Below are 102,519 nucleotides of genomic sequence, written 5' to 3' on the forward strand. Positions count from 1 at the left end.
ATATTGCCGTCATCGGCCATGGCGGGGGCCGAGGCCAGCAGGGCGGTCGCGATCAGGGCGTAGGAAAAGGTCTTCATTGGTCGGTTCCTTTCTGGGTTCGGCCGGTGGTCCCGCATGTTGCGGGACCGCGCGGCTCGGATGTGGGCTGCCTTGCGGCCGGCGGAACCGGCCGCTGGGGGATCAGTTGGCGTAGGTCATCCGGAAGTCGGTGCTGCCGGCGTCCTGGTCGGCCTCGGCAAAAGCCTCACGGCTATCCCGCACGTCGGAGGTGGCCGCCTGACGGGTCGTCTCGACCTCGGCCGGAGCCTTCTCGCGCGCCATGAAGGACGTCAGGTCGGTGCTGCCGATGAACATGTTCTTTCCGGTGCTTCCGTCGTCGGCGGAAGCGCTGCCGGCGCCGATCAGGGCGACGAGGGCGAGGGAGTAAGCAAGGGTCTTCATGATCGTGTCCTCGGGTTAGGTGTCGGGTCCATGGCGGCCCGCAGCGACGATCGCCCAGGCCGCCTATGAACGGAATTTGCTAAATACGTGTTCTATCCATACGATTTCGTATGAGCACAGGTGAGCAGCGTTTCCGTGCCAGCCGGCTTCGCTCAGTTCGCGTAGGTCAGGGCGAAGTCCGTCTGGTCGTCCAGGGAGGCCTGCTGGTCCGCGACCGTGCTGCCATTGCCCTGGACCGACGACCGGACCGACGCCTGGCCGGCGTCACGGGTCAGGTCGACGACGACCGAAGCCGCCGGCGCCGCCGGCGCCTTCTCCTGCGCCATGAAGGACGTCAGGTCGGTGCTGCCGATGAACATGTTCTCTCCGCTGCTGCCGTCGCCGGCGGAAGCGCTGCCGGCGCCCAGCAGGGCGACAAGGGCGAGGGAGTAAGCAAGGGTCTTCATGATCGTGTCCTCGTATTCGATTTCAGGTCGATGGGCGGCCGTCACGCGGCAGCCGTCAGTTGGCATTGGTCATGTCGAAGTCGGTCCCACCGAAGGCCGTCTCGGCCTGCACCGGCACGCTGTCCGCACCGCCGACGCTGGGCGCCTCGGCCGCAGCCTGGCGGATCGCTTCCTGGACCGGCGAGACGTGCTCGGGCTCGGCGGCGTAGGAGGCCAGCGTGTCCGAGCCGTGGAATTGGTTCACGCCGATATTGCCGTCATCGGCCATGGCGGGGGCCGAGGCCAGCAGGGCGGTCGCGATCAGGGCGTAGGAAAAGGTCTTCATTGGTCGGTTCCTTCGTTCTGTGGGGGTCCCGCCCGATGCAGGACCTGCTTGCAATGGCCCCTGGCGGCCGGTGCCGCGGGAGCCGATGAGATCGAGGGCAGGCCGGCGGCTCTTGCCTGATTGCTCTGCCGCTGCTTCGCCGTATTCCCCGGGTCCGCGGGATGCCGCGACATCCGGTGCAGCACGGCCTCCGTCCTCGTGAGGTGATAATGGGGACGACAGCGTGGACTGCGATAGACCAGGGCTCCGCCGCTCTTGCCCGATCCTCCGAAGTCGCTTCGAAGGCTTCAGGCAATGCCGCCGTTCACCCGGATGGTCTGGCCGTTGATCCAGGAACCGTCTGGCCCTGCGAGGACCGACGCGGCAGCTGCGATGTCGGCGGGACGGCCAAGACGCTCCAGGGGCGAGGTCATGGCGATGCTCTCCACGAGCTCCGGGGATTTCCCCCTGAGGAAAAGGTCCGTGGCGGTTGGCCCGGGGGCGATGGCGTTCACGGTGATCCCGCGCCCGCGCAGCTCCTTCGACAGCACCGCCGTCAGCGCCTCGACACCCGCCTTGGTGGCCGCGTAGGCCCCGTAGCCCGGCTGCAGCAGCCGTGTGACCGTCGACGAGGTGTTGATGATGCGGCCCCCCTGGCGCAGCCGTCCGGCCGCCTCGCGCAGCGTGTTGAACGTGCCCTTAAGGTTGATCGCCACCATGCGGTCGATGATGTCGTCGGTCATCTCGCCCACGGGGGCCAGGTCCATCACGCCGGCATTGTTGACGAGGACGTCGATCCCGCCGAAAGCACTCTCGACGGCGTCGAACATGTGCCGCACGGCCACGGGGTCGCTGACATCCGCCCGGACCGCGATGGCGCGTCCCCCCGCCTCCTCGATCCCCGCGACGACGCTCCGGGCGGCCGCCGGGCTTCCGGCGTAGTTCACCGCGACCGAGAACCCGTCCCGTGCGAGGCGTCCCGCGATCTCAGCCCCGATGCCCCGCGAGGCGCCTGTGACCAGCGCGACCTTTCCATGCGGCACCTGTCGGTCATCATGTGCATTCGTCACCTGATCTCTCCCATTCTCCGTGGTGGCGGCTGCGTTGCCGCCACGAGAGGGATAATGGGGCTTGCCGATCCATTCTCAGAACGCATAGTTTTCAGTTTTTAAATGACAGAAAGTATGCCTCATGGCGTTCGACAGCCGCCTTCTCAATGGCGTCGGGGTCCTGTCCGCCGTGGTCGAGGCCGGCAGTTTCGTGCGGGCCGGCGAGGCGCTGGGGCTGACGCAGTCGGCGGTCAGCCGCGCCGTGGCGCGGCTAGAGCAGCGCGTGGGCATCCGCATTTTCCATCGCACCGCGCGGTCGATCTCGCTGACCGACGAGGGCCGCCGTTTCTACGAGGCGGTAAGTCCCCTGCTGGCCGGAATCGAGGATGCAGCCATCCGGGCCAGCGGATCAGCGGCGGAGGTCCGCGGCCGGCTGCGTGTGAACGTCGACGGCGCGTTCGGTCATTACGTCCTGACGCCGAACATCGCGCGCTTCATGGAACGCCATCCGGGCCTGACGGTGGAGATCGCGGTCCGCGACCGGATGGGGGATCTCGTGGCCGAGGGCTTCGACGTCGGCATTCATTTCGGGCCTCCCGAGCCATCGTCGCTCGTCTGCCGGCTGCTGCTGGAGACGAAGGTCCTGACCTGCGCCGCGCCGGCTTATCTCGCGCGGCGCGGAACCCCGAGGCACCCCGCGGATCTCGAAGGGAACCACGAATGCATCCTGATGCGCGATCCCCTGACCGGCCGCGCCTACGGGTGGGAGTTCGTCAAGGGCAACGAGGCGCTTCCGGTCAAGGTCTCGGGGAAGCTCATGGTGAACGACACGGGCGCGCTGCTCGGTGCCTGCTGCGGCGGGCAAGGCATCGCGCAGCCGCTCGGACTCTACGTCCGAGAATTCCTGGCCGACGGGCGCCTGGTGCAGATCCTGCCGGAATGGTCCGAGGAAACCTTCCCGCTCTACGTCTATCACCACACCCCGAAGCTGATGTCCGCCAAGGTGCGCGCGTTTCTCGACTTCCTGCGCGAGCTCACGCGGTGAAGGCGCTGGCCCTCCGGATCGGGAGATGCGGCATCAGCCCAGGCATTCCGCGAGCGCGCGGGCGTTACCGCGCATAAGGGCGAAGTACAGGTCGGGCCCGTCGGGAAGGACCGCCCCTTCGGGATCGAGGACGCCGCGCTTGACCCCCGTGCCCTCGACGACCGTGCCGACCAGGGCGGGCTCGAACTGAGGCTCGGCGAAGACGCAGACGGCGCCCCGGCCCCGCAGCGTATCGCGGATCTCGCGGAGCCGCCGCGCGCTCGGCGCCCGCTCCGGACTGACGGTGATCGAGCCGACCGCACGCAGCCCGTAGCGCTCCTCGAAGTACCGGTAGGCGTCGTGGAAGACCACGAAGGGCCTGTCCTTGACCGGCGCCAGCATATCGCGCAGCTCGGCGTCCAGCGTGTCCAGCCTTGCGCTCACGCGCTCCGCATTTGAACGGTAGGCCGCGGCATTCGCGGGATCGGCCGCCGCCAGCCGATCCGCCGCGATCTCCACGATCGCCCGCGCGTTCCCCGCATCGAGCCACAGATGCCCGTCGTGACCATGGTCGCCATGGTCGCCATGGTCGTCGTGATCCTGCCCGTGGGCGTGGCCGTGGTTGTGGTCGTCATGGCCCGCCCACAGCCCACCCTCGCGCAGCGGCAGGGTGCGGATTCCGGGCTGCTCCGACAGCGCAACGGCTTCCGCGCCGCCGCCCAGCGTCGCAAGCGCCTTCTCGAGGAAGGTCTCGAGATCCTCGCCGACCCAGAAGATCAGCCTGGCCCTGCGCAGCGAAGCCGCGTCCGACGGCTTCAACGCGTAGGTGTGCGGGGAGGCTGCTCCCTTCACCAGCAGGTCCGGCGTGCCGACACCCTCCATCACCCCCGCCACCAGCGAATGGATCGGCTTCACGCTGACCACCACATGCGGCGCCGCGGCGAGGGCTGGCCCCCCCGCCAGGAAGGCCAGGGCCGCGCAGGTTGCGGCCGGAAGGGCCAGGAATCGAGAAAGCATGGGCGCCGGCTCCAGTTGGGACCGCGCCAGAATATGTTACGTTATATCGTTGTCAAGGCCGCGTCGCTGGGATCGCGAAAGCGCCTCGGACCGCTTCAGAGCGCCGCCTCTGCATCTGCGAGGCGGCCCAGACCTTCTGCTTCCAGCCGATCGGCGAAGCGCACGAGGTCGGGCAGCGTCCTTGCCTTCATCTTGCGCATGACCTGGCCCCTGTGGACCTTGACGGTGATCTCGCTGAGCTGCAGGGCCGCGGCGACCTGCTTGTTGAGCTGTCCGGCTGCGACCAGCACCATGATCTCGCGCTCGCGCGGGGTCAGCGAGCGGAAGCGGTCCCTGAGCTCCTGGAGGGACGAGGCCTCCCTTCGCCGCTCGCGGTCGCGCTCGATGCCCTTGTGCACGGCGTCGAGCAGGTCCTGGTCACGGAACGGCTTGGTCAGGAATTCAATGGCACCGGCCTTCATGGCCCCCACGGACATGGGGATGTCGCCGTGACCCGTGATGAAGACTACCGGCATCAGAATGCCCGAGCTCACGAGCTCGCGCTGGAACTCCAGCCCGCTGCCGCCCGGCAGCCGGACGTCCAGAACAAGGCAGCCCGGCGCGTCGGGTCGTTTGGCGGCGAGGAATTCGCGCGTCGTTTCGAAGGTCTGCGCCGCCTGGCCGACAGACTGGAACAGGCTCTGCAGCGATTCTCGGATCGAAAGGTCGTCGTCGATGATGAAGACGGTGGACTGGTCCGGGCTCGTCACGTGCGCCTCCTCGCGGGTTGAGCCTCGCCCCCGGCGACCGGCAGGGTGAAGCAGAAGATCGTACCTTCCGGGCCGCTCTGCCCGATCCAGAGCGTTCCTCCATGGCCCTCCACGATCGACCGGGCGATCATGAGGCCCATGCCCATGCCGTCGGGCTTCGTCGTGAAGAAGGGCTCGAAGACCCGTTGCCCGTATTCGGGATCCAGCCCCGGTCCGGAATCCTCGACGGAGACGAGAACCTCGTTCCCGCCGCGCAGGGCCGACTTCACACGCAGGAGCCGTGGACGCCCCTCCATGGTCTGCATTGCGTCGATCGCGTTGGTGATCAGGTTCGAGACGGCCTGCCGGAGTTGCACCGGATTCCCGACGACCGGGCCGATCCGGTCCTCCAGATCCAGATGCACGGAGATCCGGCCGGGCGGCAACTCTCCCGTGGCATGATCGAGGGCGTCGTGGAGGACGTCGTTCACGTCGACGGGGCCGCAGTCCTGCCCGGTCCGCCGGAACATCGAGCGGATGCCCTCGACCACCGCGCCGGCGCGGTGGCCCTCCCTGACGATCCGCTTCAGAGCCGTGCGTGCCTCGCCGAGATCCGGGCTCGCCCGCTCCAGCCAGCGCAGGCCTGCATTGGCGTTCGTGACCATGCTGGCGAGCGGCTGGTTGACCTCGTGGGCGACCGACGCGGCAAGCGCCTCCATGGTCGTCAGCCGGGCCTCCCTGGCATGCCGCTCGGCGGAGACCGAGCGCATCAGCACCGCATAGAGACGGGTCATCTCCGAGAGAAGGACGACGAGGACGAGGCTCGCCGCAGTCAGGCCATAGAGCCGCCCCGCCCACCAGCCGAGGCTCAGCCGGCCCGCGCTGATGAATCCGAGAAGCAGGGTCTCGATCATCCATGCGGACACGACGACCATCAGCCAGAGCCGGAGAACCGTCCGCCTGGACCGCCATAGGAACACGAGCGCAATCGCGCAAAGCAGCACGGCCCCCGCGGGAACGACGAGCCACAGCGCGTTCGGCCCGCTGGCCGTCATCAGGGCGGGGAGCGCCGATTCCTGCGCGACGACAAGCCAGGTGAACAGCGCGACCCCGGCACCCGTCGCGACGAGGCTCGTCAGGATCACCGGCTTGGCCGAGCCCCGTGGGCCGTGCGGCGGCCTGTCGCCCAGCAGCGCAAAGGCGAGGACGAAGGCGGGGAACCCCAGACGCCGCAAGGCCGCGATCCAAGCCGTGCTCTGCAGCTTGGATCCCAGAAGCCCGTTCGGGGCCAGCACGCCAGGGAAGGTCAGCAGCCAGGGGATGATGCAGAGAGCCGCGAAGACGTACCCGACGGCGAGCGCGAGCACGGCGGGCGAGCGCTGGACCGCGTAGATCCCGAAGAGCAGGACCGAGGTGATGATCTCGTTCGTCAGCACCGCGACCGCATAGCCCTGCAGCAGGGTCTCGGTGCCGGGCAGCGGAACGCGCGCGAAGGGCACGGCGGCGAGCAGCGCGGCCAGCAGGACCAGAAGCACGAGTCCGGCGAGGCGCAGCTGGCCGCGTCCCGGCGGCAGCGTCGTCAGAAGCGCCAGTCGATCGCCCGGCGGCTCGCCGTTCCAGTCCCGCATCTTCCGCCTATAACGAACCGGCACCGGCGCCGCCGGTCCGCGGCACACGAATACCAAGCCGGAGCGCACATTCCATCAGATGAGGCGCATGCTCGGCAAGTGCCGGGTGGACGAGCTGGGCAGCATTGCCCAGCCCGGGCGAGAAGTGACTTTCACAGATCCGTCATCCGACCAGTGGAGGTATGTCATCGCGTCACGGCTACTCGCTTATACCATCGTATATTCGGCGAAGACCCAAGTTCAATGTCGCCCGGGATCCGGGGTCCCCATGCTGCCGGCTGTCGGCGGTGAAGCCGTCAGCGCGCAATCAGAGAAGAGGATCGAGGCATGAGCATTACCGCCACCCCGACGCCCGGATCGACCCTGCTTTCGCCCGGCGACCACACGCTGATCATGATCGACCACCAGTCGCAGATGGCGTTCGCCACGCATTCGATCGACGCGACGACGTTGCGGACCAACGCCGCGCTCGTGGCTCATGCCGCCGCCGGATTCGGCGTGTCGACGATCCTGACCACGGTCGCCGAGAAGAGCTTCTCCGGCCCCATCTTCGACGAGATCGCCGATGCCTTCCCGGGCGCGGAGGTCACCGACCGAACCTCGATGAACACCTGGGAGGACGCCAACGTGATCCGCCGGGTGAACGCCATCGGCAAGGATCGTCTCGTCTTCGCCGGGCTGTGGACGTCGGTCTGCATCGTCGGCCCGACGCTCTCGGCCATCGACCAGGGCTTCGAGGTCTATGTGATCGCGGATGCCTGCGGCGACGTCTCGGCCGAGGCGCACGAACGCGCGATGGCCCGCATGATCCAGGCCGGCGTCCGGCCCATGACGTCGCTCCAGTACATGCTCGAGCTGCAGCGCGACTGGGCTCGGACCGAGACCTACGATCTGACCACCGGAATCGCCAAGAAGTACGGCGGCGCCTACGGGCTTGGCATCATCTACGCCAAGACCATGTTCGGCGCGTCCGAGGGCAGCCGCGCGGCTTGATCCGCCGCCTCGCGGCCGGCCGCACGGTGCGGCCGGCCCGCCCCTGCTCCCGCCATCACAGATGGGAAGGGTCCTGGAATGCCTTACCTGCTCTCGCTCGGCGCGGGCGTCCTCGTCGGCGTCATCTATGCGCTTCTGGGCGTGCGCTCGCCCGCTCCGCCCACCATCGCGCTGGTCGGGCTGCTGGGCATGCTCGTCGGCGAGCAGGTCGTTCCGGTCGCAAAACGGCTAATGGCTGGCGAGTCCGTGGCCGCCTTCATCCGGACCGACTGCGCACGCCACGTACTCGGGCCGCAGGCCGGTGCCTCCGGGCCGCGCAACCACGAGCCGGTCTGACGGCCGGCCGCCTCCCTCGCCCCCCTTCGACGAGACCCCGGATATGGCCCCGACCGCGCGCACCGAAGACCTCCTCATCGTCAACGCCGCGATCACGACGCTGGACCGCACGAACCCGGCCGCCGAAGCCGTGGCCATCCGGGACGGGAGGTTTCTCGCCGTCGGGTCCGAGGTCGAGGCGCGGGCGGCGGCACCCGATGCGACCGTGATCGATGCCGGCGGCCGGCGTATGATCCCGGGGCTGATCGACAGCCACATCCACGTGATCCGCGGCGGGCTGAACTACAACATGGAGCTGCGCTGGGACGGTGTCCCGACTCTCGCCGACGCGATGGCGATGCTCCGCGCCCAGGTGGCGCGCACGCCCGCTCCCCAATGGGTGCGCGTCGTCGGCGGCTTCACCGAACATCAGTTCGCCGAGAAGCGCCTGCCGACGCTTGACGAGATCAACCAGGCGGCGCCGGACACCCCGGTCTTCATCCTGCATCTCTATGACCGCGCCCTGCTGAACGCCGCCGCTCTCCGCGCGGTGGGCTACACGCGGGACACGCCGGAGCCGCCCGGAGGCGAGATCGCGCGGGACGGATCGGGCAACCCGACCGGACTTCTGCTGGCGCGGCCCAATGCGACGATCCTCTACGCGACGCTGGCCAAGGGGCCCAGGCTGCCGCCGGAGTACCAGCTCAACTCGACCCGCCACTTCATGCGCGAGCTGAACTCCCTGGGCGTCACGAGCGTGATCGACGCCGGCGGCGGGTTCCAGAACTATCCCGACGACTACGCGATCATCGAGCAGCTCCACGCCGAAGGCGCGCTGACGCTGCGCATCGCCTACAACCTGTTCACCCAGCGGCCGAAGGAGGAGCTCGCGGACTTCGCCAACTGGTCGAAGTCGCTGAAGCCCGGGGACGGCGACGACACCTACCGGCACAACGGTGCTGGCGAGATGCTCGTCTACTCGGCGGCCGACTTCGAGGACTTCCGCGTCGCACGGCCGGACCTGCCGCCGACCATGGAGGCCGAGTTGGAGCCGGTGATCCGCCTCCTGGCCGAGCGGCGCTGGCCCTGGCGGCTGCACGCGACGTATGACGAGACCATCGGGCGCGCGCTGGACGTCTTCGAGAAGGTGAACCGTGACATTCCCCTTCAGGGGCTCAACTGGTTCTTCGACCACGCGGAAACGGTCAGCCGACGCAACATCGACAGGATCGCGGCGCTCGGTGGTGGCATCGCGGTCCAGCACCGCATGGCCTTTCAGGGCGAGGATTTCGTCGAGCGCTATGGCAGCCGGGCGGCCGAGGCGACACCGCCGATCGCCGCGATGCTCGAGGCCGGCCTGCCGGTGGGCGCGGGAACCGATGCCACCCGCGTGGCCAGCTACAATCCCTGGGTATCGCTCTCCTGGCTCGTCACCGGCCGGACGGTGGGCGGCCTGCGGCTCTATCCGCCGGTAAACCGCCAGGATCGCGAGACGGCGCTCAGGCTCTGGACCGAGGCCAACACGTGGTTCTCCAGCGAGCAGGGTAAGAAGGGCCAGATCAAACAAGGCCAGCTCGCCGACCTGGCTCTGCTCAGTGCCGACTACTTCGCCGTCCCCGAGGGCGAGATCGCGCAGCTCCGCGCCGACCTGACGGTGCTGGGCGGCGTGGTCGTGCACGGCAGCGGCGGCTTCTCGGACCTCGCGCCCGAGCTTCCGCGGCCGATGCCGGATTGGTCGCCCGTTGCGGCGCCGCGGCAGGCCACCCGCCCGAACCCCACCCTGGCCCTGACCTGCACTTGCCGCAACGGTTGCGCGGTCCACGGCCACGACCATGCCGCCGCGCTGGGATCGCGCCCGCCCGCGTCGGACGAGAGGACGTTCTGGGGTGTGCTCGGCTGCAGCTGCTGGGCCATCTGAAGGGGGCCGCCATGACGGGAACGACCCTGCAACCATGGGACCGGCCGCGCACGGGCCGCGTGCCGACGCCGATCGCCGCCATCCTTGACTGGACAGGAACCGCGCTCCTCGCCCGCCTCGCCCTGGCCGCGCCCTTCCTCGCCAGTGGGATCGGCAAGGCGCTGGATTTCGGTGGCGCGACCGCGGAAACGGCCCAGCTCGGCTTCGCGGCACCGGGCCTAGTCGCCCTGGCCGTCATACTGACGCAACTCGGCGGGACTGCCCTGTTCCTGACGCGACGCTGGTGCTGGCTCGGCGCGGGCCTGCTGGCCGGCTTCACCGTGGCCGCGACGCTGATCGCCCACGCGTTCTGGACATTTGAGGGCGCCGACCGGATCCGGCAGCTCATGACCTTTCTCGAGCATCTCGCGATCATCGGCGGCTTCGGCGCGGCAGCCGCTCTGCAGCATCGGCAGACGGCGCCATGACGGCCGACACCTCGCCGGGCGCTGGTTCCGACGCCGCCTCGACGCCGCGCGCCGGCGCCTTCGCGCCACTGCGCAACCGTCTCTTCGCGGTGCTATGGGCGGCGACGGTGCTGGGCAATGTCGGCACCTTCATGCGGGACGTCGCCAGCGCTTGGCTGGTGCTCGACCTCTCGGGCTCGCCGGGGGCCGTGGCGCTGGTGCAGGCGGCTGCGACGCTGCCGATCTTCCTGCTGGCGATTCCCGCGGGCGTACTGTCGGACATCATGGACCGGCGGCGCATGCTGATCGCGGTGCAATGCGCCCTCGCCTGCGTCAGCGCCGCCTTGATGCTGCTGGCCTCGACCGGCAGCGCCACGGTCGCGAGCATCGCGGCGCTGACCTTCCTCGGCGGCGTCGGAGCGGCGCTGATGGCGCCGTCCTGGCAGGCGATCGTGCCGGAGCTGGTGCCACGGTCCGAGCTGAAGGGGGCGATCGCCTTGAACAGCCTGGGCTTCAACATCTCGCGCGCCATCGGCCCCGCACTGGGCGGCGCGATCCTGGCGGGGTTCGGGGCGGCTGCGACATATGCGGCGGACGTGCTGACCTATGCCGTCGTCGTGGCGTCCCTGCTGTGGTGGCGGCGTGAACCCGCGACCCGCGATGCGCTGTCCGAGGAGTTCACGGGCGCGCTGAAGGCAGGGCTGCGCTTCGCCCGCGCCAGCCGGGACACGCACCGCGTCCTCCTGCGCGCCGGCCTCTTCTTCGCCTGCGCCAGCGCATTGTGGGCGCTCCTTCCGGTGGTCGCGGGGCCGATGCTTGGCGGCGGCCCCGGCTTCTACGGCCTGCTGCTGGCCTCGGTGGGCGCCGGTGCGGTGGGCGGTGCCGTGTTGCTGCCGAAGCTGCGCGGACGTCTGAGCCCCGACGGCATCCTGCTGGCGGGCTCGGTCGTCACGGCGGCCCTGATGGCGGTGCTGTCCCTTGCCCCGCCGCGCTGGGCCGCGGTGCCGATCCTGCTGGTGCAGGGGGCCGCCTGGATTGCGGTACTGACGACGCTCAACGCGACGATGCAAGGCATTCTGCCGAACTGGGTCCGCGGCCGTGGCCTGGCTCTGTACCTCACGGTGTTCAACGGCGCGATGACCGCCGGCAGCCTCGCCTGGGGAGGGCTGGCCGAGGCGGCTGGCGTGCCAGCCACCCTGTGCGCCGGCGCCGCTGGCCTGCTCGCCGTGGCACTCGCCGTCCGGGGCCGCCCGCTTCCGGCCGGCGAGGCCGACCTGGCCCCATCCAACCATTGGCCGGAACCGCTGCTGGCGGCGCCGGTCCGCGGCGACCGCGGCCCGGTGCTGATCACCGTCGAGTACCGGATCCACGAAGGCGACCGTCCCGGCTTCCTCGCCGTGCTGGGACGCCTTTCGGAGGAGCGGCGGCGCGACGGGGCCTATGCCTGGGGCGTCAGCGAGGATGCCTCCGACCCGCAGCGTATCGTTGAATGGTTCTTCGTCGAATCGTGGTTCGAGCACCTGCGCCAGCACAGGCGGGTGTCCCACGCCGACGCGGACGTCCAGGCAGAGGTGCTTGCCTTCCACCGCTCCGCCCAGCCGCCGGCGGTCACGCATTTCCTCGCCGTCGATCGAGGAGACCCGGCCGGACCACCGCCCTGACGGCGGCGGGTGCAGCCGAATGACGAGGATCTCCCCTCCTCCCCAAGTTCCGGTTCCAGCAAAGAAGCAATGAAGGAGAACACGCCATGGGTACGATCACCACCAAGGACGGCACGCAGATCTACTTCAAGGATTGGGGCTCGGGACCGCCCGTGGTTTTCAGCCACGGCTGGCCGCTGACGGCCGACAGCTGGGAATCGCAGATGTTCTTCCTGGCCTCCAACGGCTACCGGTGTATCGCCCATGACCGGCGCGGCCACGGCCGCTCCAGCCAGCCCTGGCACGGCAACGAGATGGACACCTATGCCGACGACCTCGCGGAGCTGATCACGACGCTGGAGCTGGAGGACGCGACGCTGTTCGGGTTCTCGACCGGCGGAGGTGAGGTCGCCCGCTACATCGGGCGCCATGGCACGGCGCGGATCGCCAAGGCCGGGCTGATCTCGGCCGTGCCGCCGCTGATGCTGAAGACCGAGGCCAATCCCGGAGGCCTGCCGCGCGAGGTCTTCGACGGCATCCGGGCGGCCAGCCTGGCCGACCGCTCGCAGCTGTACAAGGACCTCGCCGCCGGACCGTTCTTCGGCTTCAACCGGCCGGGCGCCAAGGCCTCGCAGGGGATGATCGATTCCTTCTGGATGCAGGGCATGATGGGAGGGCACAAGAATACCTACGACTGCATCAGGGCCTTTTCGGAAACCGACTTCACCGAGGACCTGAAGAAGTTCGACGTCCCGACCCTGATCGTGCACGGGGACGACGACCAGGTCGTGCCCATCGAGGCGGCCGCCTTTGCATCGGCCAGGCTGGTCCGCAATGCGACCCTGAAGGTCTACAAGGGCGGGCCGCACGGCATTACGGACACTCACAAGGAACAGCTCAACGCCGATCTGCTGGAATTCCTGAGAACCTGAAACCGCCATGCGCTCCGGCCCAGGCCCAGGCTTGGGCGGGGCGCCATCCGGCTATGCGGGGAAGCTCCCATGACTCCTATCGTGCTGGCGCTGCTGGCCGGAACCGTGGCGGGCCTGCGCGCCATGACGGCCCTGGCGGCCGTGAGCTGGGCTGCCTATCTGGGGTGGCTTGACCTCGGCGGCACGTGGCTGGGCTTTCTCGGCCATCCCTGGACGCCTTGGATCCTGACGGTCCTGGCCATGGCCGAATACGTGACGGACCAGCTCCCGTCCACGCCCAGCCGCACCGTTCCCCTGCAGTTCGGGGCGCGCATTGCCTCCGGCGCGATGTCCGGCGCCGCGATCGGAAGCATGGCCGGCCTCCTCGCTGCGGGCGCCGCCGCCGGCATGGCAGGGGCCGTGATCGGCACGCTGGGCGGCCGTGCCGCCCGGGCACGGCTTGCCTGCGCCTTCGGGCGGGACCGCCCTGCCGCCCTTTTGGAGGACGCAATCGCGATCGGCGCGGCCCTGCTTGCGGTGAGTGCCGTGCCATGAGCCACGCCTTCGATGCCATCGTCATTGGCGCGGGCCAGGCTGGTCCGCCGCTGGCCGACCGGCTCACGCGGGCCGGCATGACCGTCGCGCTGGTCGAGCGCAAGTTGTTCGGAGGCACCTGCGTGAACACCGGCTGCATGCCGACGAAGACGCTGGTCGCGAGCGCCCAGGCTGCGCATATCGCGCGCCGCGGCGCCGAGTACGGCGTCGTCATCGACAGCCCGGTCCGCATCGACATGGGCCGCGTGAAGGCGCGGGCCGACGCGGTGTCGGCCCGAGCGCGCGGCAATGTCGAGCACTGGCTGCGGCAGATGCCGGGCTGCACCGTGATCGAGGGGCATGCGCGCTTCGAAGGACCTCGAAGCGTCCGTGTCGGCGAAGATCTGCTGACGGCACCGCGGATCTTCATCAATGTCGGCGGCCGTGCCGCAGTGCCGCCCCTGCCGGGCGTCGATCGCGTGCCCACCCTGACCAACACCTCCATGCTCCAGCTCGACCAGGTTCCCGATCATCTGGTCGTCGTCGGCGGCAGCTATATCGGCCTTGAATTTGCGCAGATGTACCGCCGCTTCGGTGCGAGGGTGACGATCGTCGAGAAGGGGCCGCGCCTCATTGCCCGAGAGGACGAGGACGTCTCCGCCGCGATCCGCGACATCCTCGCCGGCGAGGGGATCGCCATCCGCACGAACGCGGAATGCATCAGCTTTGCGCGGGCCGGGGACGGTGTGCGCGTCGGCGTCTCGTGCTCCGACGGAGAGCCGGCGGTCGACGGCTCCCATGTCCTGCTCGCCGTGGGCCGGCGGCCCAACACCGACGACCTTGACCTTGATCGGGCAGGCGTTGCCGTCGACGCGCGGGGCTACATCACCGTCGACGAGAGCCTCGCGACGACGACCGCGGGAATCTGGGCCCTTGGTGACTGCAACGGCCGGGGCGCCTTCACCCACACGGCCTACAACGACTTCGAGATCGTCGCGGCGAACCTCCTGGATGGTGAGGTTCGCCGGGTTTCGGACCGCGTTCCCGCCTACGCGCTCTACATCGATCCGCCGCTGGGCCGGGCTGGCATGACCGAGGCCCAGGCCCGGGCGACGGGGCGCCCGCTCCTGATCGGCCGGCGTTCCATGTCGCGCGTCGGCCGCGCCATCGAGAAAGGCGAGACCCAGGGCTTCATGAGCGTCGTAGTCGATGCCGGGACGCGCAGGATCCTCGGCGCGGCGATCCTCGGGGTCGGCGGCGACGAGGCGATCCACGGGCTGCTGGACGCGATGCATGCCGGGGCGGACTATGCCACCCTGCAGCGCGCGGTGCCGATCCACCCGACGGTGTCCGAGCTCATCCCGACCATGCTGGGTGAGATGGGTGCGGGCTGACCGCTGCGGCCGCGACCTCCGCCTGCGCCATGGCCGGCAGGGCCAGCTGGAAGACCGCGCCCTGTGGGCTCGCCTGTGCGACCGACAGGAGCCCCCCATGGGCCTCCACGATCGACCGGCAGATCGAAAGCCCCATTCCCATGCCCGAGGCCTTGGTGGTGAAGAAGGGGTCGAAAAGACGCTCGCGGGTCGCGGGATCGAGGCCGGGGCCGGTGTCCTTCACGGAGACCAGCACCGTGCCGGCTCCGTCGCTCCAGGACCGGATATCGAGCTCCCGCGGCCGGTCCGGGACCGAGATCATGGCTTCCAGCCCGTTCATGATCAGGTTCAGCAGGCATTGCTGCAGCTGAATCCGGTCACCGCGCACAGGGGGTAGGTCACGGGCCAGGTCCAGCCCGGTCCGAATGCCGCTGCGCCGGCATTCGCTCTCGGCCAGCAGGAGCACCTCGTGGATGACCTGGTTCATCTGCACGCAGGTCGGCTCGGGTGTCGTTTTCTTCATCAGCGCGCGGATGCTGGCGATCACCTCGCCGGCCCGGCTGCCGTCCCGCACGATCCGGCGCACGGCCTGGCGTGCCTCGTCCAGCTCAACCGGCTCGCGCGCGAGCCAACGCAGGCAGGCATTCGCGTTCGTGACCACGGCCGTGAGCGGCTGGTTGATTTCGTGGGCGATGGATGCTGCGAGCTCTCCCATGGTGGTCAGGCGGCTGGCGCGCGTCAGTGCGGCCAGAAGGGCGCTCGCCTCGTTGCGCGCGTCGATCTCGGCCGTCACGTCCGATCCCGCGCCGCGATAGCCCAGGAACTGTCCGTCCTCGTCGAAGATGGGCTTGCCGCTGACCTTGACGTCGCGATGCGTTCCGTCGCCGCGGTGCACCCGCATCAGCACGTTCCGGAAAGGCTGGTGGCCGTGCATCCGCTGCGGCAGCGACGCGGAATCCCGGGTATCCAGGGCGGTCAGCGGCAGCGCCTCCCAGGCGGAGCCGATCAGCCCGTCGCAATCCTGGCCGAAGACTCCCCGCGCGCCCGGGGACAGGAATCTCAGCGACAGGTCGGGCCCGGTCTCCCAGATCCAGTCGGAGACGATCTCGGCGATGTCCCGGAAGCGCGCGTCGCTCTCGCGGCGGGCCAGCTCGGCCTGCCACTGCTCCGTGATGTCGAGCCCGATGGAGACGACGTATTGGAGCCGACCGAGCTCGTTGGTAACGCCTGTGTTCGTCCACCGGATCAGGCGCAGGCTGCCGTCATGGGCCAGCCAGTGGTTGGTGCCGACGATCAGGTCGCTCGGCCCCGTCACCTCGCGCATGCGCGCCTTCACCATCGCCGCCTCGTGAGGTGGGATTACGAGGTCGTACTCGCAGCGCCCCAGCACGTCCGCGGCCTTGAGCCCGGTCAGCCGCTCAGCCGCCTGATTGAAGCGCAGGAAGCACTCCTCGCCGTCGAGAGCGATCACCAGGGCATCGGTGTTGTTCAGGATCGCCGAGAAGAACTTCTGCTCGGCCTGGCGCTCGGCGATCTCGGTCCTCAGCGCATGGTTTGTCGTCTCGAGCGCGGCGGTGCGCTCGCGCACGCGCGCCTCCAGCTCGTCCTGCATGCGACGGAGCGACAGCTCGACTTTGCGACGCCGCGAACTCAGAAGGCCCGTCGCCAAGGCGGAGGCCAGGAAGGTCCCGAAATAGGCGAGGCTATCCCGGCCGATCCTCAACGAGCCAAGGGGATGCATGAAGAAGTAGTCGAAGCCCAGAGCTGACAACGTGATGGCCAGCAGTCCCGGCCCGAGCCCCGCCAGCCAAGCGGTCGTGGCGACGGCCGCAAGCAGGAAGAAGGGAACCGGTATCGGACCCAGACGCTCCAGCAACGCGGTCAGAAGCAACGCCGCGAACACGGAGGCAACGGCCAGACCGTAACGATGGAAAGCCGAAGGCAGGATCGTTTCCCCCGTTGCCCCCGCTCCGCCCAGCCTTTCCATCCGTTGCGTCCAGCCAATGGAATGGGCCAAACCGCTCCCACGATCCAGGACAGCGGCAATGCCACGGGGATGCCGCGGCCCTGATCAACATTGACTGTTTCAAATGAAATCAGCAACCATGATGTTATTGGCCCGCATCATCTGAACAGCCTAGACGCTCTAAACCAAAGTATACTTCCTATGGAGGTTCCAAGGCGTCACGATTCGTGATCCGCCGGTTTTGTTCTGCCGGGAACCCGCACCACGGAAAACGGCCTTGGGGACTTCCCCTGTCATTTCGATCGTCGATGACGATGATTCCGTCCGCGAAGCGATGTGTGGCCTCATGAGATCCATGGGGTTCTCGGCCAAGGATTTCGCATCCGCCGAGGAATTCCTGGCCTCCGATCGCCTGTGCGAGACCTCCTGCGTGATCGCCGACGTGCAGATGCCGGGAATTGGCGGACTGGAGCTCCAGAAGCGCCTGGGCACCACAGGTATCGCCATTCCCATCGTCTTCATCACCGCCTATCCCGACGCCCGGATCCGTGCCATTGCGCTTCAGGCGGGGGCGCTCGGCTTCCTCACAAAGCCCGTGTGCGAAGGAGACCTGCTGACCTGCATCCATCGCGCCCTCGGGCGGGAGGACCGGACGGCAATGCCGGACGATCCATGAGCCGCGAACGCCCAGCCACAGCCCGGCACGAAGGCCTGAGACTCTGCAGCCGCTGGAGGATGGCCTTGTGGGCCGGCGCCGCGGTCCTTTTGCTGCTGCCGCTGGTCGCGATGCAGTTCACGGACGAGGTCGACTGGGACGAGGCTGATTTTCTCGTCTTCGGCGCCATGCTCGTCAGCGCATGCGGCGGCCTCGAGCGGGCGGCGAGAATGACGAGCAGCATCGCGTACCGGGCCGCCATGGGCGTCGCACTCGCGGCAGCATTCATCCTTGTCTGGATGAACCTTGCGGTCGGCATCATCGGGTCCGAGGACAACCCCGCCAACCTGATGTTCGGCGCGGTGCTTGCCGTCGGCATTATCGGCGCTGCCATGGCCCGCCTCCGGCCGCGCGGAATGGCACGGGCGCTGCTCGCGACGGCGCTCGCCCAGTCCTCGGTCACCGTGATCGCGCTGATCGCAGGATTGGGCTCCACGGGGCCGGGCTGGCCGGGCGGCATCCTGTCCCTGACCGGGTTCTTCACGGCGCTCTGGGTTGGATCGGCATTGCTGTTTCGAAAAGCCGCGCGTGAGCAGCTTCCCGCGGCAGCAAGCCCCTAGGCCGGCCCGCCCCGTCACCCGGCGAGGCGAGACCGGCACCGCACGGCCGCCAGCCCCTAGAACCGGACGACCTTCCCGGGGTTCATGAGGTTGTGGGGGTCCAGCGCGCGCTTGAGCTCGGCCATGACCTCCCAGCCCTCGCCATGCTCGATCGGCAGGAAGGGCATCTTGCCATAGCCGACGCCATGCTCGCCCGTGCAGGTCCCGCCCATCGCCAGCGCACGCCGGACCAGGCGCTCGTTCAGGGCCGCGGCCCGGGCGAGCTCCGCGGGATCGTCCGGCATCACGATGAAGGCGACGTGGAAGTTGCCGTCGCCGACATGGCCGACGATCGGCGCGACGACCCCGGCCTCGGCGATGTCCGCCTTGGTCTCGACAATGCAGTCCGCGAGGCGCGAGATCGGCACGCAGACGTCGGTTGGCCAGACGCGGCCGCCGGCGCGCAGGGCCTGCGAGGCGTAGTGGACATCGTGCCGGGCCTGCCACAGGCGCGAGCGCTCCTCGGGCCTGGTCGCCCACTGGAAGTCCGTCCCGCCCTGCTCGGCCGCCACCGCCTGCACCAGCTCGGCCTGCTCCACCACGCCCGCGGACGTGCCGTGGAACTCGAAGAACAGCGTCGGGACCTCGGCCAGCTCCAGCTTCGAGTAGCGGTTCACCGCCGCAACCTGCAGCTCGTCCAGGAGCTCGATACGCGCGACCGGCACGCCGAGCTGGATCGTCTGGATCACCGTGTCCACCGCCGCCCGGATGCTCGGGAACGGGCACACCGCCGACGAGATCGCCTCGGGGATCCCGTGGAGCCGCAGCGTCACCTCCGTGATCAGCCCCAGCGTGCCTTCCGCCCCCACGAACAGCCGCGTCAGGTCGTAGCCCGCCGAGCTCTTGCGCGCCCGCCCGCCGGTCCGGATCACCCGCCCGTCCGCCAGCACCACCGTCAGCCCCAGCACGTTCTCGCGCATCGTGCCGTAGCGCACCGCGTTGGTGCCCGAGGCCCGCGTCGAGGCCATGCCGCCGATCGAGGCATCGGCCCCGGGATCGATCGGGAAGAACAGCCCGCTGTCGCGCAGGTGCTCGTTCAGCTGCTTGCGCGTCACCCCCGCCTGCACGGTGACGTCCAGGTCCTCGGGGCTCAGGCGCAGGATCGCGCGCATGCCCGAGACGTCCAGGCACACCCCGCCCTGCAGCGCCGCCACCCCGCCCTCCAGCGAGGTGCCGGTGCCGAACGGGATCACCGGCACGCCATGGCGCGCGCAGATCGCGACCGCACGCGCGGCCTCCTCGGTGCTCTCCAGGAAGGCCACGGCATCGGGCGGCACCACCGGATGGTAGCTCTCGTCCTTGCCGTGATGCGCGCACACCGCCGCCGCCGTGCTCAGCCGCTCGCCCAGCAGGGCGCGCAGCTCCTCCAGCGCGCTGGTCAGCGCGTTCGCCGTCGCCCGGCGCACCGGCTGGGGCATCGACATGGACCTTCCCTCCGCTTCGTTCCTTCCGCACGGCTCCCCGGCCGCCACAACTCTCCTAGCACAGCCCGGGCCGCTCCGCCCTCCCCGGGATCGCGGCCCAGGGGCGCAAGCCGGGAACGCCTCCGAAGGCGGAGCGATCCCCTTCGCCGATGGCAATCCATGTCACGGGTTCCTCCGTGTCCCGGGGCCGCCCGCAGCGGCTGTCCCAAGGGAATAGGCCGCAAGTCGGGCATGGCCGCGATCCGCAGAATGGCTGGCGAAAATGAGCCCTCCCCCGGAACCGGATGATCCCGGTGTGACGCCCATCACTGTTCCGGGACCGCAACAAGATCCTGATCAGGCTCTCGACAGGCTGTTCCGTCCGAGGTTCGGAACCGCCTTTCCTTGCGTTGTCTCAAAGGACGAGCTCATGAACTCCCTATCCGTCATGCTGGTGGATCCCAGCGCGCTCTCCCGCGCCGGCTTGAGGTCGCTGCTGATCGGCGCGGGTGCCCGGGTCCTCGGGGTGGTGGCCTCGGCCGAGGAGGCAAAAGGCCTTCTCTCGCCCGATCTGGTGCGCGTTCCCGACGTGCTGCTGGTTGACGTCGCGGCATCCAAGGACCTGCCGGCGCTCGCGGCCTGCAGCCGCGTCATGCATCCGCAGCCCCGCATCGTGGTGCTCGGCCCCGACCAGGAGCCATCGCGCATACTCGACGCGCTGGTCGCCGGGGCCGACGGCTACCTGACGAAGGATCTCTCCGCCGCGGCGCTGGTGGAGACGCTGCGCCTCGTCGTGCTTGGCGAGAAGGTGCTGCCGGCCAGCCTCGTCTGCATGATCGCGGACGGCACCTGCCCCGACCTCCCGCCCGTGGCCGCCGATACCAAGGGCCTGTCCCCGCGCGAGCTCGAGATCCTGCGCCACGTGGCCGAAGGCGACAGCAACAAGGTAATCGGCAACCGTCTCGGCATCAGCGAGGCGACGGTGAAGGTCCATCTGAAGAGCCTGCTGCGCAAGATCGGCGCGACGAACCGCACCCAGGCGGCCGTCTGGGCCTTCGACAATGGCTTGGCACGGGCCGAGGCCGCGGACCGGCCGGCCCGCAGCGCCGTCGCAGGCCATGGCATCGAAAGGCTGCGCGCGGCCGTCTCGTGACGGTGGGCGTCGATTCCGCCGGGGGTCCTGCGCCGGCCCGCGTGCGCATCGGCACCGCGGGCTGGAGCATTCCCAAGACGCAGGCGGAGCACTTCCCTCCCGGGGGCAGCCACCTCGAACGCTATGCTGGCCGCTTCGACGCCGTCGAGATCAACTCCTCCTTCTACCGGCCGCACCGGAAGGAGACCTACGCACGGTGGGCTGCCTCCGTGCCCGAGGACTTCCTGTTCGCCGTGAAGGTGCCAAGGTCTGTCACGCACGAGCGGCGCCTGGCGGGCACCGACGACCTGCTGGCCCGCTTCCTGGGGGAGGTCGGCGGCCTGGGACAGAAGCTGGGCCCGCTGCTGGTGCAGCTTCCTCCCAGCCTCGCCTTCCGGCCCGGCATCGCCGATGCGTTCCTGCGGGCGCTGCGCGGCAGCTTTGCCGGCGGCATCGTCTGTGAGCCCCGGCATGCCACCTGGTTCACGCCGGACGTCGACGCGCTGCTTGCGGAGTTGCGGATCGCCCGGGTCGCCGCCGATCCCGCACCGGTCCCCGGCGCCGAAGAGCCCGGCGGCTGGACCGGCCTGACGTACCGGCGCCTGCACGGCTCGCCGCGCATGTACTATTCGCCCTATGCGGCGGCGGCAATCGCCGCCGCCGCGACCTCGCTGAGGGACGATGCGGCCCGCGGGGCCGAGGCCTGGTGCATCTTCGACAACACCGCGGAGTTCGCGGCGACAGGCGATGCGCTGTCCGCGCTGGACGCGGCAGGGGGCCAGGCCGGGACGCCCTGACCGCCGCCCTCAGCCGCGCCGATCACGGTCGTGATGCCCGTCCCGGCCACCGAGGCGATGATCCCAGCGATGGTCCCGCCTGTGGTCCCATCGGTGGTCCCATCGGTGGTCCCGTCGGTGGTCCCAGCGATGATCCCGGCGGTCCCACCGGTCCGGCCCGCGATGCCGCCAATGCTGCGGCCGGTCGTTCCAGGACGCGGCGCCAAGCCGGCGGCATGCCCCGTCATGCCCGAAATGGCAGGCGCGGCGCAGATCCTGGACGTATTCGCGCCTGCCATGATCGTAGTCCCGCCAGCCAGCATGCTGACGCTCGGCATGCGCCGGCAGGCAAGACATAAGGAAAAGCGACGTGATGATCACCGCTATTCTACCGAGCATGGATTACCTCCGACACCGCATTCCTGGGCACGAGATGATTTTCTGTAAGGATCATCCCACCCAGAGTGCGCCGCCGTGGTGACGACTATCACATCCTTGATTTTTTATTTACGGCTTTTGGCCGCTCGCGGCGTTCGGCCCGTCCCGGAAGAAAGCACCCCCTCCGGGCTGAGGTCGACCGTCCGCACCTGTTGATAGTCTTGGCGGCCCTTCGTAGCGGAGACATCGCATGCAGTCGCAGATCGCCAGTCTGCTGAACACCGACCTGGCCCAGGCCGCCGTCGCGCGGCACACCTTCCTGTCCATGGTCAAGGCGGCCCGGAGCCTCGGCGCCCTCGAGCGGGCCGGCTTCGAGGGGATGCTCCGCGCAAAGCTCCACGGCGCCCCGGGCCACGAGGCCGAATTCGTCGGCGCGGTGCTTGCCTGGCTTCAGGCCCACGGTCGCGGCGCGCAGGAGCCGCCCGCCGACGCCGGTCCCCAGCTTGCCGTCGCCGAGCATCACTGGCTCTCGGCCTTCGGCCATGCCCTCCGGCTCAGGCCGTCCGCACGGGGCCTGCTGGCCGAGATGATGGACCATGCCGCCGCCAACGAGCGCGACCCCGACATAGCCCGGGTGCATTCGGCCTATGCCGGGTTCTGCCGCGCCCTGGGCGTCGCGGACTAGGCGGCCGCGAGCGTTAGGACCCGCCGGCTCTCAGCCCGACACGGGCTCCACGCCGCACCATTCGGCGACGAAAAGCGCCATGGCCGTCGTGATGCGCCTCAGGGAAGCGATGCTGACACGCTCGTCGAAGGCATGGATGTTCTCGGAGTAGGGCCCGTAGCAGAGCGCCGGGACCTTGTCGTAGAGCGCGTAGACCCGCGTATCGAGATAGCCCGCCGTCATGAAGCTCTCGAGCGGACGTCCGGTCGCGGCGAGATGAGCGCGTCCCAGCGTGGCCTCGGCCTCGGAGCCGGGCTCGAGCACGTAGCCCTCCGCATGGAACCCGTTGAAGACGACGGCCGGCGGGTTGTTGGCGAGGAAGCTGTCGGAGCGCGCGAAGGCGGCGATCCGCTCGGAGATCTCCCTCGCCGCGTCCTGCGCCGCGATGCCGGGATAGATCCCGATGCGGCAGTCGATCCGGCACCAGCTCGGGACCGAGGAAGCCCAGTCGCCGCCTTCGATCTTCCCGATGTTCAGGTTGATCGGGTGCTCCTCCCGCTCGAAATGTTCGCGGCCGGCCTTGCGCCCGTTCCACTCCTCCTCGAGCCGGCGCAGTTCTGCAATCACGCGGTACGCCGCGTCGATGGCGTTCGCACCGCTGCCCATCTCGCGCACATGGGCCGGCAGGCCCCGCACCTCGACCTGGAACCAGATCACGCCCAGATTGGCGCGGACCAGCTTCTCGTCCTCGGGCTCGGGAATCAGGACGGCATCGGCCCTGTAGCCGCGCAGATGGGTCATCAGCGCGCCGTTGCCCGTTGACTCTTCCTCCACCACCGACTGGACGTAGAGCGTCGCCGCCGGCTGGACCCCGGCGCGCCGCAGCGCGTCGACGGCGAAGATATTGGCGGCATGCCCGGCCTTCATGTCCGCGCCGCCGCGGCCGTAGAGCCAGTCGCCCTCGATGGCCGGCTCGAAGGGCGGGCGGCTCCACATCTCCTCGGGGCCCGTCGGAACCACGTCCACATGGGCCTGCAGGATCAGCGAACGGCCCTTCTCCTCCCGCGGGCGGTGGATCCCGACCACGATCGGGGCGCGCGAATGCTCCTCGCTGAACGGCGATCCGCCGGGGTGCCGGGCGATCGCCGCCCGATCCATCTCGAAGCGGTCCATGGCATAGCCGCGGTCGCGCAGGGCCCGGAAGACGAAGTCCTGGACGGCATGCTCCTGCCCCCGCAACGACGGGAAGCGGATCATCTCCTGCGTGAAGGCAAGCTGTTCGGCGAAGCCCTGGTCGACGGCGGCAATGATGCGGTCGCGCAAGCCGGGATCGAGAGCCATGGCAGGAATCCTTCCTGGTCGGTGCGGTTCAGGGTGCCGGAATCGAGGCGAGCCGCCGCCCGCCGGGCACGGCCGCCAGCAACTGGCGGGTATAGTCGTGGGCGGGGTTGGCGAAGAGCGCCTCGGTGGGGCCCATCTCGACGATGGCGCCGCGCTGCATGACCGCGATGCGATCGCAGATCTGGGCTGCCACCCGCAGGTCGTGGGTGATGAACAGGATCGCGAGCCCGAGCTTGCCCTGCACGTCCTTCAGCAGCTCCAGGATCTGGGCCTGGACCGATACGTCGAGGGCGGACACCGCCTCGTCGGCCACGAGCACCTCGGGGTCGAGGGCAAGCGCACGGGCGATGCCGATCCGCTGGCGCTGCCCGCCCGAGAACTCGTGGGGGTAGCGCTCCGCCGCTCCGGCCGAAAGGCCGACGAGCGACAGCAGGTCCCGGGCGCGCTCCTCGGCCTTGGCCCTTGGCACGCCCTGGGCGATGGGTCCCTCGGCGATGATCCGGCCGACCTTGCGCCGGGGATTCAGCGAGGCGAAGGGGTCCTGGAAGACCATCTGAATGCGCCGCCGGTGCGGCCGGAGGGCACGCACGGAAAGGCCAGTAACCGCGAGCTCGCCGACCCGGACCGTGCCCTCGTCGGGCTCGACCAGGCGCAGGCAGCAGCGCCCGACGGTCGACTTCCCGGATCCGGACTCGCCGACCAGACCCAGCGTCTCGCCCCGCGCGATGTCGAAGGAGACGGAATCCACGGCCTTGACCCCGCGTCCCTTCACGAGGAAGCCGCGCGGCTTGTAGACCTTCGTCACGGCCTGGACCGCAAGCGCCGGCGCCCCCGCCGCCCGTTCCGGACGGCGCGGCGGAACAAGCGAGGGAACAGCGGCGAGCAGGCGCCGCGTATAGTCGTGCCGCGGCGCCGACAGCACGGCGTCCGCCGCGCCCTCCTCCACCAGCAGGCCCTGCTGGAGAACGGCGATCCGGTCGGCGATCTCGGCGACCACGCCGAAGTCGTGGGTGATGAAGAGAACGGCCGTCCCGTGGTCGTGCCGCAGCCTGTCGATCAGCCTCAGGATCTGCGCCTGGGTCGTCACGTCGAGCGCCGTCGTCGGCTCGTCCGCGATCAGCAGCTTCGGACCCAGCGCCAGGGCCGCGGCGATCATGACCCGCTGGCGCTGACCGCCCGAGAGTTCGTGCGGATAGGCGCGCGCGATCCGTGCCGGGTCCGGCAGCCCGACCTCGTCCAGCAGCGTCACGGCCCGCTCCAGCCGCTCCGCGCGGCTCAGAAGGCCATGGGCCTCGAAGGTCTCGGCGATCTGGTCCGCAACCCGCATCAGCGGGTTGAGCGAGGTCATGGGCTCCTGGAAGATCATCCCGACCTCCCGACCGCGCACGTCGCGCAGGGCCGCCGGGCCGAGCTTCAGCAGGTCTCGCCCGCCAAGCCGGATCTCGCCCGATTCCGGTCTCACGCCCTTGGGCAGCAGGCCCATTACGGCATGGGCGCACATGGACTTGCCTGACCCCGACTCTCCGACGATGCAGAGCGTCTCGCCGGCGCCGATCGTCAGGTCAATGCCGCTCACGGCATGGGGGCGGTCGGCCTGCGCGGGCAGCGCCAGGGTCAGGTTCCGGATCTCGAGGACGGCATCCGCCATCAGTCCCTCCCCCGTGCCAGCCGCGGGTTGAGCGCGTCGTTCAGCCCTTCGCCGACGAGGTTCAGGGCCAGCACCGTCAGGAAGATCGCGAGGCCCGGGAGGAAGCTGATCCACCAGGCATCCAGCAGCCGCGTGCGGCCCGCCCCGACCATGTAGCCCCAGGTCATCAGGTTCGGATCACCGAGCCCCAGGAAGGATAGCGAGGATTCCAGCAGGATCGCCGAAGCCACCATCAGCGAGCCCATCACGACGATGGGCGCGACGGTGTTGGGAAGCACCTGCGTGAGGATGATGCGCGGCGTGGACTGTCCCACGGTGACCGCCGCCAGCACGTATTCCCGGCTCCTCAGCGACATCACCTCGCCACGCACGAGCCGGGCCACCGGCGGCCAGCTCACGATCGCGATCGCGATCACGATCGAGGTCAGCGAGGGCTGCAGGATCGCGACGATCACGATCGCCAGTGCGAAGCTCGGGATGGTCTGGAAGAACTCGGTGAAGCGCATCAGCAGGTCGTCGGCGACGCCGCCAAGATATCCCGCGAGCGCCCCGACCGGCACGCCGATCATCAGCGACACCAGGGTCGAGACGAGCCCGATCAGCAGCGAGACGCGCGCGCCGTGCACCAGCCCGGCGGCGATGTCGCGGCCCAGCGTGTCGGTACCGAGCGGGAAGCGGTCCATCGCGAAGGGCGCCATGAAGGGCCGCCCGACCAGCCGCCAGGGCGAGGTCGGGTAGAGGCTCGGCCCCAGCAACGCCACGGCGATCAGGAGGACCAGCAGCACCAGGCCGATCAGGGCGCCCCGGTTGCGCGCGAAACGGGCGAGTCCGCTCATGCCCCACCCTCGATGCGCGGGTCGACGACGCGGTACAGCAGGTCGGTCACAAGGTTGAAGAGAATGACCATGGCCGACGAGATGAAGAAGACGCCCAGAAGCACCGAATAGTCGCGCTGCACCAGCGCCTCGTACATCAGGCGGCCGATGCCGGGCCATGCGAAGACCGTCTCCGTCAGCACCGCGCCGCCCACGAGCTGCCCGGCCTGCACCCCCGCCAGCGTGACCACGGGCAGGATGGCGTTGCGCGCCATGTGCCGCCGCGTCACGACCGCCGGGGAGAGCCCCTTGGCATGGGCGGTCTTCACGAAGTCGGCACCCGCGACCTCGAGCATGGAGGCGCGCATCATGCGGGCGTAGAGCGCCGTGAAGAACAGGCCGAGCGTGACCGCCGGCAGGACGAGATGGCGCCCGATGTCCAGGGCGCGCGCGGCGCCGGTCAGGTTGGCCCCGATCGTCTCGTAGCCGACGTTCGGAAGCCATCCCAGCTTCAGCGAGAACACGACCTGGCTCATCAGCGCGATCCAGAAGAGCGGCGTGGCATAGAAGATCAGCGCCGCCACGGTAATCGCGCTGTCGGAGGCGCGTCCCACGCGCCGGGCCGCAAGCGCGCCGAGCACGACGCCGAGCACGAGGGACAGGCCGAACGCCGCGCCAGTCAGCAGGAGCGTGGCCGGAAGCCGCTCGAAGATGACCTCGGCGACCGGGCGCTGCTGGCGGTAGCTGAAGCCGAGGTCGAGCGTCGAATAGCCCTTGATATAGACCCAGAGCTGCTCGGGGAGCGGCCGGTCGAGGCCGAAGCGTTCGCGGAGCTGCTCCAGGAAGACGGCATCCGCCGCCCCGGCCTCCCCTGCCATCACCTGTGCCGGGTCGCCCGGTGCGGCCCGGACCAGCAGGAAGTTCAGCACGGCGATGGCGAAGAGCACCAGGATGCCCTTGCCGAGCCGCAGCGCCAGAAAGCGGATCAAACCCATCGACGGACTGCCTCGCGAGCACCGGAACGGACGCAGGTCTGGACCGGGAGGCCCCAGGCCTCCCGGTGTCCGCCGCTACTCCTTCCAGGCGTCGCGGAAGCCGTCGTTGACCCCGATCGCCGTCGTGACGAGGTTCTTCACGTTGCAGCGGTGGATCGTGGGGAAGTCCATCTCCAGCAGCCACAGCACCGGCAGGTCTTCGGCGAGGATCTGCTGGACCTTGGTGTACAGCGTCTGCCGCTCCGCCTCGGTCGCCGCGACGGCGGCATCGGCGAAGAACTTGTCGGCCTCGGGGTTCGAGTAGCCGCCGACATTGCCAAAGGGGTTGCCCTTGGCGATGTTGCTGGAGACATAGCTGCGCGAGACGCCGATGGCGGGATCGCCGAGCTGGTACAGGAAGTTGAAGGTCAGGTCGAAGTCCCAGTCGCTGGTCTTCTGGACCCAGCCGGGAACGTCCGTCGTGACGATCTCGAGGTTGACGCCGACCTCGGCGAAATTCTGCTTCACGGCCTCGGCCCAGCGCGTCCAGGTCTCCCCGTAGGGCAGCGCCAGGAACTTGATGGTCTCGCCCTTGTAGCCGGACTGCTTGATCAGGTCCCGGGCCTTCTTGACGTCGTAGTCGTACTTCTTCACGTCGTCGGAATAGAACTTCGTCTTCGAGGAGATCGGCCCGGTGGGGATCTTCCCATAGCCGTTCCAGACGACGTCCTTGCCGAACTCGCGGTCGATCGCGTGCATCAGGCCCTGGCGGAACTGCTTGTTGCCCAGGATGCCATTGCGGTGGTTGACCGTGATCCAGGCGTGGGGAGCGAACATCTCCCAGCCCTTGGTGGTCACGCAGGTGTTGGGAAGCTGGGCGAGCCGCGGCACGTCGAAGATGTCGACCGAGCCGCCGGTCAGCACGTCGACCTTGCCGGTCTCGTACGCCACGGCGCGCGAGGCCGCGTCGGGGATGATCTGCCAGAACACCTCGTCCAGCGCCGGCTTGTCCTTGATCCAGTAGTCCTCGTTCCGCACGAGGTGGATGTAGGAGCCGCGCTTCCATTCCTTCAGCTTGAAGGGCCCGGTCCCGATGGGGGTGTTGTTCATCGGGTTGGCCTTGTAGTCCGTTCCCTCGTAGACGTGCTTGGGAACGATGGGCGCGGACGCGACCTCCATCGCGAAGAGCAGTGGGCCGAAGGGCTGCTTCAGCGTGATGCGCACCGTCTCGGCGTCGAGCTGCTCGATCTTCTCGACCTGGGCGTTGGCGATCGGGCGCCAGCGCGGATGCACCTCGCGCAGGAACTTGTCCAGGGTGAAGACCACGTCCTCGGCCGAGAAGGGCTTGCCGTCGTGCCACTTCACGTTCGGCTGCAGCTTGAAGGTGTAGACCTTCGCCCCGTCGGTGACCTCCCAGCTCCGCGCCAGGGATGGCTGCGGGTTCAGCTTCTCGTCGAAGCGCAGCAGGGATTCGTAGATGTTACCCGCCACCATGTTGGTGGGCCCGGTCTGGCTCAGCCCCTGCATCAGCATCGGCGGCTCGGGCGTCACGATCGCATGCACCGTGCCTCCCCGCTTCGGCGCCTGCGCCCAGCCGGCCGAACTCCCGAGCGCCAGGAGGGAAACGAACGCGGCGGCAGTCGCAATCCTCAGTGACGGCATCGGTGCACTCCGTTCTGCTGGTCGGGGAGGCGAAGGCGCGCGAGCGCCGCAACGCGGAAAGATTAGAACAGTGGTCGGGAATGGTGTCAAATGATGGTCATTAGTGTCATCGCTTGACACCCGGGCCACAGCCAGAGATCGTAGACGCGAACCTTGCAGACCGGAACCGTCGTGGCCGAGCCAGGCGAACGCCGAAAGATCGCAGCAAAGCCCGGTGTTCCGGTGGTGCGCGCGCTGGACCGGGGAATCGCGCTGCTCCGCTCGTTCAGCGCCGAACGGCCGAGACAGACGCTGACCGAGCTCGCGCGGTCGGCCCGCCTCGACAAGGGCACCGCGCGGCGGCTGCTGCACACCCTGGCACTGGGCAACCTGGTGGACCACGACCCTCGGACGGGGCTCTTCTCGCTGGCGGTGGGTGTCCTGGAGCTGGCCTCGGCGGTCGAGACCGGCCGCGACCTGCGCGAGGTCGCCGCCCCCTGGTTGGTCGAGGTCGCCGAACGGACCGGCGCGACCGCCTTCCTGTGGGTCCACCACGAGGGAACGGCGCTGTGCATCGAACGGGTCCGCACACCCCTCCCGGGGATCGACGCGTCCTGGTTCGCCGTGGGAAGCCGCACGCCGCTGAGCTGCGGCGGCGGACCGCGCGTCCTGCTCGCCTTCATCTCGCCCGAGGAGCGGCGGCTGGCGCTGTCGCTGGACATGCCGCAGCGCACGCCCGCCAGCCAGACCGACCCCGAGCTTCTGGGGCGGGAGGCCGAGCGAATCCGCGCGCAGGGCTGGGAGCTGGCGCTCGACGACTTCTTCGTGGGGCTGGCCGGGGTCGGCGTGCCGATCTTCGACCGGAGCGGCCGGCTTGCCGGCGCGCTGAGCATATCGACGCTCACCACCGTGGTGGTCGAAGATGGCAGACCGCGTCATCTGGCGCTTCTGAAGCAGGCGGCCGCCGAAATCGGCGCCAGGCTGTTCTGAGCCGAACGGACAGGAAAGGAGACGAGCATGGGAAGCGAGAGCGGTGCGTCGAGACCGAAGGCCGAGCCGACGGTGCAGTTCGACGACGCGGAGCTCCGCGTCACGCTGTGGAGCTTCGCACCCGGCGCCGAGACGGGATGGCACCGCCACGACCACGACTACCTCGTCGTCCCGCTTTCGGACGGCGAGCTGCTGCTGGAAACGCCCGACGGCCCCGTGCGGGCTGGCCTGAGCACCGGCGGTTCCTACCGGCGTCCCTCCGGGGTCGAGCACAACGTGGTGAATGCCAATGCATTCCCCTTCCGCTTCGTAGAGGTCGAGTTCAAGAAGCCGAACGGCGCCTGACAGGCCATGGCGGGCCGGAGCATGGCTAGCGGGCCTGCCCCTTCCGACCCATTGCGCCCGCGGGCGCCCTGTAGGATAGAGCCGCAGCAACCAGGGAGGCCATTGCCCGATGACTCACGACCACGCAGCTGGGGGTAACGCACCCCGCCACCGCCCCGGCGACCTCGTCGCCTTCGCCAGCGCGCTTCTGGCTCGCGCGGGACTGGACGGGGACAAGGCCGCAGTGGTGGCCGAGCTGCTGGTGGATGCCGACCTGATGGGCCATACGACGCACGGCCTGCAGCTCTGCGCGCCTTACCTGCGCGAGTTGGAGACCGGCAGCATGGCGCGCACGGGCATGCCGGAGGTCGTCTCCGACCGCGGCGGGGTGCTGACGCTCGACGGGCACCGCCTGCCGGGCGTCTGGCTGACGGCCCACGCCCTCGACCTCGCGCTGGAGCGGCTGCCGCGCCACGGCCTCGTCGGCGTGGCGATCCGCAACAGCCACCACATCGGATGCCTCGCGGCCTTCCTGCGCCGCGCCACCGAGCGCGGCGCCATGATGCTGCTGTTCTCCTCGGACCCCGCCGCGGCGAGCGTGGCGCCGTTCGGCGGGACGCGGGCGGTGTTCACGCCCGACCCGGTCGCGGTGGGCATCCCCACGGACGGCGACCCGATCCTGGTCGATGTCAGCGCCTCGATCACCACCAACGGCCTGACCGGCCGGCTCCACCGCGAAGGCGGCCGGCTGCCCCATCCCTGGCTGATGGATGCGCAGGGCAACCCGACCGACGACCCGGGCGTTCTCTTCGCCGACCCGCCGGGCACGATCCTGCCGGTCGGCGGCCTCGATCACGGGCACAAGGGGTATGGCCTGGCGCTGACGGTCGAGGCCGTGACCCAGGGCCTCGGCGGCTTCGGCCGCGCCGATGCCCCCAAGGGCTGGGGGGCATCGGTCTACCTCCAGCTCATGGACCCAGAAGCCTTCGCCGGCACCCCCGCCTTCGTGCGGCAGACCGGCTGGATCGCCGAGGCATGCCGCAGCAATCCGCCGCGCCCCGGCGTCGCGGCGGTACGCCTGCCGGGCCAGCAGGGCCTTGCCCGCCGGCGCGAGGCGATGGAGCATGGCGTGGCGCTGCACCCCGGCATTTTGGAGAGCCTGCGCGACTGGGCCGGGCGTTTCGGCGTGGACATGCCCGCCTGACGTCGGGAAGCACGGCCTCGAAGCGGGGGAACCGGCGGCGTTGCCGAGCGGCGGGACATCACGTCCCGGCATATGCGCTTACAGTGCCTGACCCGCCATGGCGGACAGGTCCGTGGCGTCGGCCGCTCGCCCAGGAGCGGCCGCCTCCCGGCACGAGGCCGGAAAGCGGATCAGGAACACGGATCCGGGCTGCCCGTCGCGCAGTTCGATCGAGGCTCCGTGGGCCCGCAGCACCTCGCGCACGATGTACAGGCCCAGCCCCGCGCCACCGCCGCCGCCGGACCGCTGGAAGGCCTCGAACACGCGGTCCCGCGCGTCCGCGGCCACGCCGATGCCGTCGTCTGCGACCTCGACGGCGCCGTCGTCCCGGACGCGCACCTCGACCGTGATGTTCGCTCCCCCGTGGGTCAGCGCGTTGCTCACGAGGTTCAGGAAAACGCCGCGCAGCGCCTGTTCGTCGCCGCGCAGGTCCAGCCGCGGCAGGGCCGTCTCGAAGGAGAGCGTGCTGCCGAGGCCGATCGCCAGCGGGCCCATCTCCGCCACCACCTCGCGCGCCAGCGCCACGATGTCGACAGGCCTTCGCTGGTCGGCACGCCCGTGATGCAGCCGCTCTACGTCGAGAAGCTGGTTCGTCAGCATGACCAGCCGCTTCACGTCATGGCGCAACGCCAGCTTCACCGAGCTCTCCGGCAGCTCGTCCAGCCGGACGCCGAGGATGGCGATCGGCGTCCGCAGCTCATGGGCCGCGTTGGCGATGAAGCGGCGCTGGCGCTCATGTTCCTGATCCAGCCGGGCCAAGGCAGCGTTCGTGGCGGTGACCAGGGGCAGAATCTCCGCGGGCACGCCAGCCTCCGGAAGGGCCGGCACCGGCTGCCCCGGCGTCAGCGCCGCGGCGGCCTCCGCGGCGCGCTGCACGGGCCGCAGCAGGAACCGCACCAGACGGACGGTGATCAGCGTGGTGCAGGCGGCGAGCACGAGGAGCGCGACCAGCCAACGATGAAGCCGGTCCGCGAGCCATGCGCAGATGCCGGCCCACAGGTCGCCGCGGTGATCACCGAACAGCACCCCGACATGCCCGCCCCTGGAGACCAGGTGGAAGGTCGCGCCATGCGAATTGACCCGGTCCCCGTCGAATATGTCGAGCGATCGAGCCGCCCCCCCTTCGATCTTCGTCATCCCGTCGACGGCGAAGAACCAGAAGCCCGGGTTCTCCGCCATGTAGGCCGCCAGTTCCGGGGAGGGCTCCAGGACGAGCCGGCCGCTGGCGTCGCGGAGGAGGGATTCGGCGAGCAGGGGCTTGACCTGTTCCCTGGCGACCCATTCGGCGAAGGACACCCCATCGGCCGTCAGCGGCTCCGCCAGCAGCACCAGGAGCCCGACCAGCGCAGGGAACGCCACCAGCCCCACGATCATCCGTCGGGCAAGGGAGGGTGATCGGCTTCCTGCCAGCGCGCGCATCATTCCGCCTTCGCCATGTAGCCGACCCCGCGGAGCGCATGGATCGCCACGCGGGCACCGGATTCGGCGAGCCGTCGCCGCAGGCGCGAGACGTGGGCGTCGAGGGTATTGGAGCTGGGAGCGTCATCGAAGCCGAACAGCGCCGCCTCGATGGTCTCGCGAAGCACGACGCGGCCGGCGCGCCGCAGCAGGACTTCCAGCAGCGCCAGTTCTCGCCGCCGCAGCTGCAACGGTAGCCCCCCAACCCGCGCCTCGCGCTGTACGGGGTCGAAGGCGAGAGCGCCGAGCGCCAGGAGCTCCGTCGGAGCGCTCTCCCGCCGCCGGGCCACCGCGCGCAGACGTGCCAGCAGCTCGTCCAGCTCGAAGGGCTTGGCCAGATAGTCGTCGGCGCCTGCATCAAGGCCTCTGACGCGGTCTTCCGTCTGCGCGCGGGCGGTCAGCACGATCACGGGCGGGCGGTGCGGCAGCGCGGCGATCTCCGGCAACAGGCTGACACCGTCCCCATCCGGAAGGCGGCGGTCCAGCAGCACGGCACGCAGGCCCGGATCGCGGATCGCCTCGCGGGCCTGGGTCAGATCGGGTACCCAGTCCACGACGAACCCGCGCCGGCCGAGCGCCGAGCGCAGGGCCAAGGCCAGTTCGTTCTCGTCCTCAACGAGCAGAATTCGCATCGGGCTTTCAATCCGGCAGCATCGCCAAGCCTCTGCCACCGTAGCATTGCCGCAGCCTGACATGCACCCGCGGCCCGGCGAGGGGCCCCCGCCACCGGCTCTGCACTCCAGCCGCGGGTCAGCCGCCGGCCTTGTTGCCGGCGCCCGCGGCAAGGCCCGCATGGACGCGGTCGAGGTGGCGGCGCATGGCTCGGCGCGCACGCGATGGATCCCGCCCCAGCAGGGCGTCTACGATGGCCTGGTGGTCGTCGATGGCGAGATCGCGCATCCGCGGCGTGCTGAAATGGTCCTCGAGCCGCCGGTAGAGCGGCCCGCGCTGGCAGTCCCAGAGCTCGGTCACCAGGTGCAGCAGCGCGCGGTTGCCGCTCGCCTCCGCGATGCGCAGGTGGAAGGCGCGGTCGGCGGGATGCCGGAGGTCGTACCGATGCTCGGCATCGCGCAGCGATGCCGCCGCGAGCACGACCCCCCGCAACTGCTCGTCGGTTGCGTTCTCGGCGGCCAGCGCCGCGGTTTCGCTCTCGACCAGCGCGCGCGCCGCGACGATGTCCAGCGGCGGCAGCCCGGCGCCGTCGCCGGGCGTCCAGTGATGCACGCGCGTCAGGGCGTCCGCCGTCACGAAGACTCCGCTGCCGACTCGGATGTCGAGGACCCCGCCGACTTCCAGCGCCACGAGCGCCTGGCGCAGCGAGCCGCGGCTGACGCCCAGCCGCACCGCCAGCTCGCGCTCCGGCGGCAGCCTGCCACCGGGCGGGTATTCACCCGAGGCGACCAGTGTCCGGAGCTGTTCGGCAATCTGCTCGTGCACGCGTCGGTGCTGAAGGACCTGGATCGGCATAGTCACCCGCTCGGGCTGCTGCGGCGCCCCGCCGTTGGCGGGATCTCTCAAATTTCAGTAGACACAACATTATGGTTCAGCGGTACGATGTTTGTACCAATTGCCGCGGTGCAGCCCAGGCGGCGCTGCATTCCCGGCCGCATCCGCGCCGGCGGGGCCACGCCCTGCCCATTGTCACTCGATCCAGGGAAACCCGACGTGAACCAGCTCGATCTCGGAGGCCGCGTGGCCGTGGTGACCGGCGGAGCGCGTGGCATCGGCTACGCCGTGGCCGAGCGCATCCTGCGCTCGGGCGGCTCCGTCTCGCTGTGGGACGTGGATGGCGCCCGGCTGGACGAATCGGTGCGTGCGCTCTCGGGCCTCGGCACCGTGGACGCAGCGGTGGTGGAGCTGACCGACGAGGCCTCGGTCGCCGCCGCGGCCGACGCGGCCGCGACCCGATTCGGCAAGATCGACATCCTGGTCAACAATGCCGGGATCACCGGCGGCAACGACGTCACCTGGCAGCTCGACCCGGCCGTGTGGCGCCGCGTCGTCGAGGTGAACCTGATCGGCCCGTTCCTGACCTCGCGCGCCATCGTCCCGCTGATGCTGGCCCGCGGATACGGCCGCATCGTGAATGTCGCCTCCATCGCCGGGAAGGAGGGGAACCCCAACGCCTCGCACTACAGCGCGTCCAAGGCCGGGCTGATCGCGCTGACCAAGTCGCTGGGGAAGGAGCTCGCCACGAAGGGCATCACGGTGAACTGCGTCACGCCGGCCGCGGCCAAGACGGAGATCTTCGCCCAGATGAGGCAGGAGCACATCGACTTCATGCTGTCGAAGATCCCCATGGGGCGTTTCCTGGAGGTCGAGGAGGTCGCGGGCATGATCGCCTGGATCGCGACCGAGGACTGCTCCTTCACCACCGGCGCCGTCTTCGACATCTCCGGCGGGCGCGCGACCTACTAGCGCGGGCCGCCAGGGCCACGTGAACCACCGAATGCATAAAGGGAGGAAAACAATGCGCAGACAGTTCCTGTCGGCCGTGGCCGCCGTGGCCGTGACGCTCTTCGCCGGGACCTTCGCGACGCCGAGCCAGGCCGCCTATCCCGAGCGACCGATCACCCTGATCGTGCCCTGGGGCGCGGGCGGCGGCACCGACGCGACGGCCCGCATCATCGGCACGCTGCTGGAGAAGGAGCTCGGCCAGCCCGTCAACGTCGTGAACCGCACCGGCGGCAACGGCGTGGTCGGGCACGCCGCGATCGCCGCGGCGCCCCGCGACGGCTACACGCTGGGCATGGCCACGGTCGAGATCGGCATGCTGCACTGGCAGGGGCTGACCGAGCTGACGAGCAAGGACTACACGCCGCTCGCCCTCATGAACTACGACCCCGCCGCGCTGCAGGTGCGCGCCGACGCGCCGTACAAGAACGCCAAGGAGCTGGTCGAGGCCATCAAGGCGCAGCCCGGGAAGTTCAAGGCATCGGGCACCGGACAGGGCGGCATCTGGCACCTCGCCATCGCCGGCATGCTGAACGAGCTGAAGATCGCGCCGAATGCGGTCGCCTGGGTGCCGAGCCAGGGCGCGGCGCCGGGCCTGCAGGACCTCATGGCGGGCGGCGTCGAGATCGTCCCCTGCTCGCTGCCCGAGGCGCGCTCGGTGATCGATGCCGGCCGGGTCAAGAGCCTTGTCACCTTCGGCAAGGAGCCGAACCCCGCGATGCCCAACATTCCGACCCTGAAGTCCGAGCTGGGCTTCGAGTACGACGTTGGCGCCTGGCGCGGGATCGTCGGTCCCAAGGGCCTTCCGAAGGAGGTCGGCGACCGGCTCGTCCAGGCCCTGGACAAGATCTACAAGTCCGAGGACTACAAGGGCTTCATGAACCAGCGCGGCTTCGGCATGCAGTATGCCGCGGGCGACCAGTTCGGCACCTTCATGGCGGACAGCGACGCGAAGCTCGGCACGGTCATGAAGGCCGTGGGCATCGCCAAGTAGTCGGCGGTCCGGAAGGCGGGCGCACGGCATGCGCATCAACGACGCCGTCACGGGAGGGGTGCTGCTCGCTTCGGCGGTGGCGCTCGGCCTCTACTCCAGCACCCTGCCCGCGACACCGGGGCAGGACTACGGCGCGGCCGTCTTCCCTATGGCCATCGCGATCCTGGTCGGCGGGCTGTCGCTGTTCCTGATCGCGTCGGGCGCACGCGCCTGGCGCGGCGTCGTCGAGCTGCCGGACAGGGAACGGTCCTTCCACGGCCCGGCCAAGTTCGCGCTCGCCTTCGGGTCCGTGCTGTTCTACCTGCTGGCCGCGGAGCCGCTCGGCTTCGCGGTCTGCTCGGTGCTGATCGTCTTCGCGCTCTGCGTCTCGCTGGGCACGCGCTGGTGGATGGCGGCCTTGGTCGCCCTGGGCATCACGGCCGCCATCCACGTGACCTTCTCCGATCTGCTGAAGGTGCCGCTGCCCCTCGGTATCCTCGCCCCTCTGGTCCGGTGACGGAATGGATGCGATTCTCCTCGCGCTCCGGATGGTGTTCGAGCCGTCGGTGCTGCTCACCATCACGCTGGCCGCCGCGTTCGGCCTGGTCGTCGGCGCAATTCCGGGCCTGACCGCCACCATGGCGGTAGCGCTGCTGGTGCCCGTGACCTTCTTCATGGACCCGGTTCCCGCCGTCGGGGCGATCGTGACCTGCTCGGCCATGGCGATCTTCGCCGGCGACATCCCGGGTACTCTGCTGCGCATCCCGGGCACGCCGGCCTCGGCCGCCTATACGGACGAAGCCTATGCCATGACCCGCAAGGGCCAGAGCGAGCAGGCCCTGGGCGCCAACCTGCTGTTCTCGGCGGTCGGCGGAATGTTCGGCACCGTCGTGCTGATCCTGGCCGCTCCCACGCTGGCCGAGGTGGCCCTGCAGTTCAGCTCCTTCGAGTATTTCTGGATGGCACTGCTGGGCCTGACCTGCGCGGTGTTCATCGGCACGGGCTCGCCCGTGAAGGGGCTGATCAGCCTGTGCATCGGCCTGTTCGCGGCCACCATCGGCCTGAACAACCCTGCCGGCCTGCCGCGCCTGACCTTCGGCAGCCCGGACCTGCTGGGTGGTGTCAACTTCATCGCGGCCATGATCGGCATGTTCGCCGTGGCCGAGGTGTTCCGGCACATGCTGTCGCCGACGACCACCGAAGGCGTGCCGCAGTCGGTCGCCGGCAACCTGTTCCGCGGATGGGGCGCGCTGCTGCGGCGGTACTGGGTCCAGCAGGTGCGCGGCAACGTGGTCGGCACCGCGATCGGCGCACTGCCCGGTGCCGGCGCCGATATCGCCGCCTGGGTCAGCTACGCCATGAGCAAGCGGCTGTCCAAGACGCCCGAGAAGTTCGGGACCGGCCATGCCGAGGGGATCATCGAGAGCACCTCGTCAAACAACGCGGCCCTGGCCGGTGCTTGGGTGCCGGCGCTGGTCTTCGGCATCCCCGGCGATTCCATCACCGCCGTCGCAATCGGCGTCCTCTACATCAAGGGCATGAATCCCGGCCCGACGATCTTCATCAACTCGCCGCAGAACATCTATGCGGTATTCATCGTCTTCATCCTCGCCAACCTGATCATGATCCCTCTGGGCTGGGCGGCCATCAAGATGGCCCGGCACATCCTGCGAGTTCCCCGCAGGATCCTGATGCCGTGCATCCTGATGTTCTGCATCGTCGGCGCCTTCGCCATCGAGAACACCCCCTTCGGCATCGTCGTGATGCTCGTCTTCGGCCTGCTGGGCTTCCTGATGGAGGAGAACGGCTTCCCGGTGGCGCCCGCGATCCTCGGCCTTGTCCTGGGCCCGCTGCTGGAGGAGAACTTCGTCACCTCCATGATCAAGGCGGACGGCAGCTTCCTCGGTTTCTTCGAACGCCCGATCGCAGCCGGGCTGGGCATCGTGACCATTGCGATCTGGCTCTCGCCGATGCTGATCCGCGCCCTGCGCCGGCCGCCTGCTAGACGGGGCGAGGCGACGTGAGAAGCGGCCCGGAAGGCCCGTCCCGCGTGGACGGCGCCTGCCGGCCGGGGCGCCGCGGGCCACCGTGAGCCACCCTGCGGCCGCCTCGTTGCGGGCCGCAGGCGGCGCATGGGCCCCAGATCGGGCTCGACGCCCGTTCGCAACCGGGCGATGTTCACGGGCACGCTGACGATCCACCGCAACGGCTGTTTCCGCTCCATGTCGCTCACCCTTTCCCGCGCCTGGCCTCGGCCTGCCGGCCGACCGCGGCCTGCCCCCGGCGTCTGCACCACGGAAGTCGCAGCGCCGGTCCGGTCCGCGCGCTCGGCGACGGCGTGTATCCGCGATCCCGGCGGCGAAGCGGGACCCGGGCGGGCCCGGCCGGCAGCCAGCCACGGCCGCGCGGCATAAGGGAACCCGATGCGGTCCATCATCCATGTGGTCGGATGGCTTCTCGTCGGCGAGGCCGCGGCAATGGCCGTTCCCGCGGCGGCGGACGGGCTTGCGGGCTCCTCGGACTGGACGGCCTTCGCGATCTCGTCCTTTGTGACCGCCGGCGTCGGCGGCGCCCTGGTCCTTGCCTCGGGAGGGAAGAGGCCGGGAACGGTCACCGTCCGCGAGACCTTCATGCTGACGACGCTCGCATGGACGGTCCTGTCCGTCTTCGCGGCGCTGCCCTTCGCCTTCTCCTCCACCAAGCTGTCGGTGGTCGATTCACTCTACGAGGCGACATCGGGCCTCACCACCGCGGGAGGCACGGTTATCGTCGGGCTGGATGCGCTGCCACCTGGCCCGCTGCTGTGGCGCATCCTGCTGAACTGGATCGGCGGCATCGGCATCGTGGCGATGACGCTCCTGGTGTTCCCGTTCCTGCGTGTCGGCGGCATGCAGCTCTTCCGTACGGAATCCTCGGACCGGTCCGACAAGCTGTTCGGCCAGGCGCAGGATCTCGCGGCCACGATCGCGACCGTCTACGTCACGCTGACCATGCTCTCCGCCCTCGGGTTCTACCTGGCGGGCATGCCCTGGTTCGACGCGATCGCCCATGGAATGTCCGCCGTGTCCACCGGCGGTTTCTCGACCCGCGACGCCTCGCTGGCCGCCTTCCCCGGCGTGGCGCACTACTGGGTCGCGACCGTCTCGATGATCGCCGGTGCGCTGCCGATGACCTATTACGTGCGCTTCTGGCTTCAGGGCCGCGAGGCCTTCCACGACCAGCAGGTCAGGACCTTCATCAGCTTCCTGCTGGCAGCCTGGGCCGTCATGGCCGGCTGGGCCATGTTGCAGACCGATCTTCCGGACGAGATGGCCGTCCACGAGATCCTTGCCCACGTCGCCGTGAACGTCACCTCGGTCGTCACCACGACCGGGCTGGCATCGGACGACTACGGTGCCTGGGGCGGGTTCGCAACGGCCGCGTTCTTCGCCCTGTTCTTCGTCGGGGGCTGCACGGGGTCCACCAGCGGGTCGATCAAGATCTTCCGCTGGCAGGTCCTGATCCTGTCGCTGCGCGCGCAGCTGCGCCGGATGGTGACGCCGCACCGGGTCACGATGGTCATCTACGCGGGCAAGGCGTTGACCGATGACGTGGTGCAGTCGGTCGTGAACTTCGTCGTGGTCTTCGTGCTGGCCTTCGCGGCGCTGTCCCTGGCTCTGGCCTGGACGGGACTGGACTTCCTCAGCGCCACGAGCGCCGTCGCATCCGCGCTTTCCGGCGTCGGCCCCGGCCTCGGGGACGTGGTCGGCCCCGCCGGCAACTACACCTCGCTCTCGCCCGCAGCGAAGCTGACGCTGTGCTTCGCGATGCTGCTCGGACGTCTCGAGGTCCTGACGGTGCTCGTCCTGCTGACCCCCGGCTTCTGGAAGCGGTGAGCGTCCCTGGCATGCGGTTCCTGCGGTTCCTCGGCGAGAATGCCCGCTGGCTGGCGGCGGGCTACCTGCTCTTCTTCTTCTCCGCCTTCGGGCAGACCTACTTCATCTCGCTGTCGGCAGGCGACATCCGCCGCGAATACGCACTCTCCCACGGCGGGTTCGGCGCGCTCTACATGGGGGCCACCCTGGCGAGCGCGCTGACGCTGACGCGCTTCGGCCAGATCGTCGACCGCTGGAGCCCGCGCCGCGTCGCCGTGCTGATCGTGCCAATGCTGGCGCTGGCGACGGCGGCCATGGCGCTGTCCCGCCATGTGGCGCTGCTGTTCGCCACGATCTACGTGCTGCGCCTGTTCGGCCAAGGGATGATGTCCCATACCGCCTTCACGCTGATGGGGCGGTGGTTCTCGGCGCAGCGCGGACGGGCGGTGACGCTGGCGACCCTCGGCCTCAACACTGGCGAGGCGCTGTTCCCGCTGGTCTTCGTCGCGCTGGCCGGGGCCGTCGGATGGCGCGACACCTGGCTGCTGGGGGCGGCCGTGCTGATCCTTGCGGCGCTGCCGGCGATCGCCGCGCTGACCGCCGTGGAGAGGACGCCGCGGGCCTCCGACCCCTCTGCCCCCGCCGCGACGGCGCGCGACTGGACACGGGCCGAGGTGCTGCGCGACCCGCTCTTCTATCCGGTGCTTCTGGCCATGATGCCGCCGGCCTTCATCGGCACGGCGATCTTCTTCCATCAGGTCCACCTGGTCGAGCTGCGCGGCTGGTCGATCGGGATCTTCGCCTCGTCCTTCTCGCTCTACGCGGCCATGACCGTCGCCTGCGCGCTGCTGGCGGGACAGCTCGTCGACCGGTTTTCGGCGGTCGCGCTGCTGCCTCTGTACCTTCTGCCGATGGGGCTCGCCTGCCTCGTCATCGGCACGATGCCGGAGCAATGGGCGGTCTTCGCCTTCATGGCGCTGTACGGCGTGTCCAACGGCTTTTCGCTGGCGCTCTTCGGCTCCCTGTGGCCCGAGATCTACGGAGTGCGGCATCTCGGCGCCATCCGGGCGCTGGTCACCGCGTTGCTCGTCTTCGCCTCGGCCGTGGGCCCCGGCCTCACGGGAACGCTGATCGATGCCGGCATCGCCTATCCCGCGCAGGTCGCGGCCATGGGCCTCTACTGCATCGTCATTTCGCTGGCGATGCTGCCGGTCCGGCGACGCCTGAAGGCCCGGGCGGGCGCGTTGCCGTCCTGACGCCCGAGGCCCCCCGAGAGCGGCCGCTAACCCCGGTCCGGCGGCCCGGCGGCGGCGAGCTTGGCCTCGAGGTATTCCCAGTCGCGGCTGAAGCGGTAGGAATGGCGTGCCGGCGGCTGGGGCGAGGAGGTCTCCAGCCAGCGGACGGTCCGCTGGGTCCTGTTGACGAAGCCGTGGATGCAACCGACGCCCGTCCAGAAGACGTCGCCCTCCCCGAGGACATAGGTCGCGCCGTCGGCGGTGGCCTCGACCTCGCCCTCCAGGATCACGTACGCCTCCTCCAGCGGGTGGTCGTGCGGATGCGCGACGCCGCCGGGCTGGTACTCGACCATGAACATCGTGGCCAGCGCCGCCGACAGGCGCTGGTCGACCAGCATCTTCACGGCGATGCCGCTGTAGGCCAGCAGCGCGGTCGCCATGCTGGCCGAGACCGTCGGCGCGTCCACCCGGGCGCCGACTTTCAGCTTGTCGAGCGTGATGTCGTCATTCCTCATCCGGAACAGGTGGCGGGCGCGCGGGTCCCGGATGTCCAGGGGCTCGCGCTCCGCATAGCGGGGCGGGCCCAGGAAGAATGTATCCGTGGGCTCGCCGGACCCGCGGGGGATCGGCGTCGACAGGTCGATCCAGGCCGCCGTCCCATCGGCGGGCCCGAGCCAGGCATGGCTCGTCCCGACCGGCACCACCCCGCAGCTTCCCGGCACCAGCGGGAAGGCCCTGCCGTCGAGGACCAGCGTCGGCTCACCCGCCGTGATGTAGAAGTACTCCTCGAAGCTCTGGACGTGGGTGTCCACATGCCCGCCGGCCTCCAGCCGGCAGGCGCTCAGCCCGGTATGCACGGCGCCGGCCGCCCGGTCGACGAGCGGGGCACGCCTGAATCCCGCCGAATGGCCGGGATAGGCGGGCATGGGGCGGATGTCGACGGCGCGCAGGACATGGTGCATGGATGGCATCCTTCCGGTCAGCCGGGCTCGCCCAGGCCGGACAGCCGCTCGGCGTGGCGCACGACGGCGATCAGGTCGGCCTCCCCGTCCCCTTCGGCGATCAGCGCCGCGTAGGTCTGGCGCAGCAGTGCGGCAAGCGGCACCGGGACGTTCGCCTGCCCGGCCGCGTCGAGGATCAGGTCGAGATCCTTGGCCATCTGCCGGCACGAGAAGGTCGGCGTGAAGTCGCGCGCGGCCAGCGGGCCCACCTTGTACTTCACGAAGGGCGAGGCGACGGCGCTCTCGCAGAGCACCGCCAGCATGTCCTGCCAACCGACATTGCCCCGCCGCGCCAGCGCCAGCGCCTCGGCCATCATGCCGGCCGAGGCCGCGATCATCAGGTTCACCGCGAGCTTGGCGTAGCGCGCCTCCTCGCCGGGGCCGAGATAGGTCTGGGCCCGGGTGAAGCAGCCGAGATCCGGCAGCACGGCCTCGAAGGCGGCGCGCGGGCCCGAGGCGAAGCAGGTGACCGCGCCCGTCTCGGCCAGGGCGGAGCTGCCGGATATCGGCAGCCTCAGGCAGGCGATGCCCCGCCCCTCGGCCGCGCGGGCGACCTCGGCCGAGGCCTCGGCGCCGACCGTGCTGGTCTCGACCAGGATGGAGCCCGGCTCCATCAGGGCGAGCAATCCGCCTCCAGCTCCTCCGCCCGTTGCTCCTCCCGCTGCCCCTCCCTCTGCCCCGCCGGCGCCCAGGAGGACGGTGCGCAGCACACCGTCATCCGGCAGCGAGGTGAACACCACGGCCTTGCCGCGGACGGCCTCGGCAGCGCTGGCCGTGACGCCGATTCCCGATCGCGACGCCAAGTCCAGCCGAGCCGGATCGGTATCGTATCCCATAACCCCGCGCCCGCCGGCCACGAGGCGCGCGGCCATGGGAAGCCCGAGCTTCCCCAGCCCGATCCAGCCGATCGCGCCTGAATCCATGGTCATGTTGCCGCCCTCCGCCAGACCCGCATGCACCCTCAGCCCTGCCGGCGGATGAAGCCGGTGATCGTCACGCCCTGCCAGATGCCCGCTCGGTGGAACGGGTCCGCGGCGTTGAACCGCTCGACCGCGGCGCGATCGGGCGCCTCGACGACCAGGAGGCTGCCGACCATGGTCTCGCCGTCATCGGCGACGAGCGGCCCCGACATCACGATGCGCACCCCGAATGGGCTGGTATCCGCCAGGAACCGCTTGTGCTCGTCGTAGTTCACAAGCCGCGTCGGCAGCGCCCCTGGCTTGTCCAGGGCATGGATCGCAAAGAGCATCTGACCCTCCTCGAATGTCCGCGGAATTCCTTACGCCATGCCCATCATGGTCCTGCGGATCTCCTCGCCGTCGGCGAGCTCCCGGCCCTGCTCGACCGTGCGGATGATCCGGCCATGGGAGAGCACGTAGGCCCGCGCCGCGACCTCGACGGCCTGGAAAAAGCTCTGCTCGGCCATCAGGATCGTCATGCCACGCGCGGTCTGGAGCTGCTTGACGGCGTCGATCACCTGGTCCACGACGATCGGGGCCAGGCCGACCGAGGGCTCGTCGACGACCATGAAGCGCGGCGCGGTCATCAGCGCGCGCGCGATCGCCAGCATCTGCTGCTGACCGCCGCTCAGGGTGCCGGCGGCCTGGCGCCGACGCTCGCGCAGGATCGGAAAGGTTTCGTAGCAGAAGGCCAGCGTCTCGGCCGGCGAACCGCGACCGCGGCGCACGCCGCCGGCGAGGCTCAGATTGTCCTCCACGCTCAGGGTCGGGACGAGGCGCCGTCCCTCGGGCACGGCGCCGATCCCGAGATTGACGATGTCGTGGGGACGCATCGCCGTGAGGTCGGTGACTCGCCCGCCCCATTCCATCAGGATCCGGCCCGATGTCGGCCGCACGAATCCCAGGATGCAGTTCAGCAGCGTGCTCTTGCCGTTGCCGTTCATCCCGAGCAGGGCGACCAGCTCGCCCTCGCGGACCTCGAGGCTCACGTCGTGAAGGACGGTCACCGCGCCGTAGCCGGCGCTGACCCGCTCAAGGACGATTCTGTTGTTCACCGAAATACACCCTCTGAACGTGCGGGTCCTCGACGATGGACTGCGGCGTCCCCTCCGCGATGATCCGGCCGGTCTCCAGGCAGATCACGCGTTCGGAGAAGCGCATCACCGCGTGCATGATGTGCTCGATCATGATGACGGCCACGCCGGTCCGGTTCAGGTCGAGCAGCAGCGACAGGATCTCGTCGATCTCGGAATCGGCGAGCCCGGCCATCGCCTCGTCGGCGATCAGCAGCCGCGGCTCGGTGACGAGGGCGCGCGCGAGCTCCAGCTTGCGCAGCTCGAGCTGCGACAGGGATTCCACCGGCGCGTCGCGCCGGCCGTCGAGCCGCATCGACCTGAGGACGCCCTCTGCCCGCGCCCTGGCATCGCCCGCGCCGCGGCCGAGATAGTCCAGCGGCACGAACAGGTTCTCCAGCACGGTCATGCCGGTGAAGGGCCGCGGGATCTGGAAGCTGCGCGCGATGCCCATGCGCGCCCGCTTGTGGGCGGGCCGGCGCGTGACGTCCTCGCCGGCATAGACGATGGCGCCGGCGGTGGGGACAAGAAGCCCCGCGATGCAGTTGATCAGCGTGGTCTTGCCGGACCCGTTCGGCCCGATCAGGCCCAGGCGCTCGCCGGGGCGCAGATCCAGCTCGACCGGGCCCAGGGCGCGCAGGGCCCCGAAGGTCTTCTCGACCTGGCGGACGGACAGAAGCGGGGCGGTCATGCGGGCTTCCTCGCGGGCTTGGCCGACCAGCGCACCCCGCCCCGGACCGCCGACAGGAGGCCCAGAAGACCCTCGGGCGCGGCGACCACGAAGGCGATCAGCAGCAGGCCGACGGCGAGGATGTTGTATTCCGACGAGATCGTGACCGTAGCGACCTGCTGGATGGTGCCGAGCAGGACCGCGCCGATGACGGGTCCCATCCAGGACCGCGTCCCGCCGATCAGCGGCATGGCGAGGGCGTTCAGGGCGATCAGGAGGCCGAAGGCGCTGACCGGCTCCACATGGTAGGCGTAGGAGGGGTAAGGGGCGCCGGCCGCGGCGATGATGCCGCCGCTGATGGCGCAGGCGATCAGCTTCATGCGCAGGGTCGGGACGCCGCAGCTCTCGGCGGCGGGCTCGCTGGCCCGGATCGCCCGGAAGCCGCGGCCCAGCCAGGAGGTCTCGATCCAGCGGGCGATCACCACGGCCAGCAGCGCCAGGACCAGCATCACGCAGAAGACGTACTGGGTCTGGCCCTTGAACCAGGCCGGCGGCGGCGGGCCGATGGTGGTCAGGCCGCTGGCCCCGCCGAGCGCCTCGGTGTTGTGCACCACCGTCTCGAGCACGACCACCAGGGCCAGCGTCGCGATGGAGAAATAGACGCCCTGGATGCGCAGCGTCAGGTAACCCGTCGCGACGCCGAGCGCCACGCCGACCAGCGCCGCGGCGACGATCTGGACCACGAGCGGCGCCTCGAAGGCCTGCATCAGGTAGGCCGAGGTGTAGACGCCCGCCCCGAAGAAGGCCGAGGTGCCGAAGTTGATGTAGCCCGCGTAGCCGCCGAGGATGTTCCACCCCGTCGCGATCACGATGTACTGCAGCACCACGTAGCCGGCATAGAAGTAGTATGGGTTGGCGACCACCTGGGGCAGCAGGAAGCCGGCCGCGCCCAGCAGCACGGCGATGGTCGCGAAGGTCCCTGTCCGCATCATCGCGATGCTCCGAAAAGGCCGCTCGGCCGAAGGCCCAGGGTGCCCAGCAGGATCGCGAAGGCGACGCCCGGCGCCCAGGACGGGCTGACGAAGGTGGTGACGAAGGCCTCGGCGACGCCGATCAGGACGGCGGCGACCAGGGTTCCGGGAATGGAGCCCAGCCCCGCAAGGACGACGACGGCGAAGACGCGGCCGAGCAGCGAGCGGTCGGTGAATGGATCGACCGGGCCGGTGATGATCAGCGCCGCGCCCGCGAGGACAGCGAGCGCGGTCGCGAGGCCGAAGGCGTGCCGCTTCACCGAGCTCGGGTCGATGCCGCTGATGCTGAGCGCCCGCTCGTCATGCGCGACCGCGCGCAGCGCAAGGCCGCCATGGGTGCGCGTCAGGTAGAGCCATAGCGCCAGGATCACCGCCGGCGTCACCAGCGCGGGCACCAGGAAGCGGTAGGGCAGCGTCACGAAGCCGACGGACAGGCTCTGGCCGACATAGGGGACCGAGACGGAGCGGAGGTCGGTGCCGAATGCGATGACCAGTCCGATCTCGATCACCAGGGCGACGCCGAAGAACAGCGTCAGGCTCTGGAGCGAGTTGCCGCGACCACGCAGCTCGAAGGCGCGGGAGTAGAAGGTGTAGAAGCCGAGCCCGAGGACATAGAAGGGCACGGTCAGCAGCAGCGCGGCCAGCAGCGGGTCGGCGCCATACCCGTTCGCCAGCGCGACGGCATAGGCGCCGGCGACCACGATGGCCGGATGCGCGACATTGGGAACGTGCAGCAGGCCGAAGGTGATCGCCAGCCCCATGGCGAGCAGCGCGTAGATGCTGCCGAGGGCGGCGCCGCTGGCCAGGGCGTTTGCGGCAAGATCGATGAGCATCATCGGAGTTTCACGGGATCCATTGGGCCCAGGTGATGCGCTTGCGGGTTGATGCGCTTGCGGGTGATGTGCCGGGGCTGAAGCGCGCGGCAGCGGCCGTCCCGCGCCGTGCATTGCGGCGCGGGACAGCCGTCCCGGCTCAGGCGCGGGCCTTCGCGAAGGGGACGAGATCGCCGCTCTTGAGCGCCGGCGGGTCGAGGACGACCTGCTTGCCGGCTTGGCGGAACTGCTCGAGATCGTTGCCGGCGATGTTGCGGAACTGCGCCATCAGCACGCGCCGCTCCGTCCAGTCGCCGAGCTCGTTGAAGGCGATCTTTCCGACGATCGTCTCGACTGGGTTCCCGTGCAGCCACTGCGCGAGCTTCGCCTCCTCCAGCGTGCCCGTGGCCTTCACGGCCTCGGACAGCATCTGGCCCGCCGCATAGCAGAAGGGCGGGATGTAGAAGCCCAGCGGATCGACCTGGCGCTCCTTGGCGATGGCCTGGTAGCGCGTCAGGAAGCCCTCGATGCCCTGGAACTTCAGCGTCGGCTCTGGAACGTAGAGGTGGAAGTTCACGATGCCGTTCAGCGCCGGACCCAGCGTCTGCAGCAGCGAGGCATACTGCGGCCCCACCATGCCGCCGCCGAAGAGCTTGACGGATTCGCCCACCCCGATCTCGGACAGGCCGCGGACCATCGCCGTCGAATCCGGGGGATAGGAGCACAGGAAGACAGCCTCGGGCTCGGCCGCCTTGAGGTTCCGGAGGATCGCCGAGAAGTCGTTCAGCGTCGGCGGGTAGACCTGGTTCATCACCACCTTGAGGCCGGCCGCCTCGCTGACCCGCTTGCCGCCGGCGGCCGCGGTCTTCGAGAACTCGGTGTCGGCGGCGATGATGGCGATGCGCTGAAGCTTGTTGGCGATCGCGAGGTCGAAGAAGCCGCGCGCCCAGTCCTCGGCCCCATTGGGACCCCAGGGAGCGGCCTGGAAGAACTTGTCGTGCTTCAGCCGGTCGTTGGAGGCGAGCGTCAGGATGCCGATGATGATCCGGTCGCGCTGCTTGGCCAACGGCATCACCGTCGCGGTGAGGTTCGCGCCATAGGGAGAGAACAGCAGGTCGACCTTGTCCACGTCCACGAGCTTCGAATAGATGCCGGGGACGGCGGCGGGCGAGCTCTGGTCGTCGTAGACCACCAACTCGACCTTGCGGCCGAGCAGGCCGCCGGCCGCGTTCACGTCGTCCCGCCAGAGCTCGTATCCGATGAGCGAGTTCTTGGTGCTCGCGAGCGCGCCCGTCAGCGACACGCTGCAGCCCACGCGGATCGGCTGGCCCTGCGCCCGCGCACCCGTCCAGATCGCAGGCATCGCCAGACCCGCCGAGACGCCGGCCCCGAGCACCGCGAACTCACGCCGATTGATCTTCATGACGCTGTTTCCTCCCTCGATGCCGGTTGTCCGGCTGTTCTGCCCTCGGTGGTGGCGCCCTTGCCTCCGGGCCGCGGACGCCGCCGCCCGGAGCCGGTTTCAGGCGGCCTTGTTCAGCACGATGTCGAAGTCGATCTGCCAGAACGGCGTGGACGAGACCTCCCCGGTCGGCGTCGGGCCGTCGGGCATGCGCCGGAACTGGGTGATCAGCTCCCTGCGCACGCCGAAGACGACATCGGTGTCGAGATACTCGTCGCCCTCGCGGAAGAGATGGGTGATGACGCGCTCGTAGCCCGGCGCCTCGACCAGGAAATGGATGTGGGCAGGCCGGTACTCGCTGATGCTGGTCTGGCGGATCAGGTCGCCCACCGGGCCGTCCATGGGAATCGAGTAGCCCAGCGGCGTCACCGTGCGCACGCAGTAGCGCCCGTCGGGCCCGGAGCGGTAGATGCCGCGCAGGAGCGGCTCCTCGCGGCCGGCCATCTGGGCCTCGTAGACGCCGTCGCCGTCGGCCTGCCAGACGTCCAGCACGGCGCCGGGGACCGGATTGCCGTCGAGGTCGCGCACTACCCCCGTCACGAAGCAGGGCTCGCCGGACGCGTCGCCCGCCATGTCACCGCCATTGGGCAGCTCGGGCGATCCCTCGATGTGGAAGGGGCCGAGGACGGTGTTCGGGGTGGCGCCGGTGGGCGTCCGGCCGTTCATCATCACGACGAGCATGCTGAGGCCGAGCACGTCGGAGGCCAGGATGAACTCCAGGCGCTTGTCGTCGCTGATCTGCCCGGTCCGCGTCAGCCACTGGATGCCGGCCAGCCACTCCTCATGGGTGAGCTCGACCTCCCGGGCGAAGGCGTGCAGATGCTTCACAAGAGACGTCATGATCTCGCGCATGCGGGGCGAATGGCACGTCGCCCAGCGCTCGATCGCGACGTCCGTGATGTTCTCCTCGGTGACGTACGGCATTGGATCCCCCTGCCTCATTCTGCGGACCGGCCCGTCTGGCGCGGCCGCGGTTCACGCAATCCGGCACCGCGGCCCATGAAGGCTCGTCCGGCGCCCCGGCTTTCGTTATCCGAAACAGGCTTCGCAGCACGAAACAATGCTGGAACCGATTGTTCGTGAGTCAAGCATAACTTCGGCGGCACCGACAGCACCGCCAAGGCACCACCGCCGCGCGCGGTCCATTACCGGTCCTCCCGCGTACGGCGCGCAGCCGCGGCCTTGCCCACTTCGCCCAGGGATTCCGCGCCGAGGATCTCCTCGTTGTGCTCGCCCAGCAGCGGCGGTGGCGCGAAGGCGGTTGCGCGCGTTCCGTCGAATGTGATCGGGAAGCGGACGTTCCTGAAGCGGCCGAGGGTCGGATGCTCGCCATCGATGAAGAGGCCGAGATGGCGCGCCTGCGGATCCTCCTCCACCTCGCTGCTGTCGTAGAGCGGCGCGAAGGGCACGCCGCGCGCCTCCAGCCGCGCCATCCACTCGGCACGGGGACGGGTCCGGAAGACCTCGCGCAGGATCGGAAGCAGCGCCTCCTGGTTCTCGATCCGCCCCTTGCGGTCGGAGAAGCGCGGATCCTCGATGATGTCCCGCCGCTCCATGGCGTCCGCCAGTCCCTCCCAGAACTTGGCCGGCGAGGACATGTGGAGCGCGACCCACCGCCCGTCGGAACATTCGAGGACGTAGGACTGCGAGACGCGGGGCCGGCTGTACGGCCCCATCACCTCGCCCTCGGAGAAATAGTGGGTGAAGGCGTCGATGTTGAAATAGGCCATGGCCTCCATCATCGACAGCTCGACCAGCCGGCCCCTGCCCGTCCGCTCCCGTTCGTAGAGGGCGGAGACGATGCCGTAGGCCGCGAAGATCCCGGTCAGCGCGTCGGCGATGGCCGGACCCGTCACGCGCCGGTTCTCCGGATTGACCATCAGCCCCAGGAACCCGCCGATCGCCTGCGCGACCGCGTCGTAACAGGGCCGCTCGGCATAGGGGCCGGAGGCTCCGAAGCCCGAGATCGCGCAGTAGACCAGGCGGGGATTGATGCCCGACAGCCGCGCATGGTCGAGCCGCAGCTTGGCCGCGACGCCCGGGCGGAAGTTCTGGATGAACACGTCCGCCCCGGCAAGCAGCGCATCGAACCGCGCCAGGTCCTCGGGCTTGCGGGTGTCCAGCTCCACCGAACGCTTGTTGCGGCCGTAGGACTGGTAGTGCGGGCTGTAGAGGCCGCCCTCGAAGGCGCGGAACGGATCGCCCGTCCCCGGCGCCTCGATCTTCACGACGTCGGCGCCGAGATCCGCCAGCATCATGGCGCTCGCGGGGCCGGTGATGTAGGTGCCGATCTCGAGCACCCGCACCCCCTTGAGGATGTCCAGCATGCCGCTGCGCGTCATGGCGTGTCGCTCCCCTTGCCGCTGGTCGATCCCGCGCCGGCCGCGTCGTACCGGATGGCCTCCCCGCCGTGATAGGACAGGACGAAGCCGATCGGGCGCTGCGCCTCCTCGTTGAGATGGCCGATCAGGCCCGCCGTGCGGGCCAGGATCGGGATGCCCTTGAGCACCGCGGCGGGAAAGCCGACGTCCAGCATCACCGCGGGGATGCCCGCCGAGATGTTGATGGGCAGCGGCCGCCCGTAGACCTCGGGGATCAGCCGCGCGCAGGTCTCCACCGCCTCGACGTGGCGTCCCGCGACGCCCTTCTCCTTGGCGAGGTCGAACAGCCGGTGCGTGCGCGGGTCGCCGTCCTTGTGCAGCGGATGGCCGAAGCCGGGCACGGCCTTGCGATCCGCCTTGAGGCGCCGCAGGCAGGCGAGCGCGGCCTCCTCGATGCCGGTGCCGCGGGCATCCGCCTCGGCCAGGATCTCTTGCTGGAAGCGTCCTGCCGCCTCGGAGCTTCCGAGGACCACGCTGCCGCAGCCGAGGATGCCGGCGGCCACTGCGCCCTGCAGCGCGTCGGGCGCTGCCGCATAGGTCATGCGCGCCGCCTGGACGCTGGGGACGAGCCCGTGCTCGGCGATCGCGACCAGCGTGCAGTTCAGGAAGAACCGCTGCATCTCGGTCGGGCGCTCGCCCGTCACCAGCAGGAAGAAGTACTCGGTGAAGTCGATCTTGCCGATCAGGTCGCGGCAGAGGTCCTGCCCGCGCACGGTGATGGTGTGAGCGTCGGAGGTCGAGATCGAGGTCGAGGGATCGTCTTGCCGGCCGATCTTCATGGGCGGGGCCTCACCTGGAGCTTTCGGAACCGCCCCGGCTGCCGGCATCGCGGCGGACGGGGCCGATGGAGCGATCAAGGACCGGCTTCGCCGGTGTTGACAATTTCGGAATACGAAAATAGCTTCACATAGCGAAATGCTACGTGACGCCAACGATCCATGTCAAGACAGCTCGATGCATCAGCCTCCGGCTCCGAGGAAGGCCGCAAGGAGGGCATGGGCGGCCTCGCCAAGGGGCTGCAGGTCATCCTGGCCTTCAATGCGGGGCATCCGAACCTGACCCTGAGCGAGGTCGCCGAGATCACCGGCCTCGCCCCGGCGACGGCGCGGCGCTGCCTGCTGACGCTTCAGGAGCTCGGCTATGTCGGGGTGAGCGGCAGGCGGTTCTTCCTGCGGCCACGGGTTCTCGACCTCGGCAGCGCCTTTCTCGAATCGCTGAACGTCGAGGAGCTGACCCGGGCGCACCTCACCGAGCTGGCGACGGCGACGGGCGATTCGGCCTCTCTCAGCGTCCTGGACGGGACCGAGATCGTCTATCTCGCCCGTGCGTCGGCGCGCACGCTGGTCCGCCTCGAGGCCCATGTGGGCAGCCGCTTCCCGGCCTATGCGACCTCGATGGGCCGCGTGCTGCTCGCGGCCCTGCCCGAGGAGCGGCTGCGCGCCTGTCTCGCGTCCAGCGACCTGCGTCCCCTCACCAGCCGCACCGTCACGGACCCCGAGGCGCTGGCGCAGATCGTCGCGCGCTGCCGGGCCGAGGGCTACGCCGCCGCGGAGGACGAGCTCGCCTACGGCGTGGTCGCGCTGGCGGTCCCCGTCCTCGACGCGCGCGGGCGCGTCGTCGCCGCGCTGAACAGCTCGTCCCATTCCAAGAAGATCGACCTGCGGACCATGGTCGAGACCCGGCTCGCCCTGCTGCGGGAGTTCAGCGCCCGGATATCGGCCGAGCTGAAGCGTCTGCCCGAGACCCCACTCGCCCTCGGCGAGTCCTAACCCCCTGGAGCCATCACATCATGACCACGTCCACGCCCCCCTCCACCCCGATCCGCGTCCTCGGCATTTCGGGAAGCCAGCGCAAGGGATCCTACAACACGGCACTGCTGCACGCGGCGCGCGAGCTGGCTCCGGCCGGGATGGAGATCGAGATCGCCGACATCGCGCCGCTGCCGATGTATGACGACGACGTCAGGGTGGCGGGCTTCCCGCCCGTGGTCGAGGCGCTCCGCACGCGCATGCGCGCGGCCGACGCCCTGCTTCTGGTTTCGCCGGAATACAACCGCTCGGTGCCCGCGATCCTGAAGAACGCGATCGACTGGGCCTCGCGGGCGCCGGACCAGCCCTTCGACGGCAAGCCCGTCGCCATCATGACCGCCAGCCCCGGCGCGCTGGGCGGCATCATGGCAAACCACCACCTGCGCCAGATCCTGGTCTTCCTGAACGGCCAGACCGTCAGCGGGCCCGAGGTCGCGATCGGCGACGCCAAGGCGAAGTTCGACGAGCAGGGCCGGCTGACGCACCAGCCCACCCGGGACTTCGTGGCCGCCCATCTCGCGAAGCTGGCAGCACTGGCCTCGCGCGGGCGCTGAGGCCCGCGGGAGCGAAGACGGAAGCCCGGGGCGGGGAACGCCGCCCTAGACCTGCCCCGCCTCCGCCGCCTCCAGCAGGCGCCGGAGCATGGCCTCCGTCTTCGCGAGCTGGTCGATCTCGATGAATTCGTCGGGCTTGTGCGCCTGGGCGATGTCGCCGGGACCGCAGACGACGGCGGGAATGCCGGCGAGCTTCTGGAACAGGCCGGCCTCGGTGCCGAAGGCGACCTTGGAATGGCCGTTCTGGCCCACCAGCGACTTCGCCGCCGTGACCACCCCGTCGGCGGGGTCGGTGTCGAGCCCAGGCGTGCTCGATATCTCGTCCCAGGTGAAGCCGGCATGGGGCTGCACGGCCTTCATCTGGGGCTCCAGCACCTCGTGCGCGTAGCGCCGGACCTCGTCCAGCAGGGGACCCGGCAGATGGTCCGGGAGGTGGCGGAACTCGAACTCGAAGGCGCAGTCGGTCGGCACGATGTTCAGCGCGACGCCGCCCTGGATCCAGCCGGTGTGAACCGTGGTGTGAGGCACGTCGAAGTCGTGGTCGAAGGGTCCGTGCTCCTGGAACTTCCGCCCCATGCGCCGCAGGTAGGCCACGACCTCGGCCGCGTATTCGACGGCGTTGACGCCGCGCGGAGCCAGGGCCGAGTGGCAGGCATGGCCGTGCACGTGGCACCGCATGGCCAGCTTGCCCTTGTGCCCGATGATCACCTGCAGGTTCGTGGGCTCGCCCACGAGGCACAGGCGCGGCTTGATCGGCCGGTCGCGCAGGCGTTCGAGCAGGCCGCGCACGCCGACGCATCCGACCTCCTCGTCATACGAGAACGCGAAGTGGATCGGCGTCTTCAGCGGAGCCCTCGCAAAGGCCGGCGCGAAGGCGAGCGCCGCCGCAACGAAGCCCTTCATGTCGGCGGTGCCGCGGCCGTAGAGCCGGCCGTCCCGTTCCGCCAGGGCGAAGGGATCCGAGCTCCAGTCCTGGTCGTCCACCGGCACCACGTCGGTGTGGCCCGACAGGCAGACGCCGCCGCGGTCCCGGGGGCCGATGGTCGCGAAGAGATTGGCCTTGGTCCCGGACGCATCGAAGACCAGCTCGGATTCGATGCCGAGCCCGTCCAGGTAGTCCTGCACGAAGCGGATCAGGTCCAGGTTGGAGTTGCGGCTGGTCGTATCGAAGGCGATCAGGTCGCGCAGCATCCCGTAGGAGACGAGGTCCCGCCCGTTCATCGCGCCACCCTCCCGCGCACGTAGTCCGCGACGGCGGCCACCATGCGGCCGAGATCGGTCTTCAGCTGCCCGTAGCCCGGCGCCCGCGCGAAGCTCGCCTCGTCCATGTAGAGCCGCCGGTTGATCTCGACCTGGAGGCTGTGCCGCCCGGCCGCGGGGTCGCCATAGGCGCGCACCAGCTCGACGCCCTTGTAGGGGTCGTTGAGCCTGACGTCGTAGCCGAGACCGCGCAGCGCGGCGGCGACCGCCTGGGTGAAGCCGGGCTCGCAGGTGGTGCCGTCCCTGTCGCCGAGCACGAAGTCGGCCCGCGGCTGTCCGGGCCCCTCCTCCGAGAGGTCGTCGCTGACCGCGGGCATCGAATGGCAATCGATGTGCCAGACCGCGCCCCAGCGCGCGTGGAGCGCGTCGAGCTCGGCGCGCAGCGCCCCGTGATAGGGCCGCCAGTAGCGGTCGATGCGGGCCTTCACCTCGGCGGCCGGGAGAAGGCGATCGTAGATCGGCACGCCCGGCGCCGCCATGCGCCAGACCAGCCCCTTGCCGATGCGGGTCTTGGGGCCCGGGTTGATGGGCTCCGGATAGGGATCGGCCAGCAGCTCGGGATCGATGTCGTCCGCCGGGCGGTTCGCGTCCAGATAGACCCGCGGGAAGCCCGCCAGCAGCAGCGTCGCCCCGTGCCGCGGCGCCTCCGCGTAGAGGTCGTCCACATACATGTCCTCGCCCCTGCGCAGGACGGACATGGGGGCGGCGGGCCGGAAGTCGTCGGGATAGCCGGTTCCGCTATGCGGACTGTCGAGCAGCAGCGGAAGAGCGTCCGCGGACGGGCGGATCAGGGTGTGCGACGGGATCATCGGTCTCAGGTCACGTCATTGAGGTGGCAGGCCGACAGGCGGCCCGGTGCGATTTCACGCAGCGCCGGCGCCTCGCGCCGGCAGCGCTCCATGGCGTGCGGGCAGCGGGGGTGGAAGGTGCAGCCCGGCGGCGGTGCGAGCGGGGACGGGATCTCGCCCTTGATGGGGGCGAAGGCCCGCTTGCGGGTGTCGATGCGCGGCGATTCCGCGAGCAGCGCGCGGGCATAGGGATGGTTGGGCGCGGCGAACAGCTCCGGCGTCGGCGCCGCCTCCACGACCCGGCCGAGATACATGATCACCGTGCGGTCGGAGATGTGCTCGACCACGCCAAGGTCGTGGCTGATGAACAGGTAGGTCAGCCGCAGCTCCTCGCGCAGGCGCATGAACAGGTTGATGATCTGCGCCTGGATCGACACGTCCAGGGCCGCGACGCTTTCGTCGCAGACCAGGAAGTCCGGCTTCACCGCGAGGGCCCGCGCGATGCCCACCCGCTGGCGCTGCCCGCCCGAGAACTGGTGGGGATAGCGCCGGGAATAGGCGGGGTCGAGGCCCACCAGCCGCATGATGCCGGCCACGTAGTCCTCGGCCTCGCCCGCGCCGACGATGCCGTGGAAGCGCGGCGCCTCGCCGATGATCTCGCCGATCCTGAGCCGCGGGTTCAGCGAGGCCATGGGGTCCTGGAACACCATCTGGACCGCGAGGTTGGCGCGCCGCCGCTCCTCGGCCGGGAGCTCGGCCAGGGCGCGCCCGCGCCAGCGTAAGGTGCCGGCGCTCGGCGGGAGGATGCCGGCGACCATGCGCGCCAGGGTGCTCTTGCCGCAGCCGGACTCGCCGACCAGCCCGACCACCTCGCCCTCGGCCACGGCCAGGGACACATCGCTGACCGCCTGGACGTCGTATTCCTCGACCCGGGCGCCCAGCGCCTTGGCGATGCGCTCGGCGAGGTCGAGGCGGCTGGCGAAGCGCTTGCTCAGCCCCTGGAGCTCGAGAATAGGCGCGCTCATGCCCGGACCTCCGTGGCGGGACCCATCGCGGGAACGGGCTCCGGATGGAAGCAGCGCCAGCGGTGTCCGGCACCGAACAGGCCGGGCTCCTCCTGGCAGTCCTCCTGGGCACGCGGGCAGCGCGGCCGGAAGGCGCAGCCGCGCGGCAGGTCCAGGAGCGACGGCGTCATGCCCGGGATCTGCGCCAGCGGCTGGCCGCGACGGTTCCGGCTCGGCACGGAATTGATCAGCCCGCGCGTGTAGGGATGGCGGGGCGTGTCGATCACCTCGGCAACCGACCCGGTCTCGACGATCCGGCCCGCATACATCACCGCGATGCGGTCGGCCAGGGTCGAGACCACCGCGAGGTCGTGGGTGATCCAGAGCAGCGCGGTGCCGGTCTCGCGGCAGAGCTTCTGCACCTCGAACAGGATCTGCGCCTGGATCGTGACGTCCAGCGCCGTCGTCGGCTCGTCCGCGATGATCAGCGCCGGCGCGTGCAGCAGGGCAATGGCAATGGCGACACGCTGGCGCATCCCGCCCGAGAACTGGTGGGGGTAGGCCCGCAGCCGCTCCTCGGGGCTGGGGATGCCGACGCGGGCCAGTGCGTCGCGCGACCGGCGCCGCGCCTCCTCGCGCGTGACCCGGGCGTGGGCCAGCACCGCCTCGACCATCTGCGTCTCGACGCTGAGCACGGGGTTCAGCGTCATCATGGGGTCCTGGAAGATCATGGCGATGCGGGCGCCGCGGATGTGGCGCAGCCGCCGCTCGCCGGCCCGAGCCAGATCCTCGCCCTCGAAGAGGATGCGCCCTCCGACCCGGCCGGGCGGGTCCACCAGTCCCAGCAGGGACAGGCCCGTGACCGACTTGCCCGAGCCGGATTCCCCGACCAGGCCCAGGATCTCGCCGCGCCGGATCTCCAGGTCGACGCCGTCGACGGCGCGAACGGCGCCGGCGCGGGTCTCAAACTCGGTGCGCAACCCCTCGACCCGGAGGAGCGGCGCGCCGGCCTCGATCTGCTGTCCCTTCATCGGCTGGTCCTGGTTCATCGGCTGAGCCGCGGGTTCAGGACGTCGCGCATGCGGTCGCCCACGAGGTTGATGGCGACGATCGTGACCAGCAGCGCGATGCCCGGGAAGACGCTGATCCAGTACTCGCCGCTCAGCATGTACTGGTAGCCGGATGCGATCAGCATGCCGAGGGAAGGCTGGGTCACCGGCACGCCGACGCCGAGGAAGCTCAGCGTCGCCTCCAGCGCGATCGCATGCGCGACCTGGACGGTCGCGACAACGATCAGCGGCGGCAGGCAGTTGGGCAGCAGGTGTCGCCGGACGATGCGGCCGTGCGAGAGCGCAAGGCAGGTCGCGGCCTCGATGTACTCCTTGCGCCGCTCCACCAACGCCGTGCCGCGCACCGTGCGCGCGTAGTAGGCCCACTGCACGGTGGTCAGCGCGATGATGACCTTGTCGATGCCCTTGCCCAGCAGAGCCAGCAGGATCAGCGCCACCAGGATCGCGGGGAAGGAAAGCTGGATGTCGACGATGCGCATTATCACCGTATCGACCCAGCCGCCGAAATAGGCTGCCGAGAGACCCACCAGCAGGCCGAGCGCCAAGCCGAAGACGGTGGAGCTGACGCCCACCAGGAGGCTGGTGCGCAGCCCGTAGAGGATGCCGCTCAGCATGTCGCGTCCCTGGTCGTCCGTACCGAGCCAGTGCGTCGCGCCGGAGCCGCCCTCGGCCAGCGGCGCGAGCATCCCGTCCAGGATGTCGAGTTGGGCCAGGTCGTAGGGATCCTGCGGCGCGATCAAGGGCGCCAGCAGCGCGCTCCCCACCACCAGCACCATCAGCAGCAGGCCCAGCATGGCCGTCCGGCTGCGTGCGAACTCGGCCGCAAAGCGCGCCATCGGCGTTTCGGCCCTGGCGCGGGCCCCCTGCCCGGTCGCCCCTACAGTCGCGGTCATGAGCGCGAGCCCCCCAGCCGTATGCGTGGGTCGAGCAGCGAATAGAGCAGGTCGACCACGAGGTTGATCACGACGAAGAGCAGCACCGTCACCATCAGGTAGGCCACCACCACCGGCCGGTCGAGCTGCAGGATGCTGTCGATCAGGAGCTTGCCCATGCCGGGCCAGGCGAAGACCGTCTCCGTCACGACCGAGAAGGCGATAACCGAGCCCAGCTCCAGCCCCAGCACGGTCACCACGGGGATCATGATGTTCTTCAGGATGTGCACGCCGACGACCCGCCTCGCCGACAGGCCCTTGGCACGGGCGAACTTCACGTAGTCCTGGAGCGCCACCTCGCGGGTGCCGGCCCGGGCCAGCCGGATGACCAGCGATATCTTGAACAGCGCCAGGTTGATGGCCGGAAGCACCAGATGGGCGAGCCCGTCGGCCGTCAGGAAGCTGAAGGGCACGCCCAGGATCTCGCGCGTGGCGCCGCGCCCGCCGGCCGGCAGCCAGCCCAGCGTTACGGCGAAGATCATGATCAGCAGCATGCCGACCCAGAAAGTCGGCAGCGAGAAGCCCAGGATGGAGCCCGTCATGATCGTGCGCCCCGCGATCCCGTCCGGGCGCAGGCCCGCCCAGACGCCCAGCGGGATACCGAGGAGAACGGCGATCAGCATGGCGGCGAGCGCGAGCTCCAGCGTCGCCGGGAATCGCTGCAGCACGATGTCGAGCGCCGGAACGCCGTGCACGAAGGACCGGCCCAGGTCACCCTTGGCGGCCTCCTGCGCGAAGGCAAGGAACTGCTCGTGCATGGGGCGGTCGAGCCCCAGGCGCGCGATGGCTGCCGCCCTCTCGGCCTCGTCGGCCTCGGGCGAGATCAGCACGTCGATCGGGTCGCCGATGGCGAAGATGCCTGCGAAGACCAGCACCGACATGACCGCCACGACGATCGCGCTCTGGGTCAGCCGCCGGATGATGAAGACCAGCATCGGGGTCCCTCCGGATGGCGGCTCCCGGACAGGTGCCGGGAGCCGCCTGCGGCGTCACTTGCTCGTCACGTCGAAGGCCAGCGTGTACTGGTCGGCCCGCGCCTCGTAGGTCAGGCCTTTCCTGGTCGCCCAGGAGGTGACCTCGTAATGCAGCGGCAGGATGCCGTAATCCTCGATCACCGCCCGCACCGACTGCTGGAGCAGCGCCTCGCGCTTCTTGTCGTCGACGGTCGCCAGCGCCTGGGCGAGCGGCTGGTCCACCGCCGGGTTGGCGTAGCTCGTGTAGTTGGTGGTGCCGAAGCCCTTGTCCTTGTCGCGCCCCGCCACCAGCGACTTCAGCGGCGAGGACATCTCGCCGGTGGCGGCGCCCCAGCCGGCGAGGAAGGCGCTGTACTCCTCCTTGTTGCGGCGGGAGAAGAAGACGTTCGCCGTCGATGCGTCGACCTGGGTCTGCACGCCGATACGGGTGAACATCTGCGCCACGGCCTGCGCGACCTTCTCGTCGTTGATGTAGCGGTCGTTCGGCGTGCCGAGCGTCAGCTTGAATCCGTTGGGATAGCCCGCCGCGGCCAGCAGCTCCTTCGCCTTCTTCTGGTCCGAGGTCAGCTTCAGGGCGGGGTCATGGCCGAAGAAGCCAGCCGGCAGGAGCTGCGAGGCCGGCTCGGCCACGCCCAGCATGATCCGCTTCACGATCGCGTCGCGGTCGATGGCGAGGGAAAGCGCCTCTCGCACGCGCTTGTCGCGCAGCGGGTTCTTGCCGTCGGTGCCCTCGATGGTCGGCGGCTTCTCCTGGACGCCCAGCGCGACGTAGATCACGCGGTTCGACAGCGCCTGCGAGACCGCGACCTTCGGGTCGTTCTTCAGGCGCTCGATGTCCTGGATCGGCGGGTTCTCGATCATGTCGACGTCACCGGCCAGCAGCGCCGCGACGCGCGGGCCGTCGCTGGTGATCGGCCGGAACGTGACCGCATCGAACTGAGGCTTCCGGCCCCAGTAGACCGGGTTCGTCTCGAGGACGATACGCTCGCCCTTGGTGAACTGCTTGAACTTGTAGGGGCCCGTGCCGATGGCGAGCGAGAGGTCGTTGAACTGGGCCGTCGCCGGCCAGGAGTCGGCCTTGCAGCCGGCCTTCTCGAATTTGACGTTCTCGCCCTTTGCGGCCTCCGCCGACATGATGCCGAAGGTCGAGAGCTCGACCGGCAGCAGCGGATAGGGCGCAGCCGTCTTGATGATCAGCGTGTGCGGGTCGGGCGTCTCGATGGCGTCGATGCCCTTGGTGTAGATCGTGAAGGAGGACGGGCTGTTCTGGACCTGCGGGATCCGGCAGACCGTGTAGACAAAGTCCTGGGCGTCGAAGGGCGTGCCGTCCGAGAACTTCACGCCCTTGCGAAGCTTGAACTCCCAGGTCGTGTCGTCCACCGCGCGCCAGCTCTCGGCGAGCTCCGGCTTCAGGCGCTGCTTCGCGTCCTGCCCGACCAGGGCTTCGAACACATGCATGCGCACGGCGGTATTCGGTGCCAGGTTGTGGTAGTGCGGATCGAGCGCGCTGGGCTCGGCCGAGGTGCCGATGCGCAGCTCGGCGCCGGCGGCCGGGCTCGCGGCGGCGGCAAAGGCGGCCAGGAGGCCGCCGAGAGTCGTCCGGAAGTGCTTCGTGTACATTGCTGTCCCCCGATGCTGGGTGAAGGTCCCGTTCGCCCCGGCCATGGAGGCCGGTGGATTTTCTTATCGCTATGCGATAAACTGCTCTTCAATTCCAATAATCGGACCCGAGATTGGGGCCGTTGTCAACGGGGGCGTCATGGCGGAGGGAGCTGTGCGGGATTTTTCTCCGCGCGAGGGCGAGGATTCGCTGTTCGTGCACTCCTTGGCCAAGGGCATGGCAGTGCTCCAGGTCTTCGGGCGCGGCTGGGACTCGCTACGCCTGACGGATATCGCCGAGCGCACCGGGCTCAGCATGGGTGCCGCCCAGCGGCTGACCCACACGCTGACCGAGCTCGGCTACCTGCGCAAGGACCCGGCCACCCGTCGCTACAGGCTGGCGCCGCGCATCCTGGACTTCGCGTACCAGTACCTGCATGCGAGCCCCTTGCACGAGATCGCGATCCCGTTCGTGGTCGCGGCGCGGGACGAATGCGGCGAAAGCGTCAACGTGACCGAGCTGGACGGGAGGGAGGTCGTCGCGGTGATCCGGATGCCGAGCGAGCGGCGAATCAATCCGAGCTCCACCATTGGTCGGCGTCTTCCCACCCACTGCACCGCCGGCGGACGCGCGCACCTGGCTTGGCTCACCGAGCAGGAGCGTGCCGCCGTGCTGGACGCCGGCCCGCTGGAGGCGATGACGCCGCGCACCCTGACCGATCCCGCCCTCATTCGCGAGCGGCTGGACCAGGCGCGCCGCGACGGATTCGCGCTGGTGGAAGATGAGGTGTTCCTTGGCGAGATCGCGCTTTCTGCCCCGATCCTGGACGGCGCGGGGCGGCCGCTCGCGACGCTCGGCATCTCGACCTCTGCCGCCCATTGGACGGCCGAGACCGCGCGCGAAAGGCTGGCCCCCGTCGCCCTGCACACGGCGCATGCCATCGCCCGGGCGCTGCGCGGCTGGAAGCCGTTCTGAGGGCGAGCCGCGGCGCTCCGTCTCAAGCCTCCTTGCGGAGCCCTGGCGGATTCGCAGCCGGTGCCCTATAGAACCAAAAGCGGAACCCTCGTCCATTTGTCGCGGGGCGTTGTTCCGTTTCGCGAGAGGAATGTCGGGCAGTGGATAAGGACGTCGACGAGCTGGAGATGCCGGACGAGCGGGGCCGTCCGGCGCGGGCCGACGCGCGCCGCAACGTCGATGCCCTGCTTCGCGCGGCCATGGACGTTTTCGCTGAGTTGGGCGTGGATGCGCCGATGCGGACGATCGCCGCGAGGGCGGGCGTCGGCGTCGGGACGCTGTATCGACATTTCCCGCAGCGCTCGGATCTCATCAAGGCGATCATCCGGCGCGAGGTCGACGGCTGCGTGGAAGCTGCTGCGACGCTGGTGGCAACCCGGGAGCCCGGCGAGGCTCTCGCGTCATGGATGCAGCGTCTTGCCGACTTCGTCGCCACCAAGCGGGGCCTGGGTCCCGCGCTCCACTCGGGCGATCCCGCCTACCAGGCGCTTCCGGACTACGTCCACGGTCAGCTCACCCCCGCGCTGCGGAGCCTGCTGGACGCCGCAGCGTCCGCCGGCTCCATACGCGCCGACGTGGACGCCGGCGAGCTGCTGTTTGCCGGCCTACGGCTTGCGATGCCGGCCAGCGAGGGCGATACCGGGCAGGCACGGCGCATGATCGCACTGCTTGTCGATGGCCTGCGCTACGGAGCCGATGCCCCGGACAAGGCTAAGCCGCGTTAGATCGGAGAGGACGCACCAGCGGCCTCAGCCAAGACGCCCCTGCGCCCTGCGGACGCGCGCGACCTGCAGGGGATCGAAGACCTCGAGCCAGGCGGAATGGACCGCGAGATCGCGCCGCGCCTCGGACCAGCGGTCGAGATCACCCGCCTCCTCCGCGGCCTGCGCCTCCTCCTGCGCCCGGGCATGCTGGTCCAGGACACCGGCGACGTAGCTGTCGGTCACGGCGAATGGCTCCGTCCTCTGGATCGCCTCGCGCACGCTCGCGATCGCCGCCTCGAGCTCGTCGCGCCGGCGCACGAGATCGTGCCCCAAGGCCGTGAACCGTTCTTCCCGTTTGGGCATCTGGCTTCTCCCTTCAAGGCCCGCCCCCCTTTCAGCGTTGCGCGAGCGACATCTCGGCCCAGTCCAGGCGCTCCTCGACCGCGTGGAACGCCTCGTCCCCGATCTCGCCGGCGCTGCGCAGCCGGACCAGCATCGCGCGCTGGATCCGGATCAGCTCGAGGCGTAGCGCCTCGGTCTGCGCCAGCGGGTCGTCCGGCTCCGTTTCGAGAGACGATGTGTATTTCCGGCGCAGGAACTCGACGTCCGGCGACGTTCCGTCGCCGAGTGCCGCCAGGGCGGCCCTGGCCAGCCGGTCCCGCGCGAGGCTGATCTCCCGCTCGATCGCGCCGTCATCCACGGCCCCGACGCGCCGGATCAGCCGCTGCAGGGTCAGTCCCTGGATCACCAGCGTGCCGAGAACGGTCACGAAGGCGCAGAGCACGATCAGATCGCGATAGGGGAAGTCCGGTGCCTCGGGAAGCGCGATCGCCGCGGCCAGGGTCACGATGCCACGCATGCCCGACCACGACACGATCAGGCCGCCGCCGAAGGTCGGCACCGTCCTGCCATTCAGGCCGCCGCGACCGGCGGCGCGCCAGCGCACCAGCGCGTCGTAGCTGAGCACCCAGGCGATCCGCACCACGATCACGGTCAGCAGCACTGCGCCCGCGACCAGGAGGTAGCCGCCAATCTCGCCTTCCGGCAGGCGGTCCATGATCTGGCGGAGCTGCAGTCCGATCAGGACGAAGGCGAAGACGTTCAGGAGCAGGACCACCGTTTCCCAGACTGCGTAGGACGGCAGGCGCATCCGTGCCGGCGTCTGGATCGGAGCACGGCGTGCGATCGTGATCCCGTAGGTCACCACCGTGACGATCGCTGAAAGACCCAGCCGCTCGGCCAGGATCCAGATGCCGAAAGTGCCCAGAAACTGCAGGATGATCGAGGTCGGCGGATCGGTGACGGACCGCGTCACCAGGCTGTATGCCTCCGCCAGCACCCAGCCGCAGACCACGCTGCCGATCACGCCGAGCGCGAAGGCCGGTCCGATCGAGGCCGGAGCGAAGGTGCCGGCCATCGCCGCGCCTACGGCAATGTTATAGACCAGCAGCGCGCTGGCATCGTTCAGCAGGCTTTCCCCCTCCAGGATCACGCGCAGCCGGTGCGGGATCCTCACCTGTCTCAGGATCACCACGGCCGAGGCGGCATCGGGCGGCGCCACGATGGCGCCAAGGGCAACCGCCGCCGCCAGCGGCATGCCGGGAACCAGCATCTTCGCAACCAGCGCCACGGCCACGACCGTGAGCCCGACGGCAACCAGAACCAGGCTCCCCACCGGCACCCAGTTGGCCCGCAGGTCGCGCAGCGAGGTGTCGTATGCGGCGTCGAGCAGCACCGGCGCAAGAAAGAGCGCCAGGATCAGATGCGGATCCATGGTGAAGCTCGGCGCCTCGGGAAGCAGCGCCAAGCCGGCGCCGCCCAGCGCGAGCATCACCGGATAGGGAACGCCGGCGCGCCGCGCGGCCGCGGTCAGCAGCAGCGCGGCGAACAGGATCAGCAGGATGGCTTCGAATGTCTCCATAGCGGCGGCGGCTCACCCCGAGACCGGATCAGCGGCTCTGCGGCCCGCGCTCGAGGCCGGGCCGCCGCTCTTGGTGCTCGGGCGGGGCGGGCGGGATCTCGGCGGGGTCGTAGCGCTCGTCCCATTGCTGGACCGGCTGGGGCATCATCCCGTCGGGCGCCGGCTTCGGGGTGGCGGGCGGTACAGGCTCGTCGGCAGGGGCTTGCGTCATGGCGGCCTCGAATTCGGCATCATGCCCCTGCAACCCCGCACGCGCGGATTCATCCCGCGGCTGTGCCGCGCCGCCCTCCGAAACTCCGCGCGAGCGCCGCGGACAAGGACAGCACTCCTACGGCGGGCATCAGCACCGCATCGGGCGCCTCCATGGCCCAGAGCGTCGCACCGCTGATCGCACACCAGAGAAGCGGGATCGCAAGCATCTCCCACCGGATCCGCTTTGCCGCGACGAGGACGCCCAGCGTCGCCGTAACCGTGGGGTCGGGCGCCATGCCGAACAGCTCGGCTTCGGCAAGGGCGCGCCCGGCGAGAGGGCCCGCCAGCGGCTGGAGCAGGAGCGCGAACAGCACGAGCCCGATGCCGAGCGCGCGCGGCCATCCCATATCCGTGCCTCCCTGCCCCGTCCAGCCCGGTCCCGTGGCAGGCGGGATCCGGTTCCCGAGCGCGCCGAGCACCAGCAGCAGCACCGCCTCGGCCACGAAGCCGGCCGCAATGTAGCCTGCGCCCCAATTGATCGTGGCGTAGCGGACCAGGAGGAAGGTCCAGGCGACCCACAGCCAGTGGGCTGCAAGGCCCGCGGCCAGCGCACGGCCATGCCAGGAAGCCGGCCGGACGAGCATCCAGACCCCCGCCAGCCCCAGTGCCAGCGCGAGCAGATGCGCCGGCCACAGCGCCGCATTGTGGAGCGCGAAGAGGCGGTAGTAGGTCCGCGGCGAGAAGAGCAGGAAGTCCGAGAGCGCGTAGGTCCACCACTCCGACATCAGAGCGTCCCGAACAGGTCGGCGATGCGCCGGCGCATGACTGCGTCCGGCAGCGCGCCGCGCGCCGCCGCCAGGTTCTCACGCACATGGGCGACGCTGGTGGTGGCGGGGATCGCGCAGGTGACGGTCTCGTGGCCAAGGATGAACTTGAGCGAAAGCTGCGCCCAGCTCTGGCAGCCGATCTCGGCGGCCCAGGGCGGCAGCGGCCGGCGGCCGATCCGCCGGAGCAGCGCTCCCTGCTGGAACGGGCGGTTCACGATCACGCCCATCCCGCGTTCCCGGGCGAGCGGCAGGATCCGCTCCTCAACCTCACGATCGACGGGGTTGTAGGTGACCTGCACGAAGTCGAGCGGCTGCGCGCGCATGATCCGCTCGAACTCGGCATGACGGCGCCCTTCCGACGTCGTGATCCCGACATAGCGCAGGCGCCCTTCCGCTTTCATCGCGAACAGGGTCTCCAGGTGCTCCTCCCACGAAAGCAGGTTGTGCACCTGAAGGAGGTCGAAGCGGGAAACGCCCCAGAGCCTGCGCGACTCCTCGATCTGCGCCGGCCCGCGCGAGCCCGAAGAGATCCAGACTTTGTCCGCCGAGAATGGCGCGGCGGCGCCGAGACGGCCGAGCGCATGGCCGATCACTGCCTGGGACGAGCCGTACATCGGGGAGGAATCGATCATCCGGCCCCCGCCCTCGAAGAATGCCTGCACCACCTCGACGCAGGCGTCCCGCGCCTCGGCATCCTCGCCGACATTGAAGGTGATCCAGGTCCCGAGCCCGACCGCCGGGACGAGTTCCCCCGAGGACGGGATCGCGCGCGCAAGCACGGTGCCGGGCTCGGTCCTGGCAAGGGCGCGCGGCGCCAGGGCGGCAGCCCCTGCCGCGACGCCCGTGGCGGCAAGGCCGGCAAGCAGGGCGCGGCGGTCGAGCGACATGAAACGATCCATCGACGTCCTCCGATGCGCGGGAAGGCTGATTCGCGGGATCGGACGGCGCCTCGTCACAATTTCGCCGGTCCTCCCGCGGACAGAGATGGTGGGGTTGCCCCGCCATCAGAAGATGGGAGCTTTCCGGAACGTGCAGACGTCATGGAGAGGCCGAGTCGTGCTGCAGCGCCACATTTCCTCCATTTTAACCATTGCGGCATAATTTGAAGTTCAGGCGCAATGCCGCCTGCGAAATAAAATCAGATCACCATTAGATGGCCTGCCGAACAGTGTCACTTCCCACAGTCAGCCTTTATGTTGCGCCGCAGCAACGGAAGGAACGGCTTAGGATTTTCTTTTCGCGCCCCCCCTGCTTATAGGACCCGGGAAGAGTTATATGAGGCAGGACGCACCCATCTGGAGCGATGAACATGGCAACGACCTTCACTGCTGATACGACCCTTTCCCATGGCGGAACCGGTAGCCGGTCCACCAAGAGCGGCTGGCTGCGGCGTGCTCTCCACGCGATGGTGATCGCGCGCACCGAGCAGGCCTTCCACAGCCTCGATGACCGGACCCTGGCCCATCTCGGCCTGACCCGGGCGGAGATCCCGACGCGGGCCCGCGAAATCCACGAAGGTTTCCGCGGCGACTGAACCGTCCGCGCGCCGCCATCCGCCTCGACGCGGACGGCGGAAAGGCCGTGGCCCCAGGGGCCATGGTAGGGAGAGAAGCGCCGCCCGAACGCATTAAGGAGCGGCACCATGCCTATCACGAACTCGATTCAGCCAAGCCTTGCCGGTTTTCCGGCCGCACCCCAGCAGGCAACGCGCGCCCGGCAGGAGTCACCGCACCGGTCGCTCGGCGGCACCGTGCTTGCCGGCCTCGCCGCCATCATCGAGGGCCTTGCCGCCTATCGGCGCTGGACCTCGCTGAACGCGCTCAGCGATGCCGAACTCGCCCGCAGGGGCCTCGACCGGCGCGACATCGCCCGGCACGCGATCCTCGGACCCATCGGCGGCCAAGCCTAAGGGCGCGTCCTTGCGCCCCGCTATGCCGGAACCGCCCATACGCCTTCCCGTGTCCCAGGACGGAACACCATGCATGTCTTCCGCAAGCTTCTCCCCGCGGAGCGGTCGAAGCTGCGCGACCACCTGCTGAGACTTTCAGCACCGGACCGGCTGCTCCGCTTCTCTGGCACGATCGGCGATGCCTCCGTCGCGGCCTACTGCGACTCCCTGGACTGGGGCAGCGGCCATGTCGTCGGCGTCTTCGTCGACGGGGTGCTTCGCGGCGTCGCCGATCTGCGCCTCGAATCCGGATTCCTGCCGAGCTGGGGCGAGATCGCCCTGTCGGTCGAGACGCCTTGGCAGAAGCAGGGCGTCGGGACCGAGCTGATGCGCTACGCCCTCGTCGTCGCGCGCAATCGCGGCGTCCGCAAGGTGCTCTGCATCTGCCGGCCCGAGAACCTGCCCATGCAGCGCCTCGCACGGAAGTTCGGGGCCACCCTGCGCCGCGAGGAGGACGAGGTGATCGCCGACATCCCCGTGCCCGTGGGAACCTATCTGACGCTCTGCGCCGAGGCGGCGACCGAGGGCCTCGGCCTCGTCGGCGCGTGGTTCGACGGGCTGACGCCGCGCCCGCAGGCGGCGTGAGCCGCCGGTAGCCAACCCCCTGGACAGAGTCGCACGGGGAGCCACCCGGAGCTTCCTACCGGCCGATAGGCTCGATGGGGTCGCGCCTGACATTGGCGGGCGGCTCGTGGGCCGGCGCCTCCGGCGTCGCCCACCGGGCCGCGTTGGCGAGGACCCGCCGGACGGCCGGGTCGTGATAGGTCGGGAAGGTCTCGTGCCCCGGGCGGAAGTAGAAGATCCTGCCGCGGCCGCGGGTGTAGCAGCAGCCGCTGCGGAAGACCTCGCCGCCTTCGAACCAGCTGATGAAGACCAGCGCGTCGGGCTCCGGGATCGCGAAGGGCTCGCCGTACATCTCCTCCCGGCCGAGCTCGAAGAAGCGACCGAGCCCCTGCGCGACGGGGTGGCCAGGCGAGACAACCCATAGGCGCTCGCGCTCCCCTGCCACGCGGTAGTCGAGCGTGCACGCCGTGCCGGTCAGCCGCCGGAAGATCTTCGAATAATGGCCGGAGTGCAGGACCACGAGCCCCATGCCCTGGAGCACGCGCGCCTGGACCCGCGCGACGACCGCATCCGAGACTGCGTCGTGCTTCCTGTGGCCCCACCAGAACAGCACGTCGGTCGCTTCGAGCACGGCCTCGGAAAGTCCGTGTTCGGGCTCGTCGAGCGTCGCCGTCCGCACCTCGCCCAGCCCGTGCTCGCGCAGCGCCGCAGCCACAGCGCCATGGATGCCATCGGGGTAGACGGCGGCGACGGCGGGATCGTTCCGCTCGTGCCAGAACTCGTTCCAGACCGTGATTCTCGGGATCGGCGGCATCTCGGGCCCTTTCGGCGCGGGGGCTTCACGCCCTGGGGAACACTCTGCGGCGCCCACCGGCGCCGGGATGGGCCGCGCCTCAGCCCGCTGCGGCCGCGCTGAGGATCCGCATGGACACGGTCCTGGCCAACGGGGCGCCCACTTGGAGCTGCCCGTCTCTCACATCCGAGCGCCGCTACGTCAGCGAACGCGTTGCAGCCGCGTCGACCATCGGATCATGCTGAATACCCGGGAGCGAAGCTGCGCTCGTTGCAATCCGCCAGGCTGCAACCCGTTACCTCCCGCGATCCTCGATTAGGATCGCACGGAAGTCGTTCACGTTCGTCAGGGTCGGCCCCGTCACCACGCTGTCCCCCAGCGCTTCGAAAAAGCCGTGCCCGTCATTGGCATCCAGGCTGTCCCGAGGCCTGATGCCGAGGTCCCAGGCGCGGGAAAGGGAAGACGGGCCGAGATAAGCCCCGGCGATCTCCTCGATGCCGTCGACGCCGTCCGTGTCCCCTGCCAGCGCATGCACGCCAGGCTGGCCCCCAAGGGCTACACCCAGCGACAGCAGGAACTCGACGTTTCGGCCGCCCCGCCCATGACCGCGCACCGTCACAGTCGTCTCGCCGCCGGACAGCAGCACGCAAGGCGGGCTGAAGGGCTGACCGTGCCTCGCGACCTGGAGCGCGAGGCCGGCCATCACCTTGCCGACCTCCCGCGCCTCCCCTTCGAGGCCGTCACCCAGGATATGCGCCGCGTACCCGGCCTCGCGCGCCACCACGGCTGCGGCTTCTAGCGCCATCTGCGGTGTCGCGACGATGTGCGTCATGCAGTCGGCGAGGCGGGGATCGCCGGGCTTGACGCTCTCTCCTCGTCCGCTCTCCAGCACGTCCTGCACGTGGGGCGGCAGGGCGATGCCGTAGCGCCGGACGATGGCCAGCGCATCGGCGCAGGTGGTGGGATCCGCAACCGTTGGCCCCGAGGCGATGTCCATGGGATCGTCGCCGGGGACATCGGAGATCAGCAGCACCTTCATGCGGGCGGGCCGGCAGGCGGCGGCCAGGCGCCCACCTTTGACCGCCGAGAGGTGCCGCCGCACGCAGTTGATCTCGGATATGGTTGCCCCCGACCTGAGCAGGGCCCGGTTGACCTCCTGCTTGTCGGCAAGCGTCAGCCCGTCCAACGGAAGCGTCAGCAGCGCCGATCCACCGCCGGAGATCAGGCAGAGCACCAGGTCGTTCGGAGTCAGTCCTCGCACGAGCTCAAGGATCCGCCTCGTTGCGTTCAATCCGGCTTCGTCGGGCACTGGGTGGGCGGCCTCGACGATCTCGACGCGCCTGCAGGGCACCCCATAGCCGTAGCGCGTGACGACGAGGCCCGAGAGATCGCCGGGCCAGGAATTCTCGACCGCCTGCGCCATGGCGGCCGACGCCTTGCCCGCGCCGATCACGACCAGGCGGCCTCGGGGAGCTTCGGGAAGATGCGGCGGGATGCAGTGGGCCGGCTGTGCCGCCTCGATCGAGGCGCGGAACATCCGCTGCAGAAGGTCGCGGGGTGCAACGCTCATGCTTCGTCCCTCATCCGATCTCGGCTGCCAGGAACATCTCGAGCTCCCGCGACAGCACCTCGGCGACACGCAGCTGCGCGGCCCGGCCGGCCCAGGCGACGTGGGGCGTCACGATGACGGAGGGAAGCTCAAGGATGGCGCGAACGGGATCGTCCGCGGCGATTGGTTCGGCCGCCAGGACGTCGAGCCCCACGCCCGACAGCCGCCCGGCCCGAACGGCCTCGACCAGGGCCGTGCCGTCCACCAGCGCTCCGCGCGCGGTATTCACCAGGATCGGTCGGCGTTCCATCAGCGCGAACTCCCGGGCGCCAAGCAGGTGGCGCGTCTCGGGCGTAAGCGGGCAGTGAAGCGAGATGACATCAGCCGTCGCCAGGCCTTCGTCGAAGCGGATGCGGCCTTCAGCGGCTGGCGCGCCCTTGCGGCCCGCCGCCACGACATCCATTCCGAAGGCCCGCGCAAGCCGTCCGACCTCGCTGCCGATGGCGCCACCACCCACGAGCATGAGGCGCGATCCCGAGAGTTCCGCGATCGGGAAGTCGTGATAGCAGAACTGGCCGCTTTCCTCCCAGCGGCCCGCCAGGACGCTCTGGCGGTAGGCGACGATGTTGCGGCGGAGCGCGAGCACCAGGGCCAGGACGTGCTCGGCGACCGACGTCGCGCCGTAGCCCACGACGTTGCGTACCGGTATGCCGCGCCGGCGACAGGCCTCCAGGTCCACATTGTCGGTGCCCGTCGCCGCGACAAGCACGAGCCGCAGGCCCGGAGCCTGTTCGATGACTGGGTGATCGAGCCGGACCTTGTTGACGATGACCACGGTCGCATCGCGGATGCGCCCAGCTGCCTCGGAGTGGCTGGTCGCGTCGTATTCGCGCCACTCATGGGGCGTCGAGGGCCGAAGCAGGGCGACGTCGGGAGCCAGTGTGCCCCGGTCCAGGAAGACGATCACCGGCTTTGTCATGGCGGAAGGCGAACTCCTGTCTGATTGGCACCCGGCCGGCACCTCAGGCCGGACTGCGCGAGAACGGGCGCCGCCCGGGTCGAGCTATAGGCTTAACCGCGGGGCTTCGGCGGAAGCTATAGGATTTTCCTTCATTGATGGCATCAAAAACAGATTTCTTTAACGTGCGAACATTCGAATAGTCTTCGCTCAGTGGCAGCGCGCATGGAGCTTTCGGAGAAACGTGACTCCGAACGCTATCGTTGGGAACGCACTACGATCCTGAATAGCTTCGCCCTTCTGCGCCAGATAAACTCACACTCAGCGGGCGGGCTTTATCAGTTCAAAGAGACGTATTCTGGATTCGGAGAGAATAATGCCGTTCGATCAGATTCTGATCAACAACAACTGGGCAGCACCGGCGTCGAATGACACCATCGCCATGGTGAGCCCCAGCGATGGCAAGGAGATCGCGCGCATCGCCCGGGGTGGCGCCGAGGACGTGGACCGGGCCGTGCGCGCAGCACGTCGCGCGTTCGAGGGTGCCTGGGGCCAGATGCCGGCTCTCGAGCGGGGGCGGCTCCTATCGCGGCTGGGCCATGCGATCCTCGACCATGTCGACGAGCTCACGCTCCTCGAGGCGAAGGACACCGGCAAGCCGCTCAAGCAGGCCCGTGCCGACATCATCAACACCGCCCGCTACTTCGAATTCTACGGCGGCGCCGCCGACAAGATCCACGGCGACACGATCCCCTTCCTCGACGGCTACACCGTCATGGTCCTGCGTGAGCCGCGCGGCGTCACCGGCCACATCATTCCCTGGAACTACCCGGCGCAGATGTTCGGCCGGACCCTTGGCCCCAGCCTCGCGGCCGGCAACGCCGCCGTCCTCAAGCCGGCGGAGGAAGCCTGCCTGTCCTGCATCCGCCTAACCGAGATCGCCCTCGAAGTCGGCTTCCCGCCCGGCACGATCAATCTGGTGACGGGCTACGGAGAAGAGGCAGGCGCCGCGCTGTCGAGCCATCCGGGCATCGACTTCCTGTCCTTCACGGGCTCGCCCGAAGTCGGTACGCTCGTCCAGAAGGCCGCCGCCGAGCATCATGTCCCCTGCGTGCTCGAGCTCGGCGGAAAGTCGCCCCAGATCGTCTTCGACGACGCGGACCGACGCCCCGCCATCGAGACGATCGTCAGCGCGATCACCCAGAACGCGGGCCAGACCTGCTCGGCCGGAAGCCGGGTCCTGGTCCAGCGCTCGATCTACGACGGGTTCATCGGCGAGCTTGCAGGCCGCTTCTCTTCCGTCCGCGTGGGGCCGCACGGCGCGGACCTCGATTGCGGTCCGGTGATCAGCGCCGTGCAGCGGGACCGCGTCCGCGGCTTCCTGGATCGTGCGCGAGCGGATGGCATTCCGGTCCTCGCGGAAGGGAACATCGCTCCGGACGCCCCCGACGGCGGCTACTACGTGAAGCCCACCCTGTTCGGGCCGGTCCCGCTCAAGAACTCGCTCGCCTGCGAGGAGGTCTTCGGTCCCGTCCTCTCCGCCATCCCTTTCGATGACGAGGCGGATGCGATCCGGATCGCGAACGGCACGGACTTCGGGCTCGTGGCCGGCATCTGGACCAGCGATGGCGGCCGGCAGTTGCGACTGGCCCGGGCGATCCGCGCCGGTCAGGTCTTCGTCAACGGCTACGGCGCCGGTGGCGGCATCGAGCTGCCGTTCGGCGGCTTCAAGAAGAGCGGCCACGGCCGCGAGAAGGGCTTCGAGGCAATGCGCGAGTTCACCGTCGCGAAGACCGTCGTGCTCCGGCACGGCTGACGGCTGAGGCGCGGGCTCCGCGCCTCCGTCCCTAGACAGTCCCAGAACAAAAGAACCATGGAGGAATGCCCGATGCTTACACGACGCTCTGCGCTTGGTGCATGCGCTTCCGCGTTCGCGCTGCTCGCCCTTCTCGGCTCGCCCGCCGAAAGCCGCGAGATACGCGGCCGTCTCGGCCACGTCTTCGCCATCGGCAGCCCGGTCGATCAGGCCAGCAAGGATTTTGCCAAGCTGCTGAAGGAGCGCACGAACGGCGAGTTGGACATCTCGGTATTCCCCAACAGCCAGCTCGGTGGTGACGAGACCCTCGGCCGCGAGCTGGCGCGCGGCTCCATCGAGTTCGCCTTCCTGAACCCGGGCTCGCTGACCGGCCTCGATCCGCTGCTGGACATCCACTACCTGCCCTACATCGTCACCGACTTCGCGGAGGCCGATCGCGTCTTCTACAACGAGGGAGGGATTCTCCAGAAGACGCTGCGCGAGACCCTCAAGAAGCACCGGATGGAGCCGCTGGCCTTCTTCGAGCTCGAGTTCCGCTCCGTCACGAATTCGAAGCAGCCCGTCAACACGTTGGCCGACCTGAAGGGCCTCAAGCTTCGGGTTCCGGGATCCATCGGGATCAAGGGCTTCTTCGATGCTGCGGGCGCCCAGGCCATCGCCATGCCGTTCCCGGAACTCTTCACGGGTCTGCAGCAGGGCGCGGTCGACGGTCAGGACAACGGGCCCAGCATCACCTACAACTCGCGGCTTTTCGAGGCCCAGAAGCACATGACGTTGACGAACCACGTCTATGCCATGGGCTCGGTCGTCGCCTCGGAACGGTTCTGGAGTCGGCTGTCGGAGGACCAGCGCAAGACCGTGAACGACGTCGCGCAGGAGGTGACCAAGAACCAGATCGCGCGTAACCGAGAGCTGAACCGCGACTACGTGGAGAAGATCCGTTCCGGGGGGGTCCAGGTGGTCGAGCCTTCCGACGCGGCCATGAAGGAGTTCCGCGAGTTCGGCCGCGCTCAATGGGACTCCCTTGGAAAGACCTACGGAGCGGAGCGGGTCCAGGCGCTGCGCGCGGAGGTCTCGGCGCTGGAGCGGAAGTAGATGGCCGTCGTCGGCGAGAGGGCCGGGGCGATGCCGAGAGCATCATCCGGAGAGAGTTCCTCCATCCTTGATCGGGTGGAGGGCGCCCTCTACCGGTGCGAGGCGGCCCTCGTGATCGGATGCCTGGTGCTGATGCTGGTGACGATCTGCGTCAGCGTCGCCGCCCGCTACTTCGCGCTGCCGCTGCCGAATTTCGGCGAGCTCGCGACGGTCGCCATGGCGCCGCTGACCTTCGTCGGGGCGGCGCTGTGCACCTACCTGAACGGTCATATCGCCGTCGACTTCGCGCAGATTCTGCCCTCGGCCATCCTGCGCCTGCTGGCCCGGGCGGCTGCGGCACTCTCCCAGCTCGCCTTCGCGGGGATCTTCGCCTACGTCGCCTGGGAGTTCTACGCCTACGCCGTCGAATCCGGCGAGCGCCTGATCGATCTCGGCACGCCCGTCGCCGTTCCCGGCGCCTTCATGGTCGCCGGGAGCGTCCTCATGGCCTTCCACGCGCTTGCCGATCTGTACCGGATAGCGCGCGGCCTGCCGCATCCCGGGAGGGAGCGATGACCCCTGTTCTGGCTGCCCTGTTCCTGCTCCTCCTGGTCGGGGCCCCGATCGGCGTCGCCTTCGGCCTCGTCATCCTGCTGAACACCGAGACCTTCGATCTCTGGCTCGACTCCCTGGGCTCGGTCCCGTACGACGCGGTCTCCAGCTTCCCGCTCCTCGCCATCCCACTCTTCCTTCTGGTCGGCGAGGTGATGAACCGCGGGGGGCTGGCGGAGCGTCTGACAGCGCTGTGCGACGCGGCTCTTCGCCGGCTGCCGGCCCGCCTGGGCCATGTCGCGATCGCCGCCTCGGCCCTGATGGGCGCCATCACGGGATCTTCCGTCGCGACCGTCGCGGCGATCGGCAGCACGGTCGGTCCGGCCATGCGGCGGCGGGGCTACGCACGCGGCTACATCGCCTCGCTGGTCGCGGCAGCGGGCCTTCTCGGGGTTCTGATCCCGCCCTCGATCCCGCTCATCCTCTACGGCTCGATCGTCGGCGTCTCGATCACCGAGCTGTTCCTGGCGACTCTGGTGCCGGGCCTCGTCATGACCCTCGCATACTTCGCGACGCATGCCCTCCGGGCCAGGCACGGCCTGGCAGGCGGACGCGAGGAGCAGGACGTGGCCGACGAGCCCGTCGTGCGCCAGGCCGCCCCCGGAGCGCGGACGGTCACGGCGCTATTCCTTCCGGTCCTGGTGCTGGGCGGCATCTACAGCGGGATCTTCACCCCGACCGAGGCGGCGGCCGTTGCCGGCCTCTACACCCTTGTCGTCACGCTCGTGCATCGGACGCTGCGCTTCGCGGAGCTTCCTGACGTCTTCCTGAGCACGGCCAAGACCGCCGCGGCCATCCTGACCATCATCGCCTTCACGAGCCTGTTCAACCGGGCCCTGGTCCTGGCGGAGATCCCCCAGGACATTGCGGCCTTCGCCATCGGCATCACCGACAGTCCGGCGGTCTTCCTCATCACGGTCAACCTGGTGCTGATCGTGGTGGGCATGTTCATGGAGACGAATGCCGCCGTGCTCCTCATGGGCCCGCTTCTGGCGCCTGCGGCGATCCGGTTCGGCATCGATCCCGTCCACTTCGCGATCGTGCTCGTCACCAACATCGAGATGGGGCTGCTGACGCCTCCGCTCGCGGCCAACCTCTATGTGGCCGCCCGTACGGCCCGCGCGACCCTCATGGAGATGATGCCTCACTTCTACTGGTTCCTGCTGACCACTCTGGTCGTCCTGGGCGGCATCACCTTCATCCCCTCGCTGTCCCTCTGGTACCGCTTCCTTTGATCCGGAGCATCCGAATGCCCACGCTTCCGTCCCACTCCCGTGCTGCGGTGCTGCGCCGTTTCGGCGAGCCGCTGCGGATCGAGGAGGTTCCCGTCCCCAAGGAGATCGAGCCCGGCGCGATCCTTGCACGGATCGAAACCTGCTCGGTCTGCGGCACGGACGTGCATCTCTCGCGCGGCTCGCTGTCCCTGAAGGTCGACCTGCCGGTGATCATCGGCCATGAGATGGTCGGGCGCGTCGTGGCGCTCGGCGCCGGCGCCGACCGGGACACCGTCGGCAACCCGCTGCGGGTCGGCGACCGCATTGTCTGGACACACACGGCGTGCAACTCCTGCTTCTATTGCACCGTCGCCCGCCAACCGACGCTTTGCGAGAACCGCAAGGCCTACATGTACGAGAGCATGGAGAAGCCGCCGTTCCTGATGGGCGGCTTCTCCGAGTACGGCTACGTGCTGCCGGAGTCCGGCCGCATCAGGGTTCCCGACAGCGTCCCGAACGAGCTCGCCAGCCTGTCGAGCTGCGCCTTCCGCTCGGTCATGAACGCGGTGGGTCAGGTCGGAGCCATCGCGCCCTACGAGACCGTCGCGATCCAGGGTGCAGGGCCGCTCGGCCTGCTCGCCACCGCGGTCGCCAAGGTCGCCGGGGCACGGCGCGTAATCGTCATCGGCGGACCCGCTGCGCGCCTGGATCTCGCATCGGCGTTCGGCGCGGACGAGACCATCCCGGTGGACGGCACGGATCCGGTCACCCGGGCCGAGCGCGTGCGCGAGCTGACCGACGGGCGCGGCGCCGACATCGTGATGGAATTCACGGGGCATCCGACGGCCTTTGCCGAAGGGCTGGAGATCGCGCGCAAGGGTGGCCGTTACCTCGTCGTCGGGCAGCTCGGCGACGGCTCGGTCGAGGTCAAGCCGGCCATGGTCGTCAAGAAGAACCTGCATCTGATCGGGTCCTTCTCGGGCGATGCGGCCAACTACTGGAAGGCTCTCCAGTTCGTCGAGGCCCACCAGCATCACCTTCCGTTCGAGCGCATGATCTCCAACCGCTACAAGCTCGAGGACGTCAACACCGCCCTCGAGCGCATGCGGCGGTTCGAGGAGATCAAGCCGATCATCGAAATCTGACCCGTCCGGCTTGGGAATTGAACATGCTGCGATTTGACGAGAACCGACACGGCCCGCTCAAGGACGTGCGGGTCCTGGACCTCTCGAGGCTGGTCGCCGGAAACATGGTGACCCACGTGCTGGCCGACCAAGGCGCCGACGTGATCAAGATCGAGCATCCCCGGAAGGGCGACGACCTCCGGAGCTGGCGGGTCGAGGGCCACGAGGTTTACTGGAAGGTCTACGGGCGGAACAAGCGCAGCATGGCGCTTGATATCCGCGGCGATGAGGGGCGGGACATCCTTCTCCGCCTCGTGGAGACCGCAGACGTGCTGGTCGAGAACTTCGTCCCCGGCACGCTCGAGCGTTGGGGGCTCGGCCCCGAGATCCTGCATGACCGCAACCCGGGGCTCGTGATCCTGCGCATCTCCGGCTGGGGGCAGACGGGCCCGTACCGCGAGCGCCCGGGCTTCGGGACGCTGGTCGAGGCGATGTCGGGCTACGCCCATCTCAACGGCTATCCCGATCGTCCACCCGTCCTGCCGCCACTCGCGATGGCGGACATGGTCGCGGGCCTCTACGGCGCTTCCGCGGTTCTCTCGGCCCTTCGGGTGGTCGATGGCCGGCGCTCAGGCGGCCAAGTCATCGATCTTTCCCTGTTCGAGCCGATCTTCTCGTTCATTGGGGCCGAGGCCGCCCAGTACAGGCTGACTGGAGAGCCGTCGTTGCGGGCAGGCAATCAGTCGACGCACACTGCGCCCCGGAACGTCTACGCCTGCTCCGACGGGCGCTATGTGGCGCTGTCGGGCTCCATGCAGTCCATGGCCGAACGCATCTTCGTGACCATCGGCCGCCCGGACCTGATCGAGGATCCGCGCTTCCGCACCAACGACGACCGCGTCGCCAACCGCGACGAGCTCGACCGCATCATTGGCGCCTTCATCGCCACGAGGACGCAGGACGAGAACCTTCGCATATTCGAATCGGAGGGCGTCACGGTCGGTCCCGTTTGCTCGATCGCGGACCTGGTCGATCATCCATTCGTCCGCGGCCGCGAGGTCCTCGTGGAGCTCGAGGACGAGGACATGGGAACCTTCCCGATGCACAACATCATTCCCCGCATGTCGAGGACGCCGGGCGGCTTCCGCAGGCCCGCGCCCGGCATCGGCGAGCACACGGCGGAGATTCTCGCGGAGCTCGCCGAGGCCGGAAGACCGCTGAAGAAGGGAGCCTCGGCATGACGCGCACCCTACCACTCTGGCGGTCGATGCTCTTCGTCCCCATCACGAACGAGCGCTTCCTCGCGGGGGCACCCTCGCGCGGCGCCGACGCCATCCAGCTCGACCTGGAGGACAGCATCCCTCCGGACCACAAGGAGGAGGCGCGCAGCCGCGTCCGTGACGCCGCCGCCGGCCTGGCGACGAAGGGGATAGACGTCGTCGTCCGCATCAACCGCCCCTGGCGCCAGGCCATCCGAGATATCGAGGCCAGCGTCTGCCAGGCTGTCTCGGCACTCACGCTGCCCAAGGTGCCCGATGCGCGCCACGTGGTCGCGATTGGCGAAATCCTGGACGAGCTCGAGCGCGAGCGTGGACTTCCTCCCGGCCATACCGGCCTGGTCGCGATGATCGAGACTGCCGAGGGGCTTGCGGAGATGCGGGCCATCGCTGCCGCCCCGCGGGTCCTCGGCATCACGGTCGGGGCCGAGGACCTCGCAGTGTCGATGGGCATGGTCCCGGACGTCGACAGCCTCTATGTCCCCAACGTGATGGCGGTCGCAGCAGCCCGCGCCGCTGGATGCCTGCCGATCGGCTATATCGGGTCGGTGGCGGGGTTCACGGATCTCGATGCCTACCGGCAGGTCATCCGACGTGCCCGCCGGCTGGGCTTCGTGGGCGGCTTCTGCATCCATCCCGCACAGGTCGCGATCCTCAACGAGGAATTCGCCCCCTCGTCAGCCGAGGTCGAGGAAGCGATGGCGATCGTCGCCGCCTTCGAGGCCGGCCTAAGGGAGGGCCGCGGTGCCGTTCGCCACAACGGACGGATGCTCGACCTCCCGGTGGTCGAGCAGGCGCGAGCCTTGATCGCGCGGCGGCAACTGATAGAGAGGCAGGGCGCGAATAGCTAACCTTTCGCCGGGCGGGTGACAATCACGGCCCCGCCTCTCACCAGGGGGGCGGGGCAAGCATCATGGATCTACGTCAGCTTCGGTACTTCCTTGCCGTTGCCGAGCACGGGTCGATCCTGAAGGCGTCCCAGCATCTGCGGGTCGCGCAGCCCTCCATCAGCGCCCACCTTCGAAACCTCGAGCAGGAACTCGGCGTGGTCCTCTTCGAGCGAAGCACGCGGGGCGTCGTCGCCACGGTCGAAGGGCTCGAACTCGTCAAGCACGCGCGCCTGATCCTCAAGTCCGCGGACGACGCCCGGGAAAGCCTGCGCTCCCATTCCGAGAGCCCCGTCGGCCGGGTCGTCTTCGCGATCCCGAGCTCGCTCGTTGCCATCCTGACCGTGCCGCTGATCGAGGAGGTCCGTCGTCGGCTGCCGAACGTCAGTCTCCGCGTGGTCGAGAGCATGACAGGCTACATCGTGGAGTGGCTGAACGACGGCCGAGTGGATGTCGGCCTCCTGTACAATGCCGACCATATCTCGGGAGTTGATTCCGTCCGTCTCCTGACCGAGGAGCTTTATGTCGGAGGCCACGACGAGAAGAGCCTGGAGGGCATCGCCGTCGACGGGGAGATCCCATTCGAGCGCCTGGAGGGGCTGCCGCTCGTCCTGCCGGGACGAGAGCACGGCCTTCGCGCCCTGGTCGAACAAACCGCCCGGCGGTTGGGGATGCACCTCTCGATCGAGATCGAGATCGATGCATTCAGCCAGATCAAGCAGCTCGTGAGGCGCGGGGTCGGCTACACGGTCCTGTCTCTGGCGGCGCTGCACGAGGATCTCCCGGACAGGGCGATCGCCGTGGCCCGGATCGTCCACCCCGCGGTGGAGCGCGCGGTGTTCATCGCGCATGCCAGCAACCGACCGCTCTCACGCGCATCACGTGAAGTCGAAAGGATCGCGATCCGGATTCTGCAGAACGAAGCCCGCGCAGGCTGGTGGCGCGCACGGCTCTGACGGCGGCCGGAAGCGCATTCAGGTGCTCCCAGCCGCCACCCCATAGATACCTTGACCCGGCGGACGGAAAGCGACTAAGGCCGGCCATCCATGCCGGGAGCCCCCATGTCGCGCACGATCCTGCTTCTCGCCGCCTGCCTGCTGGGCACGACCGCCCTGGCCGGGACCGACGCCTTCGCCGAGACGGTGAAGCTGCGCGTCCTCGGCACCACCGACCTTCACGTGGCGGCCCTGCCGTACAACTACTACGCCGACCGGGAGGACGTGACCGTCGGCCTCTCGCGCACCGCGACGCTGATCGAGGCGGCGCGGGCCGAGGCGAAGAACATCATGCTCTTCGACAACGGCGACACGATCCAGGGCAACCCGCTGGGCGATCTGGTCGCCCGCGAGCGCGGCCTGCGGGACGGCGAGGTCCATCCGATCTACCGGCAGATGAACCTGCTGGGCTACGAGGCCACGACGACCGGCAACCACGAGTACAACTACGGGCTCGACTTCCTCGCCCGCGCCCATGCCGGGCTCCGCTTCCCCGTCGTCACCGCCAATGTCGTGAAGGAGGGCTCGGACGAGCCCTATTTCGACCCTTACCGCATCATCGAGAAAAAGGTCGTCGACGAGACCGGCCGGGAGCGCGTCCTGAAGGTCGGCGTGCTCGGTCTGGTGACGCCGCAGATCACGACCTGGGACATGGCGAACCTGAAGGGCAAGGTGCGCACGCTCGACATCGTGGACACGGCGCGCCGCTACGTGCCCGAGATGCGGGCCAAGGGCGCGGATCTGGTGATCGCGCTCGCCCATACCGGCCTGGATCCCGCACCGCGCAAGGGCGGCGAGGAGAATGCCGGCGCCTATCTCGCGGAGATCCCGGGCATCGACGCGATCCTGGCGGGCCATTTGCACAAGGTCTTCCCCGGCAAGGACTTCGACGGCCTGCCCGGCGCCGACATGCAGAAGGGCACCATCAACGGTATTCCCGTGGTGATGCCGGGCTTCTGGGGCAGCCATCTCGGCGTCATCGACCTGACACTCTCCGACGAGGGCGGAAGCTGGAAGGTGGTCGATGGCCGGGCCGCCGCCCGCCCGATCTACGAGTTGAAGGACCGCCAGCGGGTGGCGCTCGTGGGCGACCAGCCCCAGGTGGCCGAAGCGGCCCGCCCCGAGCACGAAGCGACGCTGGACTACGTGCGCAAGCCCATCGGCGAGACCAGCGCCCCCATCAACAGCTATTTCGCCCTGGTCCAGGACGACCCGTCCATTCAGATCGTCACCCGGGCTCAGGCCTGGTACGTGGAGGGCATGTTGAAGGGCAGCCGGTACGAGGGCCTGCCGGTCCTGTCGGCCGGCGCCCCCTTCAAGGCCGGCGGACGCAGCGGCGCCGAGTACTACACGGACATCCCGTCGGGACGGATCGCCATCAAGAACGCGGCCGATCTCTACCTGTATCCCAACACGCTGCGCGCCGTCCTGGTGAAGGGCGCCGGCATCGCCGAATGGCTCGAGATGTCGGCCGGCGCCTTCAACCGGATCGATCCCGCCAGATCCGGCGAGCAGCCGCTCCTGAACCCGGCCTTTCCCAGCTACAACTTCGACGTCATCGACGGCGTGACCTACGAGATCGACGTCAGCCAGCCGGCCCGCTACGACATGGACGGCAAACTCGCCAATCCCGATGCGCGGCGCGTGCGCAATCTCCGCTTCCAGGGACGGCCCATTGATCCCGCGCAGGACTTCGTGGTGGTGACGAACAACTACCGCGCGGGCGGCGGGGGCAAGTTCCCCGGGCTCGACGGCACGAACATCATCCTCGAGGCGCCGGACGAGAACCGCACGGTCCTGATGAACTACATCTACGACCAGAAGACGCTGAACCCGTCATCGGACGGCAACTGGTCCCTGGCGCGCACGGCGGGCGATGCCGTCGTCACCTTCGAGAGCTCGCCCAGGGCGGCCGGCGTGCTGCCCGCCGATGGCCGCATCTCTCCGGCCGGCGAGGCCGCGAACGGCTTCGCCAAGTACCGGATCGACCTCCGCCCGTGAGGCATTCCCCGTCGCGCCGGGTGCCCGGCGCGACGGGCGCAAACCAGCCCACATACCATGGTTGCCGCCCGCTCGCCCTGTCGCGACTCGGGCATTCCGCGGCGCCATACGCCTGCAGTCCCGCCGTCCCGCAGCAGACACGCGCAAAGCATTTAAAATACAAAGTTTTTCTCGGAACGTCGCCGCCGAAGTCGAGGAATAAACTCTCGCCACCTGTTGCCTCAGGATAGCCAGAGGTTTCCCCAACCTGCCGGCAGCACATCCTGGACATGCACCCGCGGACATCGCACGGGCCAGTATCACGGCGCCTGGAAGCGCGTTAGATTGGAATAATTCAAATTTCGATGCGCAATCGCGCTGGAGACCAAAGATGTCGAACGTCGTCCACCTGAAGACGGGGCTGCCCCATGGCCATCTTGCGAACCACTGGCACAACCTCGCGCACGAGGCGCGCCTCCTGCGACAGGTCGCGGAGAACCTGAGCCGGGCTTCCAGTGACCTTCGGGGACTCACGGCCCGCGTCAGCGAGGACCTGCGCTCGGCCTGAGCACATCCCGGGCGCCCGAGAGCTGGAAACAGCACCGCCGCCGGATGCGGGCTGCATCCGGCGGCTGCAAAGCGCGTGGGCGCGGGGTCAGGCGGCGCGCACGGTCGCGATGAAGCTCTCGACCTCGCGGCGCAGGACCTCGGCCTCGCGGGAGAGGCCGCCGGCCGCACCCAGGACCTGCGTCGCCGCAGAGCCCGTCTCGGTGGCGGCCGCGTTGACGCCCGTGATGTTCTCGGTGACCTGCTGGGTGCCGCGTGCGGCCTGCTGCACGTTGGATGCGATGTCGCGCGTCGCCGCGCCCTGCTGCTCGACCGCCGCTGCAATGGCGCCCGCGATCTCGTTGATGGACGCGATGGTGCGCCCGATCCCCGTCACCGCGGTCTGGGCACCGCCGGTGGCCTGCTGGATCTCGGCGACCTGCGCCTGGATCTCCTCGGTCGCCTTGGCGGTCTGGTTCGCGAGGGCCTTCACCTCGCTCGCCACCACCGCGAAGCCCTTTCCGGCATCGCCTGCCCGAGCCGCCTCGATGGTGGCGTTGAGCGCCAGCAGGTTGGTCTGCCCCGCGATGGTCTGGATCATCTCGACGACGGTGCCGATGCGCCCGGCCACCTCGACCAGCCGGCCGATGGTGGCGGTCGTGCGCTCGGTCTCGCCCACCGCCTGCCCCGCGATCCTGGCCGAGGCCTCGACCTGACGCCCGATCTCCTGGATCGAGGCGCTGAGCTCCTCGGTGGCAGTCGCCACCGTCTGCACGTTGGCCGAGGCCTGCTCCGAAGCCGAGGACACCGCCATGGACTGGCGGCTCGCCTGCTCGGCCGTCGCCGACATGGCGGTGGCAGCGCTCTGCATCTCTGTCGCCGCCGAGGCAACCGTCTCGACGACGCCCTTGACGCTCGCCTCGAAGCTGTCGGCGAGCTGGCGCAGCGCCCGCTTCCGCTCCGCCTCGGCCTTCTCCTTCAGCGCCTCCTGCTCAGCCTGCAGGCGCCGCATCTCGAGCCCGTTGTCCTTGAAGACCTGGACCGCACGCGCCATCACGCCGATCTCGTCCCTGCGCGACGCGCCCTCGACCTCGATCTCGAGGTTGCCGCCGGCGATCACCTGCATGGTCCCCGCCATGGCGGTCAGCGGCCGCACGACCAGGCGGACCACGATCCAGCCCAGGAGCGAAAGGGAGAGAGCGAGGCCGCAGCCGGCCACCAGGAAGAGCCGGGCAGCCGTATCGGCACCGACGGCATCGGCCTCGGCATCGGCCTCCTCAAGTGCGGCCCTGTTGGCGCGCACCCGCTCGGCCGTGACCTCGACCACCTTCTGCCGCGCGGCGCGGCCGTCGGTGGAGGACAGCTTGAAGGCGGCGTCGTTGTCGTTCGCCAGCCCTTTCCTGATGACTTCGCTCGCGATTCGATCATACGCGCTGATGGCGTTCTTGATCTCGACGTTGGTGGCGCGGCGCTCGTCCGAATCGGCCAGGGCGATCAGCTCGTCGGCGGCGGCGAGCGCCCTCTGCACGTTCTGCCTGAAGGCGTCCTGATAGCCCCGCATCTCGTTCTCACGGGTTTCGAGAATGACATTCTTCTCGTTCACCGCCGCGCCGCTCATGGCGCTCTCGATGGTCAGGGCGAGCTCCAGCCGCTTCGCGGTCGTGTCGATCACCCCGTCGATCACGGCGTTCAGGGTGTTCAGCCCCGAATTCGCCTGCCACAGGATGAGCCCCGTCACCGCGACCAGGATCGACAGCGGAATCCCGAGCTTCTGGATGAGCTTCAGGTTGTTAAAACGATGCAGCATGGTGGTCCCCTATCGCCGACCTTCAGCCGAAGGGTTGAACGAACACCAGCCAATGGAACGTCCCAAAGGTTACCCGAAGCCTAACGGAACCGGCTGAAACTTACCTTTTCACTCAAATTAAGCATACACATCTATGCGACTCCGACGGTCCCTCCCGCAGCGGGAGATCCGGAAAGCCACCCGCCCTTGACCGGAAAGGCCGCTCAGTCCCGCCCCGTGCCCCGCTGGACGCGTAGCCGGTCCCAATAGTCCAGGCGCTTGCGGATCTCGCGCTCGAAGCCGCGCTCAACGGGCTCGTAGAAGCGCTGCCGCTCCATGCCGTCGGGGAAGTAGTTCTGGCCGCTGAAGCCCTCGGGCGCGTCGGGGTCGTACTGGTAGCCGGCCCCATAGCCGAGCTGCTTCATCAGCTTCGTCGGCGCGTTCAGGATATGCGCCGGCGGCATCAGCGAGCCCGTCTGTCCCGCGGCGCGCATGGCCGCCTTGAACGCGGCATAGCCCGCGACAGACTTGGGCGCGGTCGCAAGGAAGATCACGCATTGGGCCAGCGCCAGCTCGCCTTCGGGGCTGCCCAGCCGCTCGTAGGCCTCCCAGGCGGCAACCGCCTGGGGCAGAGCGGTCGGCTCTGCAAGCCCGATATCCTCGACCGCCATGCGGACCAGGCGGCGGGCGATGAAGCGCGGGTCCTCGCCGCCCGACAGCATGCGCGCGAGCCAGTAGAGCGCCGCGTCCGTGTCCGAGCCGCGGACCGACTTGTGCAGCGCGCTGATCAGATTGTAGTGGCCCTCCTGACCCTTGTCGTAGAGGGGCGCCCGCTTCTGGACCGAGGCCGCCAGCGCCGGCGTGTCCAGCGGGCCCGGAGGATCCAGGGCGAGCACCGCCTCCACCAGGTTCAGCAGGTAGCGGCCGTCGCCGTCCGCCATGGCCTTGAGCGCCTCGCGCGCATCGGGCGTCAGCGGCAGCGCCCGGCCGGTCTCCTGCTCGGCCCTGGCAAGCAGCCGCTCCAGCGCGTCCTCGTCGAGGCGCCGCAGGACCAGGACTTGGCAGCGCGACAGCAGCGCCGCGTTGAGTTCGAAGGAGGGATTCTCGGTGGTCGCCCCGACCAGAGTGACTGTCCCCTCCTCCACATAGGGCAGGAAGCCGTCCTGCTGGGCACGGTTGAAGCGGTGGATCTCGTCCACGAAGAGCAGCGTGCCCTGCCCGGCCTCGCGGCGCTTGCGGGCCGCGTCGAACACGCGGCGCAGGTCGGCCACGCCCGAGAAGACCGCCGAGAGCGGCTCGAAATGCAGGTCCGTCGCATGGGCCAGCAGCCGCGCGATGGTGGTCTTGCCGCAGCCCGGCGGCCCCCACAGGATCATGGAGACCAGCCGGCGCGCCCGGACCATGCGCCCGATGGGGCCCTGGGCACCCAGCAGGTGCTCCTGCCCGATCACCTCGTCCAGGCTGCGGGGGCGCAACCGCTCCGCCAGCGGCCGCGGCGCCTGGTCCTCGAAAAGCGTTCCGGTCATCCCTGGACCTGCGCATTCAGGACGCGTTCGCCGCGCCGGATGGCAAGGCTCCATCCTCCGCGGCCAGGCCGCTCCAGCGCCTGAACGAGGGCGCGCACGCTGGGCACCTCGCGGTCGTTCACGCGCAGGATCACGTCGCCGGGCTCGATGCCGAGCCGCGCGGCGGCGCCTGGCTGCTCGACCTGCATCACGAGGATGCCCTCCGCCGGCCCGGGAAAGCCGATCTCCTCGGCCAGCGCCGGCGACAGGTTCGCCACGACCGCACCGCCCAGCGGATTGCCGCGGCCCTGGATGCGCGTGACCTCGCGCGGAGGATCCTCGGGCGGGGCGGCGACCGCGAAGGCGATCTCGCTCGCCTCGCCCTTGCGCAGGACACGGAGCACCGCGCGGCCTCCCACGGGCAGCGTCGCGATTCGGAAGCGAAGGGAATCTGGGTCGTCCACCGCCCGGCCGTTGACGGCAGCGATGACGTCGCCCCGGCGCAGCCCCGCCAGCGCGGCCGGGCTACGCGGATCGATGCGCTCGACCAGAACGCCGCCGGGACGCGCCATGCCCAGGGCCGAAGCCATTTCCCCCGTCACCGTCTGAGCCGAGACGCCGATCCAGGGGCGCACGAGCTTGCTCCCGTCCCGCGAGGCCTCGACCACCGTGCGGACCATGTTTGCAGGCACGGCAAAGCCGATGCCCTGGCTCCCGCCCGAGCGCGAGAAGATCGCCGTGTTGATGCCCACCAGGCGTCCATCCATGGCGACGAGCGCCCCGCCGGAATTGCCGGGGTTGATGGCAGCATCGGTCTGGATGAAGAAGTTGTAGTCGCTGATTCCGACGCCCGTGCGCGCCACCGCGGAGATGATGCCGCTGGTCACCGTCTGGCCGACGCCGAAGGGATTGCCGATCGCCAGCACGATGTCCCCGACCTCCAGGTCGTCGCTGTCGCGGAACTCGATGAACGGCAGCGCCTCGCCCCGCGGCGGGTCGATGCGCAGCACGGCGAGGTCCGTGCGCTCGTCGGAGATGGCCACCCGCGCCTCGAACTCCCGCCGGTCAGACAGAACCACCGTGATTTCGTCGGCGTCCTTGATCACGTGGTGGTTGGTCACCAGAAGCCCGTCGGGCGACAGGATCACGCCGGAGCCGAGCGACTGCTCGACGCGCTGGCGCGGCACGCTGTTGGGAAAGGCCTGGCCGAAGAAGCGCTGGAAGAACGGATCGTCCAGCAGCGGCGAGACGCGCTGGCGGACGACCCGCCGGGAATAGATGTTGACGACGGCGGGCGCCGCTTGGCGCACCAGCGGCGCGTAGGACAGCATCACCTGCTCGCGGCTCTGCGGCAGCGCGCGCTGCTGCGCCGACGAGGGGCCGCCCGCGAAGGCCGCCGCCACGAGAAGCATGGGAAGAACAATCAGGATGCGGCGCATGGCTGCCAGGCCCGCTCACGCCCCGCCGCAGGACGCCAAGCACTGGCGCAGCTGGCGATCGCAGGTCGCGGAGCCACTGAACGGACCCAGACTACGCCCCGCCGCGCTGGACTCGCCGCAGACGGCGTGCCCCTGGTTGCAGGCGCGCAGGCACTGGGAGCGCTGCGCGGCCGCCGCGTCGGCCCCCTGGGCGCCCCCCGCCCCGGCGCCAGCCGCCGAAGGTCCCTGCGCCGCGCATCCGGCCAGCCCGGCCAGCATCACCGCCAAGAGAACTCTGTGCATCTCCGGATCCTCGCCCCCGTCCGCGGGACCTGCTGAAGCTAGGCCGGCCCGGCTCCGCCCGCAAGCGGCGCAACCCCCGCGGGACGACCGGCCGGCCGCTGCCCCGGAACGACAAGGGGCGGCCCAGTGCCTGGGCCGCCCCCGATCTCGAACGCATGCTGGCGGCGCGAGGCCGCCGGGGACGAGACTTACGCCTCGGCCGCCTCGTCGTCGGCCCTCTCGGCCGTCGGGCCGCTGTCCTGGCCCTTGGCGGCCGGGTCGCGGTCGACGAGCTCGATGAAGGCCATCGCGGCGGCGTCGCCGTAGCGGAAGCCCGCCTTCAGGATGCGGGTGTAGCCGCCCTGGCGCTCCTTGTAGCGGTCGGCGATGGGGCCGAACAGCTTGGCCACCATGGCTTCGTCGCGCAGGCGGGCATAGGCCAGGCGGCGGTTGGCGAGACCGCCCTTCTTGCCGAGGGTGATGAGCCGCTCGACGATGGGACGGAGGTCCTTCGCCTTCGGCAGGGTCGTCTTGATCTGCTCGTGCTTGATCAGCGCGGCGGCCATGTTGGCGAACATGGCGGTGCGGTGGCTGGTCGTGCGGCCGAGCTTGCGGCCGTTGTAGCCGTGACGCATGGAACTCTCCTCTTCCTGGCTTGGCCTCGCGCACGAGACCGATGGCAAAGCCCTGGCGCCCTTGTCGGATCGGCACGCAGGGACGGGCCGGTGCGGCCCTTGTAACGCCGGGGCCTAGGCCCCGGCACGAAGAACCGATGCCGGGGCGCGCGGCCCCGGCCGGAACCCCAGGCTTAGTACGGCTCCTCGAGACGCTTGGCCAGCTCCTCGATGTTCTCGGGCGGCCAGTTCGGGATCTCCATGCCGAGATGGAGCCCCATATGCGCGAGGACCTCCTTGATCTCGTTCAGGGACTTCCTGCCGAAGTTCGGCGTGCGCAGCATCTCGGCCTCGGTCTTCTGAACGAGGTCGCCGATGTACACGATGTTGTCGTTCTTCAGGCAGTTCGCCGAACGGACCGACAGCTCGAGCTCGTCCACCTTGCGAAGCAGGTTCTTGTTGAACGGAACCTCCTCCGAGCGCTCCTCGATCGAGACCTGCTGGGGCTCCTCGAAGTTGATGAAGAGCTGGAGCTGGTCCTGGAGGATGCGGGCGGCCAGGGCCACCGCGTCCTCGGGGGTCACCGCGCCGTTGGTCTCGACGACCATGGACAGCTTGTCATAGTCCGTGACCTGGCCGACGCGGGTATTGTCGACCTTGTACGAGACCTTGCGGATCGGGCTGAACAGCGCATCGACGGGGATCAGGCCGATCGGCGCGTCCTCGGGACGGTTCTGGGAGGCCGGGACGTAGCCCTTACCGGCCTGGACCGTCAGCTCCATGTTCAGGCGGGCGCCGTTGTCGAGGGTGCAGATCACCAGGTCGGGATCCATGACCTCGATGTCCGCGCCGGTCTCGATCATGCCGGCCTTGACCTCGCCCGGGCCCTCGGCGCGCAGGCGCATCCGCTTGGGACCGTCGCCATGCATGCGCAGGCCCATCGTCTTGATGTTCAGGACGATGTCCGTCACGTCCTCGCGGACGCCAGGAATCGAAGAGAACTCATGCAGCACGCCGTCGATCTGGATCGAGGTGACGGCGGCACCCTGGAGCGAGGACAGCAGGATGCGGCGCAGCGCATTGCCCAGCGTCAGACCGAAGCCCCGCTCCAGCGGCTCGGCGACCACGGTCGCCGTGCGCTGCGGGTCCTCGCCCGCCTGGACGTCGAGCTTGTTCGGCTTGATCAGTTCCTGCCAGTTCTTCTGGATCACGGTATCGACCTCATGCCATCGGGTGGACGCGTCCCGGTCCGCCAAACGCCAAAGGGGCCCGGCGAACCGGACCCCGGCGTGAGCCACCGTCCCACTGCTGGGACGCCGCGATGGCGGACGGCGTCCTGTCCCGGAACGGAGGGCGGCTCGGGTGCTCTGGCGCGCGGACTCCGCATGGGAGCCCGCGCCAAGCCTTCATGAAATGGGCGGAGACGCGGCCGGCCCCGAGGGGTGCCGCGCGGCCCGCCCCGGCCGCCTCAGACGCGCCGCTTCTTGGGCGGGCGGACGCCATTGTGCGGGATCGGGGTGACGTCGCGGATCGAGGTGATGGCGAAGCCAACCGACTGGAGCGCGCGCAGCGCCGACTCGCGGCCCGAGCCCGGGCCCTTCACCTCGACCTCGAGGGTCCGCATCCCGTGCTCCTGTGCCTTGCGGCCGGCATCCTCGGCGGCCACCTGGGCGGCGTAGGGCGTCGACTTGCGCGAGCCCTTGAAGCCCATGGCACCCGAGGACGACCAGGCGATCGTGTTGCCCTGGGCGTCGGTGATGGTGATCATCGTGTTGTTGAACGTGGCGTTCACATGCGCCACGCCCGAGGTGATGTTCTTGCGTTCGCGGCGGCGAACACGCTGCGCGGCAGCGGCAGGCGGCTTTGCCATCTGTCTGGTTCCGTTCCGTTACTTCTTCTTGCCGGCGATCGGCTTCGCGGGGCCCTTGCGGGTGCGCGCGTTGGTGTGGGTGCGCTGACCGCGCACGGGCAGGCCGCGCCGGTGACGCAGGCCGCGATAGCAGCCGAGATCCATCAGGCGCTTGATGTTCATCGCGACCGAGCGGCGCAGGTCGCCCTCCACGCGGTAATCGCTGTCGATCACCTCGCGGATGCGCAGGACCTCGTCGTCCGTCAGATCGTTGACGCGACGGTCCGACGGGATGCCGACCTTCTCGCAGATCTGCTTGGCAAAGAACGGCCCGATGCCGTGAATGTAGGTGAGGGCCACCTCGACACGCTTCTGTGCCGGGATGTTGACGCCAGCAATACGCGCCACGCCTGGTCTCCTTGTCTCTGTCCTGGCCCGGGGGCCTCTGATGCGTATTCGGCCCGTCGGCGCGGCAGCTTGCTGGCGCCGGATCGGGCGAACGAAAATTACTCGGTTCCCCTAGGGACCAAGGAAGCGCGGATTATAGCCATCGCGCTTCCCCAGTCAACCAACTCGAAACCGTTCCTTGGCCTTTGGCAGCACCGCCTCAGGACCTCCCGATGATCCGCTCGATCTCGGCGGTCACGCGGTCCATCTCGGCCATGCCGTCCACGCTGTCGAGAACGCCGCGCTCCCGATAGTAGGGAAGGATCGGCGCGGTCTGCTGGTGGTAGGCCGCGAGGCGCCTGGTGACGGTCTCCGCGTTGTCGTCGGCCCGGCGCGTGAACTCCGTGCTGCCGCAGACGTCGCAGATCGAATCGACCTTCGGCCGCTTGAAGCGGTCGTGATAGCCCTGACCGCACTTGGCGCAGGTGAACCGGCCGGTGATCCGCTCCACCAGCGCCGCGTCGTCGACGCGCATCTCGATCACATGCTCGAGCCGCAGGCCCTTCTCCGCCAGCATCCGGTCCAGGGCCTCGGCCTGGGGCACCGTGCGCGGAAAGCCGTCGAGGATGAACCCGCCCTTCGCATCCGGCTGGTCGATCCGCTCGGCGATCATGCCGATCATGATCTCGTCCGGGACGAGCTGGCCCCGGTCCATGATCTCCTTCGCCTGCCGACCGAGCGTCGTGCCGCCCGCCACCTGGGCGCGCAGCATGTCTCCGGTCGACAGCTGCACCATGCCGTAGCGCTCCTCGAGCCGCTTCGCCTGGGTTCCCTTCCCCGCGCCCGGCGGCCCGAGCAGTATCAAATTCATCCTCTCCTCCCGCGCAGCTTGGCCCTCTTGATCAGACCTTCGTACTGGTGCGCCAGGAGATGGGAGTGGACCTGCGCTACCGTGTCCATGGTCACCGTGACGACGATCAGAAGGCTCGTGCCGCCAAAATAGAACGGCACGGCATATTGCGAAATCAGGATTTCCGGAAGGAGGCAGACCACCGACAGGTAGGCAGCGCCGATCACGGTGAGCCGGGTCAGGACGTAATCGAAATAGTCCGCGGTTGCCGTGCCGGGACGGATTCCGGGAATGAAGCCGCCGTACTTCTTCAGATTGTCCGCGGTCTCCTGCGGGTTGAAGACGATCGCGGTGTAGAAGAAGCAGAAGAACACGATCAGGGCGACGTAGAGCACCATGTAGAGCGGCTGACCGTGGCCGATGTAGGTGCTCAGCGTCTGCAGCCAGCCGGGCCCCTGCCCGCCGGCGAAGCCGATGGCCGTCAGCGGCAGGAGGAGGAGCGAGCTCGCGAAGATCGGCGGGATCACGCCCGCGGTGTTCAGCTTCAGCGGCAGGTGGGACGACTCCCCGCCCATCACCCGATTGCCCATCTGGCGCTTCGGGTACTGGACGATGATCCGGCGCTGGGCGCGCTCCATGAACACGATGAACGTGATCACGATCACCGCCATAACCAGCATGAAGATGATGAAGAAGGTCGAGATCGCGCCCGTGCGGCCAAGCTCGAGGGTACCGGCCAGCGCCCGCGGCAGCTCGGCGACGATGCCCGCGAAGATGATCAGCGAGATGCCGTTGCCGACGCCGCGCGCCGTGATCTGCTCGCCGAGCCACATCAGGAAGACCGTGCCGCCGACCAGCGTGATCACCGTCGAGGCCAGGAAGAAGAACCCGGGGTTCGCCACGGCCGGGCCGCTTGCCCCCGTCATGCCCTCGATGCCGACGGCCAGGCCGTAGGCCTGAACGGTCGCGAGCAGGACGGTCAGGTAACGCGTGTACTGGTTCAGCTTCTTCCGCCCGCTCTCCCCCTCCTTCTTCATGCTCTCCAGCGAGGGCACCACGGCCGTCATGAGCTGGATGATGATAGAGGCCGAGATGTAGGGCATGATGTTCAGGGCGAAGATCGTCATGCGCCCAAGGGCGCCGCCCGCGAACATGTTGAACATGCCGAGGATACCCCCGGCGTTCTGGTTGAAGATTTCCGAGAGGATACGCGGATCGATACCAGGGATCGGGATGTAGGTCCCGAGCCGGTAGATGATCAGCGCGCCCAGCGTGAACCAGATGCGCTTCTTCAGCTCCGTGGCCTTGGCCAGGGCGCCGAAGTTGATGTTCGCGGCAAGCTGTTCGGCCGCAGATGCCATGGTGTCAGTCCCCGCGCCGCGTCCGCGACCAATGTCGCAGAACGTAAATTGGGCGGGAGATCGGCATGCGCAATGCCGGATCACCCGCCCTGCTTCAGGCCCTTCACTCCGCCGCGGCGTCGGCCTTGGCGGTGCTCGTGACGGTGCCGCCCAGCTTCTCGACCGCGGCGATAGCCGAGGCCGACGCGCCGGCCACCTCGAAGCTGACCTTGGTGGTCAGCTCGCCCTTGGCCAGCAGCCGAACGCCGTCCTTCGACTTCTTCGCCACGCCCGCGGCGACCAGCGCCTGGGCGTCGATCACCTTGGACGCGTCAAGGCGGCCCGCCTCGATGGCTTCCTGGATCTTGCCGAGGTTCGCGACCGCGTACTCCTTGGCGAAGATGTTCTTGAAGCCGCGCTTCGGAAGGCGCCGGGTCAGCGGCATCTGGCCGCCCTCGAAGCCCTTGATCGAAACGCCCGTACGGGACTTCTGGCCCTTGACGCCGCGTCCGCCGGTCTTGCCCTTGCCGGAGCCGATGCCCCGGCCGACCCGCATGCGCTTCTTCTTGGCGCCGGGGTTGTCGCGTAGCTCGTTGAGCTTCATCGCTGCCTGCCTCCCCTCAGCCCGGCGTCGTTTCGACGCGGACGAGGTGCTTCACCTTCTCGATCATCCCGCGGACCGAAGGGGTGTCCTCCAGCTCGCGAGTGCGGTGCATCTTGTTCAGACCGAGGCCGACCAGCGTCTCGCGCTGATCGCTGCGGCGGCCGATCGGCGAGCCGATCTGCGTCACCACGATGGTCTTCTTGTCGGCGGCCATCACCGAGCCTCCTGCTGGGCGCCCTCGCCCTCGCGCTTGCCCAGGATGTCGCTGACCCGGCGGCCGCGGCGCGCGGCCACGGCACGGGGGCTCACCACCCTGGTCAGGGCGTCGAAGGTCGCCTTGATCATGTTGTGCGGGTTCGACGTGCCGACCGACTTCGTGACCACGTCGGCGACGCCGAGGGCCTCGAAGATCGCGCGCATCGGACCGCCCGCGATGATGCCCGTACCCGCCGGGGCCGAGCGCAGCACGACGCGGCCGGCGCCGAAATGGCCCTGGGCGTCGTGGTGCAGCGTGCGGCCCTCGCGGAGCGGCACGCGGATCATCGCGCGCTTGGCCTGGTCGGTCGCCTTGCGGATCGCCTCCGGCACCTCGCGGGCCTTGCCCGAGCCGTAGCCGACGCGGCCCTTGCCGTCGCCGACCACCACCAGGGCGGCGAAGCCGAAGCGCCGGCCGCCCTTCACGACCTTGGCGACGCGGTTGATGCCGACCAGCTTCTCGACGAGATCGCTCTCCTCGCGGTCGCGGGGATTCCGGTCCCGGTCGCGGCCGTCGCGGCGCTCGCCGCCGCCCTCGCCGCCACGTTGTTCGTTCCGTGCCATGTCCTGGATCCCCTTAGAACGACAGACCGGCTTCGCGCGCGGCGTCAGCCAGCGCCTTCACCCGGCCGTGGAAGAGATACCCGCCGCGGTCGAAGACCACTTCGGTGACGCCGGCCTTGACGGCCCGCTCGGCGATCAGCCGGCCGACCTCCTTGGCCGCGTCCGCCGTCGCGCCGGTCTTGAGCCGCTCGCGGAGCTCCTTGTCGACCGTCGAGGCGGCCGCGAGGGTACGGCCCTCGCGGTCGTCGATGACCTGGACGTAGATGTGCTGGCTGGACCGGAAGACCGAGAGACGGGGCCGGCCACCAGCCTTGCGGGCGAGCGCGATGCGGTTTCGCCGCTTGCGGCGCTCGTGGAGTTGCTTTGCTGTCATCATGGCGCGGGCCCTTACTTCTTCTTGCCTTCCTTGCGGACGATGACCTCGGTCTCGTACTTCACGCCCTTGCCCTTATAGGGCTCAGGGCCGCGGAACGAGCGGATCTCCGCCGCAACCTGGCCGACCTTCTGCTTGTCCGCGCCGGAGACGCTGACCGAGGTCGGCTTGTCCGTCTTGATCGTGATCCCTTCCGGGATCGCGTAACGGACGTCGTGGCTGTAGCCCAGCGCCAGGACCAGCTCCTTGCCCTGGACGGCGGCGCGGTAGCCCACGCCGTTGATCTCCAGGTTCACGGAGTAGCCTTCCGAGACGCCCTTGACCAGGTTGCTGATCAGGGTGCGCGACGTCGCCCAGTTCTCGCGGGCGCGCCGGCTCTCGTTGCGAGGCTTCACGGTGATCACGTTGCCGTCGCGCGTGACCTCGATCTCGTCGATCACGCGGAGGCTGAGGGAACCCAGCTTGCCCTTGGCGGTGACGTCCTGGCCCTTGACCTGGACGTCGACGCCGGCGGGAACCGGTACGGGGTGCTTTCCGATGCGGGACATGGGTCGTACCTCAGAACACGCGGCAGAGAACTTCGCCGCCCACATTCTGGGCCCGGGCCTCCAGATCCGACATCACGCCGCGCGGCGTGGAGAGGATCGAGATGCCGAGCCCATTGTAGACGCGGGGAAGCTCTGCGATCTTCGAGTACACGCGGCGGCCCGGCTTGGAGACCCGGTGGACCTCCTTAATGGCCGGCTGACCCTCGTGGTACTTGAGTTCGATGCGGAGTTCCTGGACGCCCGGCCGGATCTCCTCACGGGTATAGCCGCGGATGTAGCCTTCGCGCTTCAGCACCTCGAGCACGTTGGCCCGGAGGTTGGAGGCGGGGCTAGCCACGACGGCCTTGCGGGCGCTCTGACCATTGCGGATGCGGGTCAGCATATCGCCCAGAGGATCGCTCAACGCCATTCTCGTGGTCCCTTTACCAGCTCGACTTCACCATTCCGGGGATCTGGCCCTGGGAGGCCAGCTCGCGGAGGGTGATTCGAGACAGCTTGAACTTGCGGTAGTAGGCGCGCGGGCGCCCGGTCATTTCGCACCGGTTCCGGATCCGGACGGGCGAGGAGTTGCGCGGAAGCTCGGCGAGCTTCAGGCGCGCCTCGAACTGCTCCTCCAGCGAGAGCGAGCGGTTGTTGGCGATGGCCTTGAGCTGCGCACGCTTGTTCGCGAACTGCTTAACCAGCTTGCGACGGCGCTTGTTCTTCTCGACGGCACTAGTCTTTGCCATGGCTGATCTCCTTCCGCTCAGCCCGCAAAGGGCATGTCGAAGCCGCGCAGAAGCTCCTTGGCTTCCTTGTCGGTCTTCGCGGTCGTCACGAAGATGATGTCCATGCCCCGGATCTCGTCGACCTTGTCGTAGTCGATCTCGGGGAAGATGATCTGCTCCTTCAGGCCCATGGCGTAGTTGCCCCGGCCGTCGAAAGCCTTGCCCGAGATGCCGCGGAAGTCGCGGACGCGCGGCAGGGCGATCGTGACGAGACGGTCGAGGAACTCGTACATGCGGTCCCGGCGCAGGGTCACCTTGCAGCCGATCGGCATGCCCTCGCGCAGCTTGAACTGCGCGATGGACTTGCGGGCGCGCGTCACGACCGGCTTCTGGCCGGTGATCGCCGCGAGCTCGTTCACCGCGGACGTGACCTTCTTGCCGTCCGAGGTGGCCTCGCCCACGCCCATGTTGATGACGATCTTCTCGAGGCGCGGAACTTCCATGTCGTTCTTGTACCCGAACTCGCTCCTGAGCCGGGCCTTCACGACGGTGTCGTAATGCTCTTTAAGACGAGCGGCCATTTCGCGCCTCACTGATCAATGACTTCGCCGGAGCGCTTCGCGAAGCGCACCTTGCGGCCATCCTCGAGGGTCTTGAATCCCACGCGGGTCGGCTTGTTGTCCCTGGGGTCCAGGTGGGCAACGTTCGAGACGTGGATCGCAGCCTCCATCTCGATGATGCCACCGGCCTGCGTCGGGGTCTGGCGCTGGTGCTTCTTCACGACGTTGACGCCGCGCACCTTCACCCGGTTCTCCCGAGGCAGGACCTCGATCACCTCGCCCGTCTTGCCCTTGTCGCGGCCAGTCAGGACCACGACCTTGTCGGCCTTGCGGATCTTCTGCATCACAGCACCTCAGGCGCGAGCGAGATGATCTTCATGAACTTCTTGCCGCGGAGCTCGCGCGTCACCGGCCCGAAGATGCGGGTGCCGATCGGCTCGCCCTGCTTGTTGATCAGCACGGCGGCGTTGCGGTCGAAGCGGATGGCGGAGCCGTCCTCCCGCTTGATTTCCTTCGCGGTGCGGACGATGACGGCGCGGTGGACGTCGCCCTTCTTGACGCGGCCCTTCGGAATGGCCTCCTTGACCGACACGACGATCACGTCGCCGATCGTGGCCACCTTACGCTTGGACCCGCCGAGCACCTTGATGCACTGCACCCGGCGCGCGCCGCTGTTGTCGGCGACCTCCAGGTTGGTTTGCATCTGGATCATGGTACAAGTCCTCTAGGTTTCAGCCGGCGACGCCGGCGGGAGCATCGGCGTCCTCGACGACGCGCCAGCGCTTGAGCTTGGAGATCGGACGGCTCTCCTCGATGGAGACGACGTCGCCCACCTTGAAGCGGTTCTCCTCGTCGTGCGCGTGGTACTTCTTCGAAAGACGGATGAACTTCTTGTAGACGGGGTGCATGACACGCCGTTCGACCAGGACGACGACGGTCTTGTCGCCCTTGTCGGACACGACGGTCCCCCTCAGAACGCGACGGGGCATCTTGCCCTCCTCAGCTCTGGGCGGACGAGCGCGCCCGCTCGCCCAGGACAGTCTTGATCCGCGCGATGTCCTTGCGGACCTGGCGCACGCGGGCGGTGTTCTCGAGCTGGCCCGACGCCTTCTGGAAGCGCAGGTTGAACTGCTCCTTCTTGAGCGCCAGGAGCTGGTCGTTGAGCTCGTCGGGGCTCTTGGCCCGGATGTCGGACGGCTTGGTCACTTGTTCAGCTCCTCGCCCAGGCGGGTCACGAAGCGGGTCTTGATCGGCAGCTTCGCTGCGGCCAGCTCGAAGGCCCGCTGGGCCAGGTCGCCGGGGATGCCGTCGAGCTCGAACATGATGCGGCCGGGATGGACGCGGGCCACCCAGTACTCCGGGGCGCCCTTGCCCGAGCCCATGCGGACCTCGGCAGGCTTCGTGGAGACCGGCACGTCCGGGAAAATCCGGATCCAGACACGGCCCTGACGCTTCAGGTGACGGGTGATCGCGCGGCGCGCCGCCTCGATCTGGCGCGCGGTGATGCGCGCGGGCTCGACCGCCTTCAGGCCGTAGGCGCCGAAGTTCAGCAGCGTGCCGCCCTTGGCGGTGCCGTGAATCCGGCCCTTATGGGCCTTGCGGTACTTGGTACGCTTAGGACTTAGCATGGCATATGCCCTCTAGTATCCCTTCGGCGGCTCAGCGGGCGGCCGTCGGTTCCGCGGCGCGCTTGTCCTGCGCCATCGGGTCGTGCGCGAGGATCTCGCCTTTGAACACCCAGACCTTCACGCCACAGGTGCCGTAGGTCGTCTTGGCGGTCGCGGTGCCGTAATCGACGTCGGCGCGCAGCGTGTGCAGCGGCACGCGACCTTCGCGATACCACTCCAGCCGCGCGATCTCGGCGCCGCCGAGGCGGCCCGAGCAGTTGATCCGGATGCCCTGGGCGCCCAGACGCATGGCCGACTGAACGGCGCGCTTCATGGCGCGGCGGAAGGCAACGCGGCGCTCGAGCTGGCTCGCGATGTTCTCGGCGATCAGCTTGGCGTCGATCTCGGGCTTGCGGATCTCGACGATGTTCAGGTTCACGTCGGAACCCGTCATCCTCGCGAGCTCGCTGCGCAGCTTCTCGATGTCCGCGCCCTTCTTGCCGATCACGACGCCCGGGCGGGCCGAGTGGATCGTCACCCGGGCCTTCTTGGCCGGACGTTCGATCACGATGCGCGACACGCCCGCCTGCTGGAGGCGGTTGTGCAGGTACCGGCGCAGGCGCAGGTCGCTGTGCAGCAGATCCGCGTAGTCGCGGTCCGCGTACCAGCGGCTGTCCCAGGTCCGGTTGATGCCGAGCCGGAGCCCGACCGGATTGATCTTCTGACCCATATTACGCGGCCTCCCCGGACGTCTCCGCGCGCTCGCGGACGATCACGGTCAGATTGCTGATCGGCTTCTCGACGCGGGCGCCGCGACCGCGGGCCCGGGCGTGGAAGCGCTTCATCACCAGCGTGCGGCCGACGAAAGCCTGCGCGACGTAGAGACGATCCACGTCCAGCTGGTGGTTGTTCTCCGCATTCGCAATGGCCGACTGCAGGACCTTCTTCACCTCGACCGCAATGCGGCGCTTGGAGAAGGTGAGGTCCGCCAGGGCGGCCTGTGCGCTCTTCCCGCGGATGAGCTGAGCCACCAGGTTCAGCTTGCGGGCCGAGGAGCGGATCTGGCTGCCGACGGCCATCGCCTCGTTCTCGGCGACCCGCGGCGCATTTGAGGGCTTGCCCATGGCTTACTTCCTCTTCGCCTTCTTGTCGGCCGCGTGGCCGTAGTAGGTCCGGGTCGGCGAGAACTCCCCGAACTTGTGACCGATCATGTTCTCGGTCACGAGCACGGGCAGGAACTTCTGGCCGTTGTAGACGCCGAAGGTGAGACCGACGAACTGGGGCAGGATCGTGGAGCGACGAGACCAGATCTTGATGATCTCGTTGCGGCCAGACGCCCGGGTCTTCTCGGCCTTCTTAAGCAGGTAGCCGTCAACGAACGGCCCCTTCCAAACGGAGCGAGACACGGGGCGTCTCCTTACTTCTGCCGCCGACGGATGATGAGCTTATCCGTCGACTTGTTGTTGCGCGTCTTCTTACCCTTGGTCGGCTTGCCCCACGGGGTGACCGGATGACGGCCGCCCGAGGTACGGCCCTCGCCGCCGCCGTGCGGGTGGTCGATGGGGTTCATCGCCACGCCGCGGACCGCCGGGCGCTTGCCGAGCCAGCGGTTGCGGCCGGCCTTGCCAAGGTTGATGTTGAGCTGGTCGGGGTTCGACACGGCGCCGATCGTCGCCATGCACTCGCCGCGGACCATGCGCAGCTCGCCCGAGGCGAGCTTGAGCTGGGCGTAGCCGGCGTCGCGGCCGACCAGCTGCACGTAGGTGCCGGCGGCGCGGGCGAGCTGGCCGCCCTTGCCGGCCTTCAGCTCGACATTGTGCACGATCGTGCCGACCGGGATGCTCCGGAGCGGCATGGCGTTGCCGGGCTTCACGTCGACGCGCTCGCCGGAGACGACCGTGTCGCCGGCCTTCAGGCGCTGGGGCGCCAGGATGTAGGCCAGCTGGCCGTCCTGGTACTTGATCAGCGCGATGAACGCCGTCCGGTTCGGATCGTACTCGAGCCGCTCGACCGTGGCGGGCACGTCGAAGCGGCGCCGCTTGAAGTCGACGAGACGGTACAGGCGCTTGTGACCGCCGCCCATGCGGCGGGCGGTCACGCGGCCCGTGTTGTTGCGACCGCCGGACTTGGTCAGGCCCTGGGTGAGGGCCTTGACCGGCTTGCCCTTCCACAGCTCGCTGCGGTCGACCAGCACGAGCTGGCGCAGCGAGGGGGTAATGGGGCGATAGGACTTCAGAGCCATCGTATCACTCGCTTCCGCGTCAGACGCCGGTGGTGACGTCGATCTGGTGGCCCTCGGCGAGGGTCACGATCGCCTTCTTGAAGTCGGAACGACGGCCGACGATGCCCCGGAAGCGCTTGGTCTTGCCCTTCTGGATCAGCGTGTTGACCGCGTCCACCTTGACGTTGAACAGGCCTTCGACGGCGGCCTTGATCTCCGGCTTGGTGGCGTCCAGCGGAACCTTGAAGGTGACCTGCCGGTGCTCGGACCCGCGCGTCGACTTCTCGGTGATGACCGGCGCGATGATCAGGTCGTACATGCGCTCCGGGGACACCGAAGGTTTCGATCTATTGGTCATTTCAGGCGAGCCTCCAGCTGCTCGACCGCGTTGCGGGTCAGGACCAGCACGTCGCGGCGCAGGATGTCGTAGACGTTCGCGCCCTGCTCGGGCAGCACGTCGATCAGCGGGATGTTGGCCGAAGCGCGGACGAAGTTCTCGTCGAGCTGGTGGCCGTCGATGATCAGCGCGGAAGTCAGGCCGAGGGCCTTGAACTTCTGGGCGAGCGCCTTGGTCTTGTGGCTGTCGGTCCGGGCCACGTCGAGCACGATCAGCTTGCCGTCGGCTGCCTTGACCGACAGGGCGGTCTTGAGGCCGAGCTTGCGGACCTTGCGCTGCAGGTCGTGGGCATGGCTGCGCACCACCGGGCCGAAGATCGTCGCGCCCTTGCGGAACTGCGGCGAACGCAGCGAGCCCTGACGGGCGCGGCCGGTGCCCTTTTGCCGGTACGGCTTCTTGGTCGTGCCGCTGATCTCGCTGACGCCCTTGGTCTTGTGGTTGCCGCTGCGACGCTTGGCGAGCTGCCAGTTCACCACGCGGTGCAGGATGTCGGCGCGCGCCGGCAGGCCGAAGACCTCGTCCGACAGCTCGATCTCGCCGATGTCCTGGTTGTCGAGATTCTTGATCTGGAGCTTCATCTCACATCACTCCGCGGGCGTGCCGGCGTCGGCCGCGGGGGCCTCCGGCGCGGCGTTCGGGGCCTGGGCCGAGCTCGCGGCCGAGCTGCGGACCGCCGCCGGGTACGGGGCGCCCTCGGGGGCCTTCACGCGGTACTTCTTGACGGCGTCGCGAACCATCACCCAGCCCTCGTCGTGGCCGGGGACCGAGCCCTTGACCATGATCAGGCCGCGCTCCTCGTCGACCTGGACGACCTTCAGGTTCTGGGTCGTCACGCGCTCGACGCCGTACTGGCCGTGCATCTTCTTGTTCTTGAAGGTGCGGCCGGGATCCTGGCGTCCGCCGGTCGAACCCAGCGAGCGGTGGGAGATCGACACGCCGTGCGTTGCGCGCAGGCCGCCGAAGTTCCAGCGCTTCATGGCGCCGGTGAAGCCGCGGCCGATGGTCGTGCCGGTCACGTCGACCAGCTGCCCGGGGACGAAATGGGCGGCCGTGATCTCGGCGCCGACGTCGACCAGGGCGTCCGCGCTGACGCGGAACTCCACGACCTTCTTCTTGGGCTCGACCTCAGCCTTGGCGAAATGGCCGCGCAGGGGCTGGGTGGTGTTCTTCACCTTGGCCTTGCCCGCGCCGAGCTGGAGGGCCGTGTAGCCGTCCTTCTCCTGGGTGCGCTGGGCGACGACCTGGCAGTTGTCGACCTTCAACACAGTAACCGGGATATGCTCGCCCTCATCCGTGAAGATGCGGGTCATGCCCAGCTTCTGTGCGATCAGACCGGATCGCATCTCTTTTCACTCCTGATTAGGGACATCCGCTGCGGGAGAGGTCCCTCGACTCACGCTTGGCTCAGAGCTTGATCTCGACGTCCACGCCGGCGGCGAGGTCCAGCTTCATCAGCGCGTCGACCGTCTGCGGGGTCGGATCGACGATGTCGATCAGGCGCTTGTGGGTCCGGATCTCGAACTGCTCGCGCGACTTCTTGTCGATGTGCGGCGAGCGGTTGACGGTGAACTTCTCGATATGGGTGGGCAGCGGGATCGGACCCCGCACCCGGGCACCGGTCCGCTTTGCCGTGTTCACGATCTCGCTGGTCGACTGGTCGAGCACGCGATGATCGAACGCCCGGAGGCGGATCCGGATATTCTGGTTGTCCATGGTACTGGAACCCTCAAAACCGAAGCCGCGCACTCTATAGAGGCGGCGGCTCCGGCACAATGGAGAAGTACGCCCGAAATTCCGATTTTTCGGACCTTCGGGCGCCCGATTTCAGGCGATGCCGATCGTTACTCGATGATGGATGCGACGACGCCGGCGCCGACGGTGCGGCCGCCCTCGCGGATGGCGAAGCGCAGGCCCTCGTCCATGGCGAT

General features: G+C 69.0%; 115 protein-coding genes. 40 read left to right on the forward strand and 75 right to left on the reverse strand.

Going from position 1 to position 102,519, the window contains the following annotated elements; all coding sequences use genetic code 11:
- Window positions 1-180 precede the first annotated feature (180 nt).
- The 4 genes from JUB13_RS26050 to JUB13_RS26065 form a co-directional block, all read right to left on the reverse strand.
- The gene (locus tag JUB13_RS26050; protein ID WP_207484322.1) at window positions 181-441 is read right to left on the reverse strand and encodes a hypothetical protein; all 261 of its coding nucleotides are present in this window, start codon (window positions 439-441) and stop codon (window positions 181-183) included.
- A 152-nt stretch (window positions 442-593) separates the two neighbouring features.
- The gene (locus tag JUB13_RS26055; protein WP_207484324.1) at window positions 594-887 is read right to left on the reverse strand and encodes a hypothetical protein; all 294 of its coding nucleotides are present in this window, start codon (window positions 885-887) and stop codon (window positions 594-596) included.
- A 55-nt stretch (window positions 888-942) separates the two neighbouring features.
- On the reverse strand, window positions 943-1,212 hold the full coding sequence (locus tag JUB13_RS26060) for a hypothetical protein (RefSeq protein ID WP_207484326.1): 270 nt from the start codon (window positions 1,210-1,212) through the stop codon (window positions 943-945).
- 287 nt (window positions 1,213-1,499) lie between these two features.
- Window positions 1,500-2,261: an SDR family oxidoreductase gene (locus JUB13_RS26065; RefSeq protein ID WP_328703025.1), complete on the reverse strand. Its 762-nt coding sequence runs from the start codon at window positions 2,259-2,261 to the stop codon at window positions 1,500-1,502.
- A 121-nt stretch (window positions 2,262-2,382) separates the two neighbouring features.
- Between JUB13_RS26065 and JUB13_RS26070 the strand changes: the two genes are divergently transcribed.
- A complete protein-coding gene (locus JUB13_RS26070; protein ID WP_207484328.1) occupies window positions 2,383-3,285 on the forward strand; it encodes a LysR family transcriptional regulator in 903 nt (300 codons plus the stop codon).
- A gap of 33 nt (window positions 3,286-3,318) precedes the next feature.
- On the opposite strand, the gene JUB13_RS26075 is transcribed toward JUB13_RS26070, so the two are convergent.
- The 3 genes from JUB13_RS26075 to JUB13_RS26085 form a co-directional block, all read right to left on the reverse strand.
- The gene (locus JUB13_RS26075; protein ID WP_207484331.1) at window positions 3,319-4,281 is read right to left on the reverse strand and encodes a zinc ABC transporter substrate-binding protein; all 963 of its coding nucleotides are present in this window, start codon (window positions 4,279-4,281) and stop codon (window positions 3,319-3,321) included.
- Between the two features lie 95 nt (window positions 4,282-4,376).
- Window positions 4,377-5,030, reverse strand: a complete 654-nt coding sequence (locus JUB13_RS26080) for a response regulator transcription factor (RefSeq protein WP_207484333.1) — start codon at window positions 5,028-5,030, stop codon at window positions 4,377-4,379.
- A complete protein-coding gene (locus tag JUB13_RS26085) occupies window positions 5,027-6,637 on the reverse strand; it encodes an ATP-binding protein (protein ID WP_207484335.1) in 1,611 nt (536 codons plus the stop codon). The genes JUB13_RS26080 and JUB13_RS26085 overlap by 4 nt, the downstream gene beginning before the upstream one ends.
- Window positions 6,638-6,964: 327 nt before the next feature.
- On the opposite strand from JUB13_RS26085, the gene JUB13_RS26090 reads away from it, so the two are divergent.
- The 8 genes from JUB13_RS26090 to JUB13_RS26125 all read left to right on the forward strand — a co-directional run bounded on the left by JUB13_RS26090 (window position 6,965) and on the right by JUB13_RS26125 (window position 14,788).
- A complete protein-coding gene (locus JUB13_RS26090) occupies window positions 6,965-7,630 on the forward strand; it encodes a hydrolase (protein ID WP_207484337.1) in 666 nt (221 codons plus the stop codon).
- 78 nt (window positions 7,631-7,708) lie between these two features.
- Complete coding sequence (locus JUB13_RS26095; RefSeq protein ID WP_207484339.1) at window positions 7,709-7,966, forward strand: XapX domain-containing protein; 258 nt, start codon at window positions 7,709-7,711, stop codon at window positions 7,964-7,966.
- A 43-nt stretch (window positions 7,967-8,009) separates the two neighbouring features.
- A complete protein-coding gene (locus JUB13_RS26100; protein WP_207484343.1) occupies window positions 8,010-9,863 on the forward strand; it encodes an amidohydrolase in 1,854 nt (617 codons plus the stop codon).
- Between the two features lie 11 nt (window positions 9,864-9,874).
- Window positions 9,875-10,330, forward strand: coding sequence for a DoxX family protein (locus JUB13_RS26105; protein ID WP_207484344.1), 456 nt, complete (start codon window positions 9,875-9,877; stop codon window positions 10,328-10,330).
- Window positions 10,327-11,970, forward strand: a complete 1,644-nt coding sequence (locus tag JUB13_RS26110; RefSeq protein ID WP_207484346.1) for an MFS transporter — start codon at window positions 10,327-10,329, stop codon at window positions 11,968-11,970. Before JUB13_RS26105 ends, JUB13_RS26110 begins: the two co-directional genes overlap by 4 nt.
- An 86-nt stretch (window positions 11,971-12,056) precedes the next feature.
- Window positions 12,057-12,881 carry an alpha/beta fold hydrolase gene (locus JUB13_RS26115; RefSeq protein ID WP_207484355.1) on the forward strand — a complete coding sequence of 275 codons (825 nt, stop codon included), beginning with the start codon at window positions 12,057-12,059 and terminating at the stop codon, window positions 12,879-12,881.
- Between the two features lie 69 nt (window positions 12,882-12,950).
- Complete coding sequence (locus JUB13_RS26120) at window positions 12,951-13,415, forward strand: DUF4126 family protein (protein WP_207484356.1); 465 nt, start codon at window positions 12,951-12,953, stop codon at window positions 13,413-13,415.
- Window positions 13,412-14,788 (forward strand): FAD-containing oxidoreductase, encoded by a 1,377-nt coding sequence (locus JUB13_RS26125; RefSeq protein ID WP_207484357.1) that lies wholly within the window; start codon window positions 13,412-13,414, stop codon window positions 14,786-14,788. The genes JUB13_RS26120 and JUB13_RS26125 overlap by 4 nt, the downstream gene beginning before the upstream one ends.
- Here JUB13_RS26125 and JUB13_RS26130 read toward each other — a convergent pair.
- Window positions 14,751-16,754, reverse strand: coding sequence for a PAS domain S-box protein (locus tag JUB13_RS26130; RefSeq protein ID WP_207484358.1), 2,004 nt, complete (start codon window positions 16,752-16,754; stop codon window positions 14,751-14,753). The genes JUB13_RS26125 and JUB13_RS26130 overlap by 38 nt on opposite strands.
- Before the next feature lie 256 nt (window positions 16,755-17,010).
- On the opposite strand from JUB13_RS26130, the gene JUB13_RS26135 reads away from it, so the two are divergent.
- Both JUB13_RS26135 and JUB13_RS26140 read left to right on the forward strand, forming a co-directional pair.
- On the forward strand, window positions 17,011-17,409 hold the full coding sequence (locus JUB13_RS26135) for a response regulator transcription factor (RefSeq protein ID WP_207484361.1): 399 nt from the start codon (window positions 17,011-17,013) through the stop codon (window positions 17,407-17,409).
- A 65-nt stretch (window positions 17,410-17,474) separates the two neighbouring features.
- Complete coding sequence (locus JUB13_RS26140; RefSeq protein ID WP_207484363.1) at window positions 17,475-18,008, forward strand: hypothetical protein; 534 nt, start codon at window positions 17,475-17,477, stop codon at window positions 18,006-18,008.
- Between the two features lie 56 nt (window positions 18,009-18,064).
- On the opposite strand, the gene JUB13_RS26145 is transcribed toward JUB13_RS26140, so the two are convergent.
- On the reverse strand, window positions 18,065-19,465 hold the full coding sequence (locus tag JUB13_RS26145) for an FAD-binding oxidoreductase (RefSeq protein WP_236025246.1): 1,401 nt from the start codon (window positions 19,463-19,465) through the stop codon (window positions 18,065-18,067).
- A 415-nt stretch (window positions 19,466-19,880) separates the two neighbouring features.
- Here JUB13_RS26145 and JUB13_RS26150 point away from each other — a divergent pair, with 415 nt between their 5' ends.
- The 3 genes from JUB13_RS26150 to JUB13_RS26160 all read left to right on the forward strand — a co-directional run bounded on the left by JUB13_RS26150 (window position 19,881) and on the right by JUB13_RS26160 (window position 22,421).
- Complete coding sequence (locus JUB13_RS26150) at window positions 19,881-20,603, forward strand: LuxR C-terminal-related transcriptional regulator (protein ID WP_207484366.1); 723 nt, start codon at window positions 19,881-19,883, stop codon at window positions 20,601-20,603.
- On the forward strand, window positions 20,600-21,379 hold the full coding sequence (locus JUB13_RS26155) for a DUF72 domain-containing protein (RefSeq protein WP_328703026.1): 780 nt from the start codon (window positions 20,600-20,602) through the stop codon (window positions 21,377-21,379). Before JUB13_RS26150 ends, JUB13_RS26155 begins: the two co-directional genes overlap by 4 nt.
- Window positions 21,380-21,986: 607 nt before the next feature.
- Window positions 21,987-22,421 (forward strand): hypothetical protein, encoded by a 435-nt coding sequence (locus JUB13_RS26160; protein ID WP_207484367.1) that lies wholly within the window; start codon window positions 21,987-21,989, stop codon window positions 22,419-22,421.
- Between the two features lie 30 nt (window positions 22,422-22,451).
- On the opposite strand, the gene JUB13_RS26165 is transcribed toward JUB13_RS26160, so the two are convergent.
- From JUB13_RS26165 to JUB13_RS26185, 5 genes are all read right to left on the reverse strand, one after another.
- Entirely contained in the window at window positions 22,452-23,741 is a 1,290-nt protein-coding gene (locus JUB13_RS26165) for an ArgE/DapE family deacylase (protein WP_207484368.1), read from the reverse strand.
- Between the two features lie 28 nt (window positions 23,742-23,769).
- The gene (locus JUB13_RS26170) at window positions 23,770-25,389 is read right to left on the reverse strand and encodes an ABC transporter ATP-binding protein (RefSeq protein WP_207484375.1); all 1,620 of its coding nucleotides are present in this window, start codon (window positions 25,387-25,389) and stop codon (window positions 23,770-23,772) included.
- Window positions 25,389-26,225 carry an ABC transporter permease gene (locus tag JUB13_RS26175; RefSeq protein ID WP_207484376.1) on the reverse strand — a complete coding sequence of 279 codons (837 nt, stop codon included), beginning with the start codon at window positions 26,223-26,225 and terminating at the stop codon, window positions 25,389-25,391. Before JUB13_RS26175 ends, JUB13_RS26170 begins: the two co-directional genes overlap by 1 nt.
- On the reverse strand, window positions 26,222-27,199 hold the full coding sequence (locus tag JUB13_RS26180) for an ABC transporter permease (RefSeq protein ID WP_207484378.1): 978 nt from the start codon (window positions 27,197-27,199) through the stop codon (window positions 26,222-26,224). The genes JUB13_RS26175 and JUB13_RS26180 overlap by 4 nt, the downstream gene beginning before the upstream one ends.
- A gap of 75 nt (window positions 27,200-27,274) precedes the next feature.
- On the reverse strand, window positions 27,275-28,840 hold the full coding sequence (locus JUB13_RS26185) for an ABC transporter substrate-binding protein (protein ID WP_207484380.1): 1,566 nt from the start codon (window positions 28,838-28,840) through the stop codon (window positions 27,275-27,277).
- 153 nt (window positions 28,841-28,993) lie between these two features.
- On the opposite strand from JUB13_RS26185, the gene JUB13_RS26190 reads away from it, so the two are divergent.
- From JUB13_RS26190 to JUB13_RS26200, 3 genes are all read left to right on the forward strand, one after another.
- Window positions 28,994-29,809 (forward strand): IclR family transcriptional regulator, encoded by an 816-nt coding sequence (locus tag JUB13_RS26190; protein ID WP_211115642.1) that lies wholly within the window; start codon window positions 28,994-28,996, stop codon window positions 29,807-29,809.
- A 27-nt stretch (window positions 29,810-29,836) separates the two neighbouring features.
- Window positions 29,837-30,154, forward strand: a complete 318-nt coding sequence (locus tag JUB13_RS26195) for a cupin domain-containing protein (protein ID WP_207484382.1) — start codon at window positions 29,837-29,839, stop codon at window positions 30,152-30,154.
- A gap of 109 nt (window positions 30,155-30,263) precedes the next feature.
- Complete coding sequence (locus JUB13_RS26200) at window positions 30,264-31,337, forward strand: Ldh family oxidoreductase (RefSeq protein ID WP_207484383.1); 1,074 nt, start codon at window positions 30,264-30,266, stop codon at window positions 31,335-31,337.
- Between the two features lie 78 nt (window positions 31,338-31,415).
- On the opposite strand, the gene JUB13_RS32140 is transcribed toward JUB13_RS26200, so the two are convergent.
- From JUB13_RS32140 to JUB13_RS26215, 3 genes are all read right to left on the reverse strand, one after another.
- Window positions 31,416-32,735: a sensor histidine kinase gene (locus tag JUB13_RS32140; protein WP_207484384.1), complete on the reverse strand. Its 1,320-nt coding sequence runs from the start codon at window positions 32,733-32,735 to the stop codon at window positions 31,416-31,418.
- 59 nt (window positions 32,736-32,794) lie between these two features.
- Window positions 32,795-33,466 (reverse strand): response regulator transcription factor, encoded by a 672-nt coding sequence (locus JUB13_RS26210; protein WP_207484385.1) that lies wholly within the window; start codon window positions 33,464-33,466, stop codon window positions 32,795-32,797.
- A gap of 118 nt (window positions 33,467-33,584) precedes the next feature.
- Window positions 33,585-34,301: a FadR/GntR family transcriptional regulator gene (locus JUB13_RS26215; RefSeq protein ID WP_207484386.1), complete on the reverse strand. Its 717-nt coding sequence runs from the start codon at window positions 34,299-34,301 to the stop codon at window positions 33,585-33,587.
- 198 nt (window positions 34,302-34,499) lie between these two features.
- On the opposite strand from JUB13_RS26215, the gene JUB13_RS26220 reads away from it, so the two are divergent.
- The 6 genes from JUB13_RS26220 to JUB13_RS26245 all read left to right on the forward strand — a co-directional run bounded on the left by JUB13_RS26220 (window position 34,500) and on the right by JUB13_RS26245 (window position 41,371).
- Window positions 34,500-35,252, forward strand: coding sequence for an SDR family NAD(P)-dependent oxidoreductase (locus JUB13_RS26220; RefSeq protein WP_328703027.1), 753 nt, complete (start codon window positions 34,500-34,502; stop codon window positions 35,250-35,252).
- A 52-nt stretch (window positions 35,253-35,304) separates the two neighbouring features.
- The gene (locus JUB13_RS26225) at window positions 35,305-36,282 is read left to right on the forward strand and encodes a Bug family tripartite tricarboxylate transporter substrate binding protein (RefSeq protein ID WP_207484390.1); all 978 of its coding nucleotides are present in this window, start codon (window positions 35,305-35,307) and stop codon (window positions 36,280-36,282) included.
- Window positions 36,283-36,310: 28 nt separating this feature from the next.
- Window positions 36,311-36,778 carry a tripartite tricarboxylate transporter TctB family protein gene (locus JUB13_RS26230; protein ID WP_207484392.1) on the forward strand — a complete coding sequence of 156 codons (468 nt, stop codon included), beginning with the start codon at window positions 36,311-36,313 and terminating at the stop codon, window positions 36,776-36,778.
- A gap of 4 nt (window positions 36,779-36,782) precedes the next feature.
- Window positions 36,783-38,285, forward strand: a complete 1,503-nt coding sequence (locus JUB13_RS26235; protein WP_207484394.1) for a tripartite tricarboxylate transporter permease — start codon at window positions 36,783-36,785, stop codon at window positions 38,283-38,285.
- Window positions 38,286-38,684: 399 nt separating this feature from the next.
- The gene (locus JUB13_RS26240) at window positions 38,685-40,136 is read left to right on the forward strand and encodes a TrkH family potassium uptake protein (protein WP_236025238.1); all 1,452 of its coding nucleotides are present in this window, start codon (window positions 38,685-38,687) and stop codon (window positions 40,134-40,136) included.
- An 11-nt stretch (window positions 40,137-40,147) separates the two neighbouring features.
- Window positions 40,148-41,371: an MFS transporter gene (locus JUB13_RS26245; RefSeq protein WP_207484396.1), complete on the forward strand. Its 1,224-nt coding sequence runs from the start codon at window positions 40,148-40,150 to the stop codon at window positions 41,369-41,371.
- Between the two features lie 26 nt (window positions 41,372-41,397).
- Here JUB13_RS26245 and JUB13_RS26250 read toward each other — a convergent pair whose 3' ends face one another.
- The 11 genes from JUB13_RS26250 to JUB13_RS26300 form a co-directional block, all read right to left on the reverse strand.
- Window positions 41,398-42,312: a cupin domain-containing protein gene (locus JUB13_RS26250; RefSeq protein ID WP_207484398.1), complete on the reverse strand. Its 915-nt coding sequence runs from the start codon at window positions 42,310-42,312 to the stop codon at window positions 41,398-41,400.
- Between the two features lie 17 nt (window positions 42,313-42,329).
- On the reverse strand, window positions 42,330-43,280 hold the full coding sequence (locus tag JUB13_RS26255; protein WP_207484400.1) for an NAD(P)-dependent oxidoreductase: 951 nt from the start codon (window positions 43,278-43,280) through the stop codon (window positions 42,330-42,332).
- Between the two features lie 32 nt (window positions 43,281-43,312).
- Window positions 43,313-43,600, reverse strand: a complete 288-nt coding sequence (locus tag JUB13_RS26260; protein ID WP_207484402.1) for a YciI family protein — start codon at window positions 43,598-43,600, stop codon at window positions 43,313-43,315.
- Between the two features lie 30 nt (window positions 43,601-43,630).
- Window positions 43,631-44,365 (reverse strand): ABC transporter ATP-binding protein, encoded by a 735-nt coding sequence (locus tag JUB13_RS26265; protein WP_328703028.1) that lies wholly within the window; start codon window positions 44,363-44,365, stop codon window positions 43,631-43,633.
- The gene (locus JUB13_RS26270; RefSeq protein ID WP_207484404.1) at window positions 44,343-45,074 is read right to left on the reverse strand and encodes an ABC transporter ATP-binding protein; all 732 of its coding nucleotides are present in this window, start codon (window positions 45,072-45,074) and stop codon (window positions 44,343-44,345) included. Before JUB13_RS26270 ends, JUB13_RS26265 begins: the two co-directional genes overlap by 23 nt.
- A complete protein-coding gene (locus JUB13_RS26275; protein ID WP_207484419.1) occupies window positions 45,071-46,045 on the reverse strand; it encodes a branched-chain amino acid ABC transporter permease in 975 nt (324 codons plus the stop codon). Before JUB13_RS26275 ends, JUB13_RS26270 begins: the two co-directional genes overlap by 4 nt.
- On the reverse strand, window positions 46,042-46,920 hold the full coding sequence (locus JUB13_RS26280) for a branched-chain amino acid ABC transporter permease (RefSeq protein ID WP_207484422.1): 879 nt from the start codon (window positions 46,918-46,920) through the stop codon (window positions 46,042-46,044). The genes JUB13_RS26275 and JUB13_RS26280 overlap by 4 nt, the downstream gene beginning before the upstream one ends.
- Window positions 46,921-47,056: 136 nt before the next feature.
- The gene (locus tag JUB13_RS26285; protein ID WP_207484426.1) at window positions 47,057-48,319 is read right to left on the reverse strand and encodes an amino acid ABC transporter substrate-binding protein; all 1,263 of its coding nucleotides are present in this window, start codon (window positions 48,317-48,319) and stop codon (window positions 47,057-47,059) included.
- 99 nt (window positions 48,320-48,418) lie between these two features.
- Window positions 48,419-49,282 (reverse strand): dioxygenase family protein, encoded by an 864-nt coding sequence (locus JUB13_RS26290; protein ID WP_207484430.1) that lies wholly within the window; start codon window positions 49,280-49,282, stop codon window positions 48,419-48,421.
- 221 nt (window positions 49,283-49,503) lie between these two features.
- Window positions 49,504-50,700: a CaiB/BaiF CoA transferase family protein gene (locus tag JUB13_RS26295; protein ID WP_207484433.1), complete on the reverse strand. Its 1,197-nt coding sequence runs from the start codon at window positions 50,698-50,700 to the stop codon at window positions 49,504-49,506.
- On the reverse strand, window positions 50,697-51,518 hold the full coding sequence (locus JUB13_RS26300; protein ID WP_207484435.1) for a citryl-CoA lyase: 822 nt from the start codon (window positions 51,516-51,518) through the stop codon (window positions 50,697-50,699). The genes JUB13_RS26295 and JUB13_RS26300 overlap by 4 nt, the downstream gene beginning before the upstream one ends.
- A 159-nt stretch (window positions 51,519-51,677) precedes the next feature.
- Between JUB13_RS26300 and JUB13_RS26305 the strand changes: the two genes are divergently transcribed.
- Together JUB13_RS26305 and JUB13_RS26310 are read left to right on the forward strand one after the other, a co-directional pair.
- A complete protein-coding gene (locus JUB13_RS26305; RefSeq protein ID WP_236025239.1) occupies window positions 51,678-52,508 on the forward strand; it encodes an IclR family transcriptional regulator domain-containing protein in 831 nt (276 codons plus the stop codon).
- A 20-nt stretch (window positions 52,509-52,528) separates the two neighbouring features.
- The gene (locus JUB13_RS26310; RefSeq protein WP_211115643.1) at window positions 52,529-53,101 is read left to right on the forward strand and encodes an NADPH-dependent FMN reductase; all 573 of its coding nucleotides are present in this window, start codon (window positions 52,529-52,531) and stop codon (window positions 53,099-53,101) included.
- A 45-nt stretch (window positions 53,102-53,146) separates the two neighbouring features.
- Here JUB13_RS26310 and argE read toward each other — a convergent pair whose 3' ends face one another.
- Genes argE through JUB13_RS26345 form a run of 7 tightly spaced genes read right to left on the reverse strand, consistent with a single transcriptional unit; the run spans window position 53,147 to window position 60,749 of the window.
- Window positions 53,147-54,322, reverse strand: a complete 1,176-nt coding sequence (gene argE / locus JUB13_RS26315; RefSeq protein WP_207484438.1) for an acetylornithine deacetylase — start codon at window positions 54,320-54,322, stop codon at window positions 53,147-53,149.
- Window positions 54,319-55,170 carry an N-formylglutamate amidohydrolase gene (locus JUB13_RS26320; RefSeq protein ID WP_207484440.1) on the reverse strand — a complete coding sequence of 284 codons (852 nt, stop codon included), beginning with the start codon at window positions 55,168-55,170 and terminating at the stop codon, window positions 54,319-54,321. The genes argE and JUB13_RS26320 overlap by 4 nt, the downstream gene beginning before the upstream one ends.
- A gap of 5 nt (window positions 55,171-55,175) precedes the next feature.
- Window positions 55,176-56,174 (reverse strand): ABC transporter ATP-binding protein, encoded by a 999-nt coding sequence (locus tag JUB13_RS26325; protein WP_207484448.1) that lies wholly within the window; start codon window positions 56,172-56,174, stop codon window positions 55,176-55,178.
- Window positions 56,171-57,184 (reverse strand): ABC transporter ATP-binding protein, encoded by a 1,014-nt coding sequence (locus tag JUB13_RS26330; protein ID WP_207484450.1) that lies wholly within the window; start codon window positions 57,182-57,184, stop codon window positions 56,171-56,173. The genes JUB13_RS26325 and JUB13_RS26330 overlap by 4 nt, the downstream gene beginning before the upstream one ends.
- A gap of 14 nt (window positions 57,185-57,198) precedes the next feature.
- Window positions 57,199-58,116, reverse strand: a complete 918-nt coding sequence (locus JUB13_RS26335) for an ABC transporter permease (protein ID WP_207484453.1) — start codon at window positions 58,114-58,116, stop codon at window positions 57,199-57,201.
- Window positions 58,113-59,090: an ABC transporter permease gene (locus JUB13_RS26340; protein WP_207484455.1), complete on the reverse strand. Its 978-nt coding sequence runs from the start codon at window positions 59,088-59,090 to the stop codon at window positions 58,113-58,115. Before JUB13_RS26340 ends, JUB13_RS26335 begins: the two co-directional genes overlap by 4 nt.
- A 54-nt stretch (window positions 59,091-59,144) precedes the next feature.
- Window positions 59,145-60,749 (reverse strand): ABC transporter substrate-binding protein, encoded by a 1,605-nt coding sequence (locus JUB13_RS26345; protein ID WP_236025240.1) that lies wholly within the window; start codon window positions 60,747-60,749, stop codon window positions 59,145-59,147.
- Window positions 60,750-60,888: 139 nt separating this feature from the next.
- Here JUB13_RS26345 and JUB13_RS26350 point away from each other — a divergent pair, with 139 nt between their 5' ends.
- Together JUB13_RS26350 and JUB13_RS26355 are read left to right on the forward strand one after the other, a co-directional pair.
- Window positions 60,889-61,704, forward strand: a complete 816-nt coding sequence (locus JUB13_RS26350; RefSeq protein ID WP_207484460.1) for an IclR family transcriptional regulator — start codon at window positions 60,889-60,891, stop codon at window positions 61,702-61,704.
- Window positions 61,705-61,844: 140 nt separating this feature from the next.
- A complete protein-coding gene (locus JUB13_RS26355; RefSeq protein ID WP_328703029.1) occupies window positions 61,845-62,468 on the forward strand; it encodes a TetR/AcrR family transcriptional regulator in 624 nt (207 codons plus the stop codon).
- A gap of 24 nt (window positions 62,469-62,492) precedes the next feature.
- Here the strand turns inward: JUB13_RS26355 and JUB13_RS26360 are convergent, their stop codons facing one another.
- Genes JUB13_RS26360 through JUB13_RS26380 form a run of 5 tightly spaced genes read right to left on the reverse strand, consistent with a single transcriptional unit; the run spans window position 62,493 to window position 66,286 of the window.
- Window positions 62,493-62,810, reverse strand: coding sequence for a hypothetical protein (locus JUB13_RS26360; RefSeq protein WP_207484462.1), 318 nt, complete (start codon window positions 62,808-62,810; stop codon window positions 62,493-62,495).
- Between the two features lie 31 nt (window positions 62,811-62,841).
- Window positions 62,842-64,368 (reverse strand): cation:proton antiporter, encoded by a 1,527-nt coding sequence (locus tag JUB13_RS26365; protein ID WP_207484464.1) that lies wholly within the window; start codon window positions 64,366-64,368, stop codon window positions 62,842-62,844.
- Between the two features lie 28 nt (window positions 64,369-64,396).
- On the reverse strand, window positions 64,397-64,579 hold the full coding sequence (locus JUB13_RS26370) for a hypothetical protein (RefSeq protein WP_207484466.1): 183 nt from the start codon (window positions 64,577-64,579) through the stop codon (window positions 64,397-64,399).
- Window positions 64,580-64,628: 49 nt separating this feature from the next.
- On the reverse strand, window positions 64,629-65,345 hold the full coding sequence (locus JUB13_RS26375; protein WP_207484468.1) for a DUF6064 family protein: 717 nt from the start codon (window positions 65,343-65,345) through the stop codon (window positions 64,629-64,631).
- Window positions 65,345-66,286, reverse strand: a complete 942-nt coding sequence (locus JUB13_RS26380; protein ID WP_236025241.1) for an aldo/keto reductase — start codon at window positions 66,284-66,286, stop codon at window positions 65,345-65,347. The genes JUB13_RS26375 and JUB13_RS26380 overlap by 1 nt, the downstream gene beginning before the upstream one ends.
- 410 nt (window positions 66,287-66,696) lie before the next feature.
- On the opposite strand from JUB13_RS26380, the gene JUB13_RS26385 reads away from it, so the two are divergent.
- The 3 genes from JUB13_RS26385 (at window position 66,697) to JUB13_RS26395 (ending at window position 67,920) form a co-directional block, all read left to right on the forward strand.
- Window positions 66,697-66,921, forward strand: a complete 225-nt coding sequence (locus JUB13_RS26385) for a hypothetical protein (protein ID WP_207484470.1) — start codon at window positions 66,697-66,699, stop codon at window positions 66,919-66,921.
- 108 nt (window positions 66,922-67,029) lie between these two features.
- The gene (locus JUB13_RS26390) at window positions 67,030-67,296 is read left to right on the forward strand and encodes a hypothetical protein (RefSeq protein WP_207484472.1); all 267 of its coding nucleotides are present in this window, start codon (window positions 67,030-67,032) and stop codon (window positions 67,294-67,296) included.
- 69 nt (window positions 67,297-67,365) lie between these two features.
- Complete coding sequence (locus JUB13_RS26395; protein WP_207484474.1) at window positions 67,366-67,920, forward strand: GNAT family N-acetyltransferase; 555 nt, start codon at window positions 67,366-67,368, stop codon at window positions 67,918-67,920.
- A gap of 55 nt (window positions 67,921-67,975) precedes the next feature.
- On the opposite strand, the gene JUB13_RS26400 is transcribed toward JUB13_RS26395, so the two are convergent.
- The 3 genes from JUB13_RS26400 to JUB13_RS26410 form a co-directional block, all read right to left on the reverse strand.
- Window positions 67,976-68,713, reverse strand: coding sequence for a ThuA domain-containing protein (locus JUB13_RS26400; RefSeq protein WP_207484476.1), 738 nt, complete (start codon window positions 68,711-68,713; stop codon window positions 67,976-67,978).
- A gap of 274 nt (window positions 68,714-68,987) precedes the next feature.
- Window positions 68,988-70,262 (reverse strand): glycerate kinase type-2 family protein, encoded by a 1,275-nt coding sequence (locus JUB13_RS26405; RefSeq protein ID WP_207484478.1) that lies wholly within the window; start codon window positions 70,260-70,262, stop codon window positions 68,988-68,990.
- A gap of 10 nt (window positions 70,263-70,272) precedes the next feature.
- The gene (locus tag JUB13_RS26410; protein WP_207484480.1) at window positions 70,273-71,220 is read right to left on the reverse strand and encodes a D-2-hydroxyacid dehydrogenase; all 948 of its coding nucleotides are present in this window, start codon (window positions 71,218-71,220) and stop codon (window positions 70,273-70,275) included.
- Between the two features lie 355 nt (window positions 71,221-71,575).
- Here JUB13_RS26410 and JUB13_RS26415 point away from each other — a divergent pair, with 355 nt between their 5' ends.
- The 10 genes from JUB13_RS26415 (at window position 71,576) to JUB13_RS26460 (ending at window position 82,746) form a co-directional block, all read left to right on the forward strand.
- Window positions 71,576-73,015, forward strand: coding sequence for an aldehyde dehydrogenase family protein (locus JUB13_RS26415; protein WP_207484482.1), 1,440 nt, complete (start codon window positions 71,576-71,578; stop codon window positions 73,013-73,015).
- Window positions 73,016-73,087: 72 nt separating this feature from the next.
- Window positions 73,088-74,110, forward strand: a complete 1,023-nt coding sequence (locus JUB13_RS26420) for a TRAP transporter substrate-binding protein (protein ID WP_207484484.1) — start codon at window positions 73,088-73,090, stop codon at window positions 74,108-74,110.
- Window positions 74,111-74,665, forward strand: coding sequence for a TRAP transporter small permease (locus tag JUB13_RS26425; RefSeq protein ID WP_207484486.1), 555 nt, complete (start codon window positions 74,111-74,113; stop codon window positions 74,663-74,665).
- Window positions 74,662-75,936, forward strand: coding sequence for a TRAP transporter large permease (locus JUB13_RS26430; RefSeq protein WP_207484488.1), 1,275 nt, complete (start codon window positions 74,662-74,664; stop codon window positions 75,934-75,936). The genes JUB13_RS26425 and JUB13_RS26430 overlap by 4 nt, the downstream gene beginning before the upstream one ends.
- Before the next feature lie 14 nt (window positions 75,937-75,950).
- Complete coding sequence (locus JUB13_RS26435) at window positions 75,951-77,060, forward strand: zinc-binding dehydrogenase (protein ID WP_207484491.1); 1,110 nt, start codon at window positions 75,951-75,953, stop codon at window positions 77,058-77,060.
- A gap of 23 nt (window positions 77,061-77,083) precedes the next feature.
- The gene (locus tag JUB13_RS26440; protein WP_207484494.1) at window positions 77,084-78,280 is read left to right on the forward strand and encodes a CaiB/BaiF CoA transferase family protein; all 1,197 of its coding nucleotides are present in this window, start codon (window positions 77,084-77,086) and stop codon (window positions 78,278-78,280) included.
- Window positions 78,277-79,167, forward strand: coding sequence for an HpcH/HpaI aldolase/citrate lyase family protein (locus tag JUB13_RS26445; RefSeq protein WP_207484496.1), 891 nt, complete (start codon window positions 78,277-78,279; stop codon window positions 79,165-79,167). Before JUB13_RS26440 ends, JUB13_RS26445 begins: the two co-directional genes overlap by 4 nt.
- Window positions 79,168-79,229: 62 nt before the next feature.
- Window positions 79,230-80,159 (forward strand): LysR family transcriptional regulator, encoded by a 930-nt coding sequence (locus JUB13_RS26450; RefSeq protein WP_207484498.1) that lies wholly within the window; start codon window positions 79,230-79,232, stop codon window positions 80,157-80,159.
- 105 nt (window positions 80,160-80,264) lie between these two features.
- Window positions 80,265-82,199 (forward strand): bifunctional 2',3'-cyclic-nucleotide 2'-phosphodiesterase/3'-nucleotidase, encoded by a 1,935-nt coding sequence (locus JUB13_RS26455; protein WP_236025242.1) that lies wholly within the window; start codon window positions 80,265-80,267, stop codon window positions 82,197-82,199.
- Window positions 82,200-82,569: 370 nt separating this feature from the next.
- Window positions 82,570-82,746 carry a hypothetical protein gene (locus JUB13_RS26460; RefSeq protein WP_207484502.1) on the forward strand — a complete coding sequence of 59 codons (177 nt, stop codon included), beginning with the start codon at window positions 82,570-82,572 and terminating at the stop codon, window positions 82,744-82,746.
- Between the two features lie 87 nt (window positions 82,747-82,833).
- Here JUB13_RS26460 and JUB13_RS26465 read toward each other — a convergent pair whose 3' ends face one another.
- The 32 genes from JUB13_RS26465 to JUB13_RS26620 form a co-directional block, all read right to left on the reverse strand.
- Window positions 82,834-84,531: a methyl-accepting chemotaxis protein gene (locus tag JUB13_RS26465; RefSeq protein WP_207484504.1), complete on the reverse strand. Its 1,698-nt coding sequence runs from the start codon at window positions 84,529-84,531 to the stop codon at window positions 82,834-82,836.
- Between the two features lie 203 nt (window positions 84,532-84,734).
- Window positions 84,735-86,036: a replication-associated recombination protein A gene (locus JUB13_RS26470; RefSeq protein ID WP_207484506.1), complete on the reverse strand. Its 1,302-nt coding sequence runs from the start codon at window positions 86,034-86,036 to the stop codon at window positions 84,735-84,737.
- Complete coding sequence (locus JUB13_RS26475; RefSeq protein ID WP_207484508.1) at window positions 86,033-87,454, reverse strand: DegQ family serine endoprotease; 1,422 nt, start codon at window positions 87,452-87,454, stop codon at window positions 86,033-86,035. The genes JUB13_RS26470 and JUB13_RS26475 overlap by 4 nt, the downstream gene beginning before the upstream one ends.
- Window positions 87,455-87,469: 15 nt before the next feature.
- Entirely contained in the window at window positions 87,470-87,736 is a 267-nt protein-coding gene (locus JUB13_RS26480; protein WP_207484510.1) for a hypothetical protein, read from the reverse strand.
- 188 nt (window positions 87,737-87,924) lie between these two features.
- The gene (gene rplQ / locus JUB13_RS26485) at window positions 87,925-88,350 is read right to left on the reverse strand and encodes a 50S ribosomal protein L17 (protein ID WP_207484512.1); all 426 of its coding nucleotides are present in this window, start codon (window positions 88,348-88,350) and stop codon (window positions 87,925-87,927) included.
- 173 nt (window positions 88,351-88,523) lie between these two features.
- Window positions 88,524-89,540, reverse strand: a complete 1,017-nt coding sequence (locus tag JUB13_RS26490; protein ID WP_207484514.1) for a DNA-directed RNA polymerase subunit alpha — start codon at window positions 89,538-89,540, stop codon at window positions 88,524-88,526.
- A gap of 257 nt (window positions 89,541-89,797) precedes the next feature.
- Window positions 89,798-90,199, reverse strand: a complete 402-nt coding sequence (gene rpsK, locus JUB13_RS26495; RefSeq protein ID WP_207484516.1) for a 30S ribosomal protein S11 — start codon at window positions 90,197-90,199, stop codon at window positions 89,798-89,800.
- 18 nt (window positions 90,200-90,217) lie between these two features.
- Window positions 90,218-90,586 carry a 30S ribosomal protein S13 gene (gene rpsM, locus JUB13_RS26500; protein ID WP_207484519.1) on the reverse strand — a complete coding sequence of 123 codons (369 nt, stop codon included), beginning with the start codon at window positions 90,584-90,586 and terminating at the stop codon, window positions 90,218-90,220.
- Between the two features lie 199 nt (window positions 90,587-90,785).
- Window positions 90,786-91,436, reverse strand: a complete 651-nt coding sequence (locus JUB13_RS26505; RefSeq protein WP_207484521.1) for an adenylate kinase — start codon at window positions 91,434-91,436, stop codon at window positions 90,786-90,788.
- Entirely contained in the window at window positions 91,433-92,776 is a 1,344-nt protein-coding gene (gene secY, locus JUB13_RS26510) for a preprotein translocase subunit SecY (protein ID WP_207484523.1), read from the reverse strand. The genes JUB13_RS26505 and secY overlap by 4 nt, the downstream gene beginning before the upstream one ends.
- A gap of 103 nt (window positions 92,777-92,879) precedes the next feature.
- Window positions 92,880-93,359, reverse strand: a complete 480-nt coding sequence (rplO, locus tag JUB13_RS26515) for a 50S ribosomal protein L15 (protein ID WP_207484526.1) — start codon at window positions 93,357-93,359, stop codon at window positions 92,880-92,882.
- 16 nt (window positions 93,360-93,375) lie between these two features.
- Window positions 93,376-93,573, reverse strand: coding sequence for a 50S ribosomal protein L30 (gene rpmD, locus JUB13_RS26520; protein WP_207484528.1), 198 nt, complete (start codon window positions 93,571-93,573; stop codon window positions 93,376-93,378).
- Window positions 93,573-94,178: a 30S ribosomal protein S5 gene (gene rpsE / locus JUB13_RS26525; RefSeq protein ID WP_207484530.1), complete on the reverse strand. Its 606-nt coding sequence runs from the start codon at window positions 94,176-94,178 to the stop codon at window positions 93,573-93,575. Before rpsE ends, rpmD begins: the two co-directional genes overlap by 1 nt.
- A gap of 13 nt (window positions 94,179-94,191) precedes the next feature.
- Window positions 94,192-94,554: a 50S ribosomal protein L18 gene (gene rplR, locus JUB13_RS26530; RefSeq protein ID WP_207484532.1), complete on the reverse strand. Its 363-nt coding sequence runs from the start codon at window positions 94,552-94,554 to the stop codon at window positions 94,192-94,194.
- Between the two features lie 11 nt (window positions 94,555-94,565).
- Entirely contained in the window at window positions 94,566-95,099 is a 534-nt protein-coding gene (gene rplF, locus JUB13_RS26535) for a 50S ribosomal protein L6 (RefSeq protein ID WP_207484534.1), read from the reverse strand.
- A gap of 10 nt (window positions 95,100-95,109) precedes the next feature.
- Window positions 95,110-95,508, reverse strand: a complete 399-nt coding sequence (gene rpsH / locus JUB13_RS26540; protein ID WP_207484536.1) for a 30S ribosomal protein S8 — start codon at window positions 95,506-95,508, stop codon at window positions 95,110-95,112.
- A 13-nt stretch (window positions 95,509-95,521) separates the two neighbouring features.
- Window positions 95,522-95,827: a 30S ribosomal protein S14 gene (rpsN, locus tag JUB13_RS26545; protein ID WP_207484538.1), complete on the reverse strand. Its 306-nt coding sequence runs from the start codon at window positions 95,825-95,827 to the stop codon at window positions 95,522-95,524.
- A 17-nt stretch (window positions 95,828-95,844) separates the two neighbouring features.
- Window positions 95,845-96,387, reverse strand: a complete 543-nt coding sequence (gene rplE / locus JUB13_RS26550) for a 50S ribosomal protein L5 (RefSeq protein WP_207484540.1) — start codon at window positions 96,385-96,387, stop codon at window positions 95,845-95,847.
- 8 nt (window positions 96,388-96,395) lie between these two features.
- Window positions 96,396-96,710, reverse strand: a complete 315-nt coding sequence (rplX, locus tag JUB13_RS26555; protein ID WP_207484542.1) for a 50S ribosomal protein L24 — start codon at window positions 96,708-96,710, stop codon at window positions 96,396-96,398.
- Complete coding sequence (gene rplN, locus JUB13_RS26560; protein ID WP_207484544.1) at window positions 96,710-97,078, reverse strand: 50S ribosomal protein L14; 369 nt, start codon at window positions 97,076-97,078, stop codon at window positions 96,710-96,712. The genes rplX and rplN overlap by 1 nt, the downstream gene beginning before the upstream one ends.
- A 19-nt stretch (window positions 97,079-97,097) precedes the next feature.
- Window positions 97,098-97,355 (reverse strand): 30S ribosomal protein S17, encoded by a 258-nt coding sequence (gene rpsQ, locus JUB13_RS26565; protein ID WP_207484546.1) that lies wholly within the window; start codon window positions 97,353-97,355, stop codon window positions 97,098-97,100.
- 10 nt (window positions 97,356-97,365) lie between these two features.
- Window positions 97,366-97,572, reverse strand: a complete 207-nt coding sequence (gene rpmC, locus JUB13_RS26570; protein WP_207484548.1) for a 50S ribosomal protein L29 — start codon at window positions 97,570-97,572, stop codon at window positions 97,366-97,368.
- Window positions 97,569-97,994, reverse strand: a complete 426-nt coding sequence (gene rplP / locus JUB13_RS26575; RefSeq protein ID WP_207484550.1) for a 50S ribosomal protein L16 — start codon at window positions 97,992-97,994, stop codon at window positions 97,569-97,571. Before rplP ends, rpmC begins: the two co-directional genes overlap by 4 nt.
- A 31-nt stretch (window positions 97,995-98,025) precedes the next feature.
- The gene (gene rpsC, locus JUB13_RS26580; RefSeq protein ID WP_207484552.1) at window positions 98,026-98,703 is read right to left on the reverse strand and encodes a 30S ribosomal protein S3; all 678 of its coding nucleotides are present in this window, start codon (window positions 98,701-98,703) and stop codon (window positions 98,026-98,028) included.
- A gap of 1 nt (window position 98,704) precedes the next feature.
- The gene (gene rplV / locus JUB13_RS26585) at window positions 98,705-99,097 is read right to left on the reverse strand and encodes a 50S ribosomal protein L22 (RefSeq protein WP_207484554.1); all 393 of its coding nucleotides are present in this window, start codon (window positions 99,095-99,097) and stop codon (window positions 98,705-98,707) included.
- Between the two features lie 3 nt (window positions 99,098-99,100).
- A complete protein-coding gene (rpsS, locus tag JUB13_RS26590) occupies window positions 99,101-99,379 on the reverse strand; it encodes a 30S ribosomal protein S19 (protein WP_207484556.1) in 279 nt (92 codons plus the stop codon).
- Between the two features lie 11 nt (window positions 99,380-99,390).
- The gene (gene rplB / locus JUB13_RS26595) at window positions 99,391-100,215 is read right to left on the reverse strand and encodes a 50S ribosomal protein L2 (RefSeq protein ID WP_207484558.1); all 825 of its coding nucleotides are present in this window, start codon (window positions 100,213-100,215) and stop codon (window positions 99,391-99,393) included.
- A gap of 19 nt (window positions 100,216-100,234) precedes the next feature.
- Window positions 100,235-100,552: a 50S ribosomal protein L23 gene (locus tag JUB13_RS26600; RefSeq protein ID WP_207484560.1), complete on the reverse strand. Its 318-nt coding sequence runs from the start codon at window positions 100,550-100,552 to the stop codon at window positions 100,235-100,237.
- Window positions 100,549-101,169, reverse strand: a complete 621-nt coding sequence (gene rplD, locus JUB13_RS26605) for a 50S ribosomal protein L4 (protein ID WP_207484561.1) — start codon at window positions 101,167-101,169, stop codon at window positions 100,549-100,551. Before rplD ends, JUB13_RS26600 begins: the two co-directional genes overlap by 4 nt.
- 6 nt (window positions 101,170-101,175) lie before the next feature.
- Window positions 101,176-101,934, reverse strand: coding sequence for a 50S ribosomal protein L3 (gene rplC / locus JUB13_RS26610; RefSeq protein ID WP_207484563.1), 759 nt, complete (start codon window positions 101,932-101,934; stop codon window positions 101,176-101,178).
- A gap of 61 nt (window positions 101,935-101,995) precedes the next feature.
- Window positions 101,996-102,304, reverse strand: coding sequence for a 30S ribosomal protein S10 (gene rpsJ / locus JUB13_RS26615; protein WP_207484566.1), 309 nt, complete (start codon window positions 102,302-102,304; stop codon window positions 101,996-101,998).
- A 128-nt stretch (window positions 102,305-102,432) separates the two neighbouring features.
- Window positions 102,433-102,519, reverse strand: an 87-nt coding sequence (locus JUB13_RS26620; RefSeq protein ID WP_207484588.1) for an EF-Tu C-terminal domain-related protein, incomplete at its 5' end; no start/stop codon positions are given.

The sequence above is a fragment of the Arenibaculum pallidiluteum genome (assembly GCF_017355985.1).
In the GTDB taxonomy this organism is placed as follows: Bacteria; Pseudomonadota; Alphaproteobacteria; order Azospirillales; family Azospirillaceae; genus Arenibaculum; species Arenibaculum pallidiluteum.

What these genes read in the sequence shown, in the direction of transcription:
- JUB13_RS26050 (WP_207484322.1), bottom strand. Translation starts at nt 441, where the DNA reads ATGAAGACCCTTGCTTACTCCCTCGCCCTCGTCGCCCTGATCGGCGCC.
- JUB13_RS26055 (WP_207484324.1), bottom strand. Translation starts at nt 887, where the DNA reads ATGAAGACCCTTGCTTACTCCCTCGCCCTTGTCGCCCTGCTGGGCGCC.
- JUB13_RS26060 (WP_207484326.1), bottom strand. Translation starts at nt 1,212, where the DNA reads ATGAAGACCTTTTCCTACGCCCTGATCGCGACCGCCCTGCTGGCCTCG.
- JUB13_RS26070 (WP_207484328.1), top strand. Translation starts at nt 2,383, where the DNA reads ATGGCGTTCGACAGCCGCCTTCTCAATGGCGTCGGGGTCCTGTCCGCC.
- JUB13_RS26075 (WP_207484331.1), bottom strand. Translation starts at nt 4,281, where the DNA reads ATGCTTTCTCGATTCCTGGCCCTTCCGGCCGCAACCTGCGCGGCCCTG.
- JUB13_RS26085 (WP_207484335.1), bottom strand. Translation starts at nt 6,637, where the DNA reads ATGCGGGACTGGAACGGCGAGCCGCCGGGCGATCGACTGGCGCTTCTG.
- JUB13_RS26090 (WP_207484337.1), top strand. Translation starts at nt 6,965, where the DNA reads ATGAGCATTACCGCCACCCCGACGCCCGGATCGACCCTGCTTTCGCCC.
- JUB13_RS26095 (WP_207484339.1), top strand. Translation starts at nt 7,709, where the DNA reads ATGCCTTACCTGCTCTCGCTCGGCGCGGGCGTCCTCGTCGGCGTCATC.
- JUB13_RS26100 (WP_207484343.1), top strand. Translation starts at nt 8,010, where the DNA reads ATGGCCCCGACCGCGCGCACCGAAGACCTCCTCATCGTCAACGCCGCG.
- JUB13_RS26105 (WP_207484344.1), top strand. Translation starts at nt 9,875, where the DNA reads ATGACGGGAACGACCCTGCAACCATGGGACCGGCCGCGCACGGGCCGC.
- JUB13_RS26110 (WP_207484346.1), top strand. Translation starts at nt 10,327, where the DNA reads ATGACGGCCGACACCTCGCCGGGCGCTGGTTCCGACGCCGCCTCGACG.
- JUB13_RS26115 (WP_207484355.1), top strand. Translation starts at nt 12,057, where the DNA reads ATGGGTACGATCACCACCAAGGACGGCACGCAGATCTACTTCAAGGAT.
- JUB13_RS26120 (WP_207484356.1), top strand. Translation starts at nt 12,951, where the DNA reads ATGACTCCTATCGTGCTGGCGCTGCTGGCCGGAACCGTGGCGGGCCTG.
- JUB13_RS26125 (WP_207484357.1), top strand. Translation starts at nt 13,412, where the DNA reads ATGAGCCACGCCTTCGATGCCATCGTCATTGGCGCGGGCCAGGCTGGT.
- JUB13_RS26130 (WP_207484358.1), bottom strand. Translation starts at nt 16,754, where the DNA reads ATGGAAAGGCTGGGCGGAGCGGGGGCAACGGGGGAAACGATCCTGCCT.
- JUB13_RS26145 (WP_236025246.1), bottom strand. Translation starts at nt 19,465, where the DNA reads ATGCCCCAGCCGGTGCGCCGGGCGACGGCGAACGCGCTGACCAGCGCG.
- JUB13_RS26150 (WP_207484366.1), top strand. Translation starts at nt 19,881, where the DNA reads ATGAACTCCCTATCCGTCATGCTGGTGGATCCCAGCGCGCTCTCCCGC.
- JUB13_RS26160 (WP_207484367.1), top strand. Translation starts at nt 21,987, where the DNA reads ATGCAGTCGCAGATCGCCAGTCTGCTGAACACCGACCTGGCCCAGGCC.
- JUB13_RS26165 (WP_207484368.1), bottom strand. Translation starts at nt 23,741, where the DNA reads ATGGCTCTCGATCCCGGCTTGCGCGACCGCATCATTGCCGCCGTCGAC.
- JUB13_RS26170 (WP_207484375.1), bottom strand. Translation starts at nt 25,389, where the DNA reads ATGGCGGATGCCGTCCTCGAGATCCGGAACCTGACCCTGGCGCTGCCC.
- JUB13_RS26175 (WP_207484376.1), bottom strand. Translation starts at nt 26,225, where the DNA reads ATGAGCGGACTCGCCCGTTTCGCGCGCAACCGGGGCGCCCTGATCGGC.
- JUB13_RS26180 (WP_207484378.1), bottom strand. Translation starts at nt 27,199, where the DNA reads ATGGGTTTGATCCGCTTTCTGGCGCTGCGGCTCGGCAAGGGCATCCTG.
- JUB13_RS26185 (WP_207484380.1), bottom strand. Translation starts at nt 28,840, where the DNA reads ATGCCGTCACTGAGGATTGCGACTGCCGCCGCGTTCGTTTCCCTCCTG.
- JUB13_RS26195 (WP_207484382.1), top strand. Translation starts at nt 29,837, where the DNA reads ATGGGAAGCGAGAGCGGTGCGTCGAGACCGAAGGCCGAGCCGACGGTG.
- JUB13_RS26200 (WP_207484383.1), top strand. Translation starts at nt 30,264, where the DNA reads ATGACTCACGACCACGCAGCTGGGGGTAACGCACCCCGCCACCGCCCC.
- JUB13_RS26210 (WP_207484385.1), bottom strand. Translation starts at nt 33,466, where the DNA reads ATGCGAATTCTGCTCGTTGAGGACGAGAACGAACTGGCCTTGGCCCTG.
- JUB13_RS26215 (WP_207484386.1), bottom strand. Translation starts at nt 34,301, where the DNA reads ATGCCGATCCAGGTCCTTCAGCACCGACGCGTGCACGAGCAGATTGCC.
- JUB13_RS26225 (WP_207484390.1), top strand. Translation starts at nt 35,305, where the DNA reads ATGCGCAGACAGTTCCTGTCGGCCGTGGCCGCCGTGGCCGTGACGCTC.
- JUB13_RS26230 (WP_207484392.1), top strand. Translation starts at nt 36,311, where the DNA reads ATGCGCATCAACGACGCCGTCACGGGAGGGGTGCTGCTCGCTTCGGCG.
- JUB13_RS26235 (WP_207484394.1), top strand. Translation starts at nt 36,783, where the DNA reads ATGGATGCGATTCTCCTCGCGCTCCGGATGGTGTTCGAGCCGTCGGTG.
- JUB13_RS26240 (WP_236025238.1), top strand. Translation starts at nt 38,685, where the DNA reads ATGCGGTCCATCATCCATGTGGTCGGATGGCTTCTCGTCGGCGAGGCC.
- JUB13_RS26245 (WP_207484396.1), top strand. Translation starts at nt 40,148, where the DNA reads ATGCGGTTCCTGCGGTTCCTCGGCGAGAATGCCCGCTGGCTGGCGGCG.
- JUB13_RS26250 (WP_207484398.1), bottom strand. Translation starts at nt 42,312, where the DNA reads ATGCACCATGTCCTGCGCGCCGTCGACATCCGCCCCATGCCCGCCTAT.
- JUB13_RS26255 (WP_207484400.1), bottom strand. Translation starts at nt 43,280, where the DNA reads ATGACCATGGATTCAGGCGCGATCGGCTGGATCGGGCTGGGGAAGCTC.
- JUB13_RS26260 (WP_207484402.1), bottom strand. Translation starts at nt 43,600, where the DNA reads ATGCTCTTTGCGATCCATGCCCTGGACAAGCCAGGGGCGCTGCCGACG.
- JUB13_RS26270 (WP_207484404.1), bottom strand. Translation starts at nt 45,074, where the DNA reads ATGACCGCCCCGCTTCTGTCCGTCCGCCAGGTCGAGAAGACCTTCGGG.
- JUB13_RS26275 (WP_207484419.1), bottom strand. Translation starts at nt 46,045, where the DNA reads ATGATGCGGACAGGGACCTTCGCGACCATCGCCGTGCTGCTGGGCGCG.
- JUB13_RS26280 (WP_207484422.1), bottom strand. Translation starts at nt 46,920, where the DNA reads ATGATGCTCATCGATCTTGCCGCAAACGCCCTGGCCAGCGGCGCCGCC.
- JUB13_RS26285 (WP_207484426.1), bottom strand. Translation starts at nt 48,319, where the DNA reads ATGAAGATCAATCGGCGTGAGTTCGCGGTGCTCGGGGCCGGCGTCTCG.
- JUB13_RS26290 (WP_207484430.1), bottom strand. Translation starts at nt 49,282, where the DNA reads ATGCCGTACGTCACCGAGGAGAACATCACGGACGTCGCGATCGAGCGC.
- JUB13_RS26295 (WP_207484433.1), bottom strand. Translation starts at nt 50,700, where the DNA reads ATGACGCGCAGCGGCATGCTGGACATCCTCAAGGGGGTGCGGGTGCTC.
- JUB13_RS26300 (WP_207484435.1), bottom strand. Translation starts at nt 51,518, where the DNA reads ATGAAGATCGGCCGGCAAGACGATCCCTCGACCTCGATCTCGACCTCC.
- JUB13_RS26305 (WP_236025239.1), top strand. Translation starts at nt 51,678, where the DNA reads ATGTCAAGACAGCTCGATGCATCAGCCTCCGGCTCCGAGGAAGGCCGC.
- JUB13_RS26310 (WP_211115643.1), top strand. Translation starts at nt 52,529, where the DNA reads ATGACCACGTCCACGCCCCCCTCCACCCCGATCCGCGTCCTCGGCATT.
- argE (WP_207484438.1), bottom strand. Translation starts at nt 54,322, where the DNA reads ATGAACGGGCGGGACCTCGTCTCCTACGGGATGCTGCGCGACCTGATC.
- JUB13_RS26320 (WP_207484440.1), bottom strand. Translation starts at nt 55,170, where the DNA reads ATGATCCCGTCGCACACCCTGATCCGCCCGTCCGCGGACGCTCTTCCG.
- JUB13_RS26325 (WP_207484448.1), bottom strand. Translation starts at nt 56,174, where the DNA reads ATGAGCGCGCCTATTCTCGAGCTCCAGGGGCTGAGCAAGCGCTTCGCC.
- JUB13_RS26330 (WP_207484450.1), bottom strand. Translation starts at nt 57,184, where the DNA reads ATGAAGGGACAGCAGATCGAGGCCGGCGCGCCGCTCCTCCGGGTCGAG.
- JUB13_RS26335 (WP_207484453.1), bottom strand. Translation starts at nt 58,116, where the DNA reads ATGACCGCGACTGTAGGGGCGACCGGGCAGGGGGCCCGCGCCAGGGCC.
- JUB13_RS26340 (WP_207484455.1), bottom strand. Translation starts at nt 59,090, where the DNA reads ATGCTGGTCTTCATCATCCGGCGGCTGACCCAGAGCGCGATCGTCGTG.
- JUB13_RS26345 (WP_236025240.1), bottom strand. Translation starts at nt 60,749, where the DNA reads ATGTACACGAAGCACTTCCGGACGACTCTCGGCGGCCTCCTGGCCGCC.
- JUB13_RS26350 (WP_207484460.1), top strand. Translation starts at nt 60,889, where the DNA reads ATGGCGGAGGGAGCTGTGCGGGATTTTTCTCCGCGCGAGGGCGAGGAT.
- JUB13_RS26360 (WP_207484462.1), bottom strand. Translation starts at nt 62,810, where the DNA reads ATGCCCAAACGGGAAGAACGGTTCACGGCCTTGGGGCACGATCTCGTG.
- JUB13_RS26365 (WP_207484464.1), bottom strand. Translation starts at nt 64,368, where the DNA reads ATGGAGACATTCGAAGCCATCCTGCTGATCCTGTTCGCCGCGCTGCTG.
- JUB13_RS26370 (WP_207484466.1), bottom strand. Translation starts at nt 64,579, where the DNA reads ATGACGCAAGCCCCTGCCGACGAGCCTGTACCGCCCGCCACCCCGAAG.
- JUB13_RS26375 (WP_207484468.1), bottom strand. Translation starts at nt 65,345, where the DNA reads ATGTCGGAGTGGTGGACCTACGCGCTCTCGGACTTCCTGCTCTTCTCG.
- JUB13_RS26380 (WP_236025241.1), bottom strand. Translation starts at nt 66,286, where the DNA reads ATGGATCGTTTCATGTCGCTCGACCGCCGCGCCCTGCTTGCCGGCCTT.
- JUB13_RS26385 (WP_207484470.1), top strand. Translation starts at nt 66,697, where the DNA reads ATGGCAACGACCTTCACTGCTGATACGACCCTTTCCCATGGCGGAACC.
- JUB13_RS26390 (WP_207484472.1), top strand. Translation starts at nt 67,030, where the DNA reads ATGCCTATCACGAACTCGATTCAGCCAAGCCTTGCCGGTTTTCCGGCC.
- JUB13_RS26395 (WP_207484474.1), top strand. Translation starts at nt 67,366, where the DNA reads ATGCATGTCTTCCGCAAGCTTCTCCCCGCGGAGCGGTCGAAGCTGCGC.
- JUB13_RS26400 (WP_207484476.1), bottom strand. Translation starts at nt 68,713, where the DNA reads ATGCCGCCGATCCCGAGAATCACGGTCTGGAACGAGTTCTGGCACGAG.
- JUB13_RS26405 (WP_207484478.1), bottom strand. Translation starts at nt 70,262, where the DNA reads ATGAGCGTTGCACCCCGCGACCTTCTGCAGCGGATGTTCCGCGCCTCG.
- JUB13_RS26410 (WP_207484480.1), bottom strand. Translation starts at nt 71,220, where the DNA reads ATGACAAAGCCGGTGATCGTCTTCCTGGACCGGGGCACACTGGCTCCC.
- JUB13_RS26415 (WP_207484482.1), top strand. Translation starts at nt 71,576, where the DNA reads ATGCCGTTCGATCAGATTCTGATCAACAACAACTGGGCAGCACCGGCG.
- JUB13_RS26420 (WP_207484484.1), top strand. Translation starts at nt 73,088, where the DNA reads ATGCTTACACGACGCTCTGCGCTTGGTGCATGCGCTTCCGCGTTCGCG.
- JUB13_RS26425 (WP_207484486.1), top strand. Translation starts at nt 74,111, where the DNA reads ATGGCCGTCGTCGGCGAGAGGGCCGGGGCGATGCCGAGAGCATCATCC.
- JUB13_RS26430 (WP_207484488.1), top strand. Translation starts at nt 74,662, where the DNA reads ATGACCCCTGTTCTGGCTGCCCTGTTCCTGCTCCTCCTGGTCGGGGCC.
- JUB13_RS26435 (WP_207484491.1), top strand. Translation starts at nt 75,951, where the DNA reads ATGCCCACGCTTCCGTCCCACTCCCGTGCTGCGGTGCTGCGCCGTTTC.
- JUB13_RS26440 (WP_207484494.1), top strand. Translation starts at nt 77,084, where the DNA reads ATGCTGCGATTTGACGAGAACCGACACGGCCCGCTCAAGGACGTGCGG.
- JUB13_RS26445 (WP_207484496.1), top strand. Translation starts at nt 78,277, where the DNA reads ATGACGCGCACCCTACCACTCTGGCGGTCGATGCTCTTCGTCCCCATC.
- JUB13_RS26450 (WP_207484498.1), top strand. Translation starts at nt 79,230, where the DNA reads ATGGATCTACGTCAGCTTCGGTACTTCCTTGCCGTTGCCGAGCACGGG.
- JUB13_RS26455 (WP_236025242.1), top strand. Translation starts at nt 80,265, where the DNA reads ATGTCGCGCACGATCCTGCTTCTCGCCGCCTGCCTGCTGGGCACGACC.
- JUB13_RS26460 (WP_207484502.1), top strand. Translation starts at nt 82,570, where the DNA reads ATGTCGAACGTCGTCCACCTGAAGACGGGGCTGCCCCATGGCCATCTT.
- JUB13_RS26465 (WP_207484504.1), bottom strand. Translation starts at nt 84,531, where the DNA reads ATGCTGCATCGTTTTAACAACCTGAAGCTCATCCAGAAGCTCGGGATT.
- JUB13_RS26470 (WP_207484506.1), bottom strand. Translation starts at nt 86,036, where the DNA reads ATGACCGGAACGCTTTTCGAGGACCAGGCGCCGCGGCCGCTGGCGGAG.
- JUB13_RS26475 (WP_207484508.1), bottom strand. Translation starts at nt 87,454, where the DNA reads ATGCGCCGCATCCTGATTGTTCTTCCCATGCTTCTCGTGGCGGCGGCC.
- JUB13_RS26480 (WP_207484510.1), bottom strand. Translation starts at nt 87,736, where the DNA reads ATGCACAGAGTTCTCTTGGCGGTGATGCTGGCCGGGCTGGCCGGATGC.
- rplQ (WP_207484512.1), bottom strand. Translation starts at nt 88,350, where the DNA reads ATGCGTCACGGCTACAACGGCCGCAAGCTCGGCCGCACGACCAGCCAC.
- rpsK (WP_207484516.1), bottom strand. Translation starts at nt 90,199, where the DNA reads ATGGCAAAGCCGCCTGCCGCTGCCGCGCAGCGTGTTCGCCGCCGCGAA.
- JUB13_RS26505 (WP_207484521.1), bottom strand. Translation starts at nt 91,436, where the DNA reads ATGAATTTGATACTGCTCGGGCCGCCGGGCGCGGGGAAGGGAACCCAG.
- secY (WP_207484523.1), bottom strand. Translation starts at nt 92,776, where the DNA reads ATGGCATCTGCGGCCGAACAGCTTGCCGCGAACATCAACTTCGGCGCC.
- rplO (WP_207484526.1), bottom strand. Translation starts at nt 93,359, where the DNA reads ATGAAGCTCAACGAGCTACGCGACAACCCCGGCGCCAAGAAGAAGCGC.
- rpmD (WP_207484528.1), bottom strand. Translation starts at nt 93,573, where the DNA reads ATGGCCGCCGACAAGAAGACCATCGTGGTGACGCAGATCGGCTCGCCG.
- rpsE (WP_207484530.1), bottom strand. Translation starts at nt 94,178, where the DNA reads ATGGCACGGAACGAACAACGTGGCGGCGAGGGCGGCGGCGAGCGCCGC.
- rplR (WP_207484532.1), bottom strand. Translation starts at nt 94,554, where the DNA reads ATGATGACAGCAAAGCAACTCCACGAGCGCCGCAAGCGGCGAAACCGC.
- rplF (WP_207484534.1), bottom strand. Translation starts at nt 95,099, where the DNA reads ATGTCCCGCATCGGAAAGCACCCCGTACCGGTTCCCGCCGGCGTCGAC.
- rpsH (WP_207484536.1), bottom strand. Translation starts at nt 95,508, where the DNA reads ATGGCGTTGAGCGATCCTCTGGGCGATATGCTGACCCGCATCCGCAAT.
- rpsN (WP_207484538.1), bottom strand. Translation starts at nt 95,827, where the DNA reads ATGGCAAAGACTAGTGCCGTCGAGAAGAACAAGCGCCGTCGCAAGCTG.
- rplE (WP_207484540.1), bottom strand. Translation starts at nt 96,387, where the DNA reads ATGGCCGCTCGTCTTAAAGAGCATTACGACACCGTCGTGAAGGCCCGG.
- rplX (WP_207484542.1), bottom strand. Translation starts at nt 96,710, where the DNA reads ATGCAGAAGATCCGCAAGGCCGACAAGGTCGTGGTCCTGACTGGCCGC.
- rplN (WP_207484544.1), bottom strand. Translation starts at nt 97,078, where the DNA reads ATGATCCAGATGCAAACCAACCTGGAGGTCGCCGACAACAGCGGCGCG.
- rpsQ (WP_207484546.1), bottom strand. Translation starts at nt 97,355, where the DNA reads ATGCCCCGTCGCGTTCTGAGGGGGACCGTCGTGTCCGACAAGGGCGAC.
- rplP (WP_207484550.1), bottom strand. Translation starts at nt 97,994, where the DNA reads ATGCTAAGTCCTAAGCGTACCAAGTACCGCAAGGCCCATAAGGGCCGG.
- rpsC (WP_207484552.1), bottom strand. Translation starts at nt 98,703, where the DNA reads ATGGGTCAGAAGATCAATCCGGTCGGGCTCCGGCTCGGCATCAACCGG.
- rplV (WP_207484554.1), bottom strand. Translation starts at nt 99,097, where the DNA reads ATGGGCAAGCCCTCAAATGCGCCGCGGGTCGCCGAGAACGAGGCGATG.
- rplB (WP_207484558.1), bottom strand. Translation starts at nt 100,215, where the DNA reads ATGGCTCTGAAGTCCTATCGCCCCATTACCCCCTCGCTGCGCCAGCTC.
- JUB13_RS26600 (WP_207484560.1), bottom strand. Translation starts at nt 100,552, where the DNA reads ATGACCAATAGATCGAAACCTTCGGTGTCCCCGGAGCGCATGTACGAC.
- rplD (WP_207484561.1), bottom strand. Translation starts at nt 101,169, where the DNA reads ATGAAGCTCCAGATCAAGAATCTCGACAACCAGGACATCGGCGAGATC.
- rplC (WP_207484563.1), bottom strand. Translation starts at nt 101,934, where the DNA reads ATGCGATCCGGTCTGATCGCACAGAAGCTGGGCATGACCCGCATCTTC.
- rpsJ (WP_207484566.1), bottom strand. Translation starts at nt 102,304, where the DNA reads ATGGACAACCAGAATATCCGGATCCGCCTCCGGGCGTTCGATCATCGC.